Below are 113,892 nucleotides of genomic sequence, written 5' to 3'. Positions count from 1 at the left end.
GAACAAAATTTTGCTTTAGCTGGCCGGTGTACCATCATGTCACCCTGCCCACCTTAGTCTGACAACGTTGAATCGTCACCGGGCAGACACTGCAAATGTCCGTGACGAACGCCACGCTGGGCGATAACGTCATCAGCGAAATGCTGAACATCGCCCATATCGCCTTTCAGTACGGCAATCTCCAGACAATCATCGTGATTAATATGCACGTGCAGCGTTGCTACCGACAAATCATGGTGATGATGTTGAGTGGAGACAAGGCGGCGGGCTAAATCTCGCTTCTCGTGCTCATAAACGTAGGAAAGCACCGCGAATCCCTGGGTACCATGCTGCTGAGTCGCCTCCTGCGCCAGCGCGCTGCGCAGAATATCGCGTATGGCTTCTGAACGGTTGTTGTAACCTCGACGCTGGCTCAGGCTATCCAGCGTTTCGAGTAAATCGTCATCAAGAGTAATGGTCACTCGTTGCATATCGCGTGTTCCTTATACCGTCTCGCGGCGGCGTACGGGAAAAGCAGGAAGGACGGCGTTTTGTAGTACGCGCCCCGCATCAGATGAAAACGTCAATGTATTGCCAACAGCCTGTGTTTCAACAATCTGCCCCGCTTCCATCACCATTACCCGATGGCAAAAACGCTCGACCAGGCGCAAATCGTGAGTGATGAACAGACACGCCGTACCGAACTGTTGCTGGAGTTTTTTAAGCAGGCGGATAACGCCGGCCTGGAGGACCAAATCCAGATTTGAAACGGCCTCGTCAAGAATTAGCAGCTTAGGCTCAACGGCCATCGCCCTCGCCAGACATACGCGCTGGAGCTGGCCACCGCTAAGCTGCGGCGGTCGCTTGTGAAGAAGACTGTCATCCAGATCGACCGACTGGAGTAGCGCGCTGGCGCGGGCCAGTTGTTCTTTTTTGCTCAACGACAGCAGATGGCGCATTGGTTCACGCAGGATGTCACCTACCGTTTTACGCGGGTTCACCGCGCTGATGGAATCCTGAAATACCATCTGGATATCGCGACGAAATGCTTTTCGCTGCTTACGGTTAAGACTTGAAAGCGTTTCACCTTGCCAGAGCACATTGCCTTCTGTGGGCGATTCCAGCCCCACCAACAGGCGCGCCAGCGTGCTTTTTCCGCAGCCGCTACGTCCGAGCAATGCCACGGTTTCGCCTTGTTTGAGGTTCAGGGATACGTTGTTCAGCACCCGCTGAGACGAGGAATAGTGATGAGAAATGGCAGAGACACTGAGCAATGTCATGACGCTATCTCCATACCGTACAGCGCAAGATGTGCCGATACCAGGCGGCGCGTCACGTCATGCTCGGGGGCGCGAAACAGCGCTTCAGCCTCACCCTGCTCGACGATGACACCGCAGTCCATAACCGCCACCTCATCCGCCAGACGGGCGACGACGCCCATATCATGAGTGACCAGCAGCATTCCCGGCGAACGGGTGCGCATAATGCTGTCCAGCAGATCGAGTATTCGGGCCTGAGCGACCGCATCAAGATCGGTGGTGGGTTCATCAGCGATGATAAATGGAGCCTCACACAGCAATGCCAGCGCAATCATCATCCGCTGGAGCATGCCGCCGCTCATTTCAAACGGATAAAGCTTGAGGACTCGCGACGCATTCTCCAGCCCAACGGCATCCAGGGCGGCGATAAGTGTGGCATCGTCTGCCGGTTTGTTTAACGCCAGGCAGGTTTCGCGCGCATGCGTTGCCATGGTATGCAGCGGATTAAAGGCGCTTCGCGGATTTTGCATAATGGTCGCAACACTGATTCCGCGCAGCGAGTTGGGCGAAACCGGTTTGCCATCCGCCAGCAGTTGGCCTGTCGTCAGCCGTACGCCAGCGGGCAACACCCCAAGCGCTGCGGCGCAGGTCAGCGATTTACCACTGCCGCTACCGCCCACCAGCGCCAATACGCGTCCGCGTTTGAGGGTAAGCGACACACCGTTGACCAACGTGCGTTCGGCCTGGATGACAATATTTTGCAGTTCAATCTGTTGTGGCATCAGTGAGCATGCTCCGGGACCAGATGAGGATCGAGATGATCGCGCAGGGCGTCACCCACCAGATTAAAGGCCATCACGCTGATAAACAGCGCCAGCCCTGGCCACAGCATTTGTAACGGCTGGGTCCAGATATACTGGCGCGCATCGTTAATCATCACTCCCCATTCGGCGGTCGGCGCAGTCACGCCCAGCCCCAGGAATGACATGCCCGCGACGTGCAGCATCATATGACCAATATCCAGCGTGGCCAGCACGATTAGCGAGGGGATCGCAGCCCCGGTCAAATGGTCGAGAAAAACACGAATATGTCCCGCCCCGGAAAGCCGCGAGGCGAGCACAAACTCGCGCTGGCGCAGGGCAATCACCAGGCTTCGCACCATTCGTGCATACCAGGCCCAGTGTGACAGCGCAATCGCGATGATGACATTGGTCAACCCCGTCCCTAATACGCCGACGAGGAAAAACGAGAGAATGGAGGTTGGAAAGGTCATAAACATATCCGCCACGCGCATGGTGAGTTGGTCAACACGGCCACCAAGCAACCCCGCTGCGCCGCCAACGGTCATCCCTAATATCAACACCAACAACAGACAGGCCATAACCGATCCCAGCGATACACGGGTGGCCGCCAGCAGCCGAGAAAAAATATCGCGCCCCAGATGATCGGTGCCTAACCAGTGCTGCGCGTCTGGTGATAACAAACGTGCTGGCAAATTGATGGCTTGTGGATCGTAAGGCAACCACCACTGGCTGGTCAGGGCTATCAACGCCAGCAGAAGGATAATCACAAGAGCAAAGCGGACCGGCCAGCGGGAGGAACGGAAAAAATTCACGAATGCGCTCCTTCATGGCGGCGAACGCGCGGGTCGAGCGCGGCGTTAAGCACATCAACCGTCAGATTACAGAGCGCGAATACCACCACCATAATCAGCGTAAAACATTGAATGACCGGATAGTCTCGATTAAATATCGCCGAGACGGCATAGCGCCCAACGCCTGGCCAGGCAAAGATATTTTCAATAATCATCGTCCCGCCGATAAGCTCCCCGATATGCATTCCCACGGCGGTGATCATCGGCAGCGAAGCATTTCGCAAAATATGATGACGCTCAGTGTGCTTCTCGGTTAACCCTCTTAGCCGGGCCCAGGTCACGTGCCGCTGTCCAGCAATCTCCAACATGCTGGCGCGCAGCAAACGGGCGTTAATCGCCAGTGACATAAAGGCAATCGAGACAGCGGGCAGAATGAGATGCTGCCAGTCGCCGTAGCCCATCGCGGGTAGCCACTGGAGATAAACCGAGAAAAACATCACCAGTAAAAAAGCGAGCCAAAAGTTGGGCATCGACACGCCCAGAAATGAAATCAGACGCACGATAAAATCAGGAAGACGGTCGCGATGGCGAGCCGCCCAAATCCCCAGCGGCACGGAAGTCAGCAGGATCAGCACCAGCGCCGCCCCCGCCAGCAATAACGTGGCAGGGAGAAAGTGCATAACGTCATCCAGAACCGGACGCTGCGTCGCAAACGAGACGCCAAAATCAAGGTGTAACGCTTTCCACAGCCAGCTGCCGTACTGGACGACAAGCGGCTGATCCAACCCCAGCATAATACGTGTTGAAGCCACCATATCCGGAGTTGGGGGCAAATTCGACAGTCGCAAATAGTCCAGTGCCGGGTCGCCGGTCCCCAGACGCAACATCAGAAAGATAATCACCGAGGCGGCGAAAACCATCGGGATCAGAAGCGCAATACGCCGGAGAATGTAACGAAGCATCAGGGTTTCACCGGCTGGATCTGTTCAAACGGAATGTCTGACGCGATGGGCGCAAACGGTATTTTACCCAGTTCAGGTTTCGCGACGACCATCATTGAAACGTAGCTGATGGGCAGATACACCGCGTCGTTGTGCAGCCGCGTCAGAATGTCGCGATACAGCGACTGGCGTTGTACCTCATCAGTGGTGGACAACACCTCACCAATTTCTTTATCAATAACGGGCTTATCCGCCAGCCCCTGCTGGGCCTGGTAATCGGCGTGTGAAGGAACGCGCATTGAACTCATAAACGCATGCGGATCGTACGGAGCGCCCCAGGTGCGGTTAAATATCATGCCAAAACGACCATCACGCTGGCGAGCATAGATACTGCTCTCCTCTTCCCCCACCAGCGCAACGTCAACGCCCACCTGACGCATATCGGCCTGGATAATTTCTGCCATGGATTTACTCAGTGCATCGGTGCCGATATAGGCAAGTTCAATGCGAAGCGGCTGCCCCTTTTTTTCACGGATCACGTTGCCAGCCGACAGTAGCCAGCCGGCTTTTTCCAGCAGCGATTTTGCCTGCTGGGGATCGTACTGCCGCGGCTTGAGACCAATGTTGGCATACGGCACTGAAGACGCGAACAACGTATCCGCCACCTGCTGCGTGCCGTAAAGCGCATTCTCGATTAGCGACTTTTTATTGACCGCATGGTTCAGCGCTTCGCGCACCGCCAGCTCTTCGGTAGGCGCTTTGGCGGAATTCAGCGCCAGCATCACCGTTTCGATAGGCTGCGACAACTGGGTGCGGTAGGCAGGATTTTGGCTAAACCGCGCGAAGGTATCCAGCGGCACCAGTCCTTCGTTACCGTAAAGCAGGTCAACGTCACCGGTTTCGAAGGCTACCGCGCGGGTGGTGGGATCCGGTATAACCTTGACGGTTATCTGGCGAATCGTTGGTTTGGTTCCCCAGTAACGATCGTTGCGAACCAGCACGTCGTACTGATTGAGTCTGGACGCTTTCAATACCCACGGCCCGGTGCCAATCGGCGCTTTTATCCCGTTCATCGTCTCGTGATTTTTAAACTGCGACGGGGCAATAAAGCGGAAAGGACGCGGCAGCGCAAGTTCCTGCAGGAAGGGGTAATAGGCGCTTTTAAGCGTGATTTGCAGTTCGTTTTTGCTTAACGCTTTGACGTCCGTTATCTGATTGGTCAATTCCAGCCAGGCATGGCGCTGGCGATTATCCAGTACAGCGCGGAAATTCTCAGCCGCCGCCTGTGCATCAAATGCCTCACCATTTGAAAAAGTGACACCGTCACGAAGGGTAAAGGTCCAAATTTTTCCGTCCTTCGAACTTGTCCAGCTTGTGGCCAGCCACGGTTTTACCGATCCATCCACCTGATATTTCACCAGTGGTTCATACACCATGCTTTGGGCGAACATCTGGTTCGGCGTGTAGAGATGCGGGTTCAGCGGCCCCACATTGACAGGCCATGCGGTGGAAATCTCATCGGGTGCGGCATGCGCATATAACGACGCGCAGGCCAGCATCGCACAAACGGTGCGGCCAACTCTGGACAAAATAATGACCTCTAATCATGGGGGTATCAGGCACAAGCGTGTGACGATTCTAATAATTCATCATACTTTTAATGTGTCCTGGATCAATGGAGAGGCCGCAAGCGTTAATAAATATACAAAATCAATATGCATAAACTTTGATTAATAAGAATTCCATTACCCTGTTTGACCTAAGCCGCACGATAGTCTGACCCGGCAGAATGTGCTATACAGTAAGTATGTTGTAACTACTGAGCATTTTTATGGCGACTTACGATCTCATTGAGCGGCTGAACTCGACTTTCCGTCAGATTGAACAAGATCTGGCAACCCTGACCGAGCGTCTCAAAACGTGCCGCCTGCTCGCGGCTCGCGTATTCACACTGCCGGATGTCGCAAAAGGGAAAGAGCACGATGCGCTGGATACCATCGAGGTGAAGCAGCATATCGGAAAAGAAGCGCTGGATTTGACGCTCCAGCATTACCGCCATCTCTTTATTCAGCAGCAGTCGGAGAAACGCAGCAGTAAAGCTGCCGTGCGGTTGCCCGGCGTTATTTGCCTGCAGTGCGACTCGTCCTCTGTGGAAAAGATTCAGAGTCAGATCGCACATATTAATGCGCTAAAAAGCGCGTTTGAGAAGATCGTGACCGAAGAGTCCGGCCTCGCGCCGACCGCTCGCTTTGACTGGGTCCATCGTCAGTTACCGGGGCTCATCACCCTTAACGCCTATCGCTCATTGACGGTGCTGCACCAGCCCGCGACGCTGCGCTTTGGCTGGGCGAACAAACACATTATCAAGAATTTCACCCGCAACGATATCCTCCAGATGCTTGAAAAAAGCTTGCGAGCGCCGCGCACCGTCACGCCCTGGTCGCGTGAACAGTGGATAGAACGACTGGAGCAGGAGTATGAAAATATCGCGGCATTGCCTGCGGATACGCGGCTTAAAATTAAGCGTCCGGTGAAGGTTCAGCCCATCGCCCGCGTCTGGTATTCAGGACAGCAAAAGCAGGTGCAATACGCCTGCCCCACGCCGCTTATCGCCTTGTATGATGTCGACCAGGGTGCGATGGTGCCGGATATTGGCGAGTTATTGAATTACGATGCTGACAACATTCAGCATCGTTATAAACCGCAGGCGCAGCCGTTACGGTTAATCATTCCACGACTGCACCTGTATATTGCAGAGTAATTATGTGTGGCTACCGACCATCTCTTCCGGGCGGACCCAACTGTCAAATTCGGCTTCCGTCAGGTAGCCCAACGCCAATGCGGAGGCTTTCAGCGTCAGCCCCTCTTTATGCGCTTTTTTCGCAATTTCCGCCGCTTTGTCGTAGCCGATATGCGTATTAAGCGCGGTAACCAGCATTAGCGATTCGTTGAGAAGCTGGCTAATACGATCGCGATTCGGCTCAATGCCGAGCGCACAGTGCTCATTGAAGCTTTCCATCCCGTCGGCCAGCAAACGCACCGATTGCAGAACGTTATGGATAACCATTGGGCGATAGACGTTCAGCTCAAAGTTGCCGGACGCCCCGCCCATGTTAACCGCCACGTCGTTGCCCATCACCTGACAGCAAAGCATTGTCATGGCTTCACACTGGGTCGGATTCACTTTCCCCGGCATAATTGAACTCCCCGGCTCGTTTTCCGGAATACTGAGTTCCCCGATACCGCAGCGTGGTCCAGATGCCAGCCAGCGTACATCGTTAGCAATTTTCATCAGCGACGCCGCCAGTCCTTTTAGCGCGCCATGCGCATGGACCAGCGCATCGCAGGTGCCCAGTGCTTCAAATTTATTAGGCGCGGTGACGAAAGGTTGCCCGGTGATATCCGCCAGCTCTTTTGCCACGCGTACGGCGTATTCAGGATGGGTGTTTAGCCCCGTCCCCACCGCTGTACCACCCAGCGCCAGTTCAGACAAATGCGGCTGGCAATTCTCGATATGTCTGAGGTTGTGCTCAAGCATGGCTACCCAACCGGAAATCTCCTGACCAAGGGTCAGCGGAGTGGCATCCTGAAGATGGGTGCGGCCAATCTTGACGATATCGCCGAAGGCCTGTGATTTTTGATGAAGAGTAAGCTTTAGGGCGTCGAGTTGAGGGATCAGTTGTTCACGCAGGGCAACGATCGCCGCCACATGCATTGCGGTCGGAAACACGTCATTGGAACTTTGGCTTTTGTTGACGTCGTCGTTAGGATGAACCTTGCGTTCCATGCCGCGAACGCCGCCCAGCAGTTCACTCGCGCGGTTTGCCAACACTTCGTTCATGTTCATGTTGCTTTGCGTGCCGGAGCCGGTTTGCCAGATGGCGAGGGGGAATTCATCAGGGTGTTTGCCAGCCAACACCTCATCGGCGGCATGGATAATTGCCGTCGCCTTTTCCGCTGCCAGCAGTCCTAAATCCTGATTCACTTTTGCCGCCGCGCGTTTGGTCAGCGCCAGCGCGTGGATCAGCGAGACGGGCATTTTCTCGGTCGAAATGCGGAAATGCTCCAGCGAACGCTGGGTTTGCGCGCCCCATAGCTTATCGGCCGGGACGTCAATAGCGCCCATCGAGTCTTTCTCACTGCGATGCGTTGTCATTACTTTCTCCTTGATAAAAAGATGGGATTGCTCACATGCTTTAGGAATAAGTATTGATTGCTTCAAAAAAACGGTATGGCGCTTTGTGCGCTCTTTGATGTGCCGGGCAAAGCAGCGCCTTGCCCGGTTTTTTATACTACTTCACACAGGCCGAACACTGGGAAGACTGGATCTGTTTGAAGAAGTCGTTGCCCTTGTCATCCACCAGGATAAACGCCGGGAAGTCTTCCACTTCGATTTTCCAGATGGCTTCCATACCCAGTTCAGGATATTCCACACACTCCAGGCTCTTGATACTGCCCTGTGCCAACACCGCCGCCGGGCCACCAATGCTGCCAAGATAGAATCCGCCATGCTTATGGCAAGCGTCCGTCACCTGTTGGCTGCGGTTACCTTTTGCCAGCATGATCATGCTACCGCCGTTGGCCTGTAGCTGATCGACATAGGAATCCATGCGCCCTGCGGTAGTGGGGCCTAATGAACCTGAGGCATAGCCTTCTGGCGTTTTGGCCGGACCGGCGTAGTAAATAGGGTGATCTTTGATGTACTGCGGCAACCCTTCGCCGTTGTCCAGACGTTCCTGCAATTTAGCATGGGCAATATCGCGTCCGACAATGATCGTACCGTTGAGCGACAGACGCGTTGAAACCGGATACTGAGAAAGCTGCGCCAGGATTTCGCTCATCGGACGGTTCAGATCGACATGAACCGCTTCGCCCTCGCCTGCCTGACGAAGTTCCTCAGGGATGTATTTGCCTGGGTTATTTTCCAGCTTTTCGATCCAGATGCCGTCACGGTTGATCTTCGCTTTGATATTGCGATCCGCAGAGCATGACACGCCCATCCCCACCGGGCAGGAAGCGCCGTGGCGCGGCAGACGAATCACGCGGATATCATGGGCGAAGTATTTGCCGCCAAACTGTGCGCCAAGACCGAGGTTCTGCGCTTCAACCAGCAGCTCCTGCTCAAGCTGAATGTCGCGGAACGCCTGACCGTGCTCGTTACCTTCGGTTGGCAAAGCGTCATAGTATTTGGTCGACGCCAGTTTTACCGTCTTCAACGTGCTTTCCGCAGAGGTCCCACCGATGACAAAGGCAATGTGGTACGGCGGGCACGCGGCCGTTCCCAGGGTGCGCATTTTCTCAACCAGGTAGTTCTTCAATTTTGCCGGGGTGATGAGCGCCTTGGTCTCCTGATAGAGATAGGTTTTGTTGGCTGAACCGCCACCTTTCGCGATACAGAGGAATTTATACTCATCGCCATCCACGCTGTAGAGGTCAATCTGCGCAGGCAGGTTAGTACCGGTATTCACCTCTTTATACATATCCAGCGGGGCGTTTTGCGAATAGCGCAGGTTATCTTCGATGAAGGTGTTGTACACACCGTGCGCCAGAGCCGCTTCGTCACCACCGCCGGTCCAGACGCGCTGGCCTTTTTTACCGGTGATAATCGCGGTGCCGGTATCCTGGCAGGTTGGCAGAATGCCTTTCGCAGCGATATCGGAGTTACGCAGGAACTGCAACGCGACGTATTTGTCGTTTTCGCTGGCTTCTGGATCGCTCAGGATATCCGCCACCTGCTGCTGATGCGCCGGGCGCAGCATAAACGAAGCATCGTGGAAGGCGTGTTGTGCCAGTAGCGTCAACGCCTGTGGGTCGACTTTTAAGATCTCCTGCCCCTCAAACTCTGAGACAGAAACATGGTCGCGGGTTAACAGATAGTATTCGGTGTGATCCTGACCTAACGGGAAAGGATCCTGATAAAAGAAGGGTTTGTTCGACATTGTTCTCTCACTTACTGCGTAGGTCTGATTATTTAAGGGCAGATATTCCGTTTGCCCTGCTTAAAAGCGAGTTGGCTTATCCTACACAATTATTTAACAAAAACTGAGACTAGTACGACTTTTTATATGCGCAGGTTACTTCCGGGCGGTTTATTGCTTTAATACGCGCAGATAATTCCACATTTGAAACAGGGCTTGATAATGCAAAAACTCATCAACTCAGTGCAGAACTATGCCTGGGGAAGTCAAACTGCGTTAACGGATCTCTACGGGATCGCTAATCCAGATAATCTGCCAATGGCAGAACTGTGGATGGGCGCGCACCCAAAGAGCAGCTCAAAAATTGAAGATTCAACCGGTCAGGTACGCGCTTTACGCGACGTGATTGACGCGGACAAATCCGCGTTACTGGGCAAAAAGGTTGCCGATCGTTTTGGTGAACTGCCTTTCCTGTTTAAAGTATTGTGCGCCGATCAGCCACTCTCTATTCAGGTGCATCCTAACAAGAAAGCCTCTGAACGGGGCTTCGCCAAAGAGAATGCGGCGGGCATTCCGCTGGATGCCGCCGAACGTAACTACAAAGATCCTAACCACAAGCCGGAGCTGGTTTTTGCGCTCACCCCCTTCCTGGCGATGAACGCGTTCCGCGAGTTCTCCGAGATTGTGTCGTTACTACAGCCGGTCGCGGGTGCGCACAAGGCGATCGCCCACTTCCTCGAAAATCCGGATGCGGCAGGCCTGAGCCAGCTGTTCGCCTGCCTGCTCAACATGCAGGATGATGAGAAGTCGCACGCGCTGGCGGTACTGAAAGCCGCGCTCGCTAGCCAACAGGGCGAACCGTGGGAAACTATTCGCCTGATTGCCCAGTTCTATCCTGATGATAGCGGTCTGTTCTCTCCGCTGTTGCTGAACGTTATCAAGCTGAACCCAGGCGAGGCGATGTTCCTGTTCGCTGAAACCCCGCATGCCTATCTGCAAGGTGTGGCCCTGGAAGTGATGGCAAACTCGGATAACGTGCTTCGCGCGGGCCTGACGCCGAAATACATTGATATCCCTGAACTGGTCGCAAACGTAAAATTTGTGGCTAAACCGGCCGCAGAACTGCTGACGCAGCCGCTGAAAAACGGTGCTGAGCTCGACTTCCCTATTCCGGTCGACGATTTCGCATTTTCCCTGCACGATTTAAGCAGTGCCGAAACCGCCGTGAGTCAGGACAGCGCGGCTATCCTTTTCTGCGTAGAAGGCGAAGCGGTATTGAGCAAAGGTGAACAGCGTCTGGTGTTAAAACCCGGTGAATCCGCCTTCATCGCGGCGAATGAATCCCCGGTGAGCATGAGCGGCGTTGGCCGTGTTGCACGCGTTTTCAATAAGCTTTAACCACTTACTGAATTGTTTAACAACTCTTGCTAAGCTAGTTAAAGACTTTATACCACCAGGCGGTTTTTCCGCCTGGTTTCATTTTAGGGATAATCACGATGAAAAAATCGGTCGTAGCGGTTGGGGTTGTTGTTGCGTTAGGCCTGGTGTGGACAGGCGCATCCTGGTTCACTGGCAAGCAGCTTGAAAACCGCCTTGCAGAAATGGTCGCGCAGGCTAACAGCGAAATTAAACGTACCGCGCCAGAAGCCGGGCTGGAGTTGAGTTACCAGAATTATCAACGTGGCGTGTTCAAGAGCCATATGCAACTGGTGGTTAAACCGGTTGCTGGAACGGAAAACACCTGGCTGAAGGCCGGTCAAAGCGTAGTGCTGGACGAAGTCGTCGATCATGGCCCGTTCCCGCTGGCGCAGCTCAAGCATTTCAACCTGATACCTTCTATGGCATCGGTAAAATCGACGCTAGTGAATAACGACGCGACAAAACCGCTTTTCGATCTGGCGAAAAACGAATCCCCGTTCGTTATTGATACGCGTATCAGCTATGCCGGTGACACAAGTTCCGATATCGCCCTGAAAGCACTGAACTACGAAAAAGGCGATGAAAAAGTCGCCTTCAGCGGCGGTAATTTCAAAGTTGACGCCGATCGCGACGGCAAAGTTATCTCTTTGATCGGCAGCGCAGAAAGCGGTCTGGTAAATGCGGTTAACGAATACGATCAGAAGGTGCAATTGACCTTCAACAATCTGAAAGCTGACGGCAATAGCCGACTGACAAGTTTCGACGAACGCATCGGCGATCAGAAACTCACGCTCGATAAGCTGGCGATTGCCGTTGAAGGTAAAGAGATGGCCGTGCTCGAAGGCATGGACCTGGACGGAAAATCCGAGATCTCTAAAGATGGCAAAAGCGTTAATAGCCAGCTGGATTACACCTTAAAAAGCCTGAAAGTGCAGAGCCAGGATCTGGGTTCCGGCAAGTTGACCTTGAAAATCGGCAATATTGACGGTCAGGCGTGGCATCAGTTTAGCCAGCAATATCGCGCGCAAAGCCAGGCGCTGCTTGCGGATAAAGAGCTGATGACTACAAATCCTCTGCTGTACCAGCAAAAAGCATTGGACGCGTTGTTAAGTAACCTGCCGCTGCTGCTGAAAGGTGAGCCGGTCATTACCGTCGCGCCACTGAGCTGGAAAAACAGCAAAGGCGAAACCAACTTTAACCTGTCGCTGTTCCTGAAAGATCCTGCGACGGCGACTGGCGAAGCGCAAACGCTGGCACAGGAAGTGGATCGCAGCGTGAAATCGATCGACAGCAAGCTGACGATTCCGGTGGATATGGCGACAGAATTTATGACCCAGATAGCGAAGCTGGAAGGCTATAACGAAACCGATGCCGCGAAGCTGGCCAGCCAGCAGGTGAAAGGCATGGCGGCGATGGGCCAGATGTTCCGCATCACTACGCTTGAAGACAACGTTGTCGGCACAAGCCTTCAGTACGCTAACGGCCAGGTGACGCTTAACGGTCAGAAAATGCCGCTGGACGAGTTTGTTGGCATGTTTGGTATGCCGACGCTGGGCATGCCAGCACCGGCTGAACCTGCCGCGCCAGCGGTGCCAGCCGTTCCGCAGCAGTAACGTATCCAGCCCCTCACATTGAGGGGCTTTTTATTCTCGATGGTGTTGCTATTTAACCGTGACCAGTCTTGCGGATACGATTTGATGCCCTGCCTGTACGTCTGCTTTCTCAATACGTTGCATAATTCTGTCCGCCAGCGTGTACCCCATTTCGCGGGCCGGCGTCGTGGCCCAGACGATCGGTAAATCATCTAGCGCATTTTCCCCGACATCCGCAAACGCTCCCAGCGCAACCTGATGATCGAAGAACGTCTCCACCCCACCTTCTCCGCTTTGTCGCCCGGCACGGAGCAAACCGAACCACGCCCCCATCGCAATGATATCGTTATAGCAAATCACCGCGCTGATGGTTGGGCTGTTGCGCAGCAGCGCACCCATCGCTTCGGCGGCTTTCTTCTGGCTAGAATCACACTCCACCACCCACTCGCTGTGAAACGGTAAACCGTATTTGATTAACGTTGAACAGTATCCGCCGACACGTTCGGCGCGAGTAAGGGAAGAACTTTTACCGCCCAGCCAGGCGATGCGCTGATGACCCCGGCGAATAAGATGTTCGGTCAGCATTTGTGCCGCCTGCATATTATCGGGGCGAAGCGTATCGGCTTCATCGAGATAGCTCGCACGGGAGGCGAACACCAGCGGCACGCCTTTTTGGGCGGCGCGATCGCACAGTTCGCTACCTGCCCCAGAGGCACCCGCAATGATCACACCGTCGACCCCCTGCGTGAGTAACATGTCCAGACGCGAAAGCAGCTGGGCCGGTTCGCGGCCACCATGGAGCAAAAAGACCATCCGCCCCTGCGATTCCAGGGCTTCCGTCAGGCCAGCGGTTAATTCAGCGTAAAACGGCGAGGTGAGATCGCGCACAATCAAGCCGATAACGCCACTTTGCCCACCGCGCAACGACGCCGCCTGTCGGTTACGGACAAATCCCAGTTGCTCAACGGCCTCGTTAACCCGCTGCCCCGTGGCAGGGGAAATGCGCCCTTTCCCACTGAGAACCAGCGAAACGGTGCTAACGGAGACCCCGGCCGCAAGCGCGACGTCATTGATGGTGGTTTTCTTAGCGACAGACATTAAGGCGCGCAGCTCCCTGATATTCATTCCGGTAAAACGTTTTATCAATACGTTATCTTTATACTGCTAATTAAAGCATGAGAATGTGATTTGGCGCGCACTAAAATTTGGTAAAACGTTTTATCTTTCGCAGCATTGAAGCTGGTCAATCATGTTAACTATCAAGGAATCGTTTTATGACGGCGAAAGCAGCACAAAAAATATCGCTGTGGGAGTTTTTCCAGCAGTTGGGGAAAACCTTTATGTTGCCCGTGGCTTTACTCTCATTTTGCGGGATCATGCTGGGGATCGGCAGTTCACTAAGCAGTCACGATGTGGTGACGTTAATTCCTTTCCTGGGCCACCCTGTCCTGCAGGCGATCTTTGTCTGGATGAGCAAAGTCGGATCTTTCGCCTTTAGTTTCCTGCCAGTGATGTTCTGTATCGCGATTCCGCTAGGCCTGGCGCGCGAAAACAAAGGCGTCGCCGCATTTGCCGGTTTTGTCGGTTACGCGGTGATGAACCTGGCCGTTAACTTCTGGCTCACTGCGAAAGGCATTCTGCCAACAACCGACGCGGCCGTGCTGAAAGCCAACAATATTCAAAGCGTGCTGGGCATCCAGTCCATCGATACCGGGATCCTCGGCGCGGTAATCGCAGGTGTGATTATCTGGATGCTGCACGAGCGCTTCCACAACATCCGTCTGCCGGATGCGCTGGCCTTCTTCGGTGGCACCCGCTTTGTACCCATTGCTACTCTTTTCGTTATGGGTCTGTTCGGTCTGATTATTCCGCTGATTTGGCCTGTCTTTGCCATGGGAATCACCGGTATTGGTCGCATCATTAATAGCGCAGGTGATTTCGGTCCGATGATTTTCGGGACCGGCGAACGTCTACTGTTGCCGTTCGGTTTACAGCACATTCTGGTGGCGCTGATTCGCTTTACCGAAGCGGGCGGCACGATGGATGTCTGTGGTCACGACGTCAGTGGTGCGTTGACTATTTTCCAGGCACAGCTGAGCTGTCCGACGACGCACGGTTTCTCTGAAAGCGCCACGCGCTTCCTGTCACAGGGTAAGATGCCGGCCTTCTTCGGCGGCCTGCCAGGTGCTGCGCTGGCGATGTATCACTGCGCGCGTCCTGAAAACCGTCACAAAATTAAAGGCCTGTTGATCTCCGGTGTGATCGCCTGTGTGGTCGGCGGTACGACCGAACCGATCGAATTCCTGTTCCTGTTTGTGGCTCCAGTGCTGTATCTCATTCACGCCGTGCTGACGGGCCTGGGCTTTACCGTGATGGCTGTACTGGGCGTCACCATTGGTAACACCGACGGTAACGTGATTGACTTCGTGGTGTTCGGGATTCTGCACGGACTGTCGACCAAGTGGTATCTGGTGCCGGTTGTGGCGGCTATCTGGTTCGCGGTGTACTACGGTATCTTCCGCTTCGCTATCACCCGCTTTAACCTGAAAACGCCGGGCCGTGATGTGGAAACCGCCAGCAACGCTACGCAAGCGGTTGTTGGTACCGTGGGTAAGTCCGGCTACAACACCCCTGCGATTCTGGCGGCACTGGGTGGCGCGGATAATATTACCTCGCTGGACAACTGCATCACCCGCTTACGCCTGTCGGTTGATGATATGTCTAAAGTGGATACGAATGCGCTGAAGGCCAATCGCGCCATTGGCGTGGTACAGTTGAATCAGCATAACCTGCAGGTGGTCATTGGGCCGCAGGTTCAGTCGGTCAAAGATGAGCTATCGACACTGATGAGAACGGTCGAAGCCTGACGTCTCGCCCTCTTCTCAGGAAGGGGGCTTTTACTTTAAGGACGAGAATAATGTTCGATTTTTCAACCGTCGTGGATCGCCACGGCACCTGGTGTACTCAGTGGGATTACGTCGCCGATCGCTTCGGTGCTGACGATCTGCAGCCCTTCACCATCTCCGACATGGATTTTGCCACCGCACCCTGTATTACTGACGCGCTGCACCAGCGGATCAACCACGGCGTATTCGGCTATAGCCGCTGGAAAAACGACGAATTCCTCGCCGCCGTGGCGCACTGGTTCCAACAGCGCTTTACCAGCCGGATTGACACGAAATCCCTTGTGTACGGCCCTTCCGTGATTTACATGGTTTCTGAACTCATTCGGATCTGGTCTCGTCCCGGCGATGGTGTGGTGGTTCATACTCCCGCTTACGACGCGTTTTACAATGCGATAGAGGGCAATCAGCGCAAGGTGGTTCCCGTATCCATGGTGAAAAGCACGACGGGCTGGCAGTGCAACATGGAAGCGTTAGAAGCTGAGCTCGCGAAGCCAGAGAATAAAATGTTGCTCCTGTGCAGCCCCCAAAATCCGACGGGTAAAGTCTGGACGCGCCATGAGCTGCAAACCATGGCCGAACTGTGTGAGCGCCACAACGTCGCCGTCATCAGCGATGAGATCCATATGGATATGGTATGGGGCAGCCATCAGCATACTCCATGGAATGAAGTCGCCTGCGGCAAATGGGCGCTGCTCACTTCCGGCTCAAAGAGCTTTAATATTCCGGCGCTGACCGGGTCCTATGGCCTGATTGGCGATGATGAAAGCCGCGCAGCTTATCTGAGCGCGTTGAAAGGTCGTGACGGGCTCTCTTCCCCTTCCGTTCTGGCGCTAACGGCGCATATTGCCGCTTATCAGCAAGGCGAGCCGTGGCTTGACGCTCTGCGCGCTTATCTGGAAAGTAATCTTCACTATATTGCTGAAGAACTGAACCGCACTTTTCCGAAACTTAACTGGCAGCCGCCGGAAGCAACATACCTGGCCTGGATCGATCTCAGTCCTCTAAACATTGACGATAAAGCATTGCAAAAGGTGCTAATCGAACAGCAAAAAGTCGCCATCATGCCCGGATATACCTACGGCGTTGAAGGTCGTGGCTATGTGCGTCTCAATGCCGGATGCCCACGTAGCAAGCTTGAGCAAGGCGTACAGCGTCTGATTGCTGGGATCAACGCTCTACTGTAATTGATTTGCGCAATGGAATATTCCGTTGCGCAAATAGCTTTTTGCCTGCAAATGTTTTTATAATAGGCCGCACTTTAACCAGAAAAGAGTGCGACCATGATTGATACACGCCTACCATTAACCGATATCCACCGTCACCTTGATGGCAACATTCGTGCCCAAACCATTCTCGATCTTGGCCGCCAGTTTAATTTGGCCCTTCCCGCTCAAACAATTGAGTCGCTTATTCCCCATGTTCAGGTCACCGCAAACGAGCCGGATTTGGTCAGTTTTCTGAGCAAGCTGGACTGGGGCGTGAAAGTGCTGGCATCTGTGGATGCCTGTCGTCGCGTCGCATTTGAGAATATCGAAGATGCGGCCCGTAACGGCCTGCACTATGTTGAGCTGCGTTTTTCACCAGGCTACATGGCAATGACCCACAACCTGCCCGTGTCAGGTGTGGTTGAAGCGGTAATCGAAGGCGTACGCGAAGGGTGTAAAGCGTTTAATGTCCAGGCACGTCTGATTGGTATTATGAGCCGGACGTTTGGCGAATCGGCCTGTTTGCAGGAGCTGGACGCTTTACTGGCGCATCGCGACCACATCACCGCCGTCGATTTGGCTGGTGATGAGTTGGGCTTCCCGGGGAGCTTGTTCCTTTCCCACTTCAACCGGGCGCGTGACGCAGGCTGGCACATTACCGTGCATGCGGGTGAAGCGGCAGGTCCAGAAAGTATCTGGCAGGCCATTCGTGAACTGGGTGCCGAGCGTATCGGTCACGGCGTGAAGGCGATTGAAGATCCTGCGCTGATGGATTTCCTTGCCGAGCAGCGCATCGGGATCGAATCTTGCCTGACGTCCAATATCCAGACCAGCACAGTCGCCTCTCTGGCACAGCATCCGCTGAAGACGTTCCTCGAACATGGCGTTTTGGCCACACTCAATACCGACGACCCAGCCGTTCAGGGTGTGGACATCATTCACGAGTACAACGTGGCTGCACCACAAGCAGGTTTGAGCCGTGAACAGATTCGTCAGGCTCAGGTCAACGGTCTGGAAATTGCCTTCTTAACCCCAGCCGAGAAACAGGCGCTGCGCGAAAAAGTGGCGGGTTAACAGAAAAAAGGGCCGGCACACATTGCCGGCCCTTCTATTTTACGCCAGACAGAGCGTCGAGCGATGTTTGGCTGATTCAATACCCAGCTCAATCAGTTCCATAATCTGAATCGCCTGGCTTGCAGGAACCGGATTCTCTCCCGTACCATTCAGCGCATCGCGCACCCCTGCGTAATAGGCGGGATAATTACCCGGAATTGTCAGCCAGGTTTCTTGTACCTGCTCTTCACCCTCGACACGCGTTAACACGCCATCACGCATGTCGTAACCCCAGTCTTCCTGTGGCAGTCGCTCGCCGTTTTTCAGCCTGTCTTCCTGTGGATCCAAACCAAATTTAACGTAACTTCCACGGGTACCGTGAACGATGTAGCGCGCTGATTCAGCGGCTGCCAGCATAGTGCCGTGCAGGACAATACGACGCTGCGGATAGCTCAAAATGGCGTGGAAATAATCCGTTGCCTGTGCCCCTGGTCGTAACTGCGCCAAATCCACCGTCATGCTCACGGGCAGACCAAACAGGTTCACCGCTTGATCCAGCAGATGCGGTGCCAGATCGTACCAGACTCCGCTACCCGGGCCCGCCTGCTCGCGCCAGCGGTTACGCACCTGAGGACGGAAACGGTCAAAATGCGATTCAAAATAAGCCACTTCTCCCAACGTTCCGTCTGCAATCAACGCCTTAACCGTCAGGAAGTCGCTGTCCCAGCGACGGTTGTGAAAGACGGACAGCAGCCGACCCAGGCTTTTAGCCAGCGCATCCAGTTCCCGCGCCTGTGACAACGTCACCGTAAAGGGCTTATCAACCACAACATGCTTACCGGCTTCAAGCGCCGCTTTCGCCAGCGGGAAATGGGTGTCATTGGGTGTGGGAATGACGATGAGATCGATATTAGGATCGTCAAACAGGTGTTTCGGCTCCGAAACAACGGGAACGGCAGGCCAGTCCGCATGAACTTTCGACGCATCGCTGCTCGATACTGCTGCCAGTTCCATTCCCGGCGTACCCGCAATTAGCGGTGCATGAAACGTTTTACTGGCGTAACCATAACCAATTAATCCGACGCGGATCTTGTCACTCATGTTGCTGCCTCTTATCTGGGGATGCATTTATTTCACACTATCTGCAATACAGTCACAATAGCGTAATAACGTCCTTTTCAAAGCAAAATAGCATGACTCTCCATACATCTTGGTTACATTTATATAACCTACTGAATCTATGAATAGAAACCGATTCCTAAAGACTTGCCGTGACGTAGGCCACATTGTAAAATTCTCGGCATGTATTTATGGAAAAATCAAAAATAAGATCATGACGTCAATTATTAATCGAATCATTGAATTAGCAGGATGGGTTGTGTTGGGTGTTTCTGTTGTCTTGCTTGGCGTGGCAAGCCACATTGATAACTACCAGCCGCCCGAGCCTGTGACGGCATCGCAGGCAAAGTAATCCGGCCTTCAAAAAGAGTGACACATACTGTCAGTTGCTTATTGCCAGTGGTGTTAATCAGGGTTAACCTTCTTTTTCGGGCGTCATCCGACGCCTGATTTTCAACAAAGAAAACTCCTAATTTTACCGCACCGTCCGTGTGGCCAGTTTACGTCTTAATTTATCCGTTTATTATTCGACCGAATTACCCTACTGATATGAAGTACTTTTATATGGAAGCTTATTAAAATGACTGTTCAGGACTATTTATTAAAATTTCGCAAAATCAGTTCTCTCGAGAGCCTGGAAAAACTGTTCGACCATTTGAACTACACGCTGACCGATAATCAGGACATCATTAATATGTATCGTGCTGCCGATCATCGCCGCGCTGAACTGGTCTCTGGTGGACGCCTGTTCAACGTGGGCGAGGTTCCTAAGTCAGTTTGGCGCTACGTGCTATAAGACGATAGCCATACGCGCGAAATGTTATATACTCACGCCCCGGCAAATTGGCTGGATGACTTTTCGCGCAGACTTAGGGGAAATAATATGACCACATTGCCTGGAGAAAAAATCGGAGGCTGGTTACTCGCCCCGCTGGCCTGGTTACTGGTTGCATTGTTAAGCGCATCTCTCGCGCTGCTGCTTTATACCACCGCTCTGGTAACGCCTTACGCCTTAAAGAATCTGACATCACAGAGCACGCTTAATATTGCCTTGTGGTTTATCTCATTCGGTTTTGCAATTGCGATGTGGTACTACACGCTGTGGCTGAGTATTGCTTTCTTTAAGCGTCGCCGGTCTGTGCCGAAACATTATATTGTCTGGTTGCTTATTTCTGTGCTGTTGGCCATCAAGGCGTTTGCATTTACGCCTGTGTCCGACGGACTCGCCGTACGCCAACTGCTTTTCCCTCTGCTGGCAGCGGCACTCTTCGCACCCTACTTCCGCCGCTCGGCGCGCGTGAAGAAGACCTTTGTGAATCCGTAATAACCTTACAGTTATCCTGTTGTCGCCTGGTGCTGTTTAACCGATAATAGGCGGCTTTTTTATTTCAGGCTTGATAATGACTGACTACTTACTGCTCTTTGTCGGAACTGTGCTGGTTAACAACTTCGTGCTGGTGAAGTTCCTTGGGCTATGCCCGTTTATGGGTGTATCCAAAAAACTGGAAACGGCCATGGGAATGGGCCTGGCAACCACCTTTGTGATGACGCTGGCGTCTATTTGCGCCTGGTGGATTGACACCTGGATTCTGATCCCGCTGGGCTTGATCTATCTGCGCACCCTGGCCTTTATCCTGGTTATCGCCTTTGTGGTGCAGTTTACGGAGATGGTGGTACGCAAAACCAGCCCTGCGCTCTATCGCCTGCTGGGTATCTTCCTGCCGCTGATTACCACTAACTGTGCCGTATTGGGCGTAGCATTGCTCAACATCAACCTCGGGCATAATTTCCTGCAATCCGCGCTATACGGTTTTTCCGCCGCGGTAGGCTTCTCGCTGGTGATGGTCCTTTTCGCCTCTATTCGCGAACGTATGGTTGCTGCCGATATTCCTGCACCTTTCCGTGGCAATGCGATTGCGCTGGTGACAGCGGGTCTCATGTCTTTGGCGTTTATGGGCTTTAGCGGTCTGGTGAAGCTGTAATGAATGCAATCTGGATTGCCATTGCCTCCATCAGCGTGTTGGGGCTCTTTTTTGGCATCATTCTGGGATACGCCTCACGCCGTTTTGCGGTTGAGGGTGACCCTGTCGTCGAAAAAATCGATGACCTTCTTCCGCAAAGCCAGTGTGGTCAGTGCGGTTATCCTGGCTGCCGCCCTTATGCTGAAGCAGTAGGTTCACAGGGTGAAAAAATTAACCGCTGCGCGCCGGGTGGCGAAGCCGTGATGCTGAAAATTGCCACGTTGCTGAATGTCGATCCACAGCCTGTTGACGGCGACGAAAACGTACAAGAGCCAGCGCGTCTGCTGGCCGTTATTGACGAAGCCAACTGTATTGGCTGCACCAAATGTATTCAGGCGTGCCCGGTTGATGCGATCCTGGGCGCGACCCGCGCCATGCACACCGTGATGGCGGATTTGTGTACGGGCTGCAACCTCTGCGTTGACCCCTGCCCGACCCAGTGTATTGAGCTGCGTCCGGTCGAAGCGACTATTGATAGCTGGAAGTGGGATCTTCAAACCATTCCAGTACGCATAATTCCTGTGGAACACCATGCTTAAGTTATTTTCTGCGTTCAGAAAAGAGAAGATTTGGGAATTTGATGGCGGTATTCATCCGCCTGAAATGAAAACCCAGTCAAGCGGCACTCCGCTGCGTCAAATTCCGCTGGCAACGCGTTTTATTATGCCGCTGAAACAGCATATTGGCGCTGAAGGCGAACTGTGCGTGAAAGAAGGTGATTCTGTCCTGCGCGGCCAACCGTTGACCTTCGGGCACGGGCGTATGCTGCCCGTCCACGCACCCACATCCGGTAAGGTGGTGGCGATAGCCCCTCACACGGTAGCTCACCCTTCCGCGCTGGCTGAACTCAGCGTCATTATCGAACCGGATGGCGAAGACCGCTGGATCGAACGCGATGGCTGGAGCGACTATCGCGCGCATAGCCGCGAGACGCTCATCGAGCGCATTCATCAGTTTGGCGTCGCAGGTCTTGGCGGTGCAGGCTTCCCGACGGGGGCAAAACTGCAGGGTGGCGGCAATAAAATCCAGACGTTGATTATTAACGCCGCAGAGTGTGAGCCCTATATCACCGCCGACGACCGTCTGATGCAGGATTGCGCTGCGCAGATTGTTGAGGGTGTTCGTATCCTCGCGCATATTTTGCAACCACGCGAAGTATTGATCGGCATTGAGGATAATAAACCGCAGGCTATTTCAATGCTGCGTGCGGTGCTGGCGGGGAGTCATGATATTACCTTGCGCGTCATACCGACTAAATACCCTTCTGGCGGCGCGAAACAGCTTACCCAAATTTTAACCGGGAAGCAGGTACCACACGGCGGACGCTCTTCGGATATCGGTGTGCTGATGCAAAACGTGGGCACCGCCTATGCGGTGAAACGCGCAGTCGTCGATGGTGAACCGCTGACCGAACGAGTCGTGACCTTAACCGGTGAATCCGTTTCTCAGCCGGGCAACGTCTGGGCGCGACTGGGTACTCCGGTGCGTCATCTGCTGGATCAGGCCGGATTCTGCCCGACCAGCGAACAAATGGTCATTATGGGTGGCCCGTTGATGGGCTTCACGTTGCCGTGGCTTGATGTCCCGGTCGTTAAAATCACTAACTGTCTGCTCGCCCCTTCTGTCAGTGAAATGGGTGAGGAGCAGGAAGAAAAAGGGTGTATTCGTTGCAGTGCTTGCGCGGATGCCTGCCCGGCGGATCTGCTGCCTCAGCAATTATATTGGTTCAGTAAAGGCCAACAGCACGACAAAGCACAAGCTCATAATCTTGCCGACTGTATTGAATGCGGAGCCTGCGCCTGGGTTTGTCCAAGCAGCATTCCTCTTGTGCAATATTTCCGTCAGGAAAAAGCCGAGATCTACGCCATTTCGCTGGAAGATAAACGCGCTGCCGAGGCAAAAGCGCGTTTTGAAGCTCGTCAGGCGCGCCTTGAGCGTGAGAAAGCCGCGCGTCAGGAACGTCATAAGCAGGCTGCGGTTCAACCCGATGAGAAAGATCAGGATGCAATCAAGGCGGCTCTGGCGCGCGTTCGCGAGAAAAAGGCATCAGCCACCGAGGCGGTGATTATTCCCGCTGGCGCGAAACCTGATAACAGTGACGTGATTGCCGCACGAGAAGCCCGTAAAGCACAGGCCCGCGCTCGCCAGGCAGAAAAAGCACACAGCGAACAGCCCGAGGCGGTCGTTGATCCACGCAAAGCCGCGGTTGAAGCCGCAATCGCTCGCGCTAAAGCACGAAAAGCGGCACAGCAGGAAGAAAAACCGGCTGTCGCAACCGTTGATCCGCGCAAAGCCGCCGTAGAAGCCGCCATTGCCCGTGCAAAAGCGCGTAAAGCCGCGCAACAGGAAGCCGAACCCGCAGCAAATGATGACCCACGCAAAGCCGCAGTCGCTGCGGCGATTGCGCGTGTACAGGCAAAGAAAGCCGCACAGCAAGCCGTAAACGAGGATTAAATGGTTTTCAGAATCGCAAGTTCCCCTTATACCCATAACCAGCGTCAGACATCGCGCATCATGATGCTGGTCTGCCTCGCGGCGTTACCCGGTATCGCCGCCCAGTTCTGGTTTTTTGGCTGGGGGACACTTTTTCAAATCATCCTTGGTTGCGTGAGCGCTCTGAGTGCCGAAGCACTGGTGCTTAAGCTACGCAAAATGCCCGTTCCCCGTATTCTGGCTGATAATTCTGCGCTGCTGACCGGCCTGCTGCTGGCGATCAGTATTCCGCCTTTTGCCCCGTGGTGGATGGTGGTCCTGGGTACCGTTTTCGCCGTGATCATTGCTAAACAGCTTTACGGTGGCCTGGGGCATAATCCGTTTAACCCAGCCATGATCGGCTATGTGGTTTTGCTTATCTCTTTCCCGGTCCAGATGACCAGTTGGCTGCCGCCGCACGACATTGCGACAACCGTGCCTGGCTTTATGGATGCCTTACAGGTGATCTTCACCGGGCATACCGCCACAGGCGCAGATATGGCGACGTTGCGAATGGGGATTGATGGCATCAGTCAGGCGACTCCGCTTGATACCTTCAAAACATCGCTTCACGCTGGTCATAGCCTTGAGCAGATCATGCAGTATCCGATATACAGCGGCATGCTGGCAGGTGCTGGCTGGCAGTGGGTCAACCTTGCCTACCTCCTGGGCGGCGTGTTCTTGCTGTGGCAAAAAGCGATACGCTGGCATATCCCGGTAAGTTTCCTGTTGACGCTGGCTATCTGCGCTACGCTGGGCTGGGCATTCTCCACAGAACCTCTGGCAAGCCCGCAGATGCATTTACTCTCTGGTGCCACCATGCTGGGCGCGTTCTTTATTCTGACCGACCCGGTAACGGCCTCCACAACCAACCGTGGGCGTCTGATTTTTGGCGCGCTGGCGGGTCTGCTGGTGTGGCTAATTCGTAGCTTTGGTGGCTATCCGGACGGCGTAGCCTTTGCCGTCCTGCTTGCTAATATCACCGTGCCGCTCATTGATTACTACACGCGTCCTCGCGCGTACGGTCACCGCTAAGGACTCGCCATGTTGAAAACAATGCAAAAACACGGCGTAACGCTGGCGATTTTCGCCGCAGTCCTGACAGGACTGACTGCGCTGGTAAATGAACTGACCAAATCAACCATTGATGAGCAAGCGGCTAAGCAGCAAAAGGCGCTTTTTGATCAGGTTATCCCATCGGACCTTTACGATAATAATTTGCAAGAAAGCTGTTTTGTCGTTCAGGCGCCACAGTTGGGCAAAGGCGATCATCGTATTTTTATCGCGCGTAAGGGCAATACCGCCGTTGGCGCAGTGATGGAAGCCACCGCGCCAGACGGCTACTCCGGCGCAATTCAACTGCTGGTTGGCACTGATTTTTCCGGAACAGTGCTGGGTACGCGCGTCACTGAGCATCGCGAAACGCCGGGTCTTGGCGATAAAATAGAAGTTCGCCTGAGCGACTGGATTTTACACTTTGCTGGAAAAGTCATTCACGGCGAAGACGACGCGGCCTTTGCGGTCAAAAAAGATGGCGGGGAGTTCGACCAGTTTACCGGTGCGACAATCACCCCACGCGCGGTGGTCAATGCCGTAAAACGTGCCGGATTGTATGCTGAAACGCTGCCGGCACAACTCGACACACTTCCGGCCTGTGAGGAGTAATGATGAGCCAGGTTAAAGACGTTATTGTTCAGGGGCTGTGGAAGAACAACTCCGCGCTGGTGCAGTTGCTGGGGATGTGTCCGCTGCTGGCGGTGACGTCAACCGCCACCAACGCACTGGGTCTTGGTCTTGCCACCACGCTGGTTCTGACCCTGACAAACTTGTCTATTTCCGCGCTGCGCCGCTGGACGCCGTCGGAAATCCGCATCCCTATTTACGTCATGATTATCGCCTCGGTGGTGAGCATCGTGCAGATGCTGATCAACGCCTACGCCTTTGGTCTGTATCAGTCGCTCGGGATCTTTATCCCACTGATCGTAACCAACTGTATTGTCGTGGGCCGCGCCGAAGCTTTTGCGGTGAAAAACGACCCACTGATCTCCGCGCTGGACGGCTTTGCTATCGGTATGGGGGCGACCTGTGCCATGTTCGTGCTGGGTTCTCTACGTGAAATTCTCGGTAATGGTACGCTGTTTGATGGCGCAGATGCCCTACTCGGAGGCTGGGCAAAAGTGTTACGCATCGAGGTTTTCCATACCGATACGCCGTTTTTGTTAGCCATGCTGCCCCCCGGCGCATTTATTGGCCTTGGCATGATGCTGGCGGTAAAATACCTCATTGATGAGAAACGCAAGCGCCGCGCTGCCGAGCGTACCGTGCAGGATGGGATGCCAGAGAAAGCCTCATGAACAAAGAAAAACGCCTCGAAATTTTGACCCGTCTACGTGATAACAACCCTCACCCAACGACGGAGCTGAATTTTAACTCTCCATTTGAGCTGCTTATTGCGGTGCTGCTTTCGGCTCAAGCCACCGACGTCAGCGTAAACAAAGCGACGGCCAAACTCTATCCGATAGCCAACACGCCGCAGTCGATGCTGGAATTAGGCGTCGATGGCGTTAAGTCCTATATCAAAACTATCGGTCTGTTTAACAGCAAAGCTGAGAACGTCATCAAAACCTGCCGTATGCTGTTAGAGTTGCATAACGGTGAAGTCCCGGAAGACAGAGCCGCGCTGGAAGCCCTACCCGGCGTGGGGCGTAAAACGGCGAACGTAGTGCTGAATACTGCCTTTGGATGGCCGACAATCGCCGTGGATACGCATATTTTTCGCGTATCTAACCGGACACACTTTGCACCGGGTAAAAACGTTGAACAGGTTGAAGAGCGACTGCTAAAAGTCGTTCCTGCTGAGTTTAAAGTCGACTGCCATCACTGGCTGATCCTGCATGGAAGATATACCTGTATTGCGCGAAAACCGCGCTGCGGTTCGTGCATCATTGAAGACTTATGCGAGTTCAAAGATAAAACCGACCTCTAGTTTCCCTGCCCACCGCCTCCTTTCCCGTTCTTTTTGAAGGTGTATCTGTAACACCTTCTTTTGACCATTATTTATCCGCAACAACCCGCTTCTTAAGGGGTGATTATTCGGTAACCCATCGACTGAACAGGTTAATAGTTTTTTCGTCAGCGAAAATTTCTATACATTTGTGATAGAGATCACTCTGATAACGCGATGTTGAAATATTGTTGTCAAAACCCTTCCAACACCTTGCGCGCACAAGCATTTATCGAACGGTGGCGACACATTAAACCACTCTATTTTAGGATCATAGGCTATATCACTACCACAAAGAGCATGTAGCAGAACATATCGCCAAACAGGGTATTGCACGGACACTTAGCAGTGAAAAAAACCATCATTTCACCCGTTGTGAGATTTAACGCTAAATAACATTTAAATGTTCCGAGCATTATACCAGCATGGATATATGTAACAGATTATTACAAACGTATTGCCAGAAGGCCCAGGATAGTGAACATTACCCGCCGTTTCCCCTCCCAATATAACTATAAGGCGTATGGGCTCCGGCCATTGCGCTATGAACACCCCCGTTAATATGGGATGTAAAAAAAGAGGTATAAGTGTCTACTGCAAACCAAAAACCAACAGATGAAAGCATCAGTATGAATGCTTTCAAACAACCTAAAGCGTTCTATCTCATCTTCTCAATCGAGTTATGGGAACGCTTTGGTTATTACGGCCTGCAAGGGATTATGGCTGTTTACCTGGTTAAACAACTGGGTATGTCCGAAGCGGATTCCATTACGCTGTTCTCCTCTTTTAGTGCACTGGTCTACGGTCTGGTCGCTGTTGGCGGCTGGCTGGGTGATAAAGTTCTGGGTACCAAACGCGTTATCATGCTTGGTGCTATCGTTCTGGCGATTGGTTATGCACTGGTCGCGTGGTCGGGTCATGATGCTGGCGTTGTTTACATGGGTATGGCAACCATCGCTGTAGGTAACGGGCTGTTCAAAGCAAACCCGTCGTCTCTGCTGTCTACCTGCTACAACAAAGATGACCCGCGTCTGGACGGTGCTTTCACCATGTACTACATGTCGGTGAATATCGGTTCATTCTTCTCTATGCTGGCCACCCCATGGTTGGCCGCGAAATTCGGCTGGAGCGTCGCGTTCTCGCTCTCCGTCGTAGGTATGCTGATTACCGTAGTCAACTTTGCTTTCTGTAAGAAGTGGGTTAAAGATTACGGTTCCAAACCTGACTTCGAACCTGTTCACATCGGTAAGCTGCTGGCAACTATCGTTGGCGTCGTGATTCTTGCGGCGGCGGCTACCTGGCTGCTGCACAACCAGGGCGTTGCTCGTGCCGTTCTGGGCCTGGTTGCACTGGGCATCATCTGCATCTTCGCTAAAGAAGCGTTTGCTATGCATGGCGCAGCGCGTCGCAAGATGATTGTGGCCTTCATTCTGATGTTGCAGGCGATTGTCTTCTTCGTGCTGTACAGCCAGATGCCAACGTCTCTGAACTTCTTCGCCATTCGTAACGTTGAGCACTCTATCCTGGGTCTCGCGTTTGAACCGGAGCAGTATCAGGCGCTGAACCCGTTCTGGATCATGATTGGTAGCCCAATTCTGGCCGCTATCTATAACAAGATGGGCGACCGTCTGCCAATGCCACACAAATTTGCTATCGGTATGGTGCTGTGCTCAGGCGCATTCCTCGTCCTGCCGCTGGGTGCTAAATTTGCAACTGACGCCGGTATCGTCTCCGTTAACTGGCTGATTCTGAGCTACGCGCTGCAGTCTATCGGCGAGCTGATGATCTCCGGTCTGGGTCTGGCGATGGTTGCACAGCTGGTTCCACAGCGCCTGATGGGCTTTATCATGGGTAGCTGGTTCCTGACGACTGCGGGTGCTGCACTTATCGCGGGTAAGATTGCAAACCTGATGGCTGTTCCAGAAAACGTGACCGATCCATTGGTCTCGCTGGAAGTGTACGGTCGCGTATTCATGCAAATCGGTATTGCTACCGCGGTTATCGCTGTCCTGATGCTGCTGACTGCACCGAAACTGAATCGTATGACTCAGGACGACGACAACGATGTTAAGGCGACAGATACCGCCACTGCATAATTGTTATCGGGAAACGACTGAAGAGAAGCCGCTAACTGTGCGTTAGTGGCTTTTTTTTTATCCTGCGCCGCACTAACATAATCAGAACCTCAGCAAAAAGGAGTTACCGATGAAACTGTTCTACAAACCGGGCGCCTGCTCTCTGGCTTGTCATATCACGCTGCGTGAAAGCGGCAAAGATTTTACGCTGGATAGCGTAGATTTGATGAAAAAACGTCTGGAGAACGGCGAAGACTTTTTCGCTATCAACCCGAAAGGACAGGTTCCGGCCCTGGTATTAGACGACGCGACGTTGCTTACGGAAGGCGTGGCAATCATGCAGTACCTTGCTGACTCTGTACCCGATCGCCAGCTGCTGGCACCTACTGGCAGCATATCGCGTTACAAGACGCTGGAATGGCTCAACTACATTGCCACTGAACTGCACAAAGGCTTTACGCCACTGTTCCGTCCGGATACGCCTGAAGAGTACAAGCCGACCGTTCGTGCGCTGCTTGAGAAAAAGCTGCAGTACATTAACGAGTCGCTGAAAGATGACCAATGGATTTGCGGTCAGCGTTTCACTATTGCGGATGCCTATCTGTTTACCGTGCTGCGCTGGGCGCGTGCGGTTAAACTGAATATGGAAGGGTTGAGCCATATAGAATCCTATATGGAACGCGTCGCCGCACGCCCTGCGGTTGCGGCATCGCTTAAGGCAGAAAACCTGAGCTAAGCACAGGCCTGAAAAAAAGGGCGTGGTATCCCACGCCCCTTCACACTTTTGTTTTGATTACTTCCAGCAGATAAGGCAGTAATTCTTTTTACCGCGACGCAGCAGCGTGTATCGGCCAAACAGGCGATCGCCGTCAACGAAGGTGTACTCCGGATCGGACTGTTTTTCACCATTGATGGTGATGGCGTTAGACGCGATAGTCTTACGTGCCTGACCGCGAGACGGTTGCAGCTCGGAATCTACCAGCGCTTGCATCAGGTCAGCACCCTTTTCCATCTCAACCATCGGCACGCCATCCTGGGCTAACTGTTCAAAGTCCGCTTCACTCAGATCGCTCAGTGTACCGTTGAACAGACTCGCCGTAATGCGTTTCGCCGCAGCCAGACCCTCTTCACCGTGTACCAGTTTAGTGACCATATCGGCCAGCACGTACTGCGCACGTGGTGCTTTACCGCTGTTTTTGTCTTCTTCTTCCAGGGCGTTGATTTCTTCAATGTCCATGAAGGTGAAGAATTTCAGGAAGCGATAGACGTCGGCATCCGCGGTGTTAATCCAGAACTGGTAGAATTTGTACGGGCTGGTCTTTTTAGGATCAAGCCATACCGCGCCGCCTTCGGTTTTACCGAATTTGGTGCCATCCGCTTTGGTGATCAATGGGACGGTCAGGCCGAAGACCTGATTCTGATGCAGACGACGGGTCAAATCGATACCGGAAGTGATGTTACCCCACTGGTCAGATCCCCCAATCTGCAGCGCCACACCGTGCAGTTCATTCAAACAGGCAAAGTCATAACCCTGGAGCAGGTTATAAGAAAACTCGGTAAAGGAGATGCCCTGATCGTCACGGTTCAGACGCTGCTTCACCGCTTCTTTGTTGATCATCTGATTGACGGAGAAGTGCTTACCGATGTCACGCAGGAAGGTCAGCACGTTCATGCCACCAAACCAGTCGTAGTTATTCGCAGCAATGGCTGAGTTTTCGCCACAATCGAAGTCGAGGAACGGCGCAACCTGCTTGCGAATCTTGTCCACCCACTCCTGCACGGTATCTTCCGTATTCAGTTTACGCTCGGCGGCTTTAAAGCTTGGGTCACCAATCAGACCGGTCGCACCACCCACCAGCGCGACAGGCTTGTGACCCATCTCCTGGAAGCGTTTCAGGCATAACAAGGGAACAAGATGCCCCAAATGCAAGCTGTCAGCGGTGGGATCGAAGCCGCAATAAAGCGCGATCGGGCCTTGCGCCAGTCGCTCTGATAACGCTTCTTCGTCCGTCACCTGGGCCACAAGGCCCCGCTCTTGCAATTGTTTAATCAAGTTACTGCTTGCCATCAAATTCTCCATGTATAAACGACTGCACCTCTGTCGGTACACGACTTTTCGCCAGTGCGAAAGGTACATAGAATAAAGGGCTGACACCGGTAGCGCCAGCGCTTAACACAACAAATTTCGGGGATTAGGGAGCTAGCCGGTCGATTTTCCACGCGTCGTTGTCGCGCTGGTATAAAAAGCGGTCATGTAGACGGTGTTCGCCGCCCTGCCAGAATTCCATCTGTTCGATTGGAATACGGAATCCGCCCCAGAAGCTGGGAAGCGGGACTTCGCCCTGCTGGAATTTTTGCTTAAGCTCGAGGAATTTGCTCTCAAGAATACCGCGCGCAGAAATGCGACTTGATTGTTTAGACACCCACGCGCCAATTTGGCTGTCACGTGGACGACTATGGAAATACTTGAGCACTTCCAGCGTGGAGAGACGTTCAACCTTGCCGGTCACCATCACCTGACGTTCCAGCATGTGCCAGGGAAACAACAGGCTGATGCGCGGATTTTTCTCAAGATGATGCGCCTTACGGCTGCCAAGGTTGGTGTAAAACACCAGTCCTTTTTCGTCGTAATGCTTGAGCAGGACAATGCGTTGGAATGGCTGACCATTCTCATCAACCGTCGCGACAACCATCGCCGTTGGGTCGGCTAATTTTGCTTCACAGGCCTGTTTCAGCCAGCGTTCAAAAAGCACCAGCGGTTCTGCAGGAAGATCCTGGCGACGCAGGCCGCCTTTGGTGTATTCACGGCGCAGATGCGCGATTTGCTGCAATTCATCGTTATCTGACATGACGTTAGCTGAGATTAAGATTGGGTGACGCTATTGTGCGCCGCCCCTTTGAAAATCTCAACGCTTCGGATTCTGTAGCTCGCAATTGTTCAACACTATGCTGTCGCGCTTGTACACCGTCGCGCTGTCACCTTTTGACCAGAAAACATAGATACCGTCGGTGTAGCGAGTGCCAGACGCAGATATCCCTTGTTGCAGGGTTATCAGTTTATTGTCGTAAACAAAGCTGGCTTCCTGACGCGGATTATTCAACTTAACGGTCAGCGGCTTTTCATCGCAACGATATTCCAGCGCATCGGTCTGCATACGCTCAACAAACTGGTTGTAGTAGCTACAGCCTGTCAGCAAGAGAGGGACAAAAGTAAGAAGAAGTTTTTTCATGGGTCTGTTCCGAAGACTATCCTGGTCCTGGAGGGCGACACTGCCCTCCTGTATTCCTTTAGATAGTAACGTCCAGACCCGACGTTGAATTTCAGTTAACTCTGATTATGCCGAGGATTTGCCGGAAAAATGGCACCGATAACGCTGGCTTCACGCGCACCGGTTACAGACGGTAAATTACCCGGTAATCCTGCAACCGTCCGCCAGGCAAGCCACGCAAAAGCCAACGCTTCCATATCGTCGCCGCTAATCCCGGCTTCATCAGTGGTTGCCACCTCAATACCTGGCAGCAAACCGGCCAAACGCGCCATCACCAGCGGGTTGCGGCTTCCGCCACCGCACACCAGCAGCCGCTCACACCCGCCACTTAACAAAACTTGCTCAGAGATGGTTATCGCAGTCAACTCCGCCAGCGTCGCCTGTACATCCTGAGGGGCCAGCGCCGGGAATTGCCCTAATTGGCGCTCAAGCCAGCCCACGTTAAAATACTCGCGCCCGGTACTCTTTGGCGCGGGTGCCGCAAAATAGGGATCGCTGAGCATGGACTGCAACAGTGGAATAATGACTTTCCCCTCGCTCGCCCACTGCGCATCTTTATCATAAGGTTTGCCGCACTGACGCCAGATCCAGGCATCCATCAGCATATTCCCCGGCCCGGTATCGAATCCACGCACCGGTTGACCAGGAATAAGCATGGATAAGTTCGCAATCCCACCAATATTCAAAACCATTCGTCGCTCAAGCGGATGGGCCAACAGCGCCTGATGAAAGGCTGGCACGAGCGGTGCGCCCTGTCCACCCAACGCTATGTCGCGACGGCGGAAATCGCCAACGACCGTGACACCGGTTTTAGCCACGATCTGATTATTGTCGCCAATTTGTAGAGTATGCGGTGCGTCGCCGGTTGGCTCATGCCATACGGTCTGACCATGACAACCAATCGCTACCACGTCCTGAGGTAAGAGATGTTCTTGATCCATTAGCGCTTGCACCGCATCGGCGAAAAGCGCGCCAAGCTGGACATCCAGTCGTCCAAACTGCGACAGCGTGAGCTGCTGTCCCTGACAAATGCCAAGAATAGCGTCTTTCAGCTCGACAGGAATCGGCCAAACCAGACTCGCCTGCTGTGCCACCATATTTTCATCAATGGCGGCAAGGACCACATCGACTCCATCAAGACTGGTGCCGGACATCACACCTATGTAGCGACCCGATTTCATGCGCTTTCCTTAAGTTGCGTGGGCTATTAGCAATCACTCCATCATAAACAGATACGCATTGCTATGACGCGATAATATTTTTTAACAATGTCAGAGGCGTAACAGACATTCCCGTTTGTTTATGTCTCGTTAAGTTAAATTCAAGTACAATTTTCCTATTGTTAGTGCAAAGATATGATCTATGGCGGTCTATGCCATATAATTTAGCCATACGGATGCTCAGATTGAGCGTTTTGCGTAAACAGGAGATTCAAATGATTTTACGTGTACTGGGCGTTTCGCTGATTGGATTGACGCTGGCTGGCTGTGTAAATAACGACTCACTTTCCGGCGACGTTTATACGGCTTCTGAAGCCAAACAAGTTCAAAACGTCACTTACGGTACCATTGTTAACGCCCGCCCGGTTCAAATCCAGGGTGGTGATGACAACAACGTGATCGGCGCAATTGGCGGTGCAGTACTGGGCGGCTTCCTGGGTAACACCGTTGGCGGTGGCTCCGGTCGTTCTCTGGCAACCGCAGCAGGCGCTGTAGCCGGTGGCGTTGCCGGTCAGGGTGTTCAGGGTGCCGTGAACAAAACCCAGGGCGTGGAGCTTGAGATTCGTAAAGACGACGGCAACACCATCATGGTTGTTCAGAAACAGGGTAGCACCCGCTTCTCAGCCGGTCAGCGTGTTGTGCTGGCAAGCAACGGTAGCCAGGTAACTGTTTCACCTCGTTAATATTCTTAATAATGTGGCCCCTCTTGTAGGGGCCACATTACTTCATTTAATTATAAGTTTTGTGATTGTTTTTTCATTTCGCATTCATCACGCCAATCATTAATAATATTTAAGTTTGTTCCCGCGCAAAGTATTTTATTCGCAAAGCCTGTATTCTACGTAATCACCCTTTCCTTTTTAATAACTGATTAATTATTAAAAACACTTATGATTTTGATGCGTCGCCCCCTGGTTAACCGGTATCTTTACTTTTGCCTGACCTGCTTGATTTTCTACTGGTTTTCACACACGCTATTGACAAAAATAGTGGTGTTTGCGCCTGCCTTCTCGCCAATATTATTCCCAACGCTCACCACTTTTTTACTCGTATTTCAGCTATTTATTGCCTGCTTTATGGCAATGAAATACTGGTGTGACAGAAGGCGGTTGTATTTGCTGGCTATTGCGTTTGCCTTTGTAGGCTCTACGGTCCTGATGGTCGGCACGCTCAACTGCTTCCCGGCGTGGCTTACATTAGATGGTATTAACGTCATTAAATACAACGATGCAATGATTTTTTACATGATGCGCAACATCATGATTGCATTATTGATAACGCTTGCAGCGGTGTTATATACGGTTCGTCATCACCCATTAAGCCGAATGACACAAAACCTTATCATTGGCGGATTATTTATATTCACGCTCGTTATGATCGTTCTCGCATGGCTCTACTCAAGTCACAGCATGCTGCTGACGCTTGATCTTGTCGATAATGAATCCAGACAATTTATGGTGCTGTGGAGCCAGGTAATCAATATTATTCTGATTATCCTGTGGGTGATGACATTAATAACGCTGCTGGTCATTACGCGTCTGCGTAACCTTTTTTGGGTAAGCGGAAGTTTCTTGTGCGTCTGCTATATCATTACTTTAGTGACGCTTTTGTCTTCCGATTCTGTTGAAGGATTTGCATGGTACAGCTCTCGTCTATTTGAAACTCTGTCCACGCTACTGCTCATCCTCACCTTACTTTACGACGTTTTTAGCCTGTATCGCGAATCTCACCAGAAATACCAGCAGTCTTATCAAAATTCGATTCGTGACGCGCTAACGCGCCTTTACAATCGCAGCTATTTTTACGAGACACTTAACCATGTGTTAAGCACGACGTCCGCGAATAAACCCGTTTCGGTGATTGTTAGCGATCTCGACTACTTCAAGCGAATTAACGATAACTACGGGCATCTTCAGGGCGATAAAGTACTGCAATTTGTTGCCAATCTACTGATGGATTCAGTTCGCCCGCAGGATATCGCCGCGCGCATTGGCGGTGAGGAATTTGTCTTACTGCTTGTGAACACCCCATCTGAAGCCGCAGGACAGGTGGCCGAGCGTATTCGGGTTAGTCTGAGTGAATTTAATCGTGACACTACCGACGGACAGTTACCGGAACCCATCACCATCAGCATGGGCGTGTTTACCGCCATGTCGTCAGACGTAAGCGCAGAAGAGTGTGTTGAACGTGCGGACAAAGCGATGTATCAGGCAAAAGAGACGGGACGAAATCGCGTCGTTATCTATCAGTAAAAAAAGCCTTGCGGGTGCAAGGCTTGTTTATGGCGTTAGTCGCGCGACTGTAACTCACTGATATTATGCTCAAGACGAGCTATCATGCCAATAAGCTGCTCGAGCTCCGCAGGGGAAATGCCAGACAGGATCTCTCCTCGCGTCTTGCTGATAACGGCTTCCATCTCGGTAATGATGGGTGCTGCCTTCTCCGTGAGCTTGATACGTTTTGCGCGGCGATCGCTGGCGCAGGTTTGACGGGATATGAGCCCCTTCTCTTCTAACTGATCGAGCGTGCGCACCAGAGAGGGCTGCTCAATACCGATCGCTTTTGCCAGTTGAATCTGCGACTGGTCGGGCGGTAGCTGATGGATGTTATGCAGCGTAACCCAATGCGTCTGCGTCAATTCCAGAGGTTTCAGGCGATGGTCAATCAGAGCACGCCAGACGCGTACCAACCTTGCCAGATCAGAACCTAGTGGCGATTCCAATTTCATCTCCTTATAATTAGCTTGCTAAGTTATTATGCTGATTTTAGACTAGTGTGCAGTATTTATAATGTCAAAACAAATGCAATACTGCATTCACTGGTATTCAAACTTTGATTTACACTTAATCCAGACACTTCATCGTGTTAAGGCAAGCCATCGTGACCCACTCTCCACTGCAAAGGATCTCTGCTCGTGAAGTTTCCGAATAGCGCCACGGGGTTTCCCCTTCAGGACCTGATTGTCGGTGCATCAGTCTATTTTCCTCCCCTGTTCAAGGCGGTCATGCTGGGCTTTCTGATCTGGCTCGTCGCGCATCGCTTGCTCCGCGACTGGATGTATTCCGGCGAGGTCTGGCATCCGATGCTGATGGATCTTTCTTTGTTTACTCTTTCCGTGTGCCTTGGCCTGGTTTTACTGATCGCGTGGTGAATATGTCGCTTAAAACGATTAAATACTTTTCTACACTCGTCGTGTTTGCACTGGCGCTGATTGCCGGCTGGTGGCTGTGGAATTTTTACATGCAATCCCCCTGGACGCGCGACGGTAAAATTCGCGCTGAACAGGTCAGCATCACGCCGCAAGTCTCCGGTAGCATCACCGCCCTTCTTATTAAAGATAATCAGTTCGTTAAAGAAGGTGATGTTTTATTTCGCATTGACGATACGCCTTTTCATATCGCCTTACTCAATGCCCAGGCTCAGCTTGCGAAAGCGCAGTCGGATCTGGCAAAAGCGAATAACGAAGCAAACCGCCGCCGCCATCTTTCTCAAAACTACATTTCTGCGGAAGATTTGGATACCGCCAATATTAATGTGAAGGCTATGCAGGCAGGCGTCGAGGTGGCAGAAGCCACGCTCAAGCAGGCTCAGTGGCAGTTGACGCAAACCGTGGTCAAAGCCCCGGTTGACGGTTGGGTGACCAATCTTTCGACCCGAACGGGAAATTACGCCACCACTGGACAACCCATTTTCGCCCTGGTGGATAGCCACTCTTTCTACGTTGTCGGCTATTTCGAAGAGACCAAACTGCGTCATATTCAGGTGGGCGCTCCTGCGCAAATCACGCTCTACAGTGGTTCTAAAAGGTTACAGGGTCACGTATCCAGTATTGGACGCGCTATTTACGACCAAAGCGTTGAAACGGATTCAGGACTGGTACCGGATATAAAGCCTAACGTCCCGTGGGTACGCCTGGCGCAACGGGTCCCGGTTCGGGTCGAGTTTGACAACCTGCCTGACAATATTACCCTCGTCTCTGGCACGACCTGCACCGTCTCAATCGGACCGCGCTGATGAATTTGCCTGCTGTCTCCTGGCGCAATGTGCCCTGGTTCAAAGCGACGCGAGCGCAGTGGCGTTATGCCCTGCGCAACGGCATCGCAATGTGCCTTGCCCTTACGGTGGCTTATTATCTGAATCTGGATGAGCCTTACTGGGCCATGACGTCGGCCGCGGTGGTGAGTTTCCCGACCGTTGGCGGCGTTATCAGTAAAAGTCTGGGACGTATAGCAGGGAGCCTTCTTGGGGCGACGGCGGCATTAATGATTGCCGGGCATACGCTTAACGATCCCTGGCTGTTTTTACTTAGCATGGCCGCGTGGCTCGGGTTTTGTACCTGGGCCTGCGCGCATTTCACCAATAATGTGGCTTACGCCTTTCAGCTCGCGGGCTATACCGCTGCGATCATTGCCTTCCCGGTCGTCAACATCCTCGATACTACCGAGCTTTGGGATATTGCTCAGGCGCGGGTATGCGAAGTGATTATCGGTATCCTCTGCGGCGGCGTGATGATGATGATTTTGCCGAGCACCTCAGATGGCACCACGCTCATCTCGGCCTTAAAAACCATGCATACGCGCCTGCTGGAACACGCCAGCCTGCTCTGGCAGCCGGATACGAACGACGCCATTCGTCTGGCTCACGAAAAAGTCATCGGGCAAATTTTAACGATGAACCTGCTGCGTATTCAGGCTTTCTGGAGCCACTATCGTTTTCGTCGTCAAAACAACCTGCTGAATTATCTGCTTCATCAGCAACTGAGGATGACCAGTGCTATCTCAAGCCTGCGCAGGATGCTGCTTAACTGGCCAAACCCGCCGGAACATACCCGAACGGTAATCGAAAATCTGCTCGCTGCGTTGGCGCGCCCTCAGACCGATCTCTACACGGTAGCCCGCATCATCGCCCCGCTGGCTCCTGAAGATGAATTTGACTATCGCCACCGCGCCTTCTGGCTACGCCTGCAGTATTTTTGCCGTTTATATCTTCGCAGCAGTCGCTGGATAAGAGCGGTTGAGAATGCCACGCCCATTACTGAATTTACCGTTCCGCATAGCCCGGCGCTGGCAAGACATACCGATAATCTTGAAGCCGTATGGAGTGGTTTTCGCACTTTCTGCGCGCTGATGCTGGTTGGCGCATGGAGTATTACCACGCAGTGGGAGTCGGGCTCAGCAGCATTAACGCTGGCAGCCATCAGTTGCGTACTCTATTCCGTCGTCGCGTCACCTTATCACTCCCTGACATTATTGCTTCGCACGCTGATTCTGCTTTCACTGTTTAGTTTTGTGGTGAAATTCGGGCTGATGGTGCAGATAACCGATCTTTGGCAGTTTCTGCTATTCCTTTTCCCGCTGCTCACCACCATGCAGTTGCTGAAGTTACAGATGCCGAAGCTGGCTGGATTATGGGGACAGCTGATAGTCTTTATGGGTTCGTTTATCTCCGTGACAAACCCGCCCGTGTACGACTTTGCTGATTTCCTGAACGACAATCTGGCGAAAATAGTGGGTGTGGGGCTGGCCTGGTTAGCCTTTGCCGTGCTTCGCCCAGGCTCCGACGCGCGAAAAAGCCGTCGTCATATACGCGAACTGCGCCGGGGATTTGTCGATCAGCTCAGTCGAAAGCCTCACCTGCGAGAAGATGAATACGAATCGCTGGTTTATCACCATGTCAGCCAGTTGAACAACAGTCAGGACTCGCTTTCTCGCCGCTGGCTGCTGCGCTGGGGGGTTGTGTTGCTGAATTGCTCGCATGTTGTCTGGCAGCTTCGCGTATGGCAAACGCGTTCAGATCCGCTTTCGCAGGTGCGTGATGTGTGTATTGCGTTACTGAGAAATGTGATGAGCGAACGCGGCGTTCAGCAGCGTTCGCTTGAGGTCACGCTGAATGAACTCCAGCGGATTTGCGATACCCTCGCGCGCCATCACCTCCCGGCCGCGCGCGATTTAGCCTCGATTATCTGGCGCTTGCACTGTTCGCTCTCTCAGCTAGAACAAGCGCCACCGCCGGGTACGATTACCGATCAGATAACGCCACACGCATAACGCGCGCCTCCGCCACCCAGTGGTTTAGGCTGGTCGGACAAATTATCGCCTCCGACATGGACCATCAGCGCTTTGCCTTTCACTTCTGCCAACTTTTTCAGACGCGGCGCGACGACAGGTTCCGTGGCTTTGCCATCGTTATTAACCACCAGCACGGGAAGATCACCGGTATGACCCATACCTTCCGGGCCTTCATGCTTACCGGTTTTATGCGGGTCTAAATGGCCGCCCGCAGCTTCAGCTGCCGATGCTTTGCCCTCTTTCAACGCAGGCTGACAGCTACCCTTTGCGTGGACATGAAAACCATGTTCGCCGGGAGGAAGAGCTTTGAGATGAGGAGTAAATTCCAGTCCTTTATCGGTTTCAGTGATGCTCACGGTCCCGATGGACTGACCTATCCCCTGAGAGGTGACGAGGTTCATTTCTACTTCGTCGCTGGCTGCCTGCGCACCTGCGCAAACAACCAGCGTGACTATTGCCAGAGCAAAACGCTTCATTTGACCTCCGCTGGTTATTTTTTGCCCATTAAGTTTATACCAGGGACAGAGATTTCACCGGAAAGTCAGCTGAAAGCGCGATTATGGCACGTCGTAACCCAGTGCGGCTTTACGAATACGGAACCATTGCTGGCGGGTCATCTGCAATTCTTCTGCGGCAATCGCAGACCGAACGCGCTCGATTTTCCCGGAGCCAATAATGGGCAGCGGTTTTGACGGCAACCGCATTATCCACGCGTACACCACCTGCTCAATGCTCTCGGCATTAAGCTCTCGTGCCACGGTTTGCAGTTCATCACGTAATGGCTGGAAAGCATCATCATTGAACAGACGACCACCGCCGAGGCAAGACCATGCCATAGGGCGAATGCGCAACTGCTGCAGCTGATCGAGCGTACCATCAAGCAGTAGCGGTTGATGAACAGGCGAGATCTCAACCTGATTGGTTGCCAGGGTAAACGGCAGGCGGGACTGTAATAGCGCAAACTGCGCCGGCGTAAAGTTAGAAACACCAAAGTGGCGCACTTTTCCGCTCTGATGCAGGCTTAAGAACGCTTCGGCAACATCGTCGGCATCCATCAGCGGATCGGGTCGATGGATCAAAAGCAGGTCAAGACGATCGGTGGCAAGATTGACCAGCGACTGCTCAGCACTTTTGATGATGTGGCTGCTGTCGGTAATGTAATGTCCGAGGGCATGTTCTGGATTGGCCGTGGTGGCAATTCCGCACTTGGTGACGATCTCCAGGCGCTCGCGCAGCGCGGGAGCAAGCTTCATCGCCTCACCGAACGCGGCTTCGCAAAGGTAACCGCCGTAGATATCGGCATGGTCGACCGTGGTGATACCGAGATCCAGATGTTCCTCAATAAAACTCACCAGCTGGCGCGGGGACATATTCCAGTCCATTAAGCGCCAGTAACCCATAACAAAACGTGAAAACTCTGGGCCCTGTGGCGCAAGGGCAATACGCTGAACCATAACAATTTCCTCAAGGAAGTGATGTTATGAGTATACGCATTTGCACCGCTAAAACAGTGAAGGTTGCTGCGGTTCTTCGGTTTCAGCCGCTCTGTTCGCGCGTAATTTACGCAATAAGCGCTGCTTACACAGGCGAATGACATCCTGCTTTTGCGTGTCGCTCATATTTTGCCAGTTAAAACGCTCATCCCGGCTTCTGAAACAGCCACGACAGAAACCGCGCTCATCAGACTGGCAAATACCCCGGCACGGGCTCTGGATGGGGAAAAACTCCAGTTGCTCTGCCACATATACCTCCAGAAACCGAATCTCATCTACAGTGAAGACGCTAAACACCCTGCGCGCAAGGGATATAGCACACAAATGTGTCATTAAGGTTTCACTAATCTTCACTCCCTATACTCGCCACATTACCAAAATTAACGGTTATTTGATGATGCGGTCTTTTAAAAAGTTACAATGTAACGATATTTATTTTACGCTGGGATGTGCTCTCTTCTTCACGGTATTGAACGCTCTGTTTATTCAACGTAGTTGGGCAATCATTTCACCCAATCATTTTCACGACTTGCTTTTTGCGGCATCGGTTCCACTGGTATTGTTTTGTGGCTGGGTGATTATATTTAGCCTGCTCAATATCCCGCTGCTGCGAAAGCCACTGTTTATTCTGTTAACCATGGGATGTGCCGGTGCAACATACTTTATGTACACCTATGGCGCGGTTATCGATCAGAATATGCTGGTTAACGTCTTCGAAACCAATTCTCAGGAAGCCACTGCGCTGGTCACCCCGCAAATGCTGCTGTGGATTGCGATCGCGGGGATCATTCCCTCTATTGTACTGCTGCTGGTTCGGGTTCGTTCCGGAACCTGGTGGCACACGCTTCTCCTGCGGTTCGCCGCCATTCTGGGCGCGTTACTGGTGATTATTCTGGTCGCGTCTGTTTTCTATAAAGATTACGCATCGCTGTTTCGTAATAACAAAAGCATTGTCAAAATGGTAACGCCTGCGAACTACGTCAGCGCGCTTATGAAATACAGTAAAGCCCGCTGGTTTGCAGGCGATCAAACGCTGATTCGCATGGGTGAAGATGCCCATAAGGGGCCGGTTATTTTGGGCCAGAATAAGAAAACCGTTCTGGTGTTGGTGGTTGGCGAAGCCTCCCGAGCGGCTAACTATTCGCTTAACGGATATTCACGCGAAACGAATCCTCAGTTGCAAAAACAGGACATGATTAACTTTCCACAGGCGTCGTCATGCGGCACGGAAACTGCCGTTTCGCTTCCCTGCATGTTCTCCGGTATGCCGCGTAAAAAATACGATGCCGATCTCGCGCGCCATCAGGAAGGTCTGCTTGATGTGCTGGCGCACGCTGGGGTTAACCTTTTGTGGCGAGAAAATGACGGTGGCTGTAAAGGAGCCTGCAATCGTATCCCGCACACCGATATGACGCAGTGGAACCTCAACCAGTACTGTAAAGACAAGTCTTGTATTGATGAGGTCAATCTCCATCGTCTCGATAATGTGCTGGATGGGCTAAAGCAAGATTCCGTGCTGGTTATTCACCTGATGGGCAGCCACGGGCCGGCCTATTATCAGCGCTATCCGCAGGAATATCGTAAATTTACCCCGACTTGCGATACCAACCAGATTCAAGATTGTACCCATCAGGCGCTCATCAACACTTATGACAACACCGTTCTTTATACGGATAGCGTGGTGAGTAAAACGATTGATGCGCTCAAGGCCCGTGAGGCCACCATGAACACCGCGCTTATCTATCTTTCCGACCACGGTGAATCACTGGGCGAGAACGGACTTTATTTGCACGGGACGCCTTATATGCTGGCACCAGAACAGCAGACGCATATTCCGTTTATGTTCTGGCTATCCCCAGATTATGTGAAAAACTATCGCGTCAACGCGTCGTGCCTGCAAAATCAAGCGGCGAAAACAGCGGTCTCGCAGGATAATTTATACTCCACCGTACTGGGCATGATGAATGTGAAATCAACAGTTTATCAACCTGAGATGGATATATTAACGACATGTCGTTCATCATGACGCTTGCATTAGACCGACTGGTCTATTAGAGTGTCGACATGAGCAGAAACACAGAACACGATACACGCGAACATCTTCTGGCGACCGGCGAGCATCTTTGTATGCATCGCGGGTTTACCGGCATGGGCCTGAGCGAACTATTAAAAACCGCTGAGGTCCCTAAGGGTTCGTTTTATCATTACTTTCGCTCCAAAGAGGCCTTTGGTGTGGCAATGCTGGAGCGGCACTATGCCAGTTACCACCAGCGCCTCGCGATCCACTTTGCCAGCGGCGAAGGAAGCTACCGGGATCGTGTTCTCAATTACTATCAGGAAACGCTGAGACAGTTTTGCCAACAGGGCATCATCAGCGGTTGCCTGACCGTTAAACTGTCTGCCGAAGTGTGCGATTTGTCTGAAGATATGCGCACCGCGATGGACAAGGGGGCGAGTGGCGTCATTGCCTTGCTGGCCCAGGCGCTGGATGAAGGCCGAGCTGAACACACGCTGACCTTCAACGGCGATTCGCTCACTCAGGCGCAGGTTCTCTATGCGCTCTGGTTAGGAGCCAATCTGCAAGCCAAAATCTCTCGCAGCGCGGTACCGCTTGAAAGCGCACTGACGCATGTGAAGAACAGTATTACGACGCCTGGCGTTTAACAGGCGTTTTTATTTATTTAATCACTAGACGACCGGTCTACTCAGGAGTCACGATGTCCGCAGAACAATTATTTACCCCACTGAAAATCGGTGCGGTTACTGCACCCAACCGCGTATTGATGGCCCCCCTCACCCGTCTGCGCAGCATTGAGCCTGGTGATATCCCAACACCGTTAATGGGCGAATACTATCGTCAGCGCGCAAGCTCTGGCCTGATTATCTCTGAGGCTACTCAGATTTCCGCCCAGGCAAAAGGTTACGCTGGCGCGCCGGGTCTGCACAGCCAGGAACAAATCGCGGCGTGGAAAAAAATCACTGCCGGTGTACATGCTGAAGACGGCCGCATTGCGGTACAGCTGTGGCACACCGGTCGTATCTCCCATCACAGCATTCAGCCCGGCGGCGAAGCGCCTGTTTCTGCATCCGCTCTGAATGCAGGAACGCGCACCTCTTTACGTGATGAGAATGGCCACGCGATTCGCGTGGACACTTCCACACCACGTGCGTTGGAATTGAACGAAATTCCTGGCATTGTGAACGATTTCCGTCAGGCGGTTGCCAATGCACGTGAAGCAGGCTTCGACCTGGTTGAGCTGCACTCAGCCCATGGCTATCTGCTGCACCAGTTCCTCTCACCGTCCTCTAACCAACGTACAGACCAGTATGGCGGCAGCGTAGAAAACCGCGCACGCCTGGTACTGGAAGTGGTTGATGCAGTTTGTCAGGAGTGGAGCCCGGATCGTATTGGTATTCGTGTATCACCGATCGGATCTTTCCAGAACGTTGATAACGGCCCGAACGAAGAAGCCGATGCACTGTATCTGATTGAAGAACTGGCCAAGCGCGGCATTGCCTATCTGCACATGTCCGAACCTGACTGGGCGGGCGGTGCGCCGTATTCTGATGCGTTCCGTGAGAAAGTACGTGCACGTTTCCAGGGTGTGATCATCGGTGCGGGTGCTTATACCCCAGAGAAAGCAGAAGACTTGATCAGCAAAGGTTTGATCGACGCGGTTGCGTTTGGTCGTGATTACATTGCCAATCCAGATCTCGTTGCTCGTCTGGAACGCAAAACGGTGCTGAATCCACAGCGTCCTGAAAGCTTCTACGGCGGCGGCGCTGAAGGTTACACAGACTACCCTTCCTTATAATCCCTTCTTTGCTCATTGATAGCGGCGATGATTCGCCGCTATACTAAAACATCGTTTCTGTTCAAAAAGATAAGCCATTGAGTTGGTTAAGAGGAAATTATGCGCCTACTTCACACCATGCTGCGCGTTGGCGACCTGCAACGTTCTATCGATTTCTACACTAACGTTTTGGGTATGCAGCTTCTGCGAACCAGCGAAAATCCAGAATACAAATATTCTCTGGCGTTCGTTGGTTACGGCCCGGAAAGTCAGGAAGCGGTTATCGAACTGACCTACAACTGGGATGTTGATAGCTACGAACTGGGTACCGCGTATGGCCATATCGCACTCGAAGTGGATAATGCCGCTGATGCGTGCGAACGCATTCGCAGTAATGGCGGCAACGTCACGCGCGAAGCCGGCCCGGTTAAAGGCGGCTCCACCGTAATCGCCTTCGTTGAAGATCCCGATGGCTACAAAATCGAGCTGATCGAAGCCAAAGACGCGGGTCGCGGTCTGGGCAATTAATCCCTCCGGGCGCGTCATGCGCCCGTTGTTTTACTGCATCCCCTCTCAAAATTTGCCATAATACGCTCTGCTTTTTTTCCCCTTGTAAGAGACCCTGATGTCCGATAACGCTCAACTTACCGGTCTGTGCGACCGTTTTCGTGGTTTTTATCCTGTTGTTATTGATGTTGAAACGGCAGGATTTAACGCTAAAACCGATGCGCTGCTTGAGATTGCCGCCATCACGCTGAAAATGGATGAACAGGGCTGGCTTACACCGGACACCACGCTGCATTTCCATGTTGACCCTTTTGAAGGTGCCAATCTTCAACCTGAAGCGCTTGCCTTTAACGGTATCGATCCGAACAACCCGCTGCGCGGCGCGGTCAGTGAATATGACGCTCTGCACGCCATCTTTAAAATGGTGCGCAAAGGAATGAAGGACAGCAATTGCAATCGCGCGATCATGGTGGCCCATAATGCGACCTTCGATCACAGCTTTGTGATGGCGGCGTCAGAACGCGCGTCGCTGAAACGCAATCCGTTCCACCCCTTCGTCACCTTTGATACTGCGGCATTAAGCGGACTGGCACTGGGACAAACGGTATTGTCAAAAGCCTGCATCACTGCCGGTATAGAATTTGATGGTACGCAAGCCCACTCGGCGCTGTACGATACTGAACGCACCGCGGAATTATTCTGTGAAATTGTTAACCGCTGGAAGCGACTGGGTGGTTGGCCGCTGCCCATTGGCGAGAGCGAGGAATAAAAAAAGCGACCAGATACTGGTCGCTTTTTTTGTCTGAGGCAAAGCACTTATTCAGCGTCTGGCTCTTCAGATTTATACTTTGCAGCGGTTTCTTTGATCAACTGCTGCAGTTCACCGCGCTGATACATTTCAATCAGAATGTCGCAACCGCCAACCAGTTCACCGTCAACCCACAGTTGTGGGAAGGTCGGCCAGTTGGCGTATTTTGGCATTTCAGCACGAATATCTGGGTTCTGCAGGATATCAACGTAAGCAAAACGCTCACCGCATGCGGAGAGAGCCTGAACCGCTTGTGCAGAGAAGCCACAGCTTGGCAGCTTCGGGGAACCTTTCATGTACAGGAGAATCGGGTTTTCAGCGACCTGTTGCTGGATTTTTTCTATAGTAGTGCTCATGTTTTGCTTCCTTATACTTCTGTTACGGCAATCGTCTGACATTGTAGCGGTTCAGACTGATATCGGAAAATAACATTTTCGTTACGTCTTATTATTTTATCGCGTGTCGGCATAAGTTGCATTGCTAATGTAGCTTAGCCCTGTTTTGTCCGTGGTTTTGTTTATCGTGTGAGCAAAAGCGCTTCAGTTTGGTGAAATTATTTGCACTTGCTCGCGAAACCCCATTTTAGATTGAAAAAGAGTCTTAACTTCTCGCCGTTAGATAGATTAGAATCGACAGGCTTTGTAAATCACACGCAGGTATTATTGATGGCCTGCTTCAACCAGGGGACTGCCCAGTGGCGCGGATAAATAAATTCTCGATCACGCTCTGTGCTTTACTGTTTACAACACTCTCATTCACGCCGTTGGCTAGCGCCTCCGAACAGGCGCGGCATTCGGCTGTACAAAAATCTCATCTGGCGAAAACCACAGAACCTAAGAAAAAAAGCGCCAGCAAGAAAGAAAAGAAAAAAACACCGACTCACAAGCAGCAAACCGTCTCAAAAAAATCCAGCAAACCTGCTACAAAAACCACTCGTAAAACATCGCACACCGCCTCTAGCACTCTGAAAGAAAAATGCACCGTTCGTAAAGGCCATAAATCAAACTGCCTCAAGGTCAGCAAAACGGCGAAGCTTTCCGAAGTGCATAAAGTCCGCGTGCAGAAAGCGCAAAAAACAGCGATGAATAAACTGATGGGCCAAATTGGCAAGCCTTACCATTGGGGTGGCACATCACCGCGTACCGGCTTTGATTGCAGCGGTCTGGTTTATTACGCTTATAAAGATCTGGTTAAATTCCGAATCCCTCGCACCGCAAATGAAATGTACCACTTGCGCGATGCCGCCTCAGTCAACCGTGGTGAGCTGGAAAGCGGCGATCTGGTCTTCTTCCGTACGCAGGGTCGCGGCACTGCCGATCACGTTGGCGTTTATGTCGGCAACGGAAAATTCATCCAGTCCCCGCGTAGTGGACAAGATATCCAGATTACCTCTCTCAGCGAAGATTACTGGGTTCGCCATTACGTTGGTGCCCGCCGCGTGATGACCCCTAAAACCATTCGCTAATCCCTGCCCTGCCGCACTGTCGGCAGGGTAAGTTCCTCTTTTGCATGCCCTTTCAATTTGCTACTCTACCCTTGCATTTTATATGGTTATTAATGCGCCAAATATAATAAGGAGAGAAGCAATGTCGTTCGAATTACCTGCATTACCGTATGCAAAAGACGCCCTGGCCCCGCACATTTCGGCGGAGACCCTGGAATACCATTACGGCAAACATCATCAGACGTATGTCACTAATCTAAACAACCTGATCAAAGACACCGATTTCCAGGGCAAAACGCTGGAAGAGATCGTACGTACTTCAGAGGCGGGCATTTTTAATAACGCCGCTCAGGTGTGGAACCATACGTTTTACTGGCACTGCCTGGCACCAAATGCCGGTGGCGAACCCACTGGCGAACTGGCGACAGCCATTAACGCAGCATTTGGCAGCTTTGCTGATTTTAAAGCGAAGTTTACCGACGCGGCGATTAAGAACTTTGGTTCTGGCTGGACGTGGCTGGTGAAAGAAGCTGATGGCAAACTGGCTATCGTTTCGACTTCAAACGCGGGCACCCCGCTCACCACCACTGCTACACCGCTGATGACCGTTGATGTGTGGGAACACGCTTATTACATCGACTACCGTAACGCACGCCCTAACTACCTTGAGCACTTCTGGGCTCTGGTAAACTGGGAATTTGTGGCGAAAAACTTCGCGGCATAAAAAGACACGCAGAAGGTTAACCCTTCTGCGTTTTTTAATCACTCCGTCGCACAGGCTGGTTCCGGCTGTTTACGACCGGACAGTACAACCAACAGTAAACCGAGTGCGGCGATAATCGCCCCCATCACCGGCACAAAGCTATACCCCAGCCCGCCAGAAATCACGGCGCCACCCGCCGCTGCACCCAAAGCATTACCCAGGTTAAACGCCCCAATATTGACTGAGGAAGAAAGCCCCGGCGCTTCGTGTGCTACGCGCATCACGCGCATCTGTAATGGCGGGACAACGGCAAACGTCGCAGCGCCCCATATGACCATCGCAATCGCAGCACCAAACTCATTTCGCGCCAGCCAAGGAATGGCGATCATGATGACGATAAGCAAGGTCAGAAAACCTTTCAGCGTACCGCTAACAGAACGGTCTGCCAGCTTGCCACCCAAATAGTTGCCAATTGAAAAACCGACGCCAATCAGCACCAGCATTCCCGTGACAAAGGCCGGCGTCGCATGCGTAATGTCATGCAGAACAGGCGAGATGTAGGTGTACAGAGTGAACATGGCGCCCGCACCCAGTACCGTGGTCAGCAACGCGGACAACACCTGAGGACGAAGCAAAACCGACAGCTCTTTACGCACGTCAGGACGCTCACCGGCTCCTCCTTTAGGCAGAGAGAAGAACAGTGCCACCATCGCCACCACGCCCAGCAGGGCTGTCGCCATGAAAGACATTCGCCAGCCAATGGTCTCACCCATCCATGTTGCTGCCGGCACGCCACCAATATTCGCGATCGTCAGGCCCATAAACATGGTTGCGACCGCACTGGCCTGCTTATGTTTAGGCACCACGCTTGCGGCCACGACCGAACCCAGACCAAAGAATGCACCATGGTTCAGGCTGGTCAAAATGCGCGACAGCATCAGCGTGGTGTAGTCCGGTGAGAGCGCAGAGAGCACATTTCCCAGCGTGAAAATAGCCATCAAGAAGATCAGCGCGTTGCGACGCCCACGATGCGAAAGCAGCAGCGTCATCAATGGCGCACCAATCATTACGCCAATGGCATAAGCGCTGATAAGCATACCCGCGGCAGGAATAGAAACATCCACACCTTTGGCAATTACCGGCAGCAGTCCCATAGGGGAAAATTCAGTGGTGCCGATGCCAAAAGCGCCAATCGCCAGGGACAACAGAGGAAAGTTGATTTTCATTCATTAACTCCGGATGCCGTGTCTTTACGCGACACAGAACAAATATGCCGAAAGCATGACATCAATCACAAAAAATAAGAAGTTAACAAAATAGCAAAAGATTATTGCAGAGGGAGTAACAATGGCGGGGAGAAAGCGAGGGAGAACGCTCTCCCCCGTTTGAATCAGTGCAGTATTGCCGTAAAGCTTGCCGCAACAATCAAAGCCAGCACGATGAAAGTGGTGGTTAGCGAAAACTTAAGATCGGTATTCATCAATTTTTCTCCTTTTAATCCCCACATGAAAAGTGAGCTTGCTCATTTTTACACAGTTTATCCCAAAAATCTTCCTGGATTTAGACTGATAAGTGTTTTTACGCTTCCCCTTTTCATCAAGATAAGACAAAATTCCACGCTAAATTTATAAGCGTACCGGCCACTGACCCCCTCCTGACGTCCTGTGTCGTTTTCCCGGCGTATCGCAATTCACTTTGCGAGATAAGGGTGAGAGAAGGCAAACGTTTACCTCTCAATTTTTCAGGAGCTTAGGATATGGTCTGGAGTGACAGCTAATGGCAACGATTAAAGATGTAGCGAAACGCGCAAACGTTTCCACTACAACCGTATCACATGTAATTAACAAAACTCGTTTTGTAGCAGAAGAGACGCGCAACGCCGTTTGGGCAGCGATTAAAGAGCTGCACTACTCTCCTAGCGCCGTGGCGCGCAGCCTTAAGGTCAACCACACCAAATCAATTGGTTTGCTGGCGACCAGTAGCGAAGCGGCCTATTTTGCCGAGATAATCGAAGCAGTAGAGAAAAACTGCTTCCAGAAGGGCTATACCTTGATTCTGGGTAATGCCTGGAATAGTCAGGAAAAACAACGGGCTTACTTGTCCATGATGGCGCAAAAACGCGTAGACGGTTTGCTGGTTATGTGTTCCGAATATCCTGAATCCGTACTCTCGATGCTCGAAGAGTACCGTCATATCCCGATGGTCGTCATGGACTGGGGTGATACGCGCGCTGATTTCACCGATTCCGTCAACGACAACGCTTTTGAAGGCGGATATATGGCGGGTCGCTACCTGATTGAACGCGGCCATCGCGAAATCGGCGTTATTCCGGGTCCGCTTGAGCGCAACACCGGTGCCGGTCGTCTGGCGGGCTTCATGAAGGCGATGGAAGAAGCATTGATCGCCGTTCCAGAAAACTGGATCGTTCAGGGCGATTTTGAACCAGAATCGGGTTATCGCGCCATGCAGCAAATCGTCTCCCAACCGCATCGCCCTACTGCCGTATTCTGCGGCGGCGATATCATGGCGATGGGTGCGCTTTGCGCCGCTGACGAGCTGGGACTGCGTGTGCCGCAGGATATTTCAGTGATCGGGTATGATAACGTGCGCAACGCTCGTTTCTTTACCCCGGCGTTGACCACCATTCATCAGCCAAAAGATTCGCTGGGTGAAACGGCGTTCAATATGTTGATGGACAGAATCGTCAGCAAACGCGAAGAGTCGCAGTCCATCGAAGTGCATCCGCGCCTGATTGAACGCCGCTCGGTCGCCGATGGTCCATTCCGCGACTACCGCCGCTAATCTTTTCTGCGGGGCCGGTTATTCCGGCTCCCGCAGCCATTCCTTGTTTAGCGTTTCACTATCCCCCAGATAATCCAGCAGCCAGGCGAGCGCAGGCGACATGTCGTTTTGCTGCCAGGTCAGGCAACACGCCGCATCCGGGAAGGGGTTCTCCAGCGTCAACGCCACCCATTGTCCGTTGTCTATTCGCGGTTGGGCAAAATGTACAGGCACCATACCCACGCACAATCCCGCTGAGAGGCAGGTTGCCGATGACTCCCAGTCAGGCGCAACGACGCGTCGCTGATTGTCCAGCAGCCAGGTGATACGCTTTGGCAGTGAGCGGGAGGTATCCTCAAGCACCAGCGAAGGCCAGTTGCGCAACGTATCGTCGCTCAATGGCCCAGCCATCGTGGCCAAAGGATGGTGGCTCGCCACTACGCAGGTCCAGCTCAACGTGCCCATATCGCGAAACGTATAACGTCCCCCGACGGGGATGGCCTGGGTCGCCCCGATGGCCATTTCGACTCGCCCATCCGATAGCGCATCCCACACCCCGTTAAAAACTTCCTGGGAAACACGCAGCTCCACGTCTGAGAAATGCCGATAGAAATCGACAATCATCTGTCGGGTACGTTCAGGCTTAACAATATTATCCACAGCAATAGAAAGATGCCCGCGCCAGCCGTTGGCAATCTGCTGGCACTGCTCACGGGTGATCATCATTTTTTTGATAACAGATCGGCCTTCCTTTAAAAACCATGCCCCGGCAGGCGTCAGAACGACATCGCGATGACGTCGTTCAAACAGTGTCACCGCCAGCCATTCCTCAAGCTGGCGCACGGTATAACTGATCGCTGACGGGACGCGATGCAACTCCTGCGCCGCACTGCTAAAGCTGCCGTTACGCGCGACGGCATCGACCACTTCAAGGGAATATTCAGACCACATTTTCTGCCTACAAATATTTTGAATGCACCAGACAAATATTAGCGTTTCACAAGGGGGATTGCACTCCCTACACTCTGCGCCAAAGAACACCTGCCCTGATTAGGAAAAAAATAATGCAACCTGGAAAAGGATTTATGGTCTGGCTCGCTGGCTTAAGCGTGCTGGGCTTTTTAGCGACCGATATGTACCTCCCCGCCTTCGCAGCGATGCAGGCAGATTTACAGACGCCTGCCGCTGCCATTAGTGCCAGCCTGAGCTTGTTCCTGGCAGGCTTTGCGTTTGCCCAACTTCTGTGGGGGCCGCTCTCCGATCGCTATGGCCGAAAGCCAATTTTGCTGCTGGGTCTGACCATTTTTGCCCTGAGCAGTTTAGGCATGTTGTGGGTCCGTGACGCAACCTGGCTGCTGGTGCTGCGCTTCATTCAGGCCTTTGGCGTATGCGCAGCCGCAGTGACCTGGCAGGCGCTGGTAACCGATTACTATCCGGCTTCGCGCGTGAACCGAATCTTTGCCACCATCATGCCGCTGGTTGGCCTTTCACCCGCCCTTGCGCCGCTGCTGGGCAGCTGGATCCTGGTCCACTTTGACTGGCAGGCGATCTTCGCCACGCTGTTTATTATTACCCTGATCTTGATGATTCCGGCGTTCTCGCTAAAACCGGCTCAGCCGAAAGTCGCCGACCCCGAGGAATCGCGCGTCACCTTTATGTCGCTGCTGCGCTCACGCGACTATCGCGGTAATGTGCTGATTTATGCCGCCTGCTCAGCGAGCTTCTTTGCCTGGCTCACCGGTTCACCGTTTATCTTGCACGATATGGGCTACAGCCCTGCGGTTATTGGTCTGAGCTACGTTCCGCAAACCATCGCTTTTTTGGTGGGTGGCTATGGCTGTCGCGCGGCGCTGCAAAAATGGCAGGGACAACAAATGCTACCGTGGCTACTGGTACTTTATGCATTGAGCGTGGTTGCGACCTTTGCCGTTGGTTTTATTCCCCATGTTGCCCTGGCAGAGATTCTTATTCCCTTCTGCATTATGGCCGTCGCAAACGGTGCCATTTATCCTATCGTGGTTGCCCAGGCTTTACGTCCGTTCCCGCACGCAACCGGTAGAGCCGCCGCCCTGCAAAATACCCTGCAACTGGGCCTGTGCTTCCTGGCAAGTTTGATTGTCTCGGCTCTCATTGCCACTCCACTGATGACCACCACCAGCGTGATGCTGGTTACCGTGGCGCTGGCAGCGCTGGGTTATCGCCTGCAATCCACCGTAAAAAAGCAAAGTGATGACGGTACACAACCAGAATCATCGCAGGCATAGTGGCGCACGCAATTATGTGAAAAACCGGTGATTAGGATGCTAACAATTTTCAGTTGAATGACAGATTTTTGAGGCTTATACTAAATTCGGTTCATATAAATACGATAAATATTATGTGTTAACGGGAGCCGGAGTGCTCCCGTTTTACCATGGATGGATTTTCGGCAAGGGTTTTCTCCCTTCCTCTGTTCTACGTCGGATACTAGCCTCGCGGGTAATCCCGTGAGATTTCTCACAAACCATAAAAAGCGGCTACGCTGTTTGAAGGTTCTGATCACATCAGGTGATGGAGAAGCTATGAGTTCATCGTGTATAGAAGAAGTCAGCATTCGGGACGATAATTGGTCACGAATCGTCAGTGAATTATTGAGTCGAGCAGGCGTCACCATTAACGGTCCTGCCCCTTCGGATATCCAGGTAAAACACCCCGATTTTTTTAAGCGCGTTTTACAGGAAGGTTCCCTGGGGCTGGGAGAAAGCTACATGGATGGCTGGTGGGAATGCGAGCAGTTGGATGTTTTTTTCAACACCGTTCTGCGCGCCGGGCTTGAAAATCAACTGCCCCGGCATCTCAAAGATACGCTGCGTATCGCCTCCGCTCGCCTGTTAAATCTGCAAAGTAAAAAGCGTGCCTGGATTGTTGGCAAGGAACATTACGACCTGGGTAACGATCTTTTCACGCGCATGCTTGACCCGTTAATGCAATATTCCTGCGCCTACTGGAAAGAGGCCTCCACACTTGAAGAGGCGCAGCAGGCCAAACTGCGTCTGATTTGCGAAAAGCTTCAATTGCAGCCCGGTATGCGCGTACTGGACATTGGTTGCGGTTGGGGTGGGCTGGCCTGGTTTATGGCTAAAAATTACGGCGTTGGCGTGGTGGGCGTGACGATTTCAGCCGAGCAACAGAAGATGGCGCAAGAGCGCTGCGAAGGGCTGGATGTGACCATTCTTCTGCAAGACTATCGCGACCTGCATGACCAGTTCGATCGTATTGTATCGGTCGGAATGTTCGAGCACGTGGGGCCGAAAAACTACAATACCTATTTCAACGTTGCAGACCGCAACCTCAAGCCCGACGGGGTTTTCCTGCTGCACACCATAGGTTCCAAAAAAACCGACCATACCGTCGATCCGTGGATCAACAAATACATCTTCCCGAACGGTTGTTTACCGTCAGTGCGCCAGATCGCGAAGGCCAGCGAGCCGCATTTCGTGATGGAAGACTGGCATAACTTTGGTGCAGATTACGATACGACGCTGATGGCATGGCATGCTCGCTTTCAGACTGCCTGGCCTGAGATTGCCGACAACTATTCTGAGCGTTTTAAAAGAATGTTTAGTTATTATCTGAACGCCTGTGCTGGTGCTTTCCGCGCCCGCGATATTCAGCTTTGGCAGGTAGTATTCAGCCGAGGGATTGAAAACGGACTGCGCGTTACGCGCTAAGAAGCCGCCCCGGGAAGCCGGGGCGACGTTTATTATTCTTCAGATCCGAGCTTTAATGCCGCTTCTTTTGCCGCCAGCACGCGTTCAACGGTATCCACGACCGCCTGAGTTTGCGGATCGATTTCAATATTGATGCGATGGCCCAGTTTTTTAGTGCCGAGCGTGGTGCGCTGTAATGTTTCAGGAATTAAATGCACGCAGAAACGGGTTGGTGTCACTTCGCCAACCGTCAAACTGATACCATCAATGCCAATAAATCCTTTATACAGGATGTATTTCATGAGCGTTGGATCCTGAACCTTAAACCAGATTTGGCGGTTATTTTCAGAGGTCAGAATTTTTGATATCTCGGCGGTCGTCATAATATGGCCCGACATTAAATGCCCGCCAATTTCGTCGCTAAACTTCGCCGCACGCTCAACGTTAACCGTATCGCCTTCCACCAGCTCACCGAGGTTGGTGATGCGCAGCGTCTCTTTCATCAGGTCAAAGCTAATGCGATTACCGTCGATCCCGGTAACCGTCAAACAACAACCGTTGTGCGCAACCGATGCTCCCGTTTCCAGCCCATCGAGCATATATTCCGGCAGCTCGACAACGTGGGTACGGAAATTAGGTTTTTCATCAATGGACACCAGTTTTGCTGTGCCCTGCACAATACCAGTAAACATGCTAACAACTCCTGTATTTTCCGGACGGCGATAACACCGTTTAATCCCATCACAATAACAGTTGGAAATACAGGTTGCCAGTGGAGCACATTTTCTGGCGATTTTTTCACTAGATAATCGGGGAAACCCCGCTACAATAGCTGGAATTCCCTCTGTATTTTCTTCTTGCTGCCAGTTACGGCGGCTTTTTTAGTCCCTCAAATAACAACAATATGAAAGGTGTTCACGTGCAGAAGTACATGATTGAAGCGCGTCAGTTATTAGCGTTAGCAATACCGGTAATCATCGCGCAGGTTGCTCAAACTTCAATGGGTTTCGTCGATACGGTCATGGCCGGCGGCTATAGCGCCACCGATATGGCCGCCGTCGCCATCGGCACTTCGATCTGGTTGCCGGCGATCCTTTTTGGTCACGGACTGCTGCTGGCATTAACGCCCGTCGTTGCGCAAATGAATGGTTCTGGTCGACGCGAGCGTATCGCTCACCAGATTCGCCAGGGGTTCTGGCTGGCGGGTTTCGTCTCCATTCTGATCATGGTAGTGCTGTGGAATGCGGGCTATATCATCCGCTCCATGGATAACATCGACCCGGCATTGGCCGATAAAGCCGTAGGCTATCTGCGCGCACTGCTGTGGGGCGCTCCGGGCTATTTATTCTTCCAGGTCGCGCGTAACCAGTGCGAAGGGTTGGCAAAAACGAAGCCTGGCATGGTGATGGGTTTTATCGGATTGCTGGTTAACATCCCGGTCAATTACATCTTTATTTACGGTCACTTTGGCATGCCTGAACTGGGCGGCGTCGGCTGTGGCGTGGCCACGGCGGCCGTGTATTGGGTGATGTTCTTTAGCATGATTTCCTACGTGAAGCGTGCGCGATCCATGCGCGATATTCGTAACGAATCACGTTTCAGCAGGCCGGACATGGCTGTTTTAAAACGCCTGACCCAGCTTGGCTTGCCTATCGCGCTGGCCCTGTTTTTTGAAGTGACGTTATTCGCGGTTGTCGCTCTGCTGGTGTCGCCACTGGGTATTGTCGATGTAGCCGGTCACCAGATTGCCCTGAACTTTAGTTCGCTGATGTTCGTACTGCCTATGTCGCTGGCGGCTGCGGTCACCATCCGCGTGGGCTATCGTCTGGGACAGGGCTCGACGCTCGATGCGCAAACGGCCGCGCGCACCGGTCTGGGTGTCGGCGTGTGTATGGCGGTGTGTACGGCGATCTTCACCGTCACCCTGCGCGAACACATCGCCCTGCTCTACAATGACAATCCGGAAGTCATCACCCTGGCGTCTCAGCTGATGCTGCTGGCGGCGGTGTACCAGATCTCAGACTCCATTCAGGTGATTGGCAGCGGTATTCTTCGCGGGTATAAAGATACGCGTTCGATCTTCTTCATTACCTTTACCGCGTACTGGGTGCTCGGCCTGCCAACCGGCTACGTGCTGGCGCTCACCGATCTGGTGGTTGATCGTATGGGCCCGGCCGGATTCTGGATGGGCTTTATCATCGGCTTAACCTCTGCCGCCATCCTGATGATGCTTCGTATGCGTTTCCTGCAGCGTCAACCGTCCAGCATCATTTTGCAGCGCGCCGCACGTTAATCCCTTGGTAGCCGCCTGCGTGCGGCTACTTTCTCTCCAGTTTGCGCGGGAATGAAGCAATCGCGTGAAAAGAGTAAGAAAATTGCGATTTCCCTCTTGCCTCATCCCGCGGCTGCCGCTAATATTCGTCCCCGTTGTCCCAGACAACACGTTGCGTTCATAGCTCAGTTGGTTAGAGCACCACCTTGACATGGTGGGGGTCGTTGGTTCGAGTCCAATTGAACGCACCATTCTGCGTCCGTAGCTCAGTTGGTTAGAGCACCACCTTGACATGGTGGGGGTCGGTGGTTCGAGTCCACTCGGACGCACCATTTCAGCTCTGAAATGGTGCGAATTTCTCTTCATCCCATTCTGATTTTCAATCCTGACACTCTCCCTTATTTGCTCATTGCCCAGTTTCTACCACAATTATCCTGCATGGCTTTTATCTCCCATGGATTCGGTAAAAAAAACAGCGGGTAAAAACTCTATGAAACAGATCGCGATTGTCGGCGCAGGGCCGACGGGTATTTACACCCTTTTTTCTCTGCTGAAAAACGACACGCCACTTTCCGTCACGGTCTTTGAGCAAGCCAATGAGGCTGGCGTGGGTATGCCCTACAGCGATGAAGATAACTCCCGAATGATGCTGGCCAACATCGCCAGTATCGAAATTCCGCCCATTTTCATCACCTATCTTGATTGGCTGCGCAATCAAAGCGAGGCCCATCTGGCGCGCTACGGCGTGCAGAAAGCGTCCCTACACGACAGACAATTCCTGCCGCGCATTTTGCTCGGTGAGTATTTCCGCAATCGGTTTTTGGCCCTTCTTGAGCAGGCCAAAAAACAAGGATTTGAGGTTAACGTCCGGGAATCCTGCCAGGTTATCGACGTACAGGCCACCCCCGAGGGAGCATGCGTGTGGACCGCAGGTCATGCCGAACCCGAACCGTTTGGGCTGGCCGTTATCGCCACCGGTCACGTCTGGCCTGAAGAGGACACCACGCCGCGCGCCTTCTTCCCAAGCCCATGGTCCGGGCTGATGGAGGCAAAAATCAGCGCCTGCCGCGTCGGTATCATGGGGACTTCTCTTAGCGGGCTAGACGCAGCAATGGCCGTGGTCATCCAACACGGTGAATTCACTGAGCGCGAGGGCGAACCTACCCACTTCCGACTGGATGAAGGCAGCGAGGCGCTTAAAATTGTTCTGATGTCCCGCTCGGGCATCCTTCCGGAAGCCGATTTTTACTGCCCTATCCCCTACGAGCCGTTAACCCTCGTCACGGAACAGGCGATAGAGGCGGAAATAGAGAAAGGATCAGAAGGCTTACTCGACCGTATCTTCGGCCTGGTCGTGCGCGAGCTTGAGTTGGCCGACCCGCAGTGGTGCCAGACGATGGCGTTAAACACCCTTGATGCTGACAGCATTCGTGACGCATGGTTTGCCGACCGGCAACAGCACGGTCCTTTTCGCTGGGCGGTATCAAACCTTGATGAAGTGGAGCGTAACAAGCGCGACAGGCGGACGGTGCCGTGGCGTTATACCGTCCTGCGCCTGCACGAGGCCGTGCAAGAAATTGTGCCTCACCTCAGCGAGCAGGACCGGGAACGCTTTAATCATGGGCTGGCACGCGTATTTATCGACAACTATGCCGCCATTCCTTCCCAGTCTATCCGCAGACTACTGGCCCTGCGCGAGGCGGGTATCATTAGCATTCTTGAGCTTGGCAACGATTATGAAATGGCACTCAAAGAGGATCGGACGGTGATTAATGCCCGGGGCGAGACCTGGACCTTCGATACGTTTATCGACGCGCGCGGTCAGAAACCGCTTAAAACCAAAGATCTGCCGTTCCCTACGCTTCGTAAACAGCTCGAATCTGCCGGAGAAGATATTCCAGACGTTGGCGATGATTACACCCTGCTTGAGCCTGAATACCTTCGAGGTCGCATTGCCTTTGGCGCGTTACCTTACCTGATGCATGACCAACCTTTTGTTCAGGGACTGGTGGTCAGTGCAGAAATCGGGGAAGCAATAGCCAAAGCGGCGATAATGCCAGCTACGCGTGCGCGCAGACGATTGCCGTTTATTGAAGACTGATAAGATTCAGGGCGGGATATCCCGCCCTTTACGCGACGATTTATTCGAAGAAAACGCCCGGATTATCAGACAGCGAAATAAAGGTTTTACTGTCTTTATCCAGCGCACGAATGTCGCCGCTTTCAATATCGTAAACCCAGCCGTGCAGACGGATGGTGTTGTTACGCAGGCCTACCGCCACCGAAGGGTGGGTTTTGATGTTGCTCAATTGAGCAAACACGTTTTCCTGGACCATGGCGTTAACTTTGTCCGTCGGATTGTCCCAGCTTTTATTTTCCACCACCGCTTTTGCCGCATCGGAATAGCGCAGCCAATGTGACACCGCTGGCATAGGGTCCAGATTCGCGTTATCAGCAATCGCCTTCATGGCACCACAGTTAGAGTGACCGCAAATCACAATGTCGGTAACACCCAGCGCCACGACGGCGTATTCGATGGTAGCCGACACGCCACCGGGTTCTGGCCCGAAAGGCGGCACGATATTGCCAGCATTACGAATGACAAAGAGCTGTCCCGGATCTTGCTGCGTCACCAGTTCAGGAACCAGACGGCTGTCAGAGCAGGAGATGAACAGCGCTTTGGGATTCTGGCTGGAGGCTAAGCTGCGAAAAAGCTCTTTACGTTGCGGAAAAATCTCTTTTTGAAAGCTGAGAAAACCTTCAATGATATGTTGCATAGCAGTGTCTCTTTTTCTGTTTTAGTGTAGGCATGATCGGGATCACACTCTTAAAGTTTAACTACCGCGCTACATTTCAGACAAGCAATATATTTTTGTCCTGAATCCAGCATCAGGTCTGACATAAAACGATCGTTGCCGCTCCTTTGAATCGTTAATTGATCAGTATGGCAGGGATTATCCTTACGTGCGGCGATGTTCATCCGGCGATATTTTTGCCCTATAATGTTTCTACAGCAAAAACGAACCAAGCAGGTAAATGATGGAAATTGATCTCGAGAATCTGGTGTTTAGCGGACTGGATGAAGCCGAAGAGCGTAATGCGGAACGTCTGGAAGATGCGGATAAAAAAGCGCAAGCCGTGATCGCTGATGACGACTGCGGCGATGCCTGCAAGATCTAAATGCGAACCTCTGCACCGTGCATTGCGCCCGGTGCTTTTCCTCTTTGCGCCTTAAATTTCCGGCGTCTTTTTGAAGCCCGTCAGCATCAGTATCAGGCTTTCCTGCGAAGAGCCGGGTTCAAACTGATAGTGATTCCCCTGACGATCCCCGCCGATATACCATGAAATTTCGGTTTTCCCCTGAGCCAAAGCCTTGCGCACCGCTTTATCAACATCGACCATCCGATATTCACGCTTGTTGTCGAGATAGAGCACGGCATCTGATTTGTAAGTACAGGCCGGACGCGTTTTCCACGTCACGCTCGCGCCGTTCCAGTCATTGCTGGCCGGATAGAAGAAGATCTGATCGGCACCGTTTGTTTCAACCTTGCCACCGTAAATACGCACACGATACTTAAACAAGGCAGAATCCTGCCCGGCAGGCTGGGCTGGGATGGTAAATTTCACCAGTGACAGGGTTTCCGTGTTTGCGGTTCGGCCTCCGTTTTGCCAGTTATCCTGCACCAGCAGCGCTTGCGGAGCGGGTATTCGGGTATCCGGTTCAACGCTACTCAACCACACGCTCTCTTTTGCCTGGGAAAAGCCGTAAGGCACATTGGTTCCGCAGTCCATCCCGCGATTCATGCAAAAATCAGTCATGAAGCGAGCGCCCTCTTCCGTCCAGCCGTTCATAAAATCAGCATGTGCTGTGTAAAGGCTTCCCCAGTTTTCTTCACGTTCGTCGCCATGCATGGTGGGATCGAGAGAAAGCTGGGCTTTGCCCGTATCCAAAGCGGTTATCCCCGGGATCACGTAGGCAATATTCATGTTAACGGTTGGGATTTTGACCGGAAACGCCGACGGGCATTCCCCATGACTATCGTAGGTGGCATTTGCCAGGCCATGAGCCGGCTTAAGGTTTATGCCGTCCCAGCAGTTGGGGAACTGAATACCGATATTAAACTGCACGGCGTCCTTCGCTTTTCGCAGACCGCAGATTTCCCCCGTCTTATTGCTGTAGCCCTTACCGTTAGCGCATAAGAAGGTGATATGAGGATTGGGTTTAACGCCGTGATGATCGCCCGCCAGCAACGCCAGTCCGGCCGGGAAAGGGTGCAGAGGATTAAGCTCGACGTTCGACGCCTGATAATAGGTTTTCTGATAGGCCGGTTTTACCACCGTTCCGTCGGGCAACCGCAGCGAGGGTGACCAATAGGCCGAGCTATCGGCTTTGTTATCGCAGGTGGTATCAGGCTTTGCGCGCAATGACGCGTTGGATGAGCTGGCGTCGGTATGGGTATTGCCGAAGAAATCATGCAGCATCGCATGGTCAGGCATACCAAACATCATGATGGCATCATCCCCCAGATTGTGGCTATACGCACATACCACATGCGCCTGAGGGCCAGCGTGTGCCTGTAATGCCGTGAAAAATAATAGAGAAGAAAATGTCGCTAGTGTGGTCCGTTTCATCAGTGGCTCCCGTGTTCAAGGGCCACATTGGTACCAAAATTAACCTCTTCTACCGAGATGTTTGCCGCGTACTTTTCCGCTCATCAGGGCTTTACAGAGCCCAGGCACAGCTCGTTCCAGTAGGTGACGCGCGTGTGGCGCAGCTCAGCGTGGTGTTTTGTCATGGAACCACTCCGGATCAATGTTCGCCACATCCACGCCGTACAAGCTGGCAATCGGCAGAACGGATTCAATAACACGTTGCGCACTGTTCTCTGCGCGCTCTGATTTACCAACAAAAAACCGCCGTAACGTATTTATCCAGTTTTGCATGATGACCTCTCCTCATCTCTCTGCTCAATCTGAGTAAATCACGCTCCTCGCCCTGCGCGAAATATCATTATCGGCAGACGATTTCTGTTAACCGCAAAAGCCTTCTTTTCCGCTACTTGCTGGTAACACATTGTTCACTAATATCTTTTTGCATATAGCAAAGAACTTTTTCTTATTTGGCGAGGGAGAACGCTTATGGGAGCGTAACGGAACAAAACAAAAACGACGGGATATCTGAGGGAACTATGGCTACACACAAAAAGTATCATCATCAACTCGCACTGGCGCTGGGATTACTGACTGCAGGTGGGATTCTGTCCGCTCAGGCACAGGCAGACCAACTGGCTGATATCAAAGCGGCTGGCGTCGTAAAGGTCGCCACATTTGATGCCAATCCGCCGTTCGGCTCTATAGATGCGAAAACGCATGACATCGTCGGGTATGACGTCGATTTCGCAAAAGCGTTGGCCAAAAAATTAGGCGTTAAGCTGGAGCTGGTGGCGACTAACCCGGCAAACCGTATTCCGCTTCTGCAATCAGGTAAAGCCGATCTTATCGTTGCCGATATCACCATCACCCCAGAACGCGCGCAGGTCATCGATTTTTCCACGCCGTATTTTGTCACCGGCCAACAGTTCCTGGTCCCGGCAAAATCGGCAGATAAGCTGGACGACTATAGCAAGGCTCGCATTGGTGCAGTAAAAGGCACTACCGGTGAGCAGGCGCTGCATCAGCGCTTCCCGCAGTCTCGCGTGCTCTCCTACGATGATATCCCACTGGCGTTGACCGCGCTGCGTAACGGCAACGTTCAGGCGATCACCCAGGACAGCACGATCCTGGCGGGCCTGCTGGCTCAGGCTCCGGATAAAGCCAACTTCAAAATTCTTCCGGACCTGTTGAGTAAAGAAGAGATCGGCGTAGGCGTAAAAAAAGGGGAAACCTCCCTGCTCAAGGTGGTTAACGACGAGTTGGTAAATCTTGAGAAAACCGGCGAAGCCGCCAGGATTTACGACGTCTGGTTTGGCCCACAAACCCAATCTCCGCAACCCCGCGCCTTTACAATAGAAGCCCAGTAAGATGCTCTCAGGTTTATTCTCACGCTCCGCGGCCCGTGCCGCGGATTTTTCACATCTGGACCAGGCAAGCGTTGAGTTTCGCGACGTCGTGAAAAGCTTTGGCGATCACCGCGTCCTGGACGGCGTCAATCTCAGTATCTCCCCCGGCGAAGTGGTGGCGATCCTGGGTCCATCCGGTTCCGGTAAATCCACGTTAATCCGCTTAATCAATCAGCTTGAATCACTCAACGGCGGCGAAATCCTGATCGACGGTAAACCCACCGGGCAACTTAACCGTGCGGCGTTACGTCAGCTTCGAAGCCGCGTCGGGTTTGTATTCCAGCAGTTTAATCTCTACGCCCACCTTACGGCGCGCCAGAATATCTCGTTGGCTTTGGAGCATGTCCACGGCTGGCCCCCTCAGCAGGCGCAGGAACGTGCGCTAACGCTACTGGAAAAGGTCGGTATGCTGGAAAAGGCCGAACATTTCCCGGCTGAGCTTTCCGGTGGACAACAACAGCGGGTCGCTATCGCCCGGGCGCTGGCGTCCTCTCCGCAAATCATCCTGTTTGATGAGCCGACTTCCGCGCTGGATCCCGAGATGATTGGTGAAGTGCTGTTCGTCATGAAGGCATTGGCCCACAGTGGTATTACCATGATTGTGGTCACGCATGAGATGCAGTTTGCCCGCGAAATTGCCGACCGGATCGTATTTATCGACGGCGGACAGATTCTGGAAACCGCGCCACCAGAGCAGTTTTTTCACCATCCTGCGCATCCGCGCGCGCGGCGTTTTCTGCAAAAGGTGCTGAACCCACTGCATCAGGAGCAGCCATAATGCCCGCGCTCGACTGGCAAGGAGTGCTAACCGGGCAACCCTTGCAGTGGATCCTCTCCGGTTTTTTGACCACCTTATGGGTAACGCTCGCCGGGATAATTATCGCCAGCGTCTTTGCCATTCTGTTTTTGCTGTTGCGCCTGGCGGGCGGTAAAACCGGTCACGCCATAGTGTCCATATGGGTCTCGGTGTTTCGAAATACGCCGTTACTGGTTCAGTTACTATTCTGGTATTTTGCCGCGTGGAATGGGCTACCTGTGGCTTTTCGCGATGTCATCAACGCCGATCACGCCTGGTCTATTCTGCCGGGCGATGTCTGGTGGTTTACGCCCGAGTTTCTGTGCTCTGCCTGGGGTTTGGGCGTTTTCACCTCTGCGTTTCTCATCGAAGAGATCGAATCTGGACTCCACGCCGTTTCAAACGGGCAACGACAGGCCGCGCTGGCACAAGGCTTTTCGGCCTGGCGTCTGTTTCGCTACATTTTGCTGCCACAAGGGCTCGCTAACGCCTGGCAGCCGGTTGTCGGGCAATATCTGAATCTGATGAAGCTCTCTTCGCTTGCCAGCGGGATTGGCTTTGCCGAACTGACCTATCAGGTGCGGCAAATCGAAAGCTATAACGCTCATGCGCTTGAGGCGTTTACCGTTGGCACGGTGCTTTACCTGCTGACCGGTATCGCGCTGGGACTCGTGCTCGTGAAGCTCGGGCCCTCAACGCAAAAAGGTCGCCAACGGAGGGTAAACGCATGATCACAGGATTCACCGTCATTACCGACAATCTGGATTATCTGCTGTGGGGAAGGATGTCCGCAGGCCAGCCTGGTGGCGTACTGCTGACGTTATTGATGGCACTGGGAGCCGCCGTGCTGGCGCTGCCTGGCGGTATTGTACTGGCCAGTCTTGCCTGGCGTTATCCGGGCTGGGTGCGTAAAACGTTATTCTTGTGGGCTGAGTTGATTCGCGGTATTCCGCTTATCTTCGTCATCTTCTGGATGTGGTATCTGCTGCCACTCATGACCGGCGCGGATTTACCGGGCGCGCTCACCGTCACGCTGGCGCTGGCATGGTTTACGGCAGCGGCCGTGATGCACTCGGTGCTGGCGGGTCTGCGGGCCTTGCCCACAGGGCAATACGAAGCGGCGTTGACGCAGGGATTTGGCACGCAGCAAACGCTGTGGTTGATCCTGTTACCTCAGGTATTGCGCAATATTTTGCCGTCGCTGCTGGGGATCTTTATCAACTTGCTGAAGGACACGTCGCTGGCGTTTATTGTTAACGTGCCGGAACTGACGACCGTCGCAGGCCAGGTAAACAACCGGGTACAGATTTACCCGGTGGCCATCTTTATCTTTACCGGTGTCGTTTACTATCTACTCTGTTGTTCTCTTGAGCAGATAGCCAAACGCTGGCGGCCTAGCCAGCCAGCGCTTTAACCACCGTTATCATAGCTTCAGTGGTCAGCTCACTGCGCGCCACGCGCTGGTTCGCCAGCGCGGTACGCAGCACGCCCGCAATAACAATATGCTTTGGCTCCTGCCCTAAATCACGCATCTCAAGCACCACCTTTCCGACCACCCGGCACATCTCCTGGTAAAGCGCTTCGTCTTTAGTCACATTGCCCATTGTTATCACTCCATTGCTTCAAACAAGCAGCATAAATGATTCATAGGCCGGATACAAAAAAGAAGCCCGGCGAGAACCTCGCCGGGCTTTAGCAAAGAAATCAGCAGATTAGTTATTAACAGGGATCACAGCGCCTTTGTATTTGGTGCGGATCCAGTCCTGAATTTCTTTAGAGTGCAGCACGTCCACCAGCGCCACGATGTCTTTCTTCTTCTCGTCGCCGCGATGAACAGTAATGATATTGGCATACGGGTTGTTTTCACCGCTCTCTACGGCAATCGGATCGTGAACCGGGTCCAGACCTGCATCAATCGCGTAGTTGGCGTTAATCACCACGGCTGCTCCCTCATCGTTGTTGTACATCTGCGGCAACAGCGCAGCTTCAACGTTTGGCGTAAATTGCAGTTTTTTCGGGTTCTCAATGATATCGCTAATGCGCGCGGTCACTTTATCGATGCCCGGCTTCAGCTTAATCACACCCTCTTTTTCGAAGATAGAGAGAATACGGCCTTCTTCAGATACCGCATCGCGCATGATGATTTTGCCGCCTTCCGGCAGGTCCTTCAGCGATTTATACTTCTTGGAGTAAATTCCAATCGGCTCGATGTGAATCGCACCTGCACTGACGAAATCGTAATCTTTATCGCCAGCATGATCCTTCAGTACGCTGTTCAGATACGGGATGTGCTGGAAATAGTTGGCATCGATGTCGCGGCCCGCCAGCGCGGTATTTGGCAGAATGTAATCCTGGAACGGTTTGATCTCCAGATCGATACCCTGCTTCGCCAGAATCGGTTTCGCCTGTTCCAGAATTTCGGCATGCGGCGTGTTGGATGCGCCCACAGTCAGCGTATCAGCCCATGAAGCAAAGCTCAGGGCGCTCAGGGTTGCGGCGGCAATCAATGTCAGTGTTTTTTTCATGATGTGTGTTCCTGTGAATTATGGGTATTTATCGTTTATCTAACAGTGAAGTAATGACATCGCCGCAGAACTGGATAATGAAAACGATGATCAAAATCGTCACCGTCGCCACCAGCGTGACATCACCATGGTTGCGCTGGAATCCTTCCAGATAAGCCAGATTTCCCAAACCGCCGGCCCCAATCACCCCTGCCATTGCGCTGTAGCTCACCAGTGCAATCAACGTCACCGTAATGCCTGATACCAGTGCAGGTGAGGATTCCGGCAGCAAAACCCGAAAAATTAACGTACTTAACCGTGCGCCCATGGAGCGCGTCGCTTCGATCACCCCTTTGTCCACTTCGCGCAGGGCAATCTCTACCAGGCGAGCGTAGAACGGTGCGGCACCCACGATCAGCGCGGGCAGCGCCGCGTTCGCACCCAGAATGGTGCCGACGATAGTTTTGGTAAACGGAATCAACAGCACGATCAGAATGATGAACGGAATAGAACGGAACACGTTCACCACAATGGAGATCACGCTATACAAAGTGCGATTATGAAACAGCCCACCGCGTGCCGTTAAAAACAGCGCTAATCCCAGCGCAATACCCAATACAAAGGTTGCGATACCGGAAAGCGCGGTCATATAAAGGGTTTCGAGCGTCGCGGCCCACAGTTGGTCCCACTTCAGATGCGGGAAGAGATTCTCAGCCATGCTTAATTACCTCACCATCAATATCGCTGTGCTTCAGGTCGGCGAGGATATTGTTCAATTGTTCTTCCGTTGCCACCACGTGTAGCCAGAGCTGGCCGAATACGCCGTGCGCGGTTTGGGTCATTTTGCCGTGTAAAATGTTAAACGGCAGGCCGTAACGCAGGGTCAGTTCGCCCACAATCGGCCTATGGGTGCTGTGCCCGGTAAACGTCAATTTGATGACCGTGCCTTCGAGTTCGTTTGCCAGTTCCGGGTTGAAGGCTTCTTCCTCGTGATACTGACTGACCTGGCGCACAAACTGCTGGGTGATCGGTTTTTGTGGATGGGTAAAGACGTTCAGGACATCGCCCTCCTCCACGACTTTGCCGTCTTCCATCACCGCCACGCGATCGCAAATTTTGCGCACCACGTGCATCTCGTGCGTAATCAGCACGATGGTTAATTTGAACCGACGGTTGATATCAAGCAGCAGATCCAGAATTTGATCGGTAGTCTGCGGATCCAGCGCGGAGGTGGCTTCGTCACACAGCAGCACGTCCGGATTGTTCGCCAGTGCACGGGCAATACCCACGCGCTGCTTCTGACCGCCGCTAAGCTGTGACGGGTAGGCGTGTTCACGCCCCTTCAGCCCAACCAGCTCCACAAGCTCAGCCACCCGAGCCTTGATTTTGGCTTTCGGCACGCCCGCGATTTGCATGGAAAACGCGATATTCTCGGTTACCGTACGCGACCACAGCAGGTTGAAGTGTTGAAAAACCATGCTAATTTTCAGTCGCGCCTGGCGTAATGCTTCACCTTTTGCCGCTGAGATATCCTGGCCATTAATGGTCACGTTGCCAGAGGTCGGTTTTTCCAGGCCGTTGAGCAGACGAATTAAGGTACTTTTACCCGCGCCGCTGTAGCCAATAATTCCGTATATCTGTCCCTGCTCGATCGTCAAATTGACGTTATCAACGGCAGTCAGCGCCACTTTTCCGTTGTCAAAAATCTTCGAAATATTCCTGAGAACAATCATTATTTTACTTATCCGTTACGCATATAGCGGTTTAGCAGTATGGATGTCCAAACGATAGTAAACAGACGTTATCATGATTTAAATGAACAAAATAGTCTTACTTATAACCACAGTGAATATACGGCGTGGCGACTGGGCGCAGGACGATTAGCTTATTTTCAGTAATGATTATCTGCGCGATGCATATACGGCGGGGTGAGAGGGGCTAATACGGTCGTTTTTGCAGCATTTTATGCGTACATAGACATCCCTCCATCTGGAGCACTTTACGGCTTGCAGTCCTTACTGCCGAAATAGTCATTTATATTACTTTCCGTTCTAACAACCAGTGAAACGTTCTTTATTGAGAATTTTTCATAGTTCTATCATCCAGCCATGTCCTTAATCAGGGAAAATACCATGGCAATTTATCACTCCGTCACTGAACTCATCGGCCATACGCCGCTTATCCAGTTGCACAAGCTCGATGCAGGCCCGTGCTCGCTGTTTCTGAAACTTGAAAACCAAAACCCCGGCGGCTCTATTAAAGATCGCGTGGCGCTGTCAATGATTGATGAAGCCGAACGACAAGGCCTGCTGGCGCCGGGCGGGACGATTATCGAAGCGACGGCCGGGAACACCGGCCTCGGGCTGGCGCTGATTGCAGCGCAAAAAGGCTATGCATTGATTCTGGTCGTACCCGACAAAATGAGCCGCGAGAAAATCTTCCACCTGCGCGCGCTGGGAGCGCAGGTGGTGCTGACCCGTTCCGATGTGAACAAGGGCCATCCGGCTTATTATCAGGATTACGCCACCCGCCTGGCGAAAGAACTCCCCGGCGCTTTTTATATCGATCAGTTTAATAACAAGGCCAATCCGCTGGCGCACAGCACCACCACCGCCCCGGAACTGTTCGAACAGCTCGAAGGACACATTGATGCGATTGTGGTTGGCGTCGGTTCGGGTGGAACGCTGGGCGGACTCCAGACCTGGTTTGCTGAACATTCACCGCATACTGAATTCGTGCTGGCCGATCCCGCAGGTTCAGTACTGGCCGATCAGGTCGAATCCGGACGGTATAAGGAAGCAGGCTCCTGGCTGGTTGAGGGTATCGGCGAAGACTTTATTCCTCCACTTGCGCATATCGAAGGCGTGCAGCAGGCGTATCGCATCACCGACCGGGAGGCGTTTACCACCGCTCGCGACCTGCTGAAAACCGAAGGCATTCTTGCAGGATCCTCCAGCGGTACGCTGCTTGCCGCCGCCCTGCGCTACTGCCAGGCGCAAACCACGCCAAAACGCGTGGTGACCTTCGCCTGTGACAGCGGCAACAAATACCTGTCCAAAATGTTCAACGATGACTGGATGCGCCAGCAAGGGCTTATCACCCGCCCGCAAACGGGCGATCTCTCTGATTATATCGCCCTTCGCCACGATGAAGGCGCGACTGTCACCGCCGCGCCTGATGACACGCTCGCGACCGTATTAGCGCGAATGCGCCTGTATGACATTTCTCAGCTACCGGTGCTGGATAACGGCAAGGTGGTCGGCATCGTGGACGAATGGGATCTGGTCAGCCATATCGCAGGCAACGGAGCGCGTTTCGCCCTGCCCGTTACGCAGGCCATGACCCGAGGCGTCGACGTTCTCGATAAAAGCGCGTCGGAAAGCGAGCTAAAACCGATTTTCGCTCGGGGACAGGTGGCGGTGATTAATGACCGCGATCGTTTCCTCGGCCTGATTACGCGCAGCGATGTCCTCACCGTCTGGCGCAACCGTCTACAACAATAAGGAGAGCACCATGAAATCACTGGCAACATTAAGCGTACACAGCGGCGAGTTTAACGATGCACACGGGGCCGTTATGCCGCCGATCTATGCCACCTCGACGTTTGCGCAACCTTCGCCTGGCGAACATACCGGCTATGAATATTCCCGTAGCGGCAACCCCACCCGTCACGCGCTGGAAACGGCGATTGCCAAGCTGGAAAGCGGGACGCGCGGTTACGCGTTTGCGTCCGGGCTGGCGGCCATTTCCACCGTGCTGGAACTGCTGGATAAGGATAGCCACATCGTCGCCATTGACGATGTGTACGGCGGAACGTATCGCCTGATTGAAAACGTGCGCAAGCGCAGCGCCGGTTTACAGGTCAGTTGGGTGAAGCCGGGCAATCTGGATGCGCTCGAAGCGGCCATCCGCCCGGAAACCCGGATGATCTGGGTTGAAACGCCGACCAACCCGCTGCTGAAACTCGCGGACCTCGCGGCCATTGCCGATATTGCACGTCGCCATCGCATCATTAGCGTGGCGGATAACACGTTCGCTTCACCGGTCGTTCACCGCCCCCTTGAGTTTGGCTTCGATATCGTGGTCCATTCTGCGACCAAGTATCTTAATGGTCACTCCGATGTGGTGGCAGGTCTTGCGGTCGTGGGCGATAACCCTGCGCTGGCGGAACAATTAGGATATCTGCAAAACGCGATTGGTGGCGTGCTGGATCCCTTTAGTAGCTTCCTGACCTTACGCGGTATTCGTACCCTCGCGCTTCGCGTAGAAAAACACAGTGCCAATGCTCTGACTATCGCCCGGTGGCTGGAGCAGCACCCGCAGATTGATAAAGTGTGGTTCCCGTGGCTGGAGTCTCATCCGCAATACCCGCTGGCTCGCACCCAGATGGCACTGCCTGGTGGGATGATTTCTGTGGTCGTGAAAGGCGATGCGCAACGGGCTACACAGATTATCCGTAAGCTCAAACTGTTTACCCTTGCCGAAAGTTTGGGTGGCGTCGAGAGTCTGGTGAGTCAACCTTTCAGCATGACGCATGCCTCTATTCCGCTTGAGCAACGACTGGCAAACGGCATTGTTGCGCAACTGATTCGTTTCTCTGTCGGAATAGAGGATGAGAACGACCTGATCGCCGACCTCGAACAAGCGCTCAGATAATAAGCAAAATGCGGCAGGCAGGACGCCTGTCGCGATAAGATGCAATTCTACCTTAACGCCTTGATAACAACCTGAATGTTAAAATCCATTGATTATTTTTGAAACGCTGTTTTCATTTTCCTTTTGCCTAACAATCAGCGTATAATGCGCGCCTAATCCCTGGTGAATGGTTTCAGCGCTTGGACTATAAAAAACAACGTACAACTTCTTCTCTCCTCCGTTGGGCTGAAACTCAGGCACACTTTCTTCTGCACGCTCATTTGATGTCACCTATCCTTAGTGCGTGCCACTTAAAATTTCGCAACACAGGTTTGACTCCGCGGCAGTGCGCCCCCGGAGCGAGATTCCCATATCCTTCCCAACTTAAAGACTAAGACTGTCATGAAAAAGACGAAAATTGTTTGCACTATCGGCCCGAAAACCGAATCTGAAGAGATGCTGAGCAAAATGCTGGACGCCGGCATGAACGTAATGCGTCTGAACTTCTCTCACGGCGATTATGCTGAACACGGTCAGCGCATTAAGAATTTGCGCAACGTGGTGAGCAAGACCGGTAAGAAAGCCGCCATCTTGCTGGATACCAAAGGTCCAGAAATCCGCACCATCAAACTGGAAGGCGGCAATGACGTCTCCCTGAAAGCGGGCCAGACCTTCACTTTCACCACTGACAAAACCGTTGTCGGTAACAGCGACATCGTTGCGGTCACCTACGAAGGTTTCACCAGCGATCTGTCCGTTGGCAACACCGTACTGGTGGATGACGGCCTGATCGGCATGGAAGTCACCGCTATCGAAGGCAAAAACGTTGTTTGTAAAGTGCTGAACAACGGCGACCTGGGCGAAAACAAAGGCGTTAACCTGCCGGGCGTTTCCATCGCGCTGCCAGCACTGGCTGAAAAAGACAAACAAGACCTGATCTTCGGCTGCGAACAAGGCGTTGACTTTGTTGCTGCGTCCTTTATCCGTAAGCGTTCTGACGTGGTTGAAATCCGTGAGCACCTGAAGGCGCACGGTGGCGAGAAGATCCAGATCATCTGCAAAATTGAAAACCAGGAAGGCCTGAACAACTTCGACGAAATCCTCGAAGCCTCAGACGGCATCATGGTTGCGCGTGGCGACCTGGGTGTTGAAATCCCGGTTGAAGAAGTTATCTTCGCGCAGAAGATGATGATCGAGAAATGTGTTCGCGCGCGTAAAGTGGTTATCACCGCAACGCAGATGCTGGACTCAATGATCAAAAACCCACGTCCAACCCGCGCTGAAGCAGGCGACGTTGCGAACGCCATCATTGACGGTACCGATGCCGTCATGCTGTCTGGCGAATCCGCTAAAGGTAAATACCCGCTGGAAGCCGTGACTATCATGGCAACCATCTGCGAACGTACTGACCGCGTGATGACCAGCCGTCTGGATAACAACAACGACAGCCGTAAACTGCGCATCACCGAAGCCGTATGCCGCAGCGCAGTTGAAACCGCTGAAAAACTGGAAGCGCCTCTGATTGTTGTGGCAACCCAGGGTGGTAAATCTGCTAAAGCTGTTCGTAAATACTTCCCAAGCTCAACGATCCTGGCACTGACCACTAACGAAACGACTGCTCGCCAACTGGTACTGAGCAAAGGCGTGGTCCCACACCTGGTAAAAGAAATCGCGTCTACCGATGATTTCTACCGTCTGGGTAAAGAAGTTGCCCTGCAGTTGGTTGATCGTGGTCTGGCTCAGAAAGGCGACGTTGTTGTGATGGTTTCTGGTGCTCTGGTACCAAGTGGAACCACTAATACGGTTTCTGTTCACGTCCTGTAATCATTATCAAACGAATTAATTTTGATAAAAGCGCCCTCTGGGCGCTTTTTTATTTGTGTCATTCGCCAACTTTATTGAAAAAGCAAATCGAGTTTTTCTATTTAAGAGAGAATTATCTAAGATGATTCCGATGAAAAATGTCTTTTTTAACATGGCTTTTTTACTAAATAGGCCGGATTCGTTGCTTCTTTGAGCGAACGATCAAAAATAGGGGCATTCCCATCAAAAAAATATTCTCAACCTAAAAAACTTTGTGTAATACTTGTAACGCTACATGGAGATTAACTCAATCTAGAGGGTATTAATAATGAATCGTACTAAACTGGTACTGGGCGCGGTAATCCTGGCTTCTACTATGCTGGCTGGTTGTTCTAGCAATGCTAAAATCGACCAACTGTCTTCTGACGTTCAGACTCTGAACGCTAAAGTTGACCAGCTGAGCAACGACGTGAACGCAATGCGTTCTGACGTTCAGGCTGCTAAAGACGACGCAGCACGCGCTAACCAGCGTCTGGACAACCAGGCTACTAAATACCGTAAGTAATAGTACCTGTTAATAAAATGGCGCACATTGTGCGCCATTTTTTTTGCCTCTCTAAAACCCTTATTGCGTTACCACTTCCCTATCATCTTCATTGACCGCTACAGACGCACGGTTGTTCTGAACCGACAGCACAGGCACATTGGCCGACGTTCCGCTTCCAGCCGCGCCAGGAACCGGGATCCCTGCTCTACGTGACAGCGCCTTATCAATGAGCGTCTTATCACTCTCTTCCTGCGATACAAACGAAGCAAAGCCCGGAGTATGTGCAATTGGCGAGATTTGCGGGTTTTCACCTTCGACCTGTGCCAGCGGCCGATGAACCTCAACGTAGCGTTTGCCGTCCGGCTCAATCGAGAATTTAACCGGCTCGTTGATGATCTGTACGCGCGTTCCCACGCGTGCCTGTTCAAACAGTGCTTTGATATCCGGCGCGTTCATCCGCATGCAACCGGAACTCACGCGTAACCCGACACTGTCCGGCGCGCTGGTCCCATGTATAAGATATTCCCCATTCCCTATGCCCAAGCGTAACGCAAAGCGACCCAGCGGGTTGTTAGGGCCCGCAGGGACCACAGGCGGTAATTTGATACCATTAGCGAGTGAACGCGCTCTGATGCCCGCTGTAGGCGTCCAGGTTGGATTAGGGATTTTCTGACTCACCCGCGTGGTGCTGACCGGCGTTTCCAGTCCGAGCTGCCCGATACCTAGTGGGTATACCTGGACGATATTTTCGCCGGGAGGGAAATAGTACAGCCGCAGTTCAGCAAGATTGACCACGATCCCTTCGCGCGGGGTGTCAGGAAGCAGCATTTGCGATGGGATCGTAATCACCGTGCCGGGAGCCGGATAGACCGGCGCAATCGTATTATTGGTTTCGAGGATGAGCTGTGCCGCCGTATTAAAACGCCGGGCAATAGCCTGTAAATTTTTGTCCCCTTCCTGAATCGCGTAGGTTTGATTCTGACCGATCAGGCGACTACCCGCTGGCGGCAACGGGTAATCCATCGCGCTGGCAGAATTAAGGCCAGCGAAAGAGCTCAAAAGCAGGAGTGTAATGAGAGACGCGCGCTTCATGCTGATATTCCTTATTCACTGACTGAACGCCAGAAAGCTGAAAAACCAGCGAGGCGGGAACCGCCTCGCGAAACAGAATGAGAGCTGTCTATGTAGTCTAGCTAATGTTGGCGGCTTTGGCGCGAATTGCACGGATCATCGCTTCTAGCCCCTGGGATCGCGAGGGGGTGAGGTGTTGGGTTAGCGCCATCTTTTCAAACCATGGACGCACATCGAACGCCACAATATCCTGAGCGGACATCTGGTGATACAGAATAAAAACAATCGCCACGAGTCCTTTAACGATCGCGGCATCGCTATCGCCTTGCAGTTCAATAACGCCATCATCATTCTGGCGCATCACAATCCAGACCTGACTCTGGCACCCCTGAATCAGATTATCCGGGCTACGCGACGCATCGCTGAGTTCCGGCAGGCGCTGCCCCAGTTCAATAATGTACAGGTATTTTTCTTCCCAGTTGGCGCAACGTGTGAAGTTACGCAACAGTTTATCTCTGTCCGGCAACGCGGCCATGTCTTGCCTCTCTCTTAACCCAGCAGATGATGAATGCGCTTAAGCCCCGTCACCAGCCTGTCGACCTCTTCCGTCGTGTTATACATCACCAGAGACGCGCGACACATGGCCGGGACCTGGTAAAACGCCATCAGCGGCATTGCGCAATGATGCCCGGTACGCACGGCAACGCCGTAATTATCAAGGAAACTCCCCACGTCATAGGCGTGATGTTTACCCAAATTAAAGGCTATCACACCTTTGCGGTCATCCGGACCGAATAGCGTCAGGTCCGGCACGCTGGCCAGTTCCGTCAGCGCATAGCGCATCAACTGCTGTTCATACTCAGCAATCGCCTCCAGCCCAATGGCGGTAACATAGTCAATCGCCGCCCCCAGTCCGATAATTCCACCGGTATTCGGTGTGCCGGCTTCGAAGCGCCATGGCGCTTTGGCATAAGTTGTACCCTGCGTCAGGCTGACGGTCGCGATCATCGAACCGCCCCCTTCCCACGGCGGCATAGCCTGTAGGATGTCTTCCTTCACGTACAGCACGCCAATCCCGGTTGGGCCATACAGCTTGTGTCCGGAGAAGACGTAAAAATCGCAGTCCATCGCTTGTACATCAATGGTGTGATGCATCACCGCCTGCGCGCCGTCCACTAACACTTTTGCTCCCGCCTGATGAGACCTGGCAATAATGTCAGCCAGCGGGTTTTCGGTACCCAGTACGTTTGAGATCTGAGTCACCGCCACCAGTCGCGTACGCTCGTCCAGCAAGGCGTCAAGCGCATCCAGTTGCAACGTCCCATCGTCATTCAGGGGGATTACGCGCAGCTGTGCGCCCACGCGCTCGCAGAGCATCTGCCACGGCACGATGTTCGCGTGGTGTTCCATCTGAGTGATGATGATGTTGTCACCCGCATGGACCTGCGCATTGCCCCAGCTGTTGGCGACCAGATTGATGCCTTCCGTCGTACCGCGGACAAAGACCAGCTCTTCGGGCGAGCGGGCATTGAGAAAGGCTGCCATCCGCGTGCGCACGTTTTCCATGCGCTGGGTCGCTTCCGCGCTCAGGGTGTGGATCCCCCGATGCACGGCCGCGTAACCGTGGCGATAGAACTCCGCTTCAGCGTCGATCACCTGATTCGGCTTTTGGGCGCTGGCGGCGCTGTCGAGATACGCCAGCGGCAGACCGTTGACTTCGCGGGTCAGAACAGGAAAATCCGCCCGCACATTCTCTACGGGAAAACTCATGCTTCGCCTCCCGGCAAACGCTGACCAATGCGCGCCAGCACCTGCTGTTTTAACGTTTCGTCGCGTAGCGCTTCAGTGAGCTCGGCGGCAAAGGCGTAAATTATCATCTTCTGCGCAGCCTGTTTGTCGATACCACGCGATCGCAGGTAGAACATCTGCTCATCGTCGATGCGCCCTACCGTCGCGCCGTGGCTGCACTTCACATCATCAGCGTAGATTTCCAGCTGCGGTTTGGTGTCGACTTCCGATAAACGACCTAACAGCAGGTTGTTGTTGGTCATCTGCCCATCAGTTTTGATGGCGTGTTGCGCCACGTTGATCAGCCCGTTGAATACCGCGCGGCCTTTGTCGTTAACAATGATTTTGTGCATCTGACGGCTGTTGCAGTAGCCTTTGTTGTGCTCAAGCCAGGTGCGCGTATCGCAGACTTCGGATTTGACCGGCATCGCCAGGCTATTGATCCGAAGCGTAGTATTCTCGCCGTTCAACTGGGTGCTGGTGTTGTGACGCAGCACCGCCCCGCCAAGCAGGAAGCTATGGCTGAAGGCCGCTGCATCCGCTGCCATAAAAATGTCGTTATGGGCAAAGTGGTGACAAGCAGGATTCTCAAACACCAGCTTGATATGGTGCAACTGCGCGTTTGCCGCCACGTTCATCGTCAAGCGTGCGCCGGTAAAATGCTTAAGTTCATTGAGGCTGACGTAATGTTCGACGATCGTCGCCTCAGCACCTTCGGCCAGTTCGACATGATGGCGATAATGCGCCGTATTCACCTCTTCGCCGTCCAGTCCCTGCGTGATATGTAGCAGCAGCAATGGCTTCGCAGGGCGTTGATTGCGATTGACTCGAATATGCGTTACCCCCGACGCCAGGCTTTCTGTCAGATGCAAGAAAACTTCGGGCTGCACGGCAGGAGGCAACGACGCACGATGGTCGTTAATCTCGACCTCAAAGCCGCTTCCTTCGGTACTGTCGCTCATGTCAGGGCGGTACTGACCATCGACAAACACCAGGCGCACGGCATCCATCGTCAACGCCAGCGCATCGCGCTGTGCGCGGCTAACATCCGCCGGACGCGTCACGAATCGGCTGTTAAGCAAACCGTCCAGCGGCGTGTATTTCCAGTTTTCATGCTTGCGGGTTGGAAGGCCCAAACGCAACATATGTTGCAGGTGCTGCTGCGCCTGCTCACAGCGCGCTTCCCCCTGCGTTTCAAACAGGCGATGCCACTCCTGGAGTGCGTTACTGCTGTTCGGTAAGCCAGCCATAGCCCTGCTCCTCCAGCTGTTTGACCAGGGTGAAATCACCGGACTTCACGATGCGCCCCTGATACAGCACATGGACGTAATCCGGTTTGATATAGTCCAGAATACGTTGATAGTGGGTGACGATAATGAACGAGCGCTTGCCGTCGCGCAGGGAGTTCACGCCGTCTGCAACAATTTTCAGGGCATCAATATCCAGCCCGGAGTCAGTTTCATCCAGAATGCACAGCTCGGGCTCCAGCACTGCCATTTGCAGAATGTCGTTCCGCTTTTTCTCACCGCCGGAGAAGCCTACGTTGACCGAACGGGTCAGCAAATCTTCCGGCATTTTGAGCAGCTTGATCTTCTCTTCCATCAGATCCTGAAAATCAAAGCGATCGAGTTCTTCTTCGCCACGATATTTACGCACCGCGTTCAGCGAGGTTTGCAGGAAAAACTGATTGCTGACGCCCGGTATTTCAACCGGGTACTGGAAGGCCATAAAGATCCCTTCACCCGCACGGTCTTCCGGTGAGAGTTCCAGTAAATCTTTGCCTTTAAATTCGACCGAGCCACCGACAACTTCATAGTCTTCGCGGCCCGCCAGCGTCGCGGAAAGCGTACTTTTGCCGGAACCGTTCGGCCCCATAATCGCATGCACCTCTCCCGGGCGAACGTCGATGTTCAGCCCGCGAAGGATCGCTTTATCTTCCACACTGACCTGTAAATCTTTAATGCTTAACATGTGCTTTCCTTAATCCTTAACCGACGCTGTGTTCGAGGCTAATCGCCAACAATTTTTGGGCTTCAACGGCGAATTCCAGCGGCAGTTCAGAGAACACATCCTTGCAGAAGCCGTTCACAATCATTGAGATTGCATCTTCCTCGCTGATCCCGCGTTGCAGGCAGTAGAACAGCTGATCTTCGCCGATGCGCGAGGTGGTAGCCTCGTGCTCAAGCTGGGCGGTGTTATTGCGACATTCAACGTACGGGAAGGTGTGTGCGCCGCAGTCGGTACCGATCAACATCGAATCACACTGGGTAAAGTTACGCGCGTTGGTGGCCGTCGGCATGATTTTAACCAGACCGCGATAGCTGTTCTGGCTGTGTCCGGCGGAAATGCCCTTTGAGATGATCGTTGATTTGGTGTTCTTGCCAATGTGGATCATCTTGGTGCCGGTGTCGGCCTGCTGATACCCGCTGGTGAGCGCGACGGAGTAAAACTCACCAATCGAGTTATCGCCACGCAGAATACAGCTTGGGTATTTCCAGGTAATGGCTGAACCGGTTTCCGACTGGGTCCAGGACATTTTGCTATTTTCGCCTTCGCAAAGCGCGCGCTTGGTGACGAAGTTCAAAATGCCGCCGGTATTCCCATCACCCGGGAACCAGTTCTGTACCGTGGAGTATTTCACCTCGGCGTCTTTATGGATGATGACTTCCACCACCGCCGCGTGCAGCTGGTAGCTGTCGCGAACTGGGGCGGAGCAACCTTCGATGTAGCTGACGTAGCTACCCTCGTCGGCCACCAGAATGGTGCGCTCAAACTGACCGGTTTTTTCTGCGTTAATACGGAAATAGGTGGAAAGCTCCATCGGGCAACGCACGCCTTTCGGGATGTAGATAAACGTTCCGTCGGAGGCCACCGCCGCATTAAGCGCCGCAAAGAAGTTGTCGTTGCTGGGCACCACGGTACCAATGTATTTTTTCACCAGATCAGGATGATCGTGAATCGCCTCGCCAAAGGAACAGAAGATAATGCCCTGCTCGGCCAGCTTGCCGCGATAGGTCGTAGCCACGGACACGGAGTCAAAAATGGCATCGACCGCCACCTCACGACCTTCACGTACCGGCACGCCGAGCTGTTCGAACGCGTCTTCAACCTCTTTGCTCAAAAACGCGTTCGCGCCCGTCTGCTGTACTGCGCCAGGCTGTGAAGCACAGGTGTCATCACAACTGCCGCAGGATGGCGCGGAATAATAGCTGTAATCCTGATAGTCCAGGTGTTTGTAATGTGCTTTTAGCCAATGCGGCTCTTCCATCTCCAGCCACGCGCGAAACGCGCTCAGGCGAAACTCGAGCATCCATTCTGGCTCGTTACGTTTTGCCGAGATAGCGCGGACAACGTCTTCGTTGATGCCCTTCGCCAGCTCGTCGGTTTGTAACTGAGTGAAGAACCCCTCTTTGTAATTGAGGTGTCCGCCGCTCCAGGTATTTACATCGTCAGTTGCTTCAGTATTACGAGACATAGTACCGCCTATACCCCAAAGCTTTCGCCGCAGCCGCATTCGTTCTGGGCTTTCGGGTTGTTGAATTTAAACAGCTGGTTTAAGCCTTCACGCACGTAGTCGACTTCAGTTCCGTCGATAAACGGCATCGCCTGCAATGCCACGTAAAGCTTCGCGCCGTCGGTTTCAAATATCAGATCGTCTTTTTCACGTTCCGTCACCGTATCCAGCACGTAACCGAATCCGGCGCAACCGGTCTGCTTGACGCCTAAACGCAGGCCAATGATTTCAGGTTTTTTGGCCACCAGCTCGTGGATATGCGCTGCCGCTGCTGGCGTCAGCGATAGACCGCGCCATGTAAAATCTGCGGGGTTAAAGGTTTCTGACTGCAATTCCATAGGTCCACCTCATCGATTAAGCCGCTAAGGGCATATCACCATGTTAGTGATAACGATTATCAGTACAACCCCCTGACAGCAGGGGCTTTCCGCTTAACCGCCCTTTTTGGCTACTTTCATTAAGCATAGACCCTGACGCGCAAGGCAGGAGAGATGGATGTTATTGTTCAATGCATTGATTAATAATGGGTAAAAATAAATTAGCGCCTGCAATGAGTTAACGTGAATAAGATGCATTGGTAATGCCTATTTTTATAATCGGAAATAGGCTTTTTATCAGATAACACTGAAACAGGACCATGGGACGAGCGTGTTGTCATTCAGGCGCTAGAATTGGTATGACACTAAAGGAGATAACTATGTCATCACATGATTTTGAGAATGAAGCCGATCGCCTGGCAAACAAAGCGTTTAATAAAGCTGATGAACTCGCGGGTGAAGCCCAATCCCAGTTTGGTGATGCAGTGGATTCACCTAAACATCAGATCAAAGGTGCCGCGCGTAAATACGCCGCCAAAGCTTCTGATGTGGCGGATGATGTCTCTGAAAGGGTTCGTGATAACCCGCTGACTGGGTTGATGGCGGCTGGTGCAATCGGCCTGATTATTGGCCTGCTGGTTGGGCGAAAATAGTCGAACGTTACTGTGGCCCGCAAGGGCCTTTTTTATATCCCTGCCTCATGGAACGATACCGCAAAGCCCTGCTCTCTCCAGTGATCCAGCTGCTCCTGCTGACGTGCCGTTGGGGACTTACCTGTCCAGACAAAGATTTTTTGGCCGGGGAATAGCTCAGGACGTGGAGAATCGATCGGTTCCGCCAGCACGTCAATATGCCATCCTTTATGAGAAAGGCGTGCAGCTTCCAGCCACAGACGCGTACGATCGTCACACTCCCACCCGATTAACAGCGCATCCTTCCCGGGCTTTTTCCGCGATTCCACCAGCCGAGCAGCGGCAAGTTCAATCAGCACGCCGTCTAACAGGCTTGCCATATGGCGAACGGTGTTTTGATCGTGGCTCATTCGCTGGCGAACCGGCACAAGAATGTTATCGATAAGGGCTTCAACAGAATGCTCGCGGCGCATATCGGCAAGCCTGGCGCGCAGCCTGGCGGGGCTGGCAGTGCGTATGGCCAGCATCATCTCTTCCTGAGAGGATGCCCAGCCGCTCTGAGTCATGACATCCGGCGTGGTCAGCAGGTCTTTCACCTTGCCTACGGACACGCCGCTCTTCATCAGGCGTTTGATTTCTTCAATACGTAGAATATCTTCATCGTCAAACTGACGATGGCCGCCTTCGCTACGCTGGGGTTTAAACAATCCATAGCGTCGCTGCCAGGCACGAAGCGTAACGGGGTTAATCCCGCATCGTTCGGCGACTTCACCGATACTGTAATAGGCCATTAATTCCCTCACGCTTAAGACGTCCATACGACAACAAGCTTACCTTATCAGATTGTACAACTAAAATGTATAACTAAGAACCGGTCCGAGAGCAAGAGTCTGTTCATCGAACCGGCGAATTGTTTAAACATTGTTGTACAATTTTTAAAGCCGCGTGCAGCCTGCGCGAAGGGGAAAGTGAAGAGTTTTACAAATCGAATTTCTTATCCGGCCAGGCAATTTGCGGGATACCGCCGAGCCTTGGGCTGGCAAAAAGATGCCCCTGAAACTCGCAAATCCCGGCAGCTTCAAGCCACATCCACTCCTCGGCCTTTTCTACGCCAACGGCGCAAAACTGAATCTCCAGTGAAGAACAGCATTTGATAATGGCCTGAATAATGGCCTGCCGTGGCCCGCTTTTGTGGACATCCGCCACCAGTTCGCGGTTAATTTTGATGCGGTCCGGCTGGAACTGCGCCAGCAGCCATAGCCCCGCAAAGCCGGCACCAAAGTGGTCGATCGCCACGCTAATACCCGCGCTTTTGAGCTGTCTCACTGCGCCCTGAAAATCGGCGAACTGCGAAATAATTTCGCTTTCGGTGAATTCGATAATGATTTGCTCAGGCACCAGGCCGTTAGCTTCGATTTCACTCAGCAGGAAGCGGACGGCGTTGGGCACGTTGACCAGCGTCATCGGCAGCAGGTTCAGAGAGAGCGTTTGTCCTTGAAGGCCCAGCGCGCTGGCCATTGAAAGCGCGACCTGCTTGCTTTTCAGGTCTGCCTCGTAGATATCTTCGTCCGCCAGCGCCTCAAAGTACGCCTCTGGTGAGTCTCCCGACGGCGTGCGAATCAACGCCTCCCAGGAGACAACGGCCTGGGAAAAGGGGTCAACAATAGGCTGAAAAGCAAAGCTGCAGTCAGCGCCCTGCGCGATAACCACCGGCTGTCGGGAAAGCGCGCTCTCTTCTGGCACAAAATCCCACGAATCGGCGGCTGGGATTTCAAAATAGTTTTCTTTTTCAGTCGCCTGAACAAAGGTGCGGAAGAACTGCAGGGCACGATCGTTGTAGGTCAGCTGAAAACGGGTTGTCCCCTTATCCAGCACCTGCTGAAGCACCTCTTCCCTGTCGTAGTGGCGAAGATCAAAAAGCTCCATCCCGGCATTACCGAACCGCCGATGCGGGCCGTGGTCATGAAGCAACTCCACCACATTGGAGTGGCGCGGATCGCTGCAAATATGCTGGTAAATCGTGTTTACGCTCTCTTCTGGCCCTTCAAGCAGCTGGAAGAAATGCGTTCCGTTGAACAATAAAATCCCGGTGACGTCCGAGTGCCGATTCATGCGATTTGCTGCATTAACCATTTCTTCCAGAGCTTTAACTGGAACGTTCGCGCAGATATGGCTGCGGTAAATAATGGTTGTGAGCATGATTTTCCAGAGTTACAGGGTAGGCCACACGAACAAACAATGCGGATAGCTTCTTTTATAGCACATTTCAGGCATAACAATTAATTTACAGTTCAATGATTTGGATGTCTCAGAGTCACTTTTCTGACACTTGTACAATCCGGAGCGTCATATCTATCTTGTACAATATATTCTTTGACAATTTCACATTAGAACCATCCAATAACGCCATGATTTATCTATAAATTTAACTTAATCGTTAAAAATAAGCAAAATATTGTACATTTTTGATGTACAGATTTTAAAAAACCGTATACCTTATTTGTAACGTGAGTGATTACAAAATTTTACAGGAGCGAAACATGCGCCAGAATGGATATCAGCCGGATGCCGCCGCTGCAATAGCACAGTACTTTGACAAGGCGTCTCTCCCTACGCAGCAGGAAACGCTAGGCCAGGTAGTCGTAGAGATCCTCCGCGACGGACGCAGCCTGAATCGTAAAACGCTATGCACCAAGCTGTTAGGTCGCCTTGAAGGGGCGTCGGGCCATGAAGAGGAGCAACATTATCAGATGCTTATCGGTCTGCTTTTCGATCGCTGAGGTTTGCACAATTTAAACGATGACCTGGGCATGCAGCCAACAGAACGAGGGAATATTTTGGCTCACAGACCAGGCTATCAGGGATGCGGGTATGAATAGAAGTCACGTAGATAAAATGGTTGACGAGCTTATTGGTGAGGCCGTTCTTTCTCTGTTGAAAGAGAATGGCCCCATCAATACGCATGCCTTAGTGCAAAGATTACGGAGCATGAGAATTCACGAGAAGGATCCCGAGCGGCAGGAAGCCATTTCAGCGGTTATTGCTGAAATAAGCGACAGTACTGATGGCGCATTTAAGCATTACAAAGCAGTGCAACACAGCGTGCCGCGAGAAGGAGCTCGTACCATGAACAATGACAACGTTGTTCCTCTATTTGGCAATGGAAAGCCAGCAGATCCAAAAAAAATACATTAACAGCAACCCTTAACCTAACCGTCACGGTGAGAATGATGCGACAGAATATTCAGGTTCAACCCGAGTTCAATACAGCCATTTTTGATAGCGCAATGTCAGAATACTTCCGCACGGCTGGCGATCGTTTTGCCGATGAATCTGCGATTTTTTCTACCGCGGTAAACGGTGTCCTGGCCTCGGACGGGCATCTGTCAAATAAAGGCATTATTTTATGGCTGATCCAGGCGCTCGAAGTCACGGATGACGTTGTCCAGGCCGATGTGATCCGCAAAACCCTGGAAATTGTTGTTGGCTACACTGTGGATGATATCTAATCGGCAAACGCTATGATGGCTCCCTCAACGTGTCATCGTCATATGTGACGAGCATCGTGACGATGACACGCGCAGTATCACAATAAACCCTGTTATATCAATGAAATGAATGTTTGGCATGAATTCTGCTTAGAACATGCTTTCGAGACTGGTTCCCAGTTAACTCTCCGTTCATTTCTTAACAGGTCTGTTATTGATGAAAAAAATCGCCAGCGTCTGCCCCTACTGCGGTGCAGGCTGTAAATTAAATCTCGTTGTTGAAAGCAATCGTATTATCCGCGCCGAAGCCGCCGACGGTGTGACCAATCAGGGCACACTGTGCCTGAAGGGCTTTTACGGTTGGGATTTCCTTAACGACACCCGCCTCCTCACCCCTCGCCTCACCCAGCCGATGATTCGTTACCATAAAGGTGAAAAGTTCACGCCGGTCACCTGGGAAGAAGCCATTCGCTACACCGCTAACAAGCTGAGTGCGATTAAAGAGCAACACGGTTCGCGCGCCATCATGACGACCGGATCGTCACGCGGAACGGGCAACGAAACCAACTACGTGATGCAAAAATTCGCCCGCGCGGTGCTCAAAACGAACAATGTGGATTGCTGCGCTCGCGTGTGTCACGGCCCGTCAGTGGCAGGTTTGCAGGAAACGCTCGGCAACGGCGCGATGAGCAACTCCATCAACGATATCGAAAACTCAAAATGCCTGCTGGTGTTTGGTTATAACTGCGCGGACTCGCACCCTATCGTGGCGCGACGTGTGATTAAAGCCCGCCAGAATGGCGCAAAGATCATCGTGTGCGATCCGCGTCGCATTGAAACCGCGCGCATCGCCGATCAGCATCTCCAGCTGAAGAACGGCAGCAACATGGCACTGGTGAATGCGTTTGGTTACGTTCTATTGGAAGAAGAGCTATACGACAAAAACTACGTGGCGCGTTTTGCCGATGGCCTGGAAACCTACCGTCAGATAGTCAAAGATTATGCACCTGAGAAAGTGGAACATCTGACCGGCGTTTCGGCGCGGGACGTGCGTCAGGCGATGCGCACCTTTGCAGCGGCACCGTCTGCCACCGTGATGTGGGGAATGGGCGTCACCCAGTTTGGGCAGGCTGTCGATGTGGTGAAAGGACTGTCGAGCCTGGCGCTGCTGACGGGCAACCTTGGCCGCCCTGCCGTTGGCGTCGGTCCGGTTCGCGGGCAAAACAACGTCCAGGGTGCTTGCGATATGGGCGTCCTGCCGAATATGTTCCCAGGCTACCAGGACGTCACCGATCCCGATGCGCGTCAGAAATTCGCCGACGCGTGGGGGATTGACGTCAGCACTATGGATGACCAGGTTGGCACCCGCATCACCGAAGTTCCACATCTGGCGCTCGAAGGCAAAGTCAAAGCCTACTACATCATGGGCGAGGATCCGCTTCAAACCGAGGCCGATTTAGGCCTGGTACGCAGCGGCTTCGAGGCGCTCGATTTTGTCGTCGTACAAGACATCTTTATGACCAAAACGGCTGAAGTGGCAGACGTGCTATTGCCTGCCACCTCCTGGGGCGAACATGGCGGCGTCTTTACCTGTGCCGATCGCGGCTTCCAGCGTTTTGGTAAAGCCATTGATGCCAGCGGCAACGTGAAGCGCGACTGGGAGATAATCAGCCTGCTGGCAACGGCGATGGGCTACCCGATGCACTACGATTCAAACCAGCAGATCTGGGATGAAATGCGCGATCTATGCCCGCTGTTTTACGGCGTTACTTACGAGAAAATGGGCGATATGGGTCATATCCAATGGCCATGCCCGACGTTGGATCACCCCGGCACGCCATACCTGTACAAAGATAACCAGTTCGATACGCCTAACGGCAAAGGCCAGCTGTTCGCCGCGCCGTGGCGCGCGCCGGCAGAAGTGCCGGATGCAGATTATCCACTGATATTATGTACCGTGCGCGAAGTGGGCCATTACTCGTGTCGCTCCATGACCGGCAACTGTGCCGCGCTGCAAAGCCTGGCCGATGAACCGGGCCGCGTGCAGATGCACCCAACCGATGCCGAGAAGATGGGCATCGACGACGGTCAACTGGTGTGGGTGCGTTCGCGTCGCGGGAAAGTCATTACCCGCGCCAGCATCAGTGAACGTATTAACCCGGGCGCGGTATACATGACCTATCAGTGGTGGATTGGTGCCTGTAACGAATTGACGCAGGATAATCTCGACCCGACGTCCAAAACGCCAGAAACCAAATACTGTGCGGTAAAGATTGAGGCGATAGACGATCAGCGCTGGGCGGAAGACTATGCAGCCTCGGCGTATCAGTCGATGAAAACGCGGTTAATTAGTGCGGTGAACGTATAAATGCAAAAGAGGCTCGCTGATGCGAGCCTCTTTGTTTAGCGGCGTCACTTGGAACGGCAACGATCTAAATAGCGCCTAAATTCATTTAGGTGAGTTTGTCTTTCCCCCAGCATTGTCAGGAACGTTAATAACTGGCGATCGTTATTCAGATTAAATTGGTTCATCACCCTGATTTTATGGGCTGACACTGTTTTCGGCGATATCATGAGTTCCCTGCCAATTTCCACGGCGGATCGCCCGCTGAGGAAAGGTGCCATCACGCGTACCTGCTGAGGCGTTAACATTTTGTGCTTACACCCTGAGCATGGGAATTTCGGCAGATAATAATCTACATGTTGAATATTTTCCCATGCCCGCAGGATTTTATACCTTGCCGCCGCCAGTGGCATTCGCTTCGGGATGATAATAATATCCCCGAAGCAGGAAGGAAATGCTGCGTAGGTTTCATCAGCTTCGTCAATAAAGCCAATAATTATTCCTTTCCGCCGATGTAAAAACTCAGGATGGCAAATAAATCGCTCGCCCTGCGATAATGCCATCGCAATCACATCAGCCCGTGCAATACTCTCCTGCGTGAAGTTGAGCAACAGTTGAATATTGTCTCCAAACCGCGATTGAAACAGTTCCTCCATAAATAATGCCAGGCCGTGCCGGTACGTTGCTTCAGGTTCTTTTATCAAAATAGCGATCATATAAAACCAACAATACGATTACTGATAGGTGAAGTTAACGTTCATGACCGAGGTAAAGGTCCCGGCGACGGCACTGCCTTCTGGCGTAAACATCCGCGCCGACAGCGGGAAGGTTGTACTGCGCGTACTGGTATCGACATTGACCTGCATCGTGCTGTTGACCGCATAAACCGTATTATGGTCACGGCTGGCGATACGCAGCGCAACGTTACTGCTGGTGCCGCTGTTTTTCCACGCCGTGCTATCCTGCGCGTCAGCCGTTCCCGTCATGGCTGCCGTGATTTTGCTGGTGCCAGCAGGACAGTCTTTCACCAGCAGATCGAAATCTGTCCAGCTCCCCCCTTCCCCGGCGGTTTGCACGTCCCGGCGCTGGATCGAGCCCAGTTCCACCGTTTTGTTGACCGTCCCAGTGTCGACCGTGCACGGGCTGGCGACGACATTTCCTGACATCGTCATAGAGGCATCTGCATGGCTGTAAAGCGGAACAGCCCATAGCGCGCATAAGAGAATCATTAAGCCGTTCTTCATTACGTTACTCCCTGCCGCTTACTGATAGGTGAAGCTGGCGGTGACCACAGCACTGATAGTGCCGGGGGCTACGCCACCGTTTTGGGTGTAAGCGCGGGTGCGCAGATGGTAGCTATAGGCATTATTGGCAATAATGCCGGTATACGTTTTGCCGTTACCAAATTGATCGCCGCTTGACCCTTGTAACTGCACCGCGATGTTAGTTGCCGTTCCCGTGTTCTTATACATATCCGCCGGATTACTGCTGTCCGCCGTGCCGTGGAAGGTGATTAACACCTTAGTGGTTCCCGCTGGGCAGTTGACCAGATTTACATCAAATGCAACCCAGTCCGTAGCGGTTCCCGCCGCCTGCAACGCTGAGGCCTGAATATTCTGACCGAGATCGATACTTTTCGTAATACTGTCGCTTTTTACTTCACAGGGTGCAGCTATCACATTACCAGTTATATTTAACGTCACCGGATCCCCTGCGTCTGCAACGTGGCTTGCCAGCATCAGGCCAAACGTCACCCCAGCGATAATCATTAATTTCACCATTTTTTAATTCCTATATTATTTATTGATAGGTTAAATCAAGGGTCGCTGATGCGTTAGCTTTGCCTGTGGCGACGCTGGATTTAGTCTGATAATAGCGCGCCGTAATTGGGAAAGTTTCCTGCCCACCGGACGATTGCTTCAGCACAATACGGTTATTTAACACTAACGGTGAACCGTTATATAACAACTGCACGCCAACCCCTTGTGCCACATCCGCATTTCCCTGGCCGGTTAAGGCTAAGACACTGGTGGTGCTGACGTCCGGGTTTTGCGCACCTTGCAGCGTCACGTTAATATTGGCTCCAGCGTCACAGTTTAGGCCCAGATTTTGGGTGTTTTGGGCACCGGAGGGAATTGTTCCTACCGAGGTGCCGAACTTTGAGGCCAATATATCACCAATTGGGAAGTTTAAATTTGGTGTTGTTAAGGAGCAGGCCACCGGAATAATGGTGTTATTCCCCATACCCACTTCTTCGGTATACATCACGTTCGCGATACTGGCCTTTGCCAAAGCACCCATTGTTATGGCTCCAGCCCCCACACTCCCAGAACTTGTTTTTACTAATTCCGCAACTATCCCAAAACTAATAATTATATAAGCATTCCCATTCTGAAATTGGTCATATGGAAATATTTTCCCATTGGCGTCGTTATATAATCTTAAGCCAATGCCAGGGACATTTGTTGCATATACACCGGTTATGCTCGTAGACGTCGTAAAGCGAGACAACTCCCAGCGATATGTCCAAGTTGTATCACAACCAAAAAGTGTCGTACCTCCCGACCAGGGACCAGTACTTGAACTCGCAACAACTGTACCGATCGGCGTATCCCGCTGTACAATTACGTTGCCGAAATTAAAACTCTTAGTTTGATAACTGGTACCCGAAGCAAAACCACATGCAGCATTAGCTATTTGCAAAGAAAAAAACATGAGCGCAATCGTCATCAATACTTTGTTAATTGCTCTGTTTAACATATTAATCCTTATTACTCACAGGGGGAATGCAGTACTGTTTAATTACAAAGACCTTGAGCCAGAATAACCCCATAATTACCAGTTTTTTCTTTCAGGGAGTATTGAAATGAGCACACTCTATCTGCATTATTTCCCCATTTGGCAATGATCTTGCCCTCGGATTGCATTCCGGTAAGATAAATTTGGCCGGCATCCCCCATAATAAATTGTCTGGAATTGTTACCGTTAAGACTGATAATGGATCCAAACGGTACAGGCTTACCGTTCTTCTTTATTAGAGTCATGACTACCCGCAACCCAACATTCGCCACATAATCCGCCTTCACAATCGCGCCACGCGTAGGAATAACTGTCTTATTGGTCAATTCCAGCTCCACGTCATCCGGCAGAGTATCGGTCATCAGCGCCACATCGTTTTTACGGTACGGCGTCAGGTTGCTGACGGTGGTGTAGCCACGCCAGTCGGTTTTTGCCCCGCTCAGGTTCTGGATACTCACCCCTTTCGCGCCCGGCGCTTTCACCAGCACGTTGGTTTCACCCAGCGCCTGGGAGAAGGTCACGCCATTTTCGTGCGCTAAAATCCCGCCCTGTAAGCCGTAGTTCAGACGATCGCTGTCTTTGTCATAACCATAGCCCGCCGTCACTTCGCCGTAGGTGCCTTTATAATCGCCGTTGGCGTTGCCGGTATAGCCCACATCGTTGGTGCCATAGCCCTGCTGCACGTTCCAGCTCAGGGCGTTGTTCTCCAGCACCGTGCCGTTCACGCCAACCGAGTGGGTGGTGCCATTATTCTTACTGCTGTTCATGCTGTAGTTAGCCCAGGTGCGCGGCAAGAATTTCTCCAGCGGCACGCTGATGTTAAACGCCAGCTGCTGATCCTTGTCGTAGCTCGTGGTTTTACCGTAGCTGTCGGTACTGCCGTTTTTGCTGTAGGTATAGGTCACGCCGTAACTGATGCTTTCCCACGAGTTGTTATACCCGGCGCTGTACGACTCCATGGTTTTACCGGAATTCCAGTAATCCTCTTTCACCGCACTTAACATCATCGAACCGAGGTTCTGACCGATGTTCTGACTCATGGTCAGCTCCATGCGGTTGCGGCGACGGTCCTGTAACGCGCGGCTGTCACCGTAGGAATCCAGCACTTCCTGCATGCCGTAGTAACCACTGGTCGAATAGCGATAACCGGCGATAGCGAAGTTCGTCCCCGTGTCGACAAAGTTCTTGCTGTAGCGAATACGCCACGACTGTCCGCTGCTTTTTTCCTGGTCTTTGGGCGTTGACCACGCCTGGGTCACGTCGGTTGAAAACGCACCGAAATCACCCATATTTTTACCCACACCAGCCGCAATCGACTGATACTTGCTCGATTCCTGCAACCCGCCGTAGAGGGTAAAACCGTGTGGCAGACCATATATCCCGGTCATCTGCCCGAACGGTGTTTTATCAACGTCGCTGTTATAAGAACGATACTGACCGCCGGTCAGCGCATACTTGAATCGCCCTTCGCGCTGGAGCACCGGTAACGAGGCGAACGCCACGGTAAAGTGCTGCTCGCTGCCGTCGCTTTCCTTAATGGTAACGTCGAGATCCCCTGCGCCGCCCGTCGGGTACATATCGTTAATTTCAAACGCACCCGGGGAAACATAGCTTTGGTAAATCTGGTAGCCGTTCTGGCGAATAATCACCTGCGCGTTGGTGCGGGCAATCCCACGCACCACTGGGGCGTAACCTTTTAATGAGTCCGGCATCATGTCGTCGTCAGAGGCCAGCTGCGCGCCGCGAAACGGCATACTGTCGAAAATATCCGCCGGTGCAGAGCTGTCCCCGGTGGTCAGCTGTGCCCTGAGGGGAATAATCGCCCGCTGCGCATAGGTGTAAACCGTGTCCCACTTAGCGTTACCGCTGCTGTCGCGATTCCAGGTAGTGTAATTCCGCAACCGCCATGGACCGATATTCACGCCCGGACGCAGGTTCGCATACTGGCTGTTGGTATCGCTGCCGTTGCCGTTACGCGCCCAGTTATTAGAGCCACTCAGGCTGTAGTTCAGCATCGCGGCGGTAATACCTTCGTCCCACATTTCAGGTGGGACATAGCCGCGCGCCTGCGGTGAAAGGGCCGCCTGCGGAATACTAATGTTCAGACGCTGTGCGCTAAACAAAAATTCAGCCGAAGCCTGCGGAATGGCCGCCAGTCTGGCGCATTTGCCGTCCGCAGACAGATCAGGGAACAGCTCGGTTTTTACGCCCCAGGCTTTTAGCTGCTCAACGCTCAGGCAGGGCTGGAGCGACTCTTCACCATCCGTTCCTTTTTGTGCGGCGAACTCAATCGCACGCGTGTCCACAACCTGATCGCCAAGTACCACATCCACGCGATAGGTGCCGGGCAGCTGTGAGCCGGATTCAAAGGCTGAAAGGTCTGCACCCTTCATACCCGGGTTATCCAGCTCGATCAGTTCAGGGTTAAAATAATCGCGCGCGTGGGCGGAATGCGAGACACCCGCCAAAATAAACGCTACCAAACAGGCCAGTTTTGCAGGTTTGAATTTTTTTCCCTGCGTTGTGCTATTCATCAAAAACTTACTCCGCCGTGATAAAAACTGTAGTGTCCTTATTCAGTTGCGATATTAAATGCTGGCGTTATGCACGGTTCCCGTACCGCCGTAATCGTTAATAATTTTGAAGGTCACCGCCCCGCCGCTTACCGCTTTCGGCAAATCGAAACGTGCCGAGGCGCCCGGCAGGACATAGCTCACCGCTTCCAGCTTTTTGCCGCTGACATTAATTTCATTGAAGTTCATCACGAAACTGGTTGGGTTCGTCACCTGAATTTGGTTCCCGGCGCGCTGCCAGGTTAATTTGTCCGCCTGCTCTTCTGGTAGCGTGCCTTTTAAACCTGCCGGACGGTAAATCAGCTTAATTCGCGTTTTCACCGCAATCTGTAACGTATTATCTTTTGCGGGCGCCGCAGGAATGGCTTTAATATTCAGCCAATATAAGGATTCTTTATCCTGCGGTAAGGCACCGGTCATCACGATGCGCTCGACATTCTGCTGATCTTTGTCCAGACGATATAAAGGCGGCGTGACGATAAAAGGAGCTTTCTCAGCCCCCCCATTTGGCGTTTCTACCCACGACTGAATCAAATACGGCGTCGTGTCCGGGTTATTCACGCTAATAGAGGATTCCTTTTTATTGCCGTCATAAATAACACGCGTGCCGCCGATAATCACACCAGCGTTGGCTGCGGTTATTCCCGCAGAAAATGCCACACAGGCAATTAAAGTTTTGCTCAGGAAGTTCATTCTATACCTCGATAAAAAAAGGGGCCGGCAGGCTGGCCCCAGTCGTTTTCCGGCCAGGAAAATTAGTTATATACAACAGAGAAGTTAGCCACAGAATTTGCCGGGCCCGCGGTCACGGTATCAACGGTAGATTTGTACTGGGCGAAGAAGTCCAGAGTGTTATCAGCAGCAGAAGTCAGCGTGTAGCTGTAACCGTTAGAACCGTGCAGTGGCAGCTGAGCTTTGTCAGCGGTCATCAGGTTGATAGCTACGCCAGTTGCGGCGCCTGCTACGGTGCTGTCGATAGCCAGAAGAGCAGAGTTAGACGCTTCCGGCTTACCGTCAAAACGTACAGCTGCAGAGGTTACCGTTTCTGGGCAGTCTTTCAGTACGATATTGAACTTGGTTGCAGCAGTCACGTCGCCAGCAGCAGCAAATTCAGATTTATTATATTTGCCCAGTTCAACGGTTTGGTTCTGAGAACCGACGTCTACGGTACACGCTGCGTCCAGAATTTCACCATTGAAGTTCACGGTGCCAGCAGCAGCAAACGCGTTGGACATAGACAGAGCAGCAGTAGCAACGATAACAGCAACGATAATATTCTTTTTCATGAAACAATTTCCTTAATTAACTTTATTGATAACCGAAACTCAGGCAGCAACATCCACATGACTATATAGTCATTTATTGTGTGCCAAATATTTCTTTTCCAGGGTGCAATAAACAGACGCAAAGCATCACTTTGTAACTTTGTTTTGTCATATTTATTTGCTGGAGTGAAATTTATAGGGTTTTTCTGATTAACTCAAACCCTTTGCAAGCCAACTGTAGACTTTGTTATTAACAATTAGTCAACACGGTGCGTTCCGCTATTGCAAGCCACATATACACTTATTAAAAATTTGTTAACCTAGTAGTCTACTATGACACCAATATTACATTTATTTTCTCAAAACCTAAAAACATAATCCACAGAAAATATTATCCATAAAATATCAATGACGCATTGAGTAAACTATGAATACAAAAATGTCGGCAGGAGATCTCCTGCTGAGCGAATCTGCGCAGGCCATTAAACCCATCGCTGATATCGCGCATCTGATTGAAAATATCGAACCTTTCTGCGAGCCGTTCAAGGCTAAAAAAGGCGAAATTCTACGATATGGCATTCGTGGCAAAAGAACATGTTATTTATTGCATGAAGGAAGCGTAACGTTAAACCGTCGCGGCGACGGTATGGTGATGAACTCTGAAAAATCAGTCTTTATTCTTGGCGTCAGCAATCAACTTTCGCAAACGGAAAATCTTTATATTCGGGTGACGGAAAATGCCAGAATGAGTCGTCTGTCGCTGGAGCGATTCAATCTTGTTATTGAGAGCTGCAACGTCTGGCAGAGCCTGTGTAAGCTACTGGTCTATACCGCGTCGCGTATCTATGACCATAGCTCTGCTATTTCGCAGATGTCGTCCTACGAAATTATTCGCTTTCAGCTCCAGGAGTTAATGAGGGAGTCCGAGCAAACGCGCTGTAGCATCACCGCAGCCAATTACATTTTGAGTCGGACCTATCTTTCACGAAGCGGCGTTATGCGCATCATCGCCACTTTACGTGATGCAGGCTGTATCACGTTGGAGCGTGGCGTTCTCGTTCGTATCGATTCACTTCCGTTAAAGTATTAATCATGGGTGACAAGATTCTTCGCGTTTCTGCAAAAAAAAGGTGACGGTTTATCAGAAACACTATACTTCCCTTCATCATGAACTTGTTCTCGAAAGGGAAATGTGACATGTCAAAGACCCTGACGCCGTCGTTTATTACGCGCACCTCAGATTTTGCCCAAACTCTGGTCGAGCATCTCCAGCGGGAGGCGATCGTAAAACAGATCCTTCCCCGTCGCCGTCTGAGCTTGAAAGTGGGTAATGAATGGTATTGTTATTTAATATTGAAAGGCCGGGCCTTTGTTCATCGCCAGAGCGACGATACGGCGATTATGTCCTTTTCCGCGCCAGGGCTTATCGGGACTGCCAACATGACCGAAATGAAGATAGACGGCTATATAAAAACCCTGACGCTGTGTGAAATCGGGATTCTTCCGCTGGATAAAGCCTGCGAGGTCATCGACAAGCACGCGCTCTGGGAAGTGCTGGCAAAACATATGATGGTGGTCTCCGGTAAACTTTTCCTATTCAATCAGCAACTCACTGCCCCGACTTCGTATGAAATAGTTCGAGAGCAACTGTTAGTATTGCTCAGCGAGGATGCCAGCCTGCGGGAAAACATCACCGCCGAGCACTATATCAGAGGGAAGACTAACCTTTCACGCAGCGGCGTTATGCGCATTCTTGCTGCGTTACGGGAGGGGGGTTATATCGAGATAAATCGAGGTATTTTGCAGAAGGTCAACATGCTGCCTGAAAAGTTCTGAACGCAATGTTGCTGAGCAAACATTAAAGGATGCTCAACAGGGAAAAGAGGTGGTTCTACGCCGCACTTAACTCATCAACAGCAGGCAAGACAGATCATAACCGCATAAAAATCTTAAGCTGTATCACCCCAGTTGTCTCACTGTTAGAAATAAGGCTCGCAACGCGAGCCTCTTGTTTGAGCTACTCTTTACGTTGCTCTTCGGCCTCGACCTCACGATACCAACGAGGATGGTGTTTTTTCGCCCAGCGGCGACTCACCTTCCCTTCGATCATCCCTTTAATCGATCCCTTCACCCAGAACGCCATATACATATGAATAAGGATCGCATGAATCAAAATAATTGCCGACGTGGCGTGGATTAACAGGCTCCAGCGCACCAGCTTAATCGGGAAGTAGTGAGCAAAGTACGGACGCCAGATAATCACGCCCGTTGCCAGCAGCACAAAAATCATGCTCATGATGGTCCAGAACATCATTTTCTGCCCGGCGTTATATTTGCCGACGTTCGCCACCTTATGCTCGTTGCCTTTCAGCACCTCAACGATGCCCTTAATCCAGGGAAGATCCTGTTTATCCGGGATATTGTGATGAACAAAGCGTACAAACATAAACATCAGGGCAAAGAAGATCAGCACGCCGAAAAACGGGTGCAGAATACGCCCCATTTGCGGCGTGCCGAAAGTTTCCGTTAGCCACTGAAGCGTTGGGAAAAACAGCGCAATACCGGAAAGCGACACCAGGAAGAAGCAAATCACCACCGTCCAGTGACACGCGCGATCGATAAACCTGGTGCGCAGGATCATTTTGCTCTTACTCATGATCGTTCTCCTCTTCGTCATCGTCCGTCTCTTTGTTTGGCCCCACGCCGATATAGTGATAAATCAGCCCGGCAAAGGTGACGATGAATCCGGCCGCCGACAGCGGTTTGAGAATGCCCTTCCACAGGTTGACCGGTACGTCGATTTTCGGATCGTTCGGCAGGTTGTGATAAAGATCCGGCTGGTCGGCATGGTGCAGAACATACATCACATGCGTACCGCCTACCCCCTGCGGGTTGTAGACGCCCGCATTGGCATAACCGCGTTTTTTAAGCTGCGCCACGCGCGCGTCACCCATCTCGAGCATCTCTTTTTTGCTGCCGAAATGAATCGCTCCGGTCGGGCAGGTTTTCACACAGGCCGGTTCCTGACCGACGCTGACGCGGTCTACGCACAACGTACATTTGTAGACCCGATTATCGTCGGGGTTCAGGCGTGGAATATTGAACGGGCAGCCGGCGATGCAATAGCCGCAGCCAATACAGTGATCGGACTGAAAATCTACAATCCCGTTGGCGTACTGGATAATGGCCCCGGCTGACGGACAAGCCTTGAGGCAGCCCGGATCCGCGCAGTGCATACAGCCGTCCTTGCGGATCAGCCACTCCAGCTTGTTGTTCTGCGTGGTTTCGCTAAAGCGCATCACTGTCCAGGACTTGGCGCTCAAATCCATCGGGTTATCGTATACGCCTTCACACACGCCCACTTCGTCGCGAATATCATTCCATTCTGAACAGGCCACCTGACAACCTTTACAGCCGATACAGGTGGACACATCAATCAGCTTGGCGACTTCCGTTTTGAAATCCCGCGCCTGCGGGGGCGGCGTGAAGCCGTTGGTGGCCGAACGTTTGATAATATCTTGTGATTGCATAGACATACGTGGCCTCCCTTACGCCTTCTCGATGTCGACTAAAAACGCCTTGTATTCCGGCGTTTGCGAGTTGGCGTCGCCCACGGATGGCGTCAACGTATTAGCCAGGAATCCTTTACGCGTCGCGCCCTCAAAGCCCCAGTGGCACGGAATGCCGACGGTATTGACTTTGCGACCGTCGATCGTCAGGGTTTGCAGGCGTTTGGTCACCACCGCTTTGGCTTTGATGTAACCGCGCTTCGACATCACTTTCACCTCATCCCCGGCAGCAATGCCCTTCTCCTGTGCCAGCGCTTCGCCAATCTCAATAAACTGGTCCGGCTGAGCGATAGCGTTCAGGCGCGAATGTTTAGTCCAGTGACGGAATAGCTCGGTGATGGAATAGGTGGTGGCGACGTAGGGGAACTCGTCCGCTTTGCCCATGTTGGGCAAGTCTTCTTTAAACACGCGCGCAACGGGGCTTGAGATCACGTCTGGATGCAGCGGATTGGTGCCAATCGGCGACTCTATCGGTTCGTAGTGCTCCGGGAACGGGCCGTCATTCATCTTGTCGATGGAGAAGAGGCGCGCCACGCCTTCCGGGTTCATGATAAATGGCCCGACGTTACTGCCCGGTGCCGAGGCGTTATAGTCCGCCACGTCCTGACCCGTCCATTTTTTGCCATCCCAGTGCAGTAGCGCTCGTTTACTGTCCCAGGGTTGACCGGCAGGATCGGCAGAGGCGCGGTTATACAGGATGCGACGGTTTGCCGGCCATGACCACGCCCAGCCTGGCGTACAGCCCAGTCCGTATGGATCGCTGTTATCGCGGTTCGCCATCTGATTACCCTGCTCGGTCCAGCTTCCACAGTACACCCAGCAGAAACTGCTGGTGCTGCCATCGTCACGCAGTTGCGCAAAACTGTTGAGCTGCTGACCTTTCTTCGCAACCAACTGACCCTGGTCATCAAAGAGATCCACCAGCGCCGTGCCGTTAGCTTCGCGAGCGATCTCTTCCGGATGCGGATCGCGCGGATTTTTGTAGTTCCACGACATATTCAGCACCGGAGCAGGATTTGCCCCGCCTTCAGCCTGATACAGTTCACGCAGGCGCATGAACAAGCGGCCCAGAATTTTACCATCGTGCATCGCTTCACCCGGTGGCTCGGCCGCCGCCCAGTGCCATTGCAGCCAGCGCCCGGAGTTGGCAATCGACCCGTCTTCTTCTGCAAAGCAGGACGACGGCAGACGGAAGACTTCGGTCTGAATATCCGCTGGGTTGACGTCGTTCATTTCGCCGTGATGCTGCCAGAAGGTGGAGGACTCGGTGACCAGCGGATCGATAACCACCATGTATTTCAGCTTCGAAAGCGCGCGGGACGATTTGTTTTTATCCGGGAACGCCGCCAGCGGGTTAAACCCCTGCACGATGTAGCCGTTGATTTTACCCTCAAGCATTAACTTGGCCTGGGTCATAACGTCATACAGACGATCCCATTTCGGTAGCCAGTCGTAGCCCCAGTTATTGTCAGCCGTGGCGTGCTCGCCCCAGAAGCTTTTCATCATGCTGATGAAGAACTTCGGCGTATTTTGCCAGTAGTTGACCTCATTCAGGCCCAGAGATGGCGGAGTGATCTGTGAAATATAGGTCTGATAATCCGGCTGTTTTTCAGACGGTAGCGGCATATAGCCCGGCAGATTGGTCGAGAGCAAACCCAAATCGGTATAGCCCTGAATATTAGAGTGGCCGCGCAGCGCGTTAACACCCCCGCCCGCCATGCCAATATTACCCAGCAGCAGCTGTAGCATTGCTGCCGCACGGATGATCTGCGCACCCGCCGAATGGTGCGTCCAGCCCAGCGCGTACAAAATCGTCGCCGTGCGATCCGGCACGCTGGTGCTGGCGAGGATCTCACAGATACGGTTGAAATCATCAATCGAGGTTCCGCAAAGACGGTTGACCATCTCCGGCGTGTAGCGATCAACGTGGTTTTTCAGCAAATTCCAGACGCAGCGAGGATGGCTGAGCGTGTCATCACGCAGTGCGTTACCCTGCTCGTCCAGTTGATAGCACCAGCTCGATTTATCGTACTGGCGCTTGTCGGCGTCGTAGCCGCTGAATAATCCGTCATCGAAAGCGTAGTCTTCGCGAACGATCAGCCCGGCGTTGGTATAGGCGAGGACGTATTCGTGCTGGATAGCGTTATGCTCGATAAGGTATCGGATGGCCCCCAGCAGGAAGGCGGTATCGGAACCAGCGCGAATGGGGGCATACAGATCGGCCACCGCCGCGCTGCGGTTGAAACGAGGATCGACCACCACCACCGTGGCGTCGTTTTTGGTTTGCGCTTCAATCACCCATTTAAAACCGACCGGGTGAGCCTCGGCGGCATTACCGCCCATGATCAGCACCACGTTGGCGTTTTTAATGTCGACCCAGTTATTGGTCATCGCACCGCGGCCAAAAGTGGGTGCCAGCGCGGCAACGGTGGGGCCATGGCAAAGACGAGCCTGGCAGTCGATCGCCACCATGCCCAGCGCGCGGGCAAATTTGCCGTCAAGAATACCGGTTTCATTACTGGCTGCCGACGAGCACAGCATACCCGTGGTAGTCCAGCGGTTGACCGTTAGCCCTTGTGGGTTTGTCTCGATAAAATTGGCATCGCGATCGGCCTTCATCAGACGAGCAATGCGCTCGATAGCATCGTCCCAGGAGATGCGCTGCCATTTGTCCGAGCCCGGCGCACGATATTCGGGATAAAGCAGGCGATTATCGCTGTGAATATAATCCAGCACCCCTGCCCCTTTCGGGCACAGCGAGCCGCGACTGACCGGATGATCCGAGTCGCCTTCGACGTGATAAATACGTTGTCTGACGTTTTTGGCATCGTCGCCGAGGCTATACATGATCATGCCGCAACCAACGGAGCAATATGTACAGTTATTACGCGTCTCTTTTGCTTTTAAGAGTTTGTATTGACGTGTTTCCGCCTGAGCGGAAAAAGATGATAAGAATCCGAGAGATGCAACAGTTGTTCCTGCCATACCGCCCGCGCAGATCTTAAAGAACTGCCTCCGGCTAAACTCCATGTATCCTCCAGCTTAAACTTAAGACATGAAAAGGGACGGAGATTATAGGGTTATTAGACGGGATAAACCATTATCCATTTGTGGTTATATAACGGTCATCACTTAGGCTACATAAATAAAAAAAGGCCGCAGAGGCGGCCTATTTACAAGGTTCAACAATCAATGGACGTGAACGCCCAACCGCCAGGCAAAGTAGATCTCTTCTTTAAGTTCCATCGAAGAGAGCGAGAGCAAATCGGCAAACTCCAGTTCAAGCTGCTTGAGCTTTTTCAGATACTGTGCCGGAGAAAGATTGCTCTTATCGCGACGTAAAAATTCCACTGCCAGCTTGGTTGGGCTTAATTCGGTATCCATAATATCCTCGTTGATGGTTAAAACCTGACCAGTATAGCACTTTTCACTGGCCGATTTTTGACCAAAAACAAAACATATCCGATGTTGCCCCCCGCTTTAAACTACCGCCGTCGTCAGACGCGACGAGCAGCACAGGCGTTCCTGCTCATCAAAAATATCAATTTGCCACACCTGATGACGCCCGCCAGCATGAAGAGCACGACATACACCGCGTACACGTCCGCTACGGACAGAACGGATATGGTTGGCGTTAACTTCAAGCCCCACCACTTTTTGCTCCCCTTCCGTACACAGATAACCGGCCACCGAGCCCAGCGTCTCGGCCAGCACCACGGACGCGCCGCCGTGCAGCAGGCCAAACGGTTGATGCGTGCGACTGTCTACCGGCATGGTTGCTTCGATATCGTTTTCACCGATTCGGCTGAACTGGATATCCAGCAGACCAACCATATTTCCTTCGCCCATCGCATTGAGCGCCTGTAGCGTCACTGCTCTTTTCCAGATCATCCAATAATCTCCAGTAAAGCCTGTAAGGGATGGCGTACACCGCTGCCTTCAACGCGCTTCACCTGGCTACGGCAGGAATACCCCGTTGCCAGACAGCGGTTTCGCGGCAGACGTTGCATCGCCTGGTGCCAGGACAGCTCGTATATCCCGAGCGAGTTGGCGTGATTTTTTACTTCATGCCCGTAGGTTCCTGCCATCCCGCAGCAGCCGACGCTGACGTTTTCAAGCTTCGCGCCAAAGCGGGCGAAAATGGAGGCCCACTGGGCGGTGGCGGCGGGTAGCGCAGTCACTTCGGTGCAATGACCAAACAGATACCAGGATTCTCCGCTCACGTCGTTCGTGACAGCGGTCTGCAACGCGGCAGGTAACCACTCGTGCACCAGCATCACGTGGAATTCCCCACGCTTGTCGCCCAATGCCTGCTTGTACTCATCGCGATAGCACAGCACCAGCGCCGGATCGACGCCGACCATTGGCATGCCGAGCTGCGCCACCCGGTTGAGGAAATCAGACGTTTTCTGCGCGGTTTTCGCGAAGCGGTTGAGGAAACCTTTAATGTGCTGAGCCTTACCGTTCGGCGAGAAAGGCAGCACCACCGGCTGATAACCCACTCGCTCCACTAAACGCACAAAATCGGCAACAACTTGCGCATCGTAGTAGCTGGTAAAAGGATCCTGCACCACCAGCACGGTTTTCGCTTTTTGCTCATCGCTCATTGCTTCAAGCTGTTCCAGCGTCATATTTGCGGAACGGTGCCCCACCAGCTCGCGCTGTAAAGACGGCGTAGAGAGCAGCGGCAGATCGACCATACCGATATGTTTCTGAGACAGCTTGCGCACCAGCGGCTGATTGATAAAGAAGTTAAACGTTTTTGGCGCACGAGCCATTAGCGGGGCGTAGGTCTCAACGGTTGCCACCAGATGATCGCGCATCGGGCGCAGATAACGCGAGTGATACAGCTGCAAGAAGCGCGAGCGGAACTCCGGTACGTCGATTTTGATGGGGCATTGCGTGGAGCAGGCTTTACAGGCCAGACAGCCGGACATCGCCTCCTTCACCTCGTGTGAAAAATCGTATTCGCCCTTTCTTGCATGCCAGCTATTTCGTGAACGCTCGATCAGGGCGCGCAGGCTGGCGCGTTTTTCTGGCAGATCGCTTTCCAGTTTCAGCGGATCGACGCCGCGATCGGCCAACAGTCGCAGCCATTCGCGTACCAGCGTGGCGCGCCCTTTCGGGGAGTGAATGCGATTGCTGGTGATTTTCATCGACGGACACATCGGGCTGTTCACATCGAAGTTAAAGCACAATCCGTTCCCGTTACACTCCATCGCCCCGCGCCACGATGAACGCACCGAAATGGGGATCTGCCTGTCGAAAGTGCCGCGCTTCACGGCATCGACCTGCATCATCGGATCGTCAACGCCCGCTGGCGGACAAATCTTGCCGGGGTTAAGACGGTTATCGGGATCGAATGCGGCTTTCACTTTGCGTAGTTCGCCAAAAAGCTGCTCGCCAAAGAAAGCCGGGCTGTATTCAGCGCGGAAACCTTTCCCGTGTTCCCCCCACAGCAAGCCACCGTATTTCGCCGTGAGGGCTACCACGTCGTCGGAAATCCGCTTCATCAGGATCTCCTGCTGCGGATCGCACATGTCCAGCGCCGGGCGAACGTGCAGCACGCCCGCATCCACGTGGCCAAACATGCCGTAACTCAAGCCGTGGGAATCCAGCAGCGCGCGGAACTCAACGATGTAATCCGCCAGATGTTCCGGCGGTACGCAGGTATCTTCCGCAAACGGGATCGGTTTTGCCGTGCCTTTGGCATTCCCCAGCAGACCGACCGCTTTCTTACGCATCGCGTAGATGCGCTCGATACCGGAAAGATCGTTGCACAGCTGCCAGCCTATCACGCCGCCTTCTCCCCGGACGATGAGCTCGTCCAGACGATGGCACAACGACGACACCTGACTTTCAATAAGCTCAGCGTCATCGCCCGCAAATTCAACGATGTTTAGCCCCAGCATCTCTTTATCGGGTACATCGGTAATCAGCTCGCTGACCGAGTGCCAGACGATATCCTCTCGCGCCAGGTTCAGTACCTTGGAATCGACCGTTTCTACCGACAGCGCGCGGGCATCCACCATAAAGGGTGCATTACGCAGGGCGGAATCAAAGGAGTTATATTTGACGTTGACCAGGCGGCGCACTTTTGGCAGACGGGTGATATCCAGACGCGCTTCGGTGACAAAAGCCAGCGTGCCTTCAGAACCGGTCAGAATGCGCGTTAAGTCAAATTCGCTCATGTCGTCATTAAAGACATGACGCAAATCGTACCCGGTCAGGAAACGGTTGAGTTTCGGGAACTTATCGATAATCAACTGACGGTTTTCGCGACAGCTTTCCAGCACGGTGCGATAAATGCGTCCTGACGTGGTGTTCTCGTCACCGAGCGTTTCGGCAAGCGCAACCGGCATCGGGCGCGTATCAAGAATATCGCCCCCCAGCAATACCGCACGCACGCCCATGACGTGATCGGACGTTTTGCCGTAGACCAGCGACCCCTGCCCGGAGGCATCGGTGTTGATCATCCCCCCAAGCGTGGCGCGGTTGCTGGTTGACAGCTCAGGCGCAAAGAAATAACCGTACGGTTTAAGGAACTGGTTTAGCTGGTCTTTAATCACGCCCGCTTCTACGCGCACCCAACCCTCTTCAGGATTGATCTCAATGATGCGGTTCATATAGCGCGACATATCGATGATGATGCCCTGGTTCAGGGCCTGACCATTGGTCCCCGTCCCGCCACCGCGCGGGGTGAAGATTAACGACGCGAAGCGCTCCTGCGAAGCCAGACGGGCTAGCAGCGCCACATCAGCGGTTGATCGAGGGAAAACGACGGCATCAGGAAGTAGCTGGTAGATGCTGTTATCGGTCGCCATCGTCAGCCTGTCGGCATAGCTTGTGGCGGTATCACCTGTAAAACCTTGTTGCTCCAGTGCCTGCAAATAATTCAGCACCAGCTGAACGACGCCGGGTGCCTGAGAAATCAGTGGGATCATTACTGTCGACCCTAATTAGTGTTGTGGGAATCGTTTGCGTTGTATAACAAAAGTTTTATCACATTTTTTTCTTATACGCTCAGCAGAATTACAGGCAAAATCCGCCTGTCAAAAATCGCAGGAATCACTAATGATTAGTAAGACGCGGTTTTATGTTCCCGCCAGCCTGGCTGGTGTCATCTAAGGAAGTTTCATTTATGGTCAATCTTCGTCAGCCCAGGGATGTTGCGCAAATTTTGCTGTCGGTGCTGTTTTTAGCAATCATGATTATTGCGTGTCTGTGGATTGTTCGCCCTTTTGTTCTGGGATTCGCCTGGGCCGGTACGGTGGTGGTCGCCACCTGGCCTCTGCTGTTACGTTTGCAGAAACTGTTGTTTGGCCGCCGCGCGCTCGCCGTGCTGGTCATGACATTACTGCTTTTCTTAGTCTTCATTATTCCTATCGCCCTGCTGGTGAATAGCCTGGTGGATACCAGTGGGCCGGTGATTCGCGCCATCTCCAGTGGTGATATGACCCTTCCCGATCTGGCCTGGTTAAACAGTATTCCTGTTGTCGGCGCCAAACTCTATAGCGGCTGGCACAGCCTGCTGGAGATGGGCGGCAGCGCCATTATGGCGAAAGTGCGCCCGTATATCGGCACCACGACAACCTGGTTTGTGGGGCAAGCGGCGCACATTGGTCGCTTTATGATGCACTGTACGCTGATGCTGCTTTTCAGCGCCCTGCTGTACTGGCGGGGTGAACAAGTGGCGCTGGGCATCCGTCATTTCGCAACGCGCCTTGCGGGGCCGCGCGGTGATGCTGCTGTTCTGCTGGCGGCACAAGCGGTACGTGCCGTTGCGCTCGGCGTGGTGGTCACCGCACTGGTGCAGGCGGTTCTCGGCGGGATTGGTCTGGCGATTACGGGCGTGCCTTACGCTACCATTTTTACCGTCATCATGATTCTGACCTGCCTGGCGCAGCTTGGGCCATTACTGGTGCTGATCCCGTGCATTATCTGGCTCTACTGGACGGGTGATACCACCTGGGGGACGGTGCTGCTGGTGTGGAGCTGCGTGGTCGGTACGATGGATAACGTTATCCGCCCGATGCTGATTCGCATGGGCGCAGACTTGCCGTTGATTCTGATTCTGTCGGGCGTCATCGGCGGGTTGATTGCGTTCGGCATGATCGGCTTGTTTATCGGTCCCGTATTGCTGGCCGTTACCTGGCGTCTGTTCTCTGCATGGGTACATGAAATCCCACCGCCAGCGACCGATCCGGACGTGGTGCTTCACGAACTCGAAACGCTGCAAGATAAGAACAAGCAATAGGCCTGAATCAGGCGGGGGAACCCGCCTGATACTTAAGCGGTACTTATCAATATATTTACTGAACTCTGGTCCGACCCGCAATTCTTCCGCTGAGTCCCTCATTCTTCTCACATAATCTTCACGCCTCTTAAAGTATTGAGACGAATCTTATCGACGCAAAAAGGGAGCATGCCTACTATTAGGTCACGGTTATGAATCAACACGTTGATTTATAAGCATGGAAATCCCCTGAGTGAAACAACGAATTGCTGTGTGTAGTCTTTGCCCTTCTCCCACGAAGGGCTTTTTTTTATGGTTTTTTTGAGCGCACTTGCATTATCCATGCTATGTACAGGTCTTAAACACCAGGTGCAACTCCTGAAGCTTTTTATTAAAGGCGTTATTAGCGACTATCATTACGCGTTCTCATAATTCACTATTCTTATTTTTAATACTAACGTATTCATTATTTAAATAATTGTTTATTGGTTCTGAGGTGCTAACATACCCGCATCGAATGGAGGGTTATAACCATGTTTCATGAACCTGTAAGATATGATGCGATTAAAGAGGGTGGATTAAGACGTTTAACGTTGGGAGAAATTAATTTAGCCAGTTCTCTTTTCGGTTTCAGTATTCACTATCATCAGGTATGGATTCACCTGGAGAGCTATTTACCATTTAATCTTCAGTCAGCCAAAACCGCGATGACGCCAAACGGAGAAATGTGGTTCAGAGAGGAAACCTATGAAGATGACTTTTCAATGCCTCTCAAACACAAGATTGAAGAACAACATTTATTCATGCACGAAATGATGCACGTTTGGCAGCATCAGAGAGGTATGTGGGTACGAACTCGAGGCGCATTTTCATGGGCTGCTGATTATAGCTATAGTCTGGATCAATCTAATTTACTTGATTACAGTTTAGAACAACAGGCTTCATTAGTCAGTGATTACTGGTTAGTCAGGACTTACGGGTCTTACAACAATACTTATCTGATACAGCTCAGAGATTATGACTGCTCAAAAACAGACAGTGAGTTTTTAACGAAATATGAAGACATATTAGGTGATATTCTACTATGAAAAAACCTTTACTTCTCATCCCCTTTCTTCTCGCTTTGGCAGGTTGTCCCGGTAAGGATGGTGGAAAAATGAGTGAGTGGAAACCCATTTACATTGAAGGAGATCGCGTATGCTTCAGTGTTAACAAAGATGACTTGCTAACCCGTTACAAAATTTTTACTAACGGAAAAGCCTACGAGGATATCCTCTCCAATGCCAATGTAAATTTCTACTATCCGCAAACCTGTTTTAATATAACGTTCAAAAAAGGCGTCATGTATGGTGCAAGCTATACATTAAATTTTAAAAATTACTATTACACTTTCATTATTGATAATGAAAATAAAATTATTGGCCTAGGGAGATAATCATGTCATTACCCGCTTATTTATTTCTATACGATGAAAATGGAATACTCGTTAATGGCGACTGTAAAGTTTTAGGCCGCGAAGGTGCGACAGAAATCATGAGCAGCAGTTACGGTGTGAGTCAGCCTGTCGACCCCCACACTGGAAGAATGGGTGGAACCCGGCAACATGATGCGTTTACGCTTCATAAACAAATCGATAAAGTCAGCCCTTATCTGGCCATCTGCGTTTGTGAAGGTCGACGATTACAAAAAGCGGAAGTTCGGTATTATGAAATTGCCGAATCTGGCATCGAGCGTGAAGTTTACAGAGTGACCATGGACAGCGTTGTGGTGATGTATGCCCGCGCAAATCACACCTATATTCCGGGCTCTCGTTCCGCAAATATGATTGAGTCTGTCGGCATTCGCTATACCGGCATCGAATGGTTCTATCCACAAGGCATGATTAAGTACAGCGACGCATGGAGCCGACAAGCACCGGCGCAGAATCAGAATGCCAGATAAGCGAAAACCACCTCACTCCCACCATCATATTAGTCAGGAGTGAGGTTTACTCAGATTTACTTATTCAGTTCCGCCAGGCTCAGCCAGGTTTGCACCACGGTATCTGGGTTCAGAGATAAACTATCAATCCCTTCTTCCATCAGCCATGCGGCAAAATCTTCATGGTCGGACGGACCCTGACCGCAAATCCCAACGTATTTGCCCTGTTTCTTCGCGGCGCGGATAGACATCGACAGCAGCGCTTTCACCGCGTCGTTACGTTCATCGAACAGCTCGGAAACCACGCCAGAGTCGCGATCCAGACCCAGCGTGAGCTGCGTCATATCGTTGGAGCCGATAGAGAAGCCATCGAAGTGTTCCAGGAACTGCTCTGCCAGCAGGGCATTGGATGGGATCTCACACATCATGATGATTTTAAGCCCGTTCTCGCCGCGCTTCAGACCCTGACGAGCTAACTCCTCGACCACCGCTTTCGCCTGGTCCACGGTACGGACGAACGGTACCATGATCTCCACGTTAGTCAGACCCATCTCGTTGCGCACGCGTTTTACGGCGTCACATTCGAGCGCAAAGCAGTCGCGGAAGCTGTCAGCAACGTAGCGTCCGGCTCCACGGAAGCCCAGCATCGGGTTTTCTTCTTCCGGTTCGTAGCGCTCACCACCGACCAGGTTCGCGTATTCGTTGGACTTAAAGTCCGATAGACGCACGATGACTCGTTTCGGGTAGAACGCCGCACCCAGCGTGGCGATCCCTTCGGTAAGGCGACCGACATAGAACTCTTTCGGTGAGTCGTAGCCCTTCATCATTTCGCGAATTTCTTTCTGAATCGCGGCATCCTGGTCGTCAAACTCCAGCAGCGCGCGAGGATGCACCCCGATCATACGGTTGATGATGAATTCCAGACGCGCCAGACCGACGCCCTCGTTTGGCAGACAGGCGAAATCAAACGCCCGATCCGGGTTACCGACGTTCATCATGATCTTCAGCGGCAGATCGGGCATGGTGTCTACGCTGGAGCTTTTCACGCTAAAGTCGAGGATATCGGCGTAAACATAACCGGTATCACCTTCAGCGCAGGAGACCGTGACTTTCTCGTCTTCCTTCATCCGTTCGGTCGCATCGCCACAGCCGACCACGGCGGGAATGCCCAGTTCACGGGCGATGATCGCCGCGTGACAGGTACGGCCGCCACGGTTTGTGACAATCGCGGCCGCTTTTTTCATGATCGGTTCCCAGTCCGGGTCGGTCATGTCGGTGACCAGCACGTCGCCCGGCTGAATGCGGTGCATTTCGCTGATATCGTGAATCACTTTCACCGCACCCGCGCCGATGCGATGACCGATGGCGCGACCTTCCGCCACGATTTTACCCTGCGCATGCAACGTGTAACGCTCCATGACCTGACCACGAGAACGGACGGTTTCCGGACGTGCCTGCACGATGAACAGCTTACCGGTATGGCCATCTTTCGCCCACTCGATATCCATGGGGCGGCCGTAGTGTTTCTCAATCTGCACCGCCTGCTTCGCCAGTTCCTGCACTTCGGCATCGGTCAGCGAGAAGTGATCGCGTTGTTCCTGCGGCACATCCTCAATAGTGACCTGTTTACCGTGCTCCTGGTTCGGGGCATAAATCATGCGGATTTTTTTCGAGCCCATCGTGCGACGAACAATCGACGGACGATTGGCCGCCAGCGTCGGCTTGTGCACGTAGAATTCATCAGGATTAACCGCGCCCTGTACGACCATTTCACCCAGACCCCATGCGGAGGTGATGAACACCACCTGGTCAAATCCGGATTCAGTATCAATGGAGAACATCACGCCGGAGGAGGCAACGTCGGAACGCACCATACGCTGCACGCCAGCAGAAAGCGCGACGCCGCGATGGTCATAGCCCTGGTGCACACGATAGGAAATCGCACGGTCGTTGAACAATGAAGCAAACACATGCTTCACCGCCACCAGCACCGCGTCATAGCCCTGCACGTTGAGGAAGGTTTCCTGTTGGCCCGCAAAAGAGGCGTCCGGCATGTCTTCTGCCGTTGCTGAAGAGCGCACGGCAAACGAGGCGTCAGCATCATCGGCAGAAAGCTGGTTGTAGGCTTCGTGAATCGCTTTTTCCAGTTCCGGCTGGAAAGGTGTGTCGATAATCCACTGGCGGATCTGGGTACCGGCTTTGGAAAGCTCGGTGACATCGTCGATGTCCGTTTTGTCCAGCAGGTCATAAATGCGCTGGTTTACACCGCTCTGGTCTAAAAAATAGTTAAACGCATCGGCGGTTGTGGCAAACCCATTCGGCACGGAAACACCCATACCGGACAGATTTGTAATCATTTCACCCAGGGAGGCATTTTTGCCTCCAACTCTGTCTACATCATTCATGCCGAGTTGGTTATACCAAAGCACCAGCGGTGACGAGCCATTGTTGGACATCGAAACAATCCTTTTGTGATATTTGATCGGAGTAAGAAACACCTGACTTCGTATTTATACTGGCATATTTATGCCCAGCAAAAAAACGGTGAATCGTGTAAGCACTTTTATTTTTCGACTTTTCGGACACTTTCCCATCAGTGCCTAACTCGATGATTCCTATAGATTCCTCTAAAAACCCTCAAACTAAAGCGACTATTCGAAAAATGAAATCCACTTTTCATTAAAATTAAAAACACCATTTCATTTATAATTAAGATAAGTTCTTTGCTGTGGTTTTTACTTTTTTAATTTATGCTTTCAGTCAATTAGCTACAATATTCAGGGTGGATAAAATGGATAATGCTGTCGATCGCCACGTTTTTTATATTTCTGATGGTACGGCAATCACCGCCGAAGTCCTCGGCCATGCGGTCATGTCGCAATTCCCGGTGGCGATAAACAGCATCACGCTGCCGTTTGTGGAAAACGAAAGCCGCGCTAAAGCGGTCAAAGAGCAAATTGATGCCATTTATCAACAAAGCGGCGTGCGACCGTTGGTGTTTTATTCCATTGTTATTCCCGAAATTCGCACCATTATTTTGCAAAGTGAAGGGTTCTGTCAGGATATCGTCCAGGCGCTGGTTGCCCCGTTACAGGGCGAGTTAAAGCTGGACCCCACGCCAATTGCCCATCGAACACACGGCCTTAATCCAGGTAACCTGATTAAATACGACGCGCGTATCGCCGCGATTGATTACACCCTCGCCCACGATGATGGCATTTCAATGCGTAATCTCGATCAGGCACAGGTGATATTGCTGGGCGTCTCACGCTGCGGTAAAACCCCGACCAGCCTCTACCTGGCGATGCAGTTTGGTATTCGGGCGGCAAACTACCCCTTTATTGCCGATGATATGGATAATCTTATACTGCCTGCGGCGCTGAAACCGTTGCAGCACAAGCTGTTTGGTCTGACCATTAATCCGGAGCGACTTGCCGCCATTCGTGAAGAGCGTCGTGAAAACAGCCGCTACGCCTCAATGCGCCAGTGCCGGATGGAAGTCTCTGAAGTCGAGGCCTTATACCGTAAAAACCAGATCCCCTGGCTCAACAGTACCAACTATTCCGTTGAGGAAATCGCCACTAAGATCCTCGACATCATGGGGCTGAACCGTCGTATGTACTAATATGCTAGTACGATAATTCATTTTCAGTTATGATCGCTTTCACTCTCGGGGCCGCATTGCCCCGAACTTGAAATCAGCAGGGATTGGTTTAAGGTGATGCCCATCACTTCCGGTAGTCTGCCGATGAAGCAAAAAATTTCTGAGACATTCCATGAATAAAACCGATGAACTTCGCACGGCGCGTATCGAAAGCCTGGTCACGCCCGCAGAACTGGCGCAGCGGCATCCTGTTTCCGCGAGCGTTGCGGAACATGTGACCGCATCCCGCCGTCGCATTGAAAAAATCCTCAACGGTGAAGATCGCCGTTTGTTGGTGGTTATTGGGCCATGCTCCATTCACGATCTCGATGCTGCAATGGACTATGCGAAGCGCCTTAAGGTGTTGCGCGATAAGCATCAGGACCGCCTTGAAATCGTGATGCGTACCTATTTTGAGAAGCCACGCACCGTGGTGGGCTGGAAAGGATTAATTTCCGATCCGGATTTGAACGGTAGCTATCGCGTGAATCACGGGATTGAGCTGGCGCGCAAGCTGTTACTTCAGGTCAACGAGCTTGGCGTCCCGACCGCGACGGAATTCCTTGATATGGTGACCGGGCAATTTATTGCCGATCTGATCAGCTGGGGCGCGATTGGCGCACGTACCACCGAAAGCCAGATCCATCGCGAGATGGCCTCTGCGCTCTCCTGCCCGGTCGGCTTTAAGAATGGCACCGACGGGAATACGCATATCGCCGTAGACGCCATTCGTGCCGCACGCGCCAGCCATATGTTCCTCTCGCCGGATAAAAACGGCCAGATGACCATCTATCAAACCAGCGGTAACCCTTTCGGGCATATCATTATGCGCGGCGGCAAAAAGCCGAACTATCATGCAGAGGACATCGCTGCTGCCTGCGATACGTTGCATGAGTTCGACCTGCCGGAGCATCTGGTGGTGGACTTCAGCCACGGCAATTGCCAGAAACAGCACCGCCGTCAACTGGACGTTTGCGACGAAATCTGCCAGCAGATCCGCAGTGGTTCAACAGCCGTTGCCGGGATCATGGCAGAAAGCTTCCTGAAGGAAGGCACGCAAAAAGTCGTCGCCGGGCAACCCATCACTTACGGCCAGTCGATTACTGACCCTTGTCTGAGTTGGGAAGATAGCGAACTGCTGCTGGATAAACTGGCGGCGGCGGTGGAGAGCCGATTTTAATTTAAATACCTGCCGGGCGGCGGTTTCGCCTTACCCGGCCTGTCGTTCGCAGTTCATACCGAATCCCCAAATTTGATCCCGTCACAATATTTTCACAAAAATACTTGCCGTAATTTTCCAGTTTATTGATAATGATTATCATTGTTAAATTGATTGTCATTTATAAACATTATGTCACGTACGGATAACAGCGCGGCAACGCCAATAAAAACAAACACAATACCTGCTCCAGCCGATCGCCGCATTGACAGCAAAAGTCTGCTTGGCGACGAGGGACGGGTGATCATCGAGCATGACGGCCAACTGTATTTGCTGCGCCAGACACATGCCGGAAAACTCATTCTGACTAAATAAACACTTTATTCTTCGCCAGCCACCCAGGTCATCCCCAGGCAGCCAGCACTTTCGATTTCCACATGGAGAGTTGCTATGCCATACCTGCATTCCGCGCCATTGCGCCCATCCCTGCTGGCGCTGGCGATTGTCAGCGCCCTACCTGCCGCCGCCTTTGCTGCTGACGATATTACCGTCACCGCGACGGGCAACGCCCGCAGCGCCTTTGAAGCACCGATGATGGTAAGCGTCATTGAGGCGACCGACCCTGAAAACCAAACCGCCAGCTCTGCCGCCGATCTTCTGCGTAGGGTACCGGGGATCACCCTGGATGGCTCCGGGCGGACTAATGGGCAGGATGTGAATCTGCGTGGTTACGATCGCCGCGGGGTGTTGATTCTGGTTGACGGTGTTCGTCAGGGAACCGATACCGGCCACCTTAACAGCACATTTCTCGATCCGGCATTGATCAAGCGTATCGAGGTGGTACGCGGTCCTTCTGCCTTGCTGTACGGCAGCGGCGCACTGGGCGGCGTGATTTCCTACGATACGGTCGATGCGAAGGATTTGCTCGACGTGGGTAAAAACAGCGGGTTCCGCGTATTTGGCACCGGTGCCACGGGCGATCACAGCATTGGCATGGGAGCCAGCGCCTTTGGTCGCACCGATACGCTGGATGGTCTGTTGTCTTGGTCCAGCCGCGATCGCGGTGATTTACGTCAAAGTGACGGCAGCACCGCGCCAAACGACGAGTCCATTAGCAATATGCTGGCGAAAGGAAGCTGGAAGATCGATAGCGCCCAGACGCTGGGCGGTTCATTGCGCTACTACAATAATGCATCGCAGGAACCTAAAAACCCGCAAACCATCGAGGCCTCGGACAGCAGCAATCCGATGACAGACCGTTCTACCATCCAGCGTGATGCTCAATTGACCTACGGTATCGCGCCAGAGGGCAACGACTGGCTGGACGCGGATGCAAAAGTCTACTGGTCCGAAGCGCGTATCAATGCGCAGAACGTTGATAACAGCGGAGAGTTCCGCAAGCAGACCACCACAGGCGCAAAAGTAGAAAACCGCACCCGTCTTTTCACTGATTCTTTCGCTTCTCACCTGCTGTCCTACGGCGGTGAATATTATCGCCAGGAGCAAAATCCAGGCGGTGCAACCACGGGCTTCCCGGACGCTAAAATCGACTTCAGTTCCGGCTGGTTGCAGGACGAAATCACCCTGCGCGATCTGCCGATCACCTTGCTTGGCGGCACGCGCTACGACAACTATCGCGGCAGCAGCGACGGCTACGACGATGTGGATGCAACCAGGTGGTCTTCGCGCGCGGGCTTAACCGTCAGTCCGACCGACTGGCTGATGCTGTTTGGATCTTACGCCCAGGCGTTCCGCGCCCCAACGATGGGCGAGATGTACAACGACGCTAAGCACTTCTCCATCGGGAGCTTCTACACCAACTACTGGGTACCAAACCCGAACTTGCGTCCAGAAACCAACGAAACGCAGGAAGTTGGTTTTGGCCTGCGCTTTGACGACCTGATGCTGGCTAACGATGCGCTGGAGTTCAAAGCGAGTTACTTCGATACCAAAGCGAAAGACTACATTTCTACCACGGTCGACTTTGCCGCCGCGACCACCATGTCCTATAACGTACCGAACGCCAAAATCTGGGGCTGGGACATGATGGCGAAATACTCTGCCGATCTGTTCAGCCTGGACATGGCCTATAACCGCACGCGTGGAAAAGATACCGATACCGGCGAGTTTATTTCCAGCATTAACCCGGACACCGTCACCAGCAAACTGAACGTACCGGTTGCGCAAAGCGGCTTCTCCGTAGGTTGGATCGGTACCTTTATGGATCGTTCGACGCACATCAGCAGCAGCTACAGCAAACAGCCGGGCTATGCGGTGAACGATTTTTACGTGAGCTATCAGGGCCAGGAGCAACTTAAAGGTGTCACGACTACGCTTGTGCTGGGCAACGCCTTCGACAAAGAGTACTGGTCACCGCAGGGCATCCCGCAGGATGGCCGCAACGGTAAGATTTTCGTGAGTTATCAGTGGTAATCCCCTTGCCCCGGTTCGCCGGGGCGCTGACATCTGGAAGGAAAAACAATGAATCACTACACACGCTGGCGTGAGCTTAAAGACGAAAACCCGGGTAAATATGCGCGTGACATCGCCGGGTTAATGAACATCAGCGAGGCTGAATTGACCTTCGCGCGCGTGGGTCACGATGCGTGGCGTTTGCGCGGCGAC

General features: G+C 52.6%; 116 protein-coding genes, 2 tRNA genes and 1 other RNA gene (2 of these 119 only partly in view). 65 read left to right on the top strand and 54 right to left on the bottom strand.

Going from position 1 to position 113,892, the window contains the following annotated elements:
* Positions 1-62, top strand: the 3' portion of a protein-coding gene (rstB, locus tag AC6EMZ_RS05620; protein ID WP_498401416.1) for a two-component system sensor histidine kinase RstB. It extends 1,237 nt beyond the left edge of the window; 62 of the gene's 1,299 nt are visible here — the last part of the coding sequence; its start codon lies beyond the left edge, outside the window; it ends in the stop codon at positions 60-62.
* Here the strand turns inward: rstB and nikR are convergent.
* From nikR to nikA, 6 genes are read right to left on the bottom strand one after another with little or no spacing between them, the layout of a single operon-like run.
* Positions 54-470, bottom strand: a complete 417-nt coding sequence (gene nikR, locus AC6EMZ_RS05615; RefSeq protein WP_498401415.1) for a nickel-responsive transcriptional regulator NikR — start codon at positions 468-470, stop codon at positions 54-56. The two genes, rstB and nikR, sit on opposite strands and share 9 nt — an antisense overlap.
* 12 nt (positions 471-482) lie before the next feature.
* Positions 483-1,259, bottom strand: a complete 777-nt coding sequence (nikE, locus tag AC6EMZ_RS05610) for a nickel import ATP-binding protein NikE (RefSeq protein ID WP_498401414.1) — start codon at positions 1,257-1,259, stop codon at positions 483-485.
* Positions 1,256-2,020 carry a nickel import ATP-binding protein NikD gene (nikD, locus tag AC6EMZ_RS05605; RefSeq protein ID WP_498401413.1) on the bottom strand — a complete coding sequence of 255 codons (765 nt, stop codon included), beginning with the start codon at positions 2,018-2,020 and terminating at the stop codon, positions 1,256-1,258. The genes nikE and nikD overlap by 4 nt, the downstream gene beginning before the upstream one ends.
* Positions 2,020-2,853 carry a nickel ABC transporter permease subunit NikC gene (gene nikC, locus AC6EMZ_RS05600; protein ID WP_498401412.1) on the bottom strand — a complete coding sequence of 278 codons (834 nt, stop codon included), beginning with the start codon at positions 2,851-2,853 and terminating at the stop codon, positions 2,020-2,022. Before nikC ends, nikD begins: the two co-directional genes overlap by 1 nt.
* Positions 2,850-3,794 carry a nickel ABC transporter permease subunit NikB gene (gene nikB, locus AC6EMZ_RS05595; protein ID WP_498401411.1) on the bottom strand — a complete coding sequence of 315 codons (945 nt, stop codon included), beginning with the start codon at positions 3,792-3,794 and terminating at the stop codon, positions 2,850-2,852. Before nikB ends, nikC begins: the two co-directional genes overlap by 4 nt.
* On the bottom strand, positions 3,794-5,332 hold the full coding sequence (nikA, locus tag AC6EMZ_RS05590; RefSeq protein WP_498401485.1) for a nickel ABC transporter substrate-binding protein: 1,539 nt from the start codon (positions 5,330-5,332) through the stop codon (positions 3,794-3,796). The genes nikB and nikA overlap by 1 nt, the downstream gene beginning before the upstream one ends.
* A 272-nt stretch (positions 5,333-5,604) precedes the next feature.
* On the opposite strand from nikA, the gene tus reads away from it, so the two are divergent.
* Entirely contained in the window at positions 5,605-6,534 is a 930-nt protein-coding gene (gene tus / locus AC6EMZ_RS05585) for a DNA replication terminus site-binding protein (RefSeq protein WP_498401410.1), read from the top strand.
* Here tus and fumC read toward each other — a convergent pair whose 3' ends face one another.
* Together fumC and fumA are read right to left on the bottom strand one after the other, a co-directional pair.
* On the bottom strand, positions 6,535-7,929 hold the full coding sequence (gene fumC, locus AC6EMZ_RS05580) for a class II fumarate hydratase (RefSeq protein WP_498401409.1): 1,395 nt from the start codon (positions 7,927-7,929) through the stop codon (positions 6,535-6,537).
* 136 nt (positions 7,930-8,065) lie between these two features.
* Positions 8,066-9,712 carry a class I fumarate hydratase FumA gene (fumA, locus tag AC6EMZ_RS05575; protein WP_498401408.1) on the bottom strand — a complete coding sequence of 549 codons (1,647 nt, stop codon included), beginning with the start codon at positions 9,710-9,712 and terminating at the stop codon, positions 8,066-8,068.
* Between the two features lie 201 nt (positions 9,713-9,913).
* On the opposite strand from fumA, the gene manA reads away from it, so the two are divergent.
* Both manA and AC6EMZ_RS05565 read left to right on the top strand, forming a co-directional pair.
* Positions 9,914-11,089: a mannose-6-phosphate isomerase gene (gene manA, locus AC6EMZ_RS05570; protein WP_498401407.1), complete on the top strand. Its 1,176-nt coding sequence runs from the start codon at positions 9,914-9,916 to the stop codon at positions 11,087-11,089.
* 98 nt (positions 11,090-11,187) lie between these two features.
* Complete coding sequence (locus tag AC6EMZ_RS05565; protein ID WP_498401405.1) at positions 11,188-12,723, top strand: YdgA family protein; 1,536 nt, start codon at positions 11,188-11,190, stop codon at positions 12,721-12,723.
* A gap of 48 nt (positions 12,724-12,771) precedes the next feature.
* Here the strand turns inward: AC6EMZ_RS05565 and AC6EMZ_RS05560 are convergent, their stop codons facing one another.
* A complete protein-coding gene (locus tag AC6EMZ_RS05560; RefSeq protein WP_498401404.1) occupies positions 12,772-13,800 on the bottom strand; it encodes a Mal regulon transcriptional regulator MalI in 1,029 nt (342 codons plus the stop codon).
* Between the two features lie 176 nt (positions 13,801-13,976).
* Between AC6EMZ_RS05560 and malX the strand changes: the two genes are divergently transcribed.
* The 3 genes from malX to add all read left to right on the top strand — a co-directional run bounded on the left by malX (position 13,977) and on the right by add (position 17,887).
* Positions 13,977-15,569, top strand: coding sequence for a maltose/glucose-specific PTS transporter subunit IIBC (malX, locus tag AC6EMZ_RS05555; RefSeq protein WP_498401403.1), 1,593 nt, complete (start codon positions 13,977-13,979; stop codon positions 15,567-15,569).
* Positions 15,570-15,619: 50 nt separating this feature from the next.
* Positions 15,620-16,792 (top strand): MalY/PatB family protein, encoded by a 1,173-nt coding sequence (locus AC6EMZ_RS05550; protein WP_498401402.1) that lies wholly within the window; start codon positions 15,620-15,622, stop codon positions 16,790-16,792.
* 96 nt (positions 16,793-16,888) lie between these two features.
* A complete protein-coding gene (gene add, locus AC6EMZ_RS05545) occupies positions 16,889-17,887 on the top strand; it encodes an adenosine deaminase (RefSeq protein ID WP_498401401.1) in 999 nt (332 codons plus the stop codon).
* Between the two features lie 39 nt (positions 17,888-17,926).
* Here the strand turns inward: add and AC6EMZ_RS05540 are convergent, their stop codons facing one another.
* Positions 17,927-18,967: an oxidoreductase gene (locus tag AC6EMZ_RS05540; protein ID WP_498401400.1), complete on the bottom strand. Its 1,041-nt coding sequence runs from the start codon at positions 18,965-18,967 to the stop codon at positions 17,927-17,929.
* Between the two features lie 244 nt (positions 18,968-19,211).
* Between AC6EMZ_RS05540 and blr the strand changes: the two genes are divergently transcribed.
* The 12 genes from blr (at position 19,212) to gstA (ending at position 29,293) form a co-directional block, all read left to right on the top strand.
* Positions 19,212-19,337 (top strand): division septum protein Blr, encoded by a 126-nt coding sequence (gene blr, locus AC6EMZ_RS05535; protein WP_498401484.1) that lies wholly within the window; start codon positions 19,212-19,214, stop codon positions 19,335-19,337.
* A 228-nt stretch (positions 19,338-19,565) separates the two neighbouring features.
* Positions 19,566-19,781, top strand: a complete 216-nt coding sequence (gene ydgT / locus AC6EMZ_RS05530; protein ID WP_095281830.1) for a transcription modulator YdgT — start codon at positions 19,566-19,568, stop codon at positions 19,779-19,781.
* An 87-nt stretch (positions 19,782-19,868) separates the two neighbouring features.
* On the top strand, positions 19,869-20,309 hold the full coding sequence (locus tag AC6EMZ_RS05525) for a DUF2569 domain-containing protein (protein WP_498401399.1): 441 nt from the start codon (positions 19,869-19,871) through the stop codon (positions 20,307-20,309).
* A gap of 76 nt (positions 20,310-20,385) precedes the next feature.
* Entirely contained in the window at positions 20,386-20,967 is a 582-nt protein-coding gene (rsxA, locus tag AC6EMZ_RS05520; RefSeq protein ID WP_498401398.1) for an electron transport complex subunit RsxA, read from the top strand.
* Entirely contained in the window at positions 20,967-21,545 is a 579-nt protein-coding gene (gene rsxB, locus AC6EMZ_RS05515; RefSeq protein ID WP_498401397.1) for an electron transport complex subunit RsxB, read from the top strand. Before rsxA ends, rsxB begins: the two co-directional genes overlap by 1 nt.
* On the top strand, positions 21,538-23,460 hold the full coding sequence (gene rsxC, locus AC6EMZ_RS05510; RefSeq protein ID WP_498401396.1) for an electron transport complex subunit RsxC: 1,923 nt from the start codon (positions 21,538-21,540) through the stop codon (positions 23,458-23,460). The genes rsxB and rsxC overlap by 8 nt, the downstream gene beginning before the upstream one ends.
* Positions 23,461-24,513 (top strand): electron transport complex subunit RsxD, encoded by a 1,053-nt coding sequence (rsxD, locus tag AC6EMZ_RS05505; protein WP_498401395.1) that lies wholly within the window; start codon positions 23,461-23,463, stop codon positions 24,511-24,513. It abuts the gene before it with no gap.
* Between the two features lie 9 nt (positions 24,514-24,522).
* Positions 24,523-25,143 (top strand): electron transport complex subunit RsxG, encoded by a 621-nt coding sequence (gene rsxG, locus AC6EMZ_RS05500; RefSeq protein WP_498401394.1) that lies wholly within the window; start codon positions 24,523-24,525, stop codon positions 25,141-25,143.
* A 2-nt stretch (positions 25,144-25,145) separates the two neighbouring features.
* Entirely contained in the window at positions 25,146-25,832 is a 687-nt protein-coding gene (locus AC6EMZ_RS05495; protein WP_498401393.1) for an electron transport complex subunit E, read from the top strand.
* Complete coding sequence (nth, locus tag AC6EMZ_RS05490; protein WP_498401392.1) at positions 25,829-26,464, top strand: endonuclease III; 636 nt, start codon at positions 25,829-25,831, stop codon at positions 26,462-26,464. Before AC6EMZ_RS05495 ends, nth begins: the two co-directional genes overlap by 4 nt.
* 605 nt (positions 26,465-27,069) lie before the next feature.
* Positions 27,070-28,578, top strand: a complete 1,509-nt coding sequence (gene dtpA / locus AC6EMZ_RS05485; protein ID WP_498401391.1) for a dipeptide/tripeptide permease DtpA — start codon at positions 27,070-27,072, stop codon at positions 28,576-28,578.
* A gap of 109 nt (positions 28,579-28,687) precedes the next feature.
* Positions 28,688-29,293 (top strand): glutathione transferase GstA, encoded by a 606-nt coding sequence (gstA, locus tag AC6EMZ_RS05480; protein ID WP_498401390.1) that lies wholly within the window; start codon positions 28,688-28,690, stop codon positions 29,291-29,293.
* A gap of 57 nt (positions 29,294-29,350) precedes the next feature.
* Here the strand turns inward: gstA and tyrS are convergent, their stop codons facing one another.
* The 4 genes from tyrS to anmK form a co-directional block, all read right to left on the bottom strand.
* Positions 29,351-30,625, bottom strand: a complete 1,275-nt coding sequence (tyrS, locus tag AC6EMZ_RS05475) for a tyrosine--tRNA ligase (protein WP_498401389.1) — start codon at positions 30,623-30,625, stop codon at positions 29,351-29,353.
* A 124-nt stretch (positions 30,626-30,749) separates the two neighbouring features.
* Entirely contained in the window at positions 30,750-31,406 is a 657-nt protein-coding gene (gene pdxH, locus AC6EMZ_RS05470) for a pyridoxamine 5'-phosphate oxidase (RefSeq protein ID WP_498401388.1), read from the bottom strand.
* A 57-nt stretch (positions 31,407-31,463) separates the two neighbouring features.
* Complete coding sequence (mliC, locus tag AC6EMZ_RS05465) at positions 31,464-31,787, bottom strand: C-type lysozyme inhibitor (protein WP_498401387.1); 324 nt, start codon at positions 31,785-31,787, stop codon at positions 31,464-31,466.
* Between the two features lie 95 nt (positions 31,788-31,882).
* Positions 31,883-33,007 (bottom strand): anhydro-N-acetylmuramic acid kinase, encoded by a 1,125-nt coding sequence (gene anmK / locus AC6EMZ_RS05460; protein ID WP_498401386.1) that lies wholly within the window; start codon positions 33,005-33,007, stop codon positions 31,883-31,885.
* A 254-nt stretch (positions 33,008-33,261) separates the two neighbouring features.
* Between anmK and slyB the strand changes: the two genes are divergently transcribed.
* Entirely contained in the window at positions 33,262-33,729 is a 468-nt protein-coding gene (gene slyB / locus AC6EMZ_RS05455) for an outer membrane lipoprotein SlyB (RefSeq protein WP_498401385.1), read from the top strand.
* A gap of 207 nt (positions 33,730-33,936) precedes the next feature.
* Positions 33,937-35,298: an MASE4 domain-containing protein gene (locus AC6EMZ_RS05450; RefSeq protein ID WP_498401384.1), complete on the top strand. Its 1,362-nt coding sequence runs from the start codon at positions 33,937-33,939 to the stop codon at positions 35,296-35,298.
* 35 nt (positions 35,299-35,333) lie between these two features.
* Here AC6EMZ_RS05450 and slyA read toward each other — a convergent pair whose 3' ends face one another.
* Entirely contained in the window at positions 35,334-35,774 is a 441-nt protein-coding gene (slyA, locus tag AC6EMZ_RS05445) for a transcriptional regulator SlyA (protein WP_498401383.1), read from the bottom strand.
* 186 nt (positions 35,775-35,960) lie between these two features.
* Here slyA and AC6EMZ_RS05440 point away from each other — a divergent pair, with 186 nt between their 5' ends.
* From AC6EMZ_RS05440 to AC6EMZ_RS05430, 3 genes are read left to right on the top strand one after another with little or no spacing between them, the layout of a single operon-like run.
* Positions 35,961-36,197, top strand: a complete 237-nt coding sequence (locus AC6EMZ_RS05440; RefSeq protein WP_498401382.1) for a DUF1656 domain-containing protein — start codon at positions 35,961-35,963, stop codon at positions 36,195-36,197.
* Between the two features lie 2 nt (positions 36,198-36,199).
* Positions 36,200-37,060, top strand: a complete 861-nt coding sequence (locus AC6EMZ_RS05435; RefSeq protein WP_498401381.1) for an efflux RND transporter periplasmic adaptor subunit — start codon at positions 36,200-36,202, stop codon at positions 37,058-37,060.
* Entirely contained in the window at positions 37,060-39,093 is a 2,034-nt protein-coding gene (locus AC6EMZ_RS05430) for an FUSC family protein (RefSeq protein WP_498401380.1), read from the top strand. The genes AC6EMZ_RS05435 and AC6EMZ_RS05430 overlap by 1 nt, the downstream gene beginning before the upstream one ends.
* Here the strand turns inward: AC6EMZ_RS05430 and sodC are convergent.
* From sodC to AC6EMZ_RS05415, 3 genes are all read right to left on the bottom strand, one after another.
* Positions 39,072-39,590, bottom strand: a complete 519-nt coding sequence (sodC, locus tag AC6EMZ_RS05425; RefSeq protein ID WP_498401379.1) for a superoxide dismutase [Cu-Zn] SodC — start codon at positions 39,588-39,590, stop codon at positions 39,072-39,074. The two genes, AC6EMZ_RS05430 and sodC, sit on opposite strands and share 22 nt — an antisense overlap.
* 81 nt (positions 39,591-39,671) lie before the next feature.
* A complete protein-coding gene (locus tag AC6EMZ_RS05420; RefSeq protein WP_498401378.1) occupies positions 39,672-40,568 on the bottom strand; it encodes an aldo/keto reductase in 897 nt (298 codons plus the stop codon).
* Positions 40,569-40,616: 48 nt separating this feature from the next.
* Complete coding sequence (locus tag AC6EMZ_RS05415) at positions 40,617-40,856, bottom strand: DUF1289 domain-containing protein (RefSeq protein WP_498401377.1); 240 nt, start codon at positions 40,854-40,856, stop codon at positions 40,617-40,619.
* 145 nt (positions 40,857-41,001) lie between these two features.
* Between AC6EMZ_RS05415 and eptA the strand changes: the two genes are divergently transcribed.
* From eptA to rnt, 5 genes are all read left to right on the top strand, one after another.
* Positions 41,002-42,633 carry a phosphoethanolamine transferase EptA gene (eptA, locus tag AC6EMZ_RS05410; RefSeq protein WP_498401376.1) on the top strand — a complete coding sequence of 544 codons (1,632 nt, stop codon included), beginning with the start codon at positions 41,002-41,004 and terminating at the stop codon, positions 42,631-42,633.
* A 38-nt stretch (positions 42,634-42,671) separates the two neighbouring features.
* Positions 42,672-43,271 carry a TetR/AcrR family transcriptional regulator gene (locus AC6EMZ_RS05405; RefSeq protein WP_498401374.1) on the top strand — a complete coding sequence of 200 codons (600 nt, stop codon included), beginning with the start codon at positions 42,672-42,674 and terminating at the stop codon, positions 43,269-43,271.
* A 53-nt stretch (positions 43,272-43,324) separates the two neighbouring features.
* Entirely contained in the window at positions 43,325-44,422 is a 1,098-nt protein-coding gene (locus AC6EMZ_RS05400; RefSeq protein ID WP_498401373.1) for an alkene reductase, read from the top strand.
* A gap of 99 nt (positions 44,423-44,521) precedes the next feature.
* Positions 44,522-44,929 carry a lactoylglutathione lyase gene (gene gloA, locus AC6EMZ_RS05395; RefSeq protein WP_498401372.1) on the top strand — a complete coding sequence of 136 codons (408 nt, stop codon included), beginning with the start codon at positions 44,522-44,524 and terminating at the stop codon, positions 44,927-44,929.
* 97 nt (positions 44,930-45,026) lie between these two features.
* Positions 45,027-45,677 carry a ribonuclease T gene (gene rnt / locus AC6EMZ_RS05390; protein WP_498401371.1) on the top strand — a complete coding sequence of 217 codons (651 nt, stop codon included), beginning with the start codon at positions 45,027-45,029 and terminating at the stop codon, positions 45,675-45,677.
* A gap of 47 nt (positions 45,678-45,724) precedes the next feature.
* Here rnt and grxD read toward each other — a convergent pair whose 3' ends face one another.
* Positions 45,725-46,072 (bottom strand): monothiol glutaredoxin 4, encoded by a 348-nt coding sequence (grxD, locus tag AC6EMZ_RS05385; RefSeq protein ID WP_498401370.1) that lies wholly within the window; start codon positions 46,070-46,072, stop codon positions 45,725-45,727.
* A gap of 338 nt (positions 46,073-46,410) precedes the next feature.
* Here grxD and AC6EMZ_RS05380 point away from each other — a divergent pair, with 338 nt between their 5' ends.
* Positions 46,411-47,181, top strand: a complete 771-nt coding sequence (locus AC6EMZ_RS05380) for a C40 family peptidase (RefSeq protein WP_498401369.1) — start codon at positions 46,411-46,413, stop codon at positions 47,179-47,181.
* Between the two features lie 121 nt (positions 47,182-47,302).
* Complete coding sequence (gene sodB, locus AC6EMZ_RS05375; protein ID WP_498401368.1) at positions 47,303-47,884, top strand: superoxide dismutase [Fe]; 582 nt, start codon at positions 47,303-47,305, stop codon at positions 47,882-47,884.
* Positions 47,885-47,922: 38 nt separating this feature from the next.
* Here sodB and AC6EMZ_RS05370 read toward each other — a convergent pair whose 3' ends face one another.
* Both AC6EMZ_RS05370 and cydH read right to left on the bottom strand, forming a co-directional pair.
* Positions 47,923-49,089, bottom strand: coding sequence for an MFS transporter (locus AC6EMZ_RS05370; RefSeq protein ID WP_498401366.1), 1,167 nt, complete (start codon positions 49,087-49,089; stop codon positions 47,923-47,925).
* A 164-nt stretch (positions 49,090-49,253) separates the two neighbouring features.
* Positions 49,254-49,343: a cytochrome bd-I oxidase subunit CydH gene (gene cydH, locus AC6EMZ_RS05365; protein ID WP_498401365.1), complete on the bottom strand. Its 90-nt coding sequence runs from the start codon at positions 49,341-49,343 to the stop codon at positions 49,254-49,256.
* Positions 49,344-49,639: 296 nt separating this feature from the next.
* On the opposite strand from cydH, the gene purR reads away from it, so the two are divergent.
* Positions 49,640-50,665, top strand: a complete 1,026-nt coding sequence (gene purR / locus AC6EMZ_RS05360) for an HTH-type transcriptional repressor PurR (RefSeq protein WP_498401364.1) — start codon at positions 49,640-49,642, stop codon at positions 50,663-50,665.
* A gap of 18 nt (positions 50,666-50,683) precedes the next feature.
* Here the strand turns inward: purR and punR are convergent, their stop codons facing one another.
* The gene (gene punR, locus AC6EMZ_RS05355; protein WP_498401363.1) at positions 50,684-51,595 is read right to left on the bottom strand and encodes a DNA-binding transcriptional activator PunR; all 912 of its coding nucleotides are present in this window, start codon (positions 51,593-51,595) and stop codon (positions 50,684-50,686) included.
* A gap of 113 nt (positions 51,596-51,708) precedes the next feature.
* Between punR and punC the strand changes: the two genes are divergently transcribed.
* Positions 51,709-52,908 (top strand): purine nucleoside transporter PunC, encoded by a 1,200-nt coding sequence (punC, locus tag AC6EMZ_RS05350; protein WP_498401362.1) that lies wholly within the window; start codon positions 51,709-51,711, stop codon positions 52,906-52,908.
* Positions 52,909-53,205: 297 nt separating this feature from the next.
* The gene (cfa, locus tag AC6EMZ_RS05345) at positions 53,206-54,354 is read left to right on the top strand and encodes a cyclopropane fatty acyl phospholipid synthase (RefSeq protein ID WP_498401361.1); all 1,149 of its coding nucleotides are present in this window, start codon (positions 53,206-53,208) and stop codon (positions 54,352-54,354) included.
* 32 nt (positions 54,355-54,386) lie between these two features.
* On the opposite strand, the gene AC6EMZ_RS05340 is transcribed toward cfa, so the two are convergent.
* Entirely contained in the window at positions 54,387-55,025 is a 639-nt protein-coding gene (locus AC6EMZ_RS05340; protein WP_498401360.1) for a riboflavin synthase subunit alpha, read from the bottom strand.
* Positions 55,026-55,252: 227 nt separating this feature from the next.
* On the opposite strand from AC6EMZ_RS05340, the gene mdtK reads away from it, so the two are divergent.
* From mdtK to AC6EMZ_RS05320, 4 genes are all read left to right on the top strand, one after another.
* Positions 55,253-56,626, top strand: coding sequence for an MdtK family multidrug efflux MATE transporter (mdtK, locus tag AC6EMZ_RS05335; RefSeq protein ID WP_498401358.1), 1,374 nt, complete (start codon positions 55,253-55,255; stop codon positions 56,624-56,626).
* Positions 56,627-56,779: 153 nt separating this feature from the next.
* Positions 56,780-56,856, top strand: a tRNA-Val gene (locus tag AC6EMZ_RS05330).
* Positions 56,857-56,860: 4 nt separating this feature from the next.
* A tRNA-Val gene (locus tag AC6EMZ_RS05325) sits at positions 56,861-56,937 on the top strand.
* A gap of 158 nt (positions 56,938-57,095) precedes the next feature.
* The gene (locus AC6EMZ_RS05320) at positions 57,096-58,706 is read left to right on the top strand and encodes an FAD-NAD(P)-binding protein (RefSeq protein WP_498401357.1); all 1,611 of its coding nucleotides are present in this window, start codon (positions 57,096-57,098) and stop codon (positions 58,704-58,706) included.
* Between the two features lie 40 nt (positions 58,707-58,746).
* On the opposite strand, the gene AC6EMZ_RS05315 is transcribed toward AC6EMZ_RS05320, so the two are convergent.
* The gene (locus AC6EMZ_RS05315; protein ID WP_498401356.1) at positions 58,747-59,382 is read right to left on the bottom strand and encodes a carbonic anhydrase; all 636 of its coding nucleotides are present in this window, start codon (positions 59,380-59,382) and stop codon (positions 58,747-58,749) included.
* A 262-nt stretch (positions 59,383-59,644) separates the two neighbouring features.
* Here AC6EMZ_RS05315 and AC6EMZ_RS05310 point away from each other — a divergent pair, with 262 nt between their 5' ends.
* Complete coding sequence (locus tag AC6EMZ_RS05310; protein WP_498401482.1) at positions 59,645-59,785, top strand: hypothetical protein; 141 nt, start codon at positions 59,645-59,647, stop codon at positions 59,783-59,785.
* 51 nt (positions 59,786-59,836) lie between these two features.
* Here the strand turns inward: AC6EMZ_RS05310 and AC6EMZ_RS05305 are convergent, their stop codons facing one another.
* Together AC6EMZ_RS05305 and AC6EMZ_RS05300 are read right to left on the bottom strand one after the other, a co-directional pair.
* Complete coding sequence (locus tag AC6EMZ_RS05305; protein WP_498401355.1) at positions 59,837-61,237, bottom strand: DUF1996 domain-containing protein; 1,401 nt, start codon at positions 61,235-61,237, stop codon at positions 59,837-59,839.
* 144 nt (positions 61,238-61,381) lie between these two features.
* Positions 61,382-61,549, bottom strand: coding sequence for a hypothetical protein (locus AC6EMZ_RS05300; RefSeq protein ID WP_498401354.1), 168 nt, complete (start codon positions 61,547-61,549; stop codon positions 61,382-61,384).
* Between the two features lie 245 nt (positions 61,550-61,794).
* Here AC6EMZ_RS05300 and AC6EMZ_RS05295 point away from each other — a divergent pair, with 245 nt between their 5' ends.
* The 4 genes from AC6EMZ_RS05295 to AC6EMZ_RS05280 are packed head-to-tail and all read left to right on the top strand — an operon-like array spanning position 61,795 to position 64,874.
* On the top strand, positions 61,795-62,625 hold the full coding sequence (locus tag AC6EMZ_RS05295; RefSeq protein WP_498401353.1) for an ABC transporter substrate-binding protein: 831 nt from the start codon (positions 61,795-61,797) through the stop codon (positions 62,623-62,625).
* A 1-nt stretch (position 62,626) separates the two neighbouring features.
* The gene (locus AC6EMZ_RS05290; protein WP_498401352.1) at positions 62,627-63,442 is read left to right on the top strand and encodes an amino acid ABC transporter ATP-binding protein; all 816 of its coding nucleotides are present in this window, start codon (positions 62,627-62,629) and stop codon (positions 63,440-63,442) included.
* On the top strand, positions 63,442-64,191 hold the full coding sequence (locus tag AC6EMZ_RS05285; RefSeq protein WP_498401351.1) for an amino acid ABC transporter permease: 750 nt from the start codon (positions 63,442-63,444) through the stop codon (positions 64,189-64,191). The genes AC6EMZ_RS05290 and AC6EMZ_RS05285 overlap by 1 nt, the downstream gene beginning before the upstream one ends.
* A complete protein-coding gene (locus AC6EMZ_RS05280) occupies positions 64,188-64,874 on the top strand; it encodes an amino acid ABC transporter permease (RefSeq protein WP_498401349.1) in 687 nt (228 codons plus the stop codon). Before AC6EMZ_RS05285 ends, AC6EMZ_RS05280 begins: the two co-directional genes overlap by 4 nt.
* On the opposite strand, the gene fumD is transcribed toward AC6EMZ_RS05280, so the two are convergent.
* The 4 genes from fumD to AC6EMZ_RS05260 form a co-directional block, all read right to left on the bottom strand.
* On the bottom strand, positions 64,855-65,064 hold the full coding sequence (fumD, locus tag AC6EMZ_RS05275; protein WP_498401348.1) for a fumarate hydratase FumD: 210 nt from the start codon (positions 65,062-65,064) through the stop codon (positions 64,855-64,857). The genes AC6EMZ_RS05280 and fumD overlap by 20 nt on opposite strands.
* 108 nt (positions 65,065-65,172) lie before the next feature.
* Complete coding sequence (locus AC6EMZ_RS05270) at positions 65,173-65,985, bottom strand: MetQ/NlpA family ABC transporter substrate-binding protein (protein ID WP_498401347.1); 813 nt, start codon at positions 65,983-65,985, stop codon at positions 65,173-65,175.
* 28 nt (positions 65,986-66,013) lie between these two features.
* Entirely contained in the window at positions 66,014-66,682 is a 669-nt protein-coding gene (locus tag AC6EMZ_RS05265; protein WP_498401346.1) for a methionine ABC transporter permease, read from the bottom strand.
* Positions 66,675-67,697, bottom strand: a complete 1,023-nt coding sequence (locus AC6EMZ_RS05260; protein ID WP_498401345.1) for a methionine ABC transporter ATP-binding protein — start codon at positions 67,695-67,697, stop codon at positions 66,675-66,677. Before AC6EMZ_RS05260 ends, AC6EMZ_RS05265 begins: the two co-directional genes overlap by 8 nt.
* Positions 67,698-68,096: 399 nt before the next feature.
* Between AC6EMZ_RS05260 and AC6EMZ_RS05255 the strand changes: the two genes are divergently transcribed.
* Positions 68,097-69,467 carry a pyridoxal-phosphate dependent enzyme gene (locus tag AC6EMZ_RS05255; RefSeq protein WP_498401344.1) on the top strand — a complete coding sequence of 457 codons (1,371 nt, stop codon included), beginning with the start codon at positions 68,097-68,099 and terminating at the stop codon, positions 69,465-69,467.
* Positions 69,468-69,477: 10 nt separating this feature from the next.
* Positions 69,478-70,620, top strand: a complete 1,143-nt coding sequence (locus AC6EMZ_RS05250) for a trans-sulfuration enzyme family protein (RefSeq protein WP_498401343.1) — start codon at positions 69,478-69,480, stop codon at positions 70,618-70,620.
* Between the two features lie 78 nt (positions 70,621-70,698).
* Here AC6EMZ_RS05250 and AC6EMZ_RS05245 read toward each other — a convergent pair whose 3' ends face one another.
* Positions 70,699-70,890 carry a hypothetical protein gene (locus AC6EMZ_RS05245; RefSeq protein WP_498401488.1) on the bottom strand — a complete coding sequence of 64 codons (192 nt, stop codon included), beginning with the start codon at positions 70,888-70,890 and terminating at the stop codon, positions 70,699-70,701.
* Between AC6EMZ_RS05245 and ynhH the strand changes: the two genes are divergently transcribed.
* From ynhH to AC6EMZ_RS05230, 3 genes are all read left to right on the top strand, one after another.
* Positions 70,800-70,994 (top strand): protein YnhH, encoded by a 195-nt coding sequence (gene ynhH / locus AC6EMZ_RS05240; RefSeq protein ID WP_498401342.1) that lies wholly within the window; start codon positions 70,800-70,802, stop codon positions 70,992-70,994. The two genes, AC6EMZ_RS05245 and ynhH, sit on opposite strands and share 91 nt — an antisense overlap.
* 7 nt (positions 70,995-71,001) lie before the next feature.
* Entirely contained in the window at positions 71,002-72,423 is a 1,422-nt protein-coding gene (gene pykF, locus AC6EMZ_RS05235; protein WP_498401340.1) for a pyruvate kinase PykF, read from the top strand.
* A 307-nt stretch (positions 72,424-72,730) separates the two neighbouring features.
* Positions 72,731-72,967: a major outer membrane lipoprotein gene (locus AC6EMZ_RS05230; RefSeq protein WP_012017161.1), complete on the top strand. Its 237-nt coding sequence runs from the start codon at positions 72,731-72,733 to the stop codon at positions 72,965-72,967.
* A gap of 60 nt (positions 72,968-73,027) precedes the next feature.
* Here AC6EMZ_RS05230 and ldtE read toward each other — a convergent pair whose 3' ends face one another.
* The 7 genes from ldtE to sufA all read right to left on the bottom strand — a co-directional run bounded on the left by ldtE (position 73,028) and on the right by sufA (position 79,660).
* The gene (gene ldtE / locus AC6EMZ_RS05225; protein ID WP_498401339.1) at positions 73,028-74,041 is read right to left on the bottom strand and encodes a L,D-transpeptidase LdtE; all 1,014 of its coding nucleotides are present in this window, start codon (positions 74,039-74,041) and stop codon (positions 73,028-73,030) included.
* A 97-nt stretch (positions 74,042-74,138) separates the two neighbouring features.
* Entirely contained in the window at positions 74,139-74,555 is a 417-nt protein-coding gene (gene sufE, locus AC6EMZ_RS05220; RefSeq protein WP_498401338.1) for a cysteine desulfuration protein SufE, read from the bottom strand.
* 14 nt (positions 74,556-74,569) lie between these two features.
* Positions 74,570-75,790, bottom strand: coding sequence for a cysteine desulfurase SufS (gene sufS / locus AC6EMZ_RS05215; RefSeq protein ID WP_498401337.1), 1,221 nt, complete (start codon positions 75,788-75,790; stop codon positions 74,570-74,572).
* Positions 75,787-77,058: a Fe-S cluster assembly protein SufD gene (sufD, locus tag AC6EMZ_RS05210; protein ID WP_498401336.1), complete on the bottom strand. Its 1,272-nt coding sequence runs from the start codon at positions 77,056-77,058 to the stop codon at positions 75,787-75,789. The genes sufS and sufD overlap by 4 nt, the downstream gene beginning before the upstream one ends.
* Positions 77,033-77,779 (bottom strand): Fe-S cluster assembly ATPase SufC, encoded by a 747-nt coding sequence (sufC, locus tag AC6EMZ_RS05205; protein WP_095281756.1) that lies wholly within the window; start codon positions 77,777-77,779, stop codon positions 77,033-77,035. The genes sufD and sufC overlap by 26 nt, the downstream gene beginning before the upstream one ends.
* A 16-nt stretch (positions 77,780-77,795) precedes the next feature.
* Entirely contained in the window at positions 77,796-79,283 is a 1,488-nt protein-coding gene (gene sufB, locus AC6EMZ_RS05200) for a Fe-S cluster assembly protein SufB (protein WP_498401335.1), read from the bottom strand.
* Between the two features lie 8 nt (positions 79,284-79,291).
* Entirely contained in the window at positions 79,292-79,660 is a 369-nt protein-coding gene (gene sufA / locus AC6EMZ_RS05195; RefSeq protein WP_498401334.1) for a Fe-S cluster assembly scaffold SufA, read from the bottom strand.
* A gap of 359 nt (positions 79,661-80,019) precedes the next feature.
* Here sufA and AC6EMZ_RS05190 point away from each other — a divergent pair, with 359 nt between their 5' ends.
* Complete coding sequence (locus AC6EMZ_RS05190) at positions 80,020-80,292, top strand: ElaB/YgaM/YqjD family protein (protein ID WP_498401332.1); 273 nt, start codon at positions 80,020-80,022, stop codon at positions 80,290-80,292.
* 32 nt (positions 80,293-80,324) lie between these two features.
* On the opposite strand, the gene AC6EMZ_RS05185 is transcribed toward AC6EMZ_RS05190, so the two are convergent.
* Positions 80,325-81,062, bottom strand: coding sequence for a MerR family transcriptional regulator (locus tag AC6EMZ_RS05185; RefSeq protein WP_498401331.1), 738 nt, complete (start codon positions 81,060-81,062; stop codon positions 80,325-80,327).
* A gap of 187 nt (positions 81,063-81,249) precedes the next feature.
* A complete protein-coding gene (locus AC6EMZ_RS05180) occupies positions 81,250-82,470 on the bottom strand; it encodes a diguanylate phosphodiesterase (protein WP_498401330.1) in 1,221 nt (406 codons plus the stop codon).
* A gap of 341 nt (positions 82,471-82,811) precedes the next feature.
* Between AC6EMZ_RS05180 and ycgZ the strand changes: the two genes are divergently transcribed.
* The 4 genes from ycgZ to fdhF all read left to right on the top strand — a co-directional run bounded on the left by ycgZ (position 82,812) and on the right by fdhF (position 86,127).
* Entirely contained in the window at positions 82,812-83,051 is a 240-nt protein-coding gene (ycgZ, locus tag AC6EMZ_RS05175) for a regulatory protein YcgZ (RefSeq protein WP_498401329.1), read from the top strand.
* Positions 83,052-83,142: 91 nt separating this feature from the next.
* Positions 83,143-83,466, top strand: a complete 324-nt coding sequence (locus AC6EMZ_RS05170; RefSeq protein ID WP_498401328.1) for a hypothetical protein — start codon at positions 83,143-83,145, stop codon at positions 83,464-83,466.
* Between the two features lie 35 nt (positions 83,467-83,501).
* Complete coding sequence (locus AC6EMZ_RS05165; RefSeq protein ID WP_498401481.1) at positions 83,502-83,780, top strand: biofilm development regulator YmgB/AriR family protein; 279 nt, start codon at positions 83,502-83,504, stop codon at positions 83,778-83,780.
* 196 nt (positions 83,781-83,976) lie between these two features.
* On the top strand, positions 83,977-86,127 hold the full coding sequence (gene fdhF, locus AC6EMZ_RS05160; RefSeq protein ID WP_498401327.1) for a formate dehydrogenase subunit alpha: 2,151 nt from the start codon (positions 83,977-83,979) through the stop codon (positions 86,125-86,127).
* A gap of 44 nt (positions 86,128-86,171) precedes the next feature.
* Here the strand turns inward: fdhF and AC6EMZ_RS05155 are convergent, their stop codons facing one another.
* The 7 genes from AC6EMZ_RS05155 to AC6EMZ_RS05125 all read right to left on the bottom strand — a co-directional run bounded on the left by AC6EMZ_RS05155 (position 86,172) and on the right by AC6EMZ_RS05125 (position 92,761).
* The gene (locus tag AC6EMZ_RS05155; protein ID WP_498401326.1) at positions 86,172-86,819 is read right to left on the bottom strand and encodes a helix-turn-helix transcriptional regulator; all 648 of its coding nucleotides are present in this window, start codon (positions 86,817-86,819) and stop codon (positions 86,172-86,174) included.
* Between the two features lie 18 nt (positions 86,820-86,837).
* Positions 86,838-87,347, bottom strand: a complete 510-nt coding sequence (locus AC6EMZ_RS05150) for a fimbrial protein (protein WP_498401325.1) — start codon at positions 87,345-87,347, stop codon at positions 86,838-86,840.
* An 18-nt stretch (positions 87,348-87,365) separates the two neighbouring features.
* A complete protein-coding gene (locus AC6EMZ_RS05145) occupies positions 87,366-87,884 on the bottom strand; it encodes a fimbrial protein (RefSeq protein WP_498401324.1) in 519 nt (172 codons plus the stop codon).
* 19 nt (positions 87,885-87,903) lie between these two features.
* Positions 87,904-88,863, bottom strand: coding sequence for a fimbrial protein (locus AC6EMZ_RS05140; protein ID WP_498401323.1), 960 nt, complete (start codon positions 88,861-88,863; stop codon positions 87,904-87,906).
* A gap of 38 nt (positions 88,864-88,901) precedes the next feature.
* Positions 88,902-91,436: a fimbria/pilus outer membrane usher protein gene (locus AC6EMZ_RS05135; RefSeq protein ID WP_498401322.1), complete on the bottom strand. Its 2,535-nt coding sequence runs from the start codon at positions 91,434-91,436 to the stop codon at positions 88,902-88,904.
* A 54-nt stretch (positions 91,437-91,490) separates the two neighbouring features.
* A complete protein-coding gene (locus tag AC6EMZ_RS05130) occupies positions 91,491-92,168 on the bottom strand; it encodes a fimbrial biogenesis chaperone (RefSeq protein WP_498401321.1) in 678 nt (225 codons plus the stop codon).
* 62 nt (positions 92,169-92,230) lie between these two features.
* The gene (locus AC6EMZ_RS05125; protein ID WP_498401320.1) at positions 92,231-92,761 is read right to left on the bottom strand and encodes a fimbrial protein; all 531 of its coding nucleotides are present in this window, start codon (positions 92,759-92,761) and stop codon (positions 92,231-92,233) included.
* Between the two features lie 406 nt (positions 92,762-93,167).
* On the opposite strand from AC6EMZ_RS05125, the gene AC6EMZ_RS05120 reads away from it, so the two are divergent.
* Complete coding sequence (locus AC6EMZ_RS05120; protein WP_498401319.1) at positions 93,168-93,830, top strand: helix-turn-helix domain-containing protein; 663 nt, start codon at positions 93,168-93,170, stop codon at positions 93,828-93,830.
* A 107-nt stretch (positions 93,831-93,937) separates the two neighbouring features.
* Complete coding sequence (locus AC6EMZ_RS05115; RefSeq protein ID WP_498401317.1) at positions 93,938-94,576, top strand: helix-turn-helix domain-containing protein; 639 nt, start codon at positions 93,938-93,940, stop codon at positions 94,574-94,576.
* 181 nt (positions 94,577-94,757) lie between these two features.
* On the opposite strand, the gene fdnI is transcribed toward AC6EMZ_RS05115, so the two are convergent.
* The 6 genes from fdnI to ydiJ all read right to left on the bottom strand — a co-directional run bounded on the left by fdnI (position 94,758) and on the right by ydiJ (position 103,253).
* Positions 94,758-95,396, bottom strand: a complete 639-nt coding sequence (gene fdnI, locus AC6EMZ_RS05110) for a formate dehydrogenase-N subunit gamma (RefSeq protein ID WP_498401316.1) — start codon at positions 95,394-95,396, stop codon at positions 94,758-94,760.
* Positions 95,389-96,276: a formate dehydrogenase subunit beta gene (fdxH, locus tag AC6EMZ_RS05105; protein ID WP_498401315.1), complete on the bottom strand. Its 888-nt coding sequence runs from the start codon at positions 96,274-96,276 to the stop codon at positions 95,389-95,391. Before fdxH ends, fdnI begins: the two co-directional genes overlap by 8 nt.
* Positions 96,277-96,288: 12 nt before the next feature.
* Positions 96,289-99,339 carry a formate dehydrogenase-N subunit alpha gene (gene fdnG / locus AC6EMZ_RS05100; protein WP_498401314.1) on the bottom strand — a complete coding sequence of 1,017 codons (3,051 nt, stop codon included), beginning with the start codon at positions 99,337-99,339 and terminating at the stop codon, positions 96,289-96,291.
* A gap of 159 nt (positions 99,340-99,498) precedes the next feature.
* On the bottom strand, positions 99,499-99,693 hold the full coding sequence (locus AC6EMZ_RS05095; protein ID WP_498401312.1) for a YdiH family protein: 195 nt from the start codon (positions 99,691-99,693) through the stop codon (positions 99,499-99,501).
* 96 nt (positions 99,694-99,789) lie between these two features.
* The gene (menI, locus tag AC6EMZ_RS05090) at positions 99,790-100,200 is read right to left on the bottom strand and encodes a 1,4-dihydroxy-2-naphthoyl-CoA hydrolase (RefSeq protein ID WP_498401311.1); all 411 of its coding nucleotides are present in this window, start codon (positions 100,198-100,200) and stop codon (positions 99,790-99,792) included.
* Entirely contained in the window at positions 100,197-103,253 is a 3,057-nt protein-coding gene (ydiJ, locus tag AC6EMZ_RS05085) for a D-2-hydroxyglutarate dehydrogenase YdiJ (protein ID WP_498401310.1), read from the bottom strand. The genes menI and ydiJ overlap by 4 nt, the downstream gene beginning before the upstream one ends.
* Positions 103,254-103,450: 197 nt before the next feature.
* Here ydiJ and ydiK point away from each other — a divergent pair, with 197 nt between their 5' ends.
* The 5 genes from ydiK to AC6EMZ_RS05060 all read left to right on the top strand — a co-directional run bounded on the left by ydiK (position 103,451) and on the right by AC6EMZ_RS05060 (position 106,486).
* Positions 103,451-104,566, top strand: coding sequence for an AI-2E family transporter YdiK (ydiK, locus tag AC6EMZ_RS05080; protein ID WP_498401309.1), 1,116 nt, complete (start codon positions 103,451-103,453; stop codon positions 104,564-104,566).
* A 185-nt stretch (positions 104,567-104,751) separates the two neighbouring features.
* An RNA gene (rprA, locus tag AC6EMZ_RS05075) (antisense sRNA RprA) lies at positions 104,752-104,859 on the top strand.
* A 219-nt stretch (positions 104,860-105,078) separates the two neighbouring features.
* A complete protein-coding gene (locus tag AC6EMZ_RS05070; protein ID WP_498401308.1) occupies positions 105,079-105,633 on the top strand; it encodes a type IV secretion protein Rhs in 555 nt (184 codons plus the stop codon).
* A complete protein-coding gene (locus AC6EMZ_RS05065) occupies positions 105,630-105,980 on the top strand; it encodes a putative T6SS immunity periplasmic lipoprotein (protein ID WP_498401307.1) in 351 nt (116 codons plus the stop codon). Before AC6EMZ_RS05070 ends, AC6EMZ_RS05065 begins: the two co-directional genes overlap by 4 nt.
* 2 nt (positions 105,981-105,982) lie before the next feature.
* Positions 105,983-106,486: an Hcp family type VI secretion system effector gene (locus AC6EMZ_RS05060; RefSeq protein ID WP_498401306.1), complete on the top strand. Its 504-nt coding sequence runs from the start codon at positions 105,983-105,985 to the stop codon at positions 106,484-106,486.
* A 56-nt stretch (positions 106,487-106,542) separates the two neighbouring features.
* On the opposite strand, the gene ppsA is transcribed toward AC6EMZ_RS05060, so the two are convergent.
* Entirely contained in the window at positions 106,543-108,921 is a 2,379-nt protein-coding gene (gene ppsA / locus AC6EMZ_RS05055) for a phosphoenolpyruvate synthase (RefSeq protein WP_498401305.1), read from the bottom strand.
* Between the two features lie 335 nt (positions 108,922-109,256).
* Here ppsA and ppsR point away from each other — a divergent pair, with 335 nt between their 5' ends.
* The 5 genes from ppsR to chuS all read left to right on the top strand — a co-directional run.
* Positions 109,257-110,090 (top strand): posphoenolpyruvate synthetase regulatory kinase/phosphorylase PpsR, encoded by an 834-nt coding sequence (gene ppsR / locus AC6EMZ_RS05050; RefSeq protein WP_498401304.1) that lies wholly within the window; start codon positions 109,257-109,259, stop codon positions 110,088-110,090.
* Between the two features lie 151 nt (positions 110,091-110,241).
* Positions 110,242-111,288, top strand: a complete 1,047-nt coding sequence (aroH, locus tag AC6EMZ_RS05045) for a 3-deoxy-7-phosphoheptulonate synthase AroH (protein ID WP_498401303.1) — start codon at positions 110,242-110,244, stop codon at positions 111,286-111,288.
* Positions 111,289-111,459: 171 nt separating this feature from the next.
* Positions 111,460-111,642, top strand: coding sequence for a hemin uptake protein HemP (gene hemP, locus AC6EMZ_RS05040; protein WP_498401302.1), 183 nt, complete (start codon positions 111,460-111,462; stop codon positions 111,640-111,642).
* A gap of 75 nt (positions 111,643-111,717) precedes the next feature.
* Positions 111,718-113,700 carry a TonB-dependent hemoglobin/transferrin/lactoferrin family receptor gene (locus tag AC6EMZ_RS05035; protein WP_498401301.1) on the top strand — a complete coding sequence of 661 codons (1,983 nt, stop codon included), beginning with the start codon at positions 111,718-111,720 and terminating at the stop codon, positions 113,698-113,700.
* A gap of 48 nt (positions 113,701-113,748) precedes the next feature.
* On the top strand, positions 113,749-113,892 hold the start of the coding sequence (gene chuS / locus AC6EMZ_RS05030; RefSeq protein WP_498401300.1) for a hematinate-forming heme oxygenase ChuS. It continues 885 nt past the right edge of the window; only the first 144 of its 1,029 coding nucleotides appear in the window; its start codon is at positions 113,749-113,751; its stop codon lies beyond the right edge, outside the window.

Source organism: Enterobacter sp. SCRI0065, assembly GCF_059766475.1.
This window is presented reverse-complemented; position numbering and strand designations above follow the sequence as displayed.

Bases quoted from the DNA above. Each gene is read 5' to 3' on its own strand.
- fdxH (WP_498401315.1), bottom strand. From the start codon at position 96,276: ATGTCTATGCAATCACAAGATATTATCAAACGTTCGGCCACCAACGGC.
- AC6EMZ_RS05120 (WP_498401319.1), top strand. From the start codon at position 93,168: ATGAATACAAAAATGTCGGCAGGAGATCTCCTGCTGAGCGAATCTGCG.
- AC6EMZ_RS05255 (WP_498401344.1), top strand. From the start codon at position 68,097: ATGGCAATTTATCACTCCGTCACTGAACTCATCGGCCATACGCCGCTT.
- nikE (WP_498401414.1), bottom strand. From the start codon at position 1,259: ATGACATTGCTCAGTGTCTCTGCCATTTCTCATCACTATTCCTCGTCT.
- AC6EMZ_RS05170 (WP_498401328.1), top strand. From the start codon at position 83,143: ATGAATAGAAGTCACGTAGATAAAATGGTTGACGAGCTTATTGGTGAG.
- AC6EMZ_RS05035 (WP_498401301.1), top strand. From the start codon at position 111,718: ATGCCATACCTGCATTCCGCGCCATTGCGCCCATCCCTGCTGGCGCTG.
- AC6EMZ_RS05370 (WP_498401366.1), bottom strand. From the start codon at position 49,089: ATGAAAATCAACTTTCCTCTGTTGTCCCTGGCGATTGGCGCTTTTGGC.
- gloA (WP_498401372.1), top strand. From the start codon at position 44,522: ATGCGCCTACTTCACACCATGCTGCGCGTTGGCGACCTGCAACGTTCT.
- punC (WP_498401362.1), top strand. From the start codon at position 51,709: ATGCAACCTGGAAAAGGATTTATGGTCTGGCTCGCTGGCTTAAGCGTG.
- ldtE (WP_498401339.1), bottom strand. From the start codon at position 74,041: ATGAAGCGCGCGTCTCTCATTACACTCCTGCTTTTGAGCTCTTTCGCT.
- AC6EMZ_RS05145 (WP_498401324.1), bottom strand. From the start codon at position 87,884: ATGGTGAAATTAATGATTATCGCTGGGGTGACGTTTGGCCTGATGCTG.
- sufC (WP_095281756.1), bottom strand. From the start codon at position 77,779: ATGTTAAGCATTAAAGATTTACAGGTCAGTGTGGAAGATAAAGCGATC.
- AC6EMZ_RS05300 (WP_498401354.1), bottom strand. From the start codon at position 61,549: ATGCAAAACTGGATAAATACGTTACGGCGGTTTTTTGTTGGTAAATCA.
- fumC (WP_498401409.1), bottom strand. From the start codon at position 7,929: ATGACAACGCATCGCAGTGAGAAAGACTCGATGGGCGCTATTGACGTC.
- menI (WP_498401311.1), bottom strand. From the start codon at position 100,200: ATGATCTGGAAAAGAGCAGTGACGCTACAGGCGCTCAATGCGATGGGC.
- ydiJ (WP_498401310.1), bottom strand. From the start codon at position 103,253: ATGATCCCACTGATTTCTCAGGCACCCGGCGTCGTTCAGCTGGTGCTG.
- sodC (WP_498401379.1), bottom strand. From the start codon at position 39,590: ATGAAGCGTTTTGCTCTGGCAATAGTCACGCTGGTTGTTTGCGCAGGT.
- nikA (WP_498401485.1), bottom strand. From the start codon at position 5,332: ATGCTGGCCTGCGCGTCGTTATATGCGCATGCCGCACCCGATGAGATT.
- AC6EMZ_RS05285 (WP_498401351.1), top strand. From the start codon at position 63,442: ATGCCCGCGCTCGACTGGCAAGGAGTGCTAACCGGGCAACCCTTGCAG.
- AC6EMZ_RS05265 (WP_498401346.1), bottom strand. From the start codon at position 66,682: ATGGCTGAGAATCTCTTCCCGCATCTGAAGTGGGACCAACTGTGGGCC.
- AC6EMZ_RS05060 (WP_498401306.1), top strand. From the start codon at position 105,983: ATGTCATTACCCGCTTATTTATTTCTATACGATGAAAATGGAATACTC.
- fdhF (WP_498401327.1), top strand. From the start codon at position 83,977: ATGAAAAAAATCGCCAGCGTCTGCCCCTACTGCGGTGCAGGCTGTAAA.
- AC6EMZ_RS05320 (WP_498401357.1), top strand. From the start codon at position 57,096: ATGAAACAGATCGCGATTGTCGGCGCAGGGCCGACGGGTATTTACACC.
- sufS (WP_498401337.1), bottom strand. From the start codon at position 75,790: ATGAGTTTTCCCGTAGAGAATGTGCGGGCGGATTTTCCTGTTCTGACC.
- AC6EMZ_RS05095 (WP_498401312.1), bottom strand. From the start codon at position 99,693: ATGGATACCGAATTAAGCCCAACCAAGCTGGCAGTGGAATTTTTACGT.
- AC6EMZ_RS05125 (WP_498401320.1), bottom strand. From the start codon at position 92,761: ATGAAAAAGAATATTATCGTTGCTGTTATCGTTGCTACTGCTGCTCTG.
- sufD (WP_498401336.1), bottom strand. From the start codon at position 77,058: ATGGCTGGCTTACCGAACAGCAGTAACGCACTCCAGGAGTGGCATCGC.
- AC6EMZ_RS05400 (WP_498401373.1), top strand. From the start codon at position 43,325: ATGTCCGCAGAACAATTATTTACCCCACTGAAAATCGGTGCGGTTACT.
- AC6EMZ_RS05290 (WP_498401352.1), top strand. From the start codon at position 62,627: ATGCTCTCAGGTTTATTCTCACGCTCCGCGGCCCGTGCCGCGGATTTT.
- AC6EMZ_RS05180 (WP_498401330.1), bottom strand. From the start codon at position 82,470: ATGCTCACAACCATTATTTACCGCAGCCATATCTGCGCGAACGTTCCA.
- cydH (WP_498401365.1), bottom strand. From the start codon at position 49,343: ATGAATACCGATCTTAAGTTTTCGCTAACCACCACTTTCATCGTGCTG.
- fumD (WP_498401348.1), bottom strand. From the start codon at position 65,064: ATGGGCAATGTGACTAAAGACGAAGCGCTTTACCAGGAGATGTGCCGG.
- nikR (WP_498401415.1), bottom strand. From the start codon at position 470: ATGCAACGAGTGACCATTACTCTTGATGACGATTTACTCGAAACGCTG.
- rsxB (WP_498401397.1), top strand. From the start codon at position 20,967: ATGAATGCAATCTGGATTGCCATTGCCTCCATCAGCGTGTTGGGGCTC.
- AC6EMZ_RS05185 (WP_498401331.1), bottom strand. From the start codon at position 81,062: ATGGCCTATTACAGTATCGGTGAAGTCGCCGAACGATGCGGGATTAAC.
- tus (WP_498401410.1), top strand. From the start codon at position 5,605: ATGGCGACTTACGATCTCATTGAGCGGCTGAACTCGACTTTCCGTCAG.
- gstA (WP_498401390.1), top strand. From the start codon at position 28,688: ATGAAACTGTTCTACAAACCGGGCGCCTGCTCTCTGGCTTGTCATATC.
- sufB (WP_498401335.1), bottom strand. From the start codon at position 79,283: ATGTCTCGTAATACTGAAGCAACTGACGATGTAAATACCTGGAGCGGC.
- pdxH (WP_498401388.1), bottom strand. From the start codon at position 31,406: ATGTCAGATAACGATGAATTGCAGCAAATCGCGCATCTGCGCCGTGAA.
- AC6EMZ_RS05495 (WP_498401393.1), top strand. From the start codon at position 25,146: ATGAGCCAGGTTAAAGACGTTATTGTTCAGGGGCTGTGGAAGAACAAC.
- cfa (WP_498401361.1), top strand. From the start codon at position 53,206: ATGAGTTCATCGTGTATAGAAGAAGTCAGCATTCGGGACGATAATTGG.
- AC6EMZ_RS05540 (WP_498401400.1), bottom strand. From the start codon at position 18,967: ATGAGTGACAAGATCCGCGTCGGATTAATTGGTTATGGTTACGCCAGT.
- purR (WP_498401364.1), top strand. From the start codon at position 49,640: ATGGCAACGATTAAAGATGTAGCGAAACGCGCAAACGTTTCCACTACA.
- rsxG (WP_498401394.1), top strand. From the start codon at position 24,523: ATGTTGAAAACAATGCAAAAACACGGCGTAACGCTGGCGATTTTCGCC.
- AC6EMZ_RS05250 (WP_498401343.1), top strand. From the start codon at position 69,478: ATGAAATCACTGGCAACATTAAGCGTACACAGCGGCGAGTTTAACGAT.
- fdnG (WP_498401314.1), bottom strand. From the start codon at position 99,339: ATGGAGTTTAGCCGGAGGCAGTTCTTTAAGATCTGCGCGGGCGGTATG.
- sufE (WP_498401338.1), bottom strand. From the start codon at position 74,555: ATGGCCGCGTTGCCGGACAGAGATAAACTGTTGCGTAACTTCACACGT.
- rsxA (WP_498401398.1), top strand. From the start codon at position 20,386: ATGACTGACTACTTACTGCTCTTTGTCGGAACTGTGCTGGTTAACAAC.
- AC6EMZ_RS05070 (WP_498401308.1), top strand. From the start codon at position 105,079: ATGTTTCATGAACCTGTAAGATATGATGCGATTAAAGAGGGTGGATTA.
- malX (WP_498401403.1), top strand. From the start codon at position 13,977: ATGACGGCGAAAGCAGCACAAAAAATATCGCTGTGGGAGTTTTTCCAG.
- hemP (WP_498401302.1), top strand. From the start codon at position 111,460: ATGTCACGTACGGATAACAGCGCGGCAACGCCAATAAAAACAAACACA.
- AC6EMZ_RS05450 (WP_498401384.1), top strand. From the start codon at position 33,937: ATGATTTTGATGCGTCGCCCCCTGGTTAACCGGTATCTTTACTTTTGC.
- AC6EMZ_RS05065 (WP_498401307.1), top strand. From the start codon at position 105,630: ATGAAAAAACCTTTACTTCTCATCCCCTTTCTTCTCGCTTTGGCAGGT.
- ycgZ (WP_498401329.1), top strand. From the start codon at position 82,812: ATGCGCCAGAATGGATATCAGCCGGATGCCGCCGCTGCAATAGCACAG.
- AC6EMZ_RS05155 (WP_498401326.1), bottom strand. From the start codon at position 86,819: ATGATCGCTATTTTGATAAAAGAACCTGAAGCAACGTACCGGCACGGC.
- manA (WP_498401407.1), top strand. From the start codon at position 9,914: ATGCAAAAACTCATCAACTCAGTGCAGAACTATGCCTGGGGAAGTCAA.
- aroH (WP_498401303.1), top strand. From the start codon at position 110,242: ATGAATAAAACCGATGAACTTCGCACGGCGCGTATCGAAAGCCTGGTC.
- rsxD (WP_498401395.1), top strand. From the start codon at position 23,461: ATGGTTTTCAGAATCGCAAGTTCCCCTTATACCCATAACCAGCGTCAG.
- rsxC (WP_498401396.1), top strand. From the start codon at position 21,538: ATGCTTAAGTTATTTTCTGCGTTCAGAAAAGAGAAGATTTGGGAATTT.
- fumA (WP_498401408.1), bottom strand. From the start codon at position 9,712: ATGTCGAACAAACCCTTCTTTTATCAGGATCCTTTCCCGTTAGGTCAG.
- anmK (WP_498401386.1), bottom strand. From the start codon at position 33,007: ATGAAATCGGGTCGCTACATAGGTGTGATGTCCGGCACCAGTCTTGAT.
- AC6EMZ_RS05405 (WP_498401374.1), top strand. From the start codon at position 42,672: ATGAGCAGAAACACAGAACACGATACACGCGAACATCTTCTGGCGACC.
- AC6EMZ_RS05550 (WP_498401402.1), top strand. From the start codon at position 15,620: ATGTTCGATTTTTCAACCGTCGTGGATCGCCACGGCACCTGGTGTACT.
- AC6EMZ_RS05260 (WP_498401345.1), bottom strand. From the start codon at position 67,697: ATGATTGTTCTCAGGAATATTTCGAAGATTTTTGACAACGGAAAAGTG.
- AC6EMZ_RS05560 (WP_498401404.1), bottom strand. From the start codon at position 13,800: ATGTCTGTCGCTAAGAAAACCACCATCAATGACGTCGCGCTTGCGGCC.
- mliC (WP_498401387.1), bottom strand. From the start codon at position 31,787: ATGAAAAAACTTCTTCTTACTTTTGTCCCTCTCTTGCTGACAGGCTGT.
- AC6EMZ_RS05140 (WP_498401323.1), bottom strand. From the start codon at position 88,863: ATGTTAAACAGAGCAATTAACAAAGTATTGATGACGATTGCGCTCATG.
- add (WP_498401401.1), top strand. From the start codon at position 16,889: ATGATTGATACACGCCTACCATTAACCGATATCCACCGTCACCTTGAT.
- nikD (WP_498401413.1), bottom strand. From the start codon at position 2,020: ATGCCACAACAGATTGAACTGCAAAATATTGTCATCCAGGCCGAACGC.
- fdnI (WP_498401316.1), bottom strand. From the start codon at position 95,396: ATGAGTAAGAGCAAAATGATCCTGCGCACCAGGTTTATCGATCGCGCG.
- AC6EMZ_RS05340 (WP_498401360.1), bottom strand. From the start codon at position 55,025: ATGTTTACTGGTATTGTGCAGGGCACAGCAAAACTGGTGTCCATTGAT.
- ydgT (WP_095281830.1), top strand. From the start codon at position 19,566: ATGACTGTTCAGGACTATTTATTAAAATTTCGCAAAATCAGTTCTCTC.
- ppsR (WP_498401304.1), top strand. From the start codon at position 109,257: ATGGATAATGCTGTCGATCGCCACGTTTTTTATATTTCTGATGGTACG.
- eptA (WP_498401376.1), top strand. From the start codon at position 41,002: ATGATGCGGTCTTTTAAAAAGTTACAATGTAACGATATTTATTTTACG.
- AC6EMZ_RS05430 (WP_498401380.1), top strand. From the start codon at position 37,060: ATGAATTTGCCTGCTGTCTCCTGGCGCAATGTGCCCTGGTTCAAAGCG.
- pykF (WP_498401340.1), top strand. From the start codon at position 71,002: ATGAAAAAGACGAAAATTGTTTGCACTATCGGCCCGAAAACCGAATCT.
- AC6EMZ_RS05420 (WP_498401378.1), bottom strand. From the start codon at position 40,568: ATGGTTCAGCGTATTGCCCTTGCGCCACAGGGCCCAGAGTTTTCACGT.
- rnt (WP_498401371.1), top strand. From the start codon at position 45,027: ATGTCCGATAACGCTCAACTTACCGGTCTGTGCGACCGTTTTCGTGGT.
- punR (WP_498401363.1), bottom strand. From the start codon at position 51,595: ATGTGGTCTGAATATTCCCTTGAAGTGGTCGATGCCGTCGCGCGTAAC.
- nth (WP_498401392.1), top strand. From the start codon at position 25,829: ATGAACAAAGAAAAACGCCTCGAAATTTTGACCCGTCTACGTGATAAC.
- ppsA (WP_498401305.1), bottom strand. From the start codon at position 108,921: ATGTCCAACAATGGCTCGTCACCGCTGGTGCTTTGGTATAACCAACTC.
- slyA (WP_498401383.1), bottom strand. From the start codon at position 35,774: ATGAAATTGGAATCGCCACTAGGTTCTGATCTGGCAAGGTTGGTACGC.
- nikB (WP_498401411.1), bottom strand. From the start codon at position 3,794: ATGCTTCGTTACATTCTCCGGCGTATTGCGCTTCTGATCCCGATGGTT.
- AC6EMZ_RS05435 (WP_498401381.1), top strand. From the start codon at position 36,200: ATGTCGCTTAAAACGATTAAATACTTTTCTACACTCGTCGTGTTTGCA.
- AC6EMZ_RS05230 (WP_012017161.1), top strand. From the start codon at position 72,731: ATGAATCGTACTAAACTGGTACTGGGCGCGGTAATCCTGGCTTCTACT.
- AC6EMZ_RS05315 (WP_498401356.1), bottom strand. From the start codon at position 59,382: ATGCAACATATCATTGAAGGTTTTCTCAGCTTTCAAAAAGAGATTTTT.
- AC6EMZ_RS05130 (WP_498401321.1), bottom strand. From the start codon at position 92,168: ATGAACTTCCTGAGCAAAACTTTAATTGCCTGTGTGGCATTTTCTGCG.
- sufA (WP_498401334.1), bottom strand. From the start codon at position 79,660: ATGGAATTGCAGTCAGAAACCTTTAACCCCGCAGATTTTACATGGCGC.
- AC6EMZ_RS05270 (WP_498401347.1), bottom strand. From the start codon at position 65,985: ATGAAAAAAACACTGACATTGATTGCCGCCGCAACCCTGAGCGCCCTG.
- slyB (WP_498401385.1), top strand. From the start codon at position 33,262: ATGATTTTACGTGTACTGGGCGTTTCGCTGATTGGATTGACGCTGGCT.
- AC6EMZ_RS05310 (WP_498401482.1), top strand. From the start codon at position 59,645: ATGGAAATTGATCTCGAGAATCTGGTGTTTAGCGGACTGGATGAAGCC.
- AC6EMZ_RS05190 (WP_498401332.1), top strand. From the start codon at position 80,020: ATGTCATCACATGATTTTGAGAATGAAGCCGATCGCCTGGCAAACAAA.
- AC6EMZ_RS05295 (WP_498401353.1), top strand. From the start codon at position 61,795: ATGGCTACACACAAAAAGTATCATCATCAACTCGCACTGGCGCTGGGA.
- AC6EMZ_RS05280 (WP_498401349.1), top strand. From the start codon at position 64,188: ATGATCACAGGATTCACCGTCATTACCGACAATCTGGATTATCTGCTG.
- AC6EMZ_RS05135 (WP_498401322.1), bottom strand. From the start codon at position 91,436: ATGAATAGCACAACGCAGGGAAAAAAATTCAAACCTGCAAAACTGGCC.
- AC6EMZ_RS05165 (WP_498401481.1), top strand. From the start codon at position 83,502: ATGCGACAGAATATTCAGGTTCAACCCGAGTTCAATACAGCCATTTTT.
- AC6EMZ_RS05305 (WP_498401355.1), bottom strand. From the start codon at position 61,237: ATGAAACGGACCACACTAGCGACATTTTCTTCTCTATTATTTTTCACG.
- ydiK (WP_498401309.1), top strand. From the start codon at position 103,451: ATGGTCAATCTTCGTCAGCCCAGGGATGTTGCGCAAATTTTGCTGTCG.
- AC6EMZ_RS05565 (WP_498401405.1), top strand. From the start codon at position 11,188: ATGAAAAAATCGGTCGTAGCGGTTGGGGTTGTTGTTGCGTTAGGCCTG.
- tyrS (WP_498401389.1), bottom strand. From the start codon at position 30,625: ATGGCAAGCAGTAACTTGATTAAACAATTGCAAGAGCGGGGCCTTGTG.
- AC6EMZ_RS05525 (WP_498401399.1), top strand. From the start codon at position 19,869: ATGACCACATTGCCTGGAGAAAAAATCGGAGGCTGGTTACTCGCCCCG.
- grxD (WP_498401370.1), bottom strand. From the start codon at position 46,072: ATGAGCACTACTATAGAAAAAATCCAGCAACAGGTCGCTGAAAACCCG.
- AC6EMZ_RS05150 (WP_498401325.1), bottom strand. From the start codon at position 87,347: ATGAAGAACGGCTTAATGATTCTCTTATGCGCGCTATGGGCTGTTCCG.
- sodB (WP_498401368.1), top strand. From the start codon at position 47,303: ATGTCGTTCGAATTACCTGCATTACCGTATGCAAAAGACGCCCTGGCC.
- AC6EMZ_RS05115 (WP_498401317.1), top strand. From the start codon at position 93,938: ATGTCAAAGACCCTGACGCCGTCGTTTATTACGCGCACCTCAGATTTT.